Source organism: uncultured Roseovarius sp. (genome assembly GCF_963972555.1).
Classification (GTDB): domain Bacteria; phylum Pseudomonadota; class Alphaproteobacteria; order Rhodobacterales; family Rhodobacteraceae; genus Roseovarius; species Roseovarius mucosus.
This window is the reverse complement of the sequence record NZ_CAXAUM010000012.1, coordinates 1-109691: the sequence shown is the minus strand read 5'-3', so window position 1 is coordinate 109691 and position 109691 is coordinate 1. Positions and strand designations below refer to the sequence as shown.

Here is a 109691-nt window from a genome sequence, read left to right as displayed (position 1 = left end):
CGCCAAAGCCACCGCCGATGATGTCGTCACCGTCGCCACCGTCGATGGTGTCATTCCCCAGACCGCCGCCGATGTTGTCGTTGCCGGGGCCGCCGGACACGAAGTCGTCCCCATCGGAGGCGGAAATGGAATCGTTGCCGTCGCCGCCATCAAGCGAGTCATTCCCCAAACCGCCCCCCAGCACGTCATCCCCGTCACCGCCAACGAGGGTGTCATTATCATCGGTGCCCGTCAGCCTGTCCGCGATGCCGCTTCCGGTCAGCTGGACGCCAATCGGGCCGCTGATCTCTTCGATCACCTCGGACACCCGGATCGCCTCGTCAGAAAACTGAATCCATTCAACGTCGACCAGCGTATCGGTGCCAAGGTCCGAGACCACCTGTAGCCCGCCCTCGACAACACGGATCGCGGCCTCGGCGCGCGAGATTGTGCTGAGCTCGGCCCAGTCGTTCCCGACACCGCCAATTAGCAGGTCATCGCCTGCGCCCCCCTCCAGGGTGTCATTGCCGACCAGACCATTCAGGGTTTCATTCCCGTCAGTTCCGGCGATGTGGTTGCCCAGGTTGTTGCCCAGAACGGTCAGCTCTTCGGGATTGTGCAGCAGGGTCAGATCCCTGAGCCCGGTCGGCATGGTATAGACCGCCGCCGCCCCATCCTGCCGGCCATAGATTTGGCGGATGCCCGCGATGTCATCGGGCAGAATATCGGGTTGGGTCAGGATCGAATTCATGATGGCGTCGACGGTCTCGATATGTTCGAGCCCGAGCGCGTGACCGATTTCGTGGATCGCCAGCCCCTCGAAGAGCGGAACGTCTGAATTCAGCCAGGGATCCACATCCAGAAGGATATCCCCGGCAATCGCCACCTCAAGCGGTGAGGGAAAGAATGCAAAGCCCAATGTATTGCCGGGAATCGGGGCAAAGAAGATGCGTATATCGGGGGCTATCTGATCTCCGGCGGCACCGCCGGGGTCTGTAACCTGCACGAACTCGATATTGCCGTAGCGCGACCACTCGGCAAAGGCCATGCGCAGCGAGGCCTCGAAATCGAAAGTATAGACCGTGGACGGATCGACCGAAAAGCTGGTGCCGGCCTGTTCTTCGGTGAACCAGTGTATGTCCTCGCCACTGGGCGCGATGCTCCAGGTCACGACGCCACCCGCCGTGCCGGGTTCGTGCGAGCCCCATTTTGTGCCGCTCAGTTCCGGCATGGTCGCGTTCTCCGATTCCAAGTCCCGGTCTTGATCAAAGCCGCAAACTACACGTTAGAGATGCCTCGTGAAAAGATATCCTTTCGAGAACAATCATTAATGGAGGATGAGGTGTTTGGAGAAGTGGGAAAATCACGCATAACGACGGCCTGCGACAGCATGTATCAGCGCCTGCGGGTCGAGTTGCACATGTATTCAGCACGGCCCGCCCTGTTTCGGGCGAGCCGTCATTGATCGGGTTAGAGGAACTGGAAATCATCCACGGTCAGCTGCGCCGCCGTCACGCCCTCGACAAGGATGGTGTTGCCATTCACACTCATCTGCGCCCCTGCGTCGGTGTCGATGATGTTCATCGCCGTCACGAACCCGGCAAGGCCGTTGCCGCCGTTGGTGATATTGGTCTCGCCCGTATCCGGGTCTACGCGGCGGATGAAGAAGCTGTCGATGCCATCCTCGAAATCGGTGATTACATCGACCTCACCGTCAAAGAAGGACGAGAAGACGAATTGATCCGCGCCGGTGCCGCCGGTGATCTGGTCATTGCCGGCGCCTGCGTTGATCGTATCATTGCCAGCGCCACCGTCGATGATGTCGTCACGGCCACCGCCGGCGAGGAAGTCGTTGCCGTCGCCGCCCGAGATGCTGTCGTCGCCTTCGCCGCCACCGACGCTATCGTTACCGGCCCCTGCATCAATCGTGTCGCGCCCGGTGCCGCCGCCGATGTCATCCGCGCCGCCGTTGCCAAAGATCAGATCATTGCCAAAGCTGCCCGACATGCTGTCGTTGCCCTCGCCGCCCTCGAGCGTGTCATTGCCCGCGCCGCCCGCGACCACGTCATTGCCGTTTCCGCCCGAGACGAAATCATTGCCAAAGCCCGCGCCGAGCACGTCATTGCCGTCATTGCCAAAGATCGTGTCGTCGCCGAGACCGCCGCCGATGCTGTCATCGCCCGGACCGCCAAAAAGGGTGTCATTGCCATCCGAACCGGAGACGTTGTTGTTGCCGCCACCGCCGGAGTCGATGTTGTCATTTCCGTCCCCCCCCGCGAGCGTGTCGTCATTGACCGTGCCGATCAGACTGTCATCGCCATCGGTGCCCACGATCTCTTCGCCGGGGATGCCCGCCCCGTTGATCAGGTCATCCGCACTGATGAGGAGGTCGTCGAACTGGAAAAACTCGACCGAAGTGAAGAAATCCGTGCCATCGGCAGAGATGATCTGAATGCCGCCATTGATGACCGAGACCCGCGTGTCGGCGCGGTTCACCGCGAGAACGGCGGTATCGCTACCATCCTCGCCGTCAATGCGATCATCCCCGAGACCGCCCACAAGCCGGTCATCGCCGGACCGCCCCTGAAGCCGGTTGGCACCACCGTCCCCGATGAGAATATCGTTGCCGAACGACCCGCGCACATTCTCGAAGCCCGAGATTTGATCGCTGAACGTGCCGCCGCCCGTGAGCGTGCCCGTCGCGGTGTTGGTCGAGAGGTCGACCGCGACTGACTCAACCGTTCCAAAGTCATAGCGCAACCGGTCGGTGCCGCCGCCGCCCTCGACCGTGTTGTTGGTGCCGCCGCCGTAACGGAAGGATTCATTCGCGTCGGAGCCGATCATGCGATCGTTCCCGCCTGACCCGGTGACTTCCCACACACTGTTGGTGCCGCCGATCACCTCGGCATTGCCGAACCCGTCATTGGCGATCTGCCCCGTGGCGAGGTTGACATCAATGCCGTTGCCATTGCGGAAATCCAGCCGCACGAACCCCGTGCCATTGATCGTGAAACTGTCAACGCCCGCGCCGGGGCGCAAAGCCATCCATTGGTCAGTGTCCGGCGCGACAACAAAGCTGTCGTTGCCGCCTGTGCCGACGATCTGAAGGCCGCCATTTATATTTCCGGCCAAAAGCGGCAGTTCGACATTGACGAGCGTGTCGGTACCATTTGCCCCCTTGTTTACAGTGCCGGTATTCGCCGCCCCGTCGATTGCGACGGAGATCGGCGCATTCAGCCCGCCGTATCCCAGAACGACAAACCCGTTTTGCCCGTCATTGCCGGAAAAGTCGATCGTATCGTTGCCCGTGCTTGCCCCGACGAAATCGCCGTTGGGTGTCGCATTGCCGGTCAGGATCAGGTCATTGCCGGGGCCGCCGTCGAGTTCGTCATCGCCGTCGAGCCCGTTCAGCGTGTCATTGCCAGTGCCGCCAAGCAGGGTGTCGTTGCCATCGGTACCTGTGAACAGCTCGCCGTCGGGCAGCACCGAAACACTCGTGTTATCGAAACCGTTCAACGGGATCGTCTGATTCGGCGCAAATTCGCCAGAGGTGACGGCCCCGCCGCCGGTGATCGACGACTCAAGAGCGTTGAACCCGGCCAATGTCGTGGGCAGGCTCACGCCGGGATCACCGCCGATCTGGAAAATATAATCCGCATCTGACGCTTCATCAAAAAGTCCCAGAACGATAAGCGTTCCCGCCGTTGTCTGGACAAACCCTAGCGTCAGCTCGAACGGGTCTCCCGCGTCGCCGGTAAGATCGAGGCCATCCAGGCGCGCCACCCTGACGTCGGCATCATTGTTCAACTCGATCACTGGCAAAAGGTCTTCGGGGCTTGATAGTCCAAGGACACGATAATTGAACACATCGCCTGTGATCGCGAGTTCGAACTCTGTGGGGGCTACTGCGACGGCATTGCCTGCTGGCGTTCCATCGTACTGCACTCGAATGCCTGAAACAGTAAACAGGTTCATGGCTGTGTCCTTCCTGAAATCGTCTGTTTTTCAAGTTTTAGTTTTGGCATCACGAAAACGTGTTATCAACCAGTTTCCCAATATTTACAGGATTGCAGCCTAGGGTTGATTGCAAAAAAGGGGCGCTTTGGGCGCCCCCTTTGTCGAGATTTTTTGATCGGATCACAGGGTCGTAAAGGGGGCGGTGCGTGGCGCCTCAGAACCGCCCCGCCAATTCGATCACGCCATCGGGCACTTCTGGCCAGACTGGATCGGTGCCGGACAGGATTGCGCGGCGGCATTCGGTCTGCATCGCCGCGACCCATGCTTTCCACAGTTGCGCCAGCGTCAGGTCGCCTTCTTTCAGGCCAGAGGCCGCGAGGGCATCAGCGCGCGGGGCACCATCCAGCACGGCGGCGGTGAACACGATTCCGGCTTGGGCGATATTCATCTGCGTGGTCTCAGAACCGACAGCAAGGATGCGCTCGCGGCAGTCGGCCTTGATCGTGGTGGCGCGGGCGAGGGCCTCGGCCTGCGCCTTTGCCTCGGCGGTGACGGCTTGGGTGAAATCAATCTGCATCGGGTGTCTCCACGGCGTAGGGCGGCAGGGTCACGGGGCCGTTGCCTGTGAGGGTGAGGGGCGCGGGAAAGAGCGTTTCTTGCGGCGCGTTGGCCCCGTGAGGCAAGACGAGCGACAGGCGCAGCGTGCCGTCCACCCGCTCGACCGGTCCTGCGAACCAGTCGCTTGCGATTGCCTCGCGCGGCAGGGTTGCGCCATCCGGCAGGGGCGTGAAATCGAACACCTCGCCATTGATCGTAAGAGCATCGCCAGTGCGGCTCAGCGTGAGGGGTGTGTCGCGGCGGGCGGGGGAAAGGGTGATCTGCATGGGGTGCCTCCTTTAGAACCAGCGGCCAATGGCAAAAACGTTAGATACCGGCGCGGTGGCGACAGGTGTAAATCTCTCGGCAATGAGCGATGCCGCAGTGTTGCTCGCGACAAAGGACGACACCCAGACTTTTCCGACGTTCGTGCATGCGCCGCCGATGGATGGGGTGATGCCGGGTGCGAACCCGGCGGGATAGGTCCAATTTGTCGATGTGGCGCCGGAAAAGCCCGCGCCATCCGCGACGTTCGGAGCACCGAGGGTAATCTGACGTGTGCAAATCTGTGTGCCGTCCGCAAAGCGGACATATTCGCCGTTGGCATTGCTGCCCCGCTCGATGACCGCCCCCGTGGGCACGCCATTGGATTGGCTCACGGCGCCCAAAACCGAGTTTTGATGGTAGATTTCTCTCCACTGGTGCCATGACCCGCTTGCTGGTGGGGCGTCTGACACATATCGGATCGCAGTGCGCCCGCTGCTATGCTCGTAGGCGAGCTGAAGCGTCCGTGACGCATTGGTGGAGATGACCAAAACCGCCCCACCCTGCGAGAACGGCTTGTTGGCAGCTGCACCCGCATAGTTGTAAAAGCCGGCAAGTGCTGCATCATTCAGATCCGTGACCGAAGGTGGAATGGATGCCAGCAATCCCCCCGCCCCGGTCAAGAGCACCCGGCCCGCCGCGGCATCGGTGGGGCTGGATTGCACCCCCGCACCGCCAAGATGCCCGGTCTGGGCATTGATGCGAAGCGCCTCGGTCCAGGTGGCACCATCGGCGCTGACCTTGATGGTAAAGTCATCCTGCCCGGCGATGCCCATTTCCGCACGGCCCGAGAATCCCGTCTGGAAAAGCAGGCTCGCGGTGGCAGCAGCGGTGGCCTTGTTGATCTTGAGCTGATGGCCTTCTCCGGCATGGCTGAGCAAGGTCGCCCCCGCCGCCACGCTCAGACGGTTGAGCGCATCGGCATCCGTGGCAATGCCCAGCCTCTCGATCCGTTCTGGAAAACGCTGCCAGGCGCCCTCTTGGTAAAGACGTAGATCGGCGGTGCCGCGCGCGGTCGCGATCCAGCCCTCTTGCGGTGCGACAAAGGTCCAGGCCTCGCCGAGGAAGACGGCGATTTGCCCGTCCTGCCCGGCCCAATCCCCCATCGCCCCTTGACCCAGCGCATAGCGCGCGCCGGTCTCGGGGGCGGTCGGGGGCTCTGTCGCCTCGAACCCGTCCAACGCCATTTGGACCAACAGATCCAGCCGCTGCACAGCCTCATTATGGGTCACATGCTTTTGCGCCTGTGACGGGGCGATAAACGGCAGGTCTAGGCGGGCTGATACATCCGACATCGGTCTCTCCAGAACGGTTGCGCAGCGGAGAGACTCGGAAAAGGGGCTTACCAACCTATTAACACAGGGGTCGGGTGCAGGGTATCTAGCAGATTACGTTGAGAAATTCGGCTTGACCATATCCCACCAACCGCAGAGGATGCCCAGTGTCAGGGGGCGTGCGAAAAGGGATGCAGCCTGCGCCTGACATGCTAATCTGTTGCGGGAATCGGAAGGCCGCCACACATTACTCCAAACCGCTATTTCAGCACGACGCCTTTCGTTCTGACAGTTTGACATGCCTGAGGGTCACTGACCCTCGCTTTGACCAAGGAGTTTGATATGAAATCCACCTGCTGCGCGCTTGCGCTCTTTGCCCTTGCTTTGCCCGTATCGGCGGCGGAGCTTGGCAAATCCGAAGAGCCCATCAAACTGGCGCTGACGCAAGAGACCAGCGCCCAGATCACCGCGCATGTCGCGGGGGAATTGCTCAAGGCGGCAGGCTATACGGTCGAGTTCGTGGCGGTCGAGGATATGGCCGTGTTTCGCCAGATGGGTCGGGGCAATATCGACGCCAATCTCGAGATTTGGCCCGCCAATGCCGCGCCGTCCTATCGGGATATGGTGATGGATCGCGAATTGGTTGAAATGGGCGAATTGGGTCTGATCTTGAGCGAGGGGTTGGCCTATCCCGCGCATATGGAGGCGACCTGTCCCGGTCTGCCCGCGCTCGATGCACTGCGCGCCTGCACGGAGGCCTTTGCCACCGATGGCGGAACGCCTGTGCTGATCGACTATCCAAGCGATTGGGACGGTCAGGGGGCCGATCTCATGGCCGCGCTTGATCTGTCCTTTACCGCGACCCCAGCGGCGTCGGAAGCAGCACTCGTCGAGGCATTGGTCAAGGCAAGCACCGATGGAACGCCCGCGCTTGCGATGTTCTGGCAACCGCACTGGGCCGTAGCAGCGCATGACCTGCGCTTTGTGGAATTGCCCGAGGCGGAGGCCGCCTGTTTCGAGGACGCAAGTTGGGGGCCGAACGCGAATGACGTGGGCGATTGCGGGTTCCCGGCGATCACTGCGGTCAAGGCCGTTATCAAAGGGTTCAAGCCGCGCTGGCCCGCCGCCTATATCCTGATCGAGAATTTCCAGATGGATAATGACACCCTTGCCGCGCTTCTGGCCGCAGTCGAGCGCGATGGCCGCCCGGTCGCTGACGCCGTGGCAGATTGGGCCGCGGCGAATGAAGAAAGCTGGCGTCCGCTGGTGGAGAGTGCCACCAACTGAAGACATTGGCGGGTGCGGGGCGGTCTTGTGCCCCGTTCCCACCCGACAATGTGGAAGAAGAGCGGTCTGCTTTTGGTCTTGAGCTGACAGTAGCCCCAATCATTGGCCCCAATCATTTTCGTGCGGCTCTGTGCTTGGGGTCAGCGTTTCCCTCAACCCCACCTAAGAAACCGCGCTACACCCCCACATAGCGATCCACGAGGCTGCGGTTGGCGCGCAACGCATCGGCGGTCATCACCGCCCCGCCTGAACCATTTTCGAGAAAGGCCACCCGGTCGGCCAGATCGAGCACGGCATCGACCCGTTGCTCGACGAGGAGCACGGCAACGCCAGCTTCGCGCAGTCCGACAATGACATCGCGAATGGCGGCAATCATCGAGGGCTGCAAGCCTTCGGTCGGCTCATCGAGCAACAGAACCTGAGGCCGCAGGCAGAGCGCGCGCGCCATGGCGAGCATCTGCTGTTCGCCCCCCGAGAGGGTCTGCGCCTTTTGGCCCAGCCGTTCGCGCAGGCGCGGAAAGCGTGTGAGCACCTCTTCGCGCACCTCTGGGCCGCTCTGGCGGGCCATGAGGCCGATTTCGAGGTTCTGCGCCACCGTCAGATCGGCAAAGAGCCTGCGCCCCTGCGGCACATAGCCGACCCCGGCGCGCGGCACCTCATGGGCGGGCAGCGCGCTGAGGCAACCTTCGCCCAACCAGACCGCCCCGGACATGAGCGGCACAAGCCCCATGATCGCGCGCATCACCGTGCTCTTGCCCGCACCATTGCGCCCCAGCAGGCAGAGGATTTCGCCCGGTTTCACCTCGAAGCTCAGATCGCGCAGCACCTGCGCGCGGCCATAGCCCGCGCTGATCCTATCCAGCCGCAGCATCGGGCAGCCCCCCCAGATAGGCGGCCTGCACTGCCGGGTTGGCATGGATTTCCGCAGGCGTGCCCTCGGCCAGCACCTGACCAAAATTGAGAACCGTGATCCGGTCCGCCAGATCCATCACCACGCGCATGTTATGCTCGATGAGCAGGATCGTCGCCTCCTGGGACACCTCGCGAATGAGGCTGAGAAAGCCGTCGATTTCACCCTCGGCCAGCCCCTGTGTCGGCTCGTCAAGGATCAGCAGGCGCGGGGATTGGGCAAGGCCCATGGCAATCTCCAAGAGGCGTTGATGCCCATAGGCTAGATCGCCCGCCTCTTGGTCTGCGCGCTCGGCCAGCCCCACTCGCGCCAGCGCGGAGTCTACCGCCGCTTCAACCGCCGCACCCCGCAGATGCCGCCGCGCGGCCAGCGCCACGTTTTCCCGAGCGCTCAACCGGCCAAAGACCGAGGTGATCTGAAATGTATAGGCCATGCCCAGCCGCATCCGCCGATGTGCGGGCAACGCGGTGATGTCCTGTCCGTTGAAGATCACGCGCCCGGCGCTCGGGGCGATCCGCCCTGAAATCATGCCCACCAGCGTTGTCTTGCCCGCGCCGTTGGGGCCGATGAGCGCGCGGATCTCGCCTTTGGGCAGGTCGAAATCCACGCCTTCAACGGCGCGCAACCCGTCAAAATTCTTGGACAATCCCCGCGTCGACAGCAGCATCACGGCAAACCCCTCCAGACCCGCCGCCGCACCTCGCCCATCAACCCCTGCGGCGCAAAGAGTGTCAGCACCACCAGCGCCACACCGGCCAGCAGCATATAGGCGGTGGTCACGCCGGAACTGAGGTCAATCAGGTAGAACATGAAGAGCGTGCCGATGAACGGCCCCAGCACCGTGCCCGCCCCGCCCAGGAGCACCCAGAGGAGCGGAAAGATCGAATACTGCACCGAGGCAAAACTCGCCCCGACATAGCCAAACAAGAGACCATAGCTTGCCCCCGCCGCCGCCGCCATCGTGCCCGACAGGACCATGATCGCGAACTTATGCGCGAATACGTCATAGCCCAGCATGCGCACCCGTTCCTCATTCTCGCGGATCGCCACCAGCACCCGGCCAAAGGGCGACCGCACCAGCCAGAGGCAGAGCATCAGGCAGATGCCAAAGAGCAGAAGCGCCGCCAGATAGCGGTTGCCCTCAAGGCTCAGGTCGATGCCCCAGAGCATCCGGTCCGCCTGTTGAATCACGAACCCCTCATCGCCCCGCGTCAGCGCCCCGAAGTAGAGAACGCTGAGGTATCCCGCCTGTGCAAACATCAGCGTCACGATCATAAAGGCCACGCCTGCCGTGCGCAGCGCCAGCGCCGCCAGCACGCCCGAGACCACCGCCCCCGCCACCAGCCCGAGGATCAGCGCCGGCGCGGCACTCAGCCCCAGGTGCTGCACGCCGAGGCCCATCCCATACATGCCCGCCGCGAAAAAGAGCGCGTGGCCGAGGCTGAGCAAGCCGGTATAGCCGAACATGAGATTATAGCCCATCGCGTAACTCGCCAGCACCATCACCCGCGCCAGATTGCCGTGGTGATAGGCGGGCAGGACGAAATGCAGCGCCAGAAGCAGGGCCAAGAGCCCGACGTGCAGGACATAGACCTTCATGCGCCGCGCGCCCCGAACAGGCCCTGAGGCCGAAACACCAGCACCAGCCCCACAAGCAGCGTCGCCAGTATCTTGGCCAGAGTGGGCGAGAAAAAGACCGAGATGATCCCGTCGCTGAGGCCAATCAGCACCGCTGCCAGAACCGTGCCCGGCAGGCTGCCAAGCCCGCCGATGATCACCACGATGAACGACAGCAAGAGCGGGTCCGCCCCCATCAGGTAATGCGCCTGTTGAATGGGCACGATCAGCACGCCAGCCAGCGCCGCCAGCGCCGCGCCTAGGCCGAACACCCCGGCATAGACCCGCTCGACCGGGATGCCAAAGGCCAGCGCCATCTCGCGGTCCGCCTGTGTTGCCCGCATAACAAGGCCGATGCGCGTGCGCGCCATCAGCGCCCAGACCGCGCAGAGCAGCGCCACTGCCGCGCCGATCACCGCCAGCTTGTACGAGGTCGTGCCCAGCCCCCAGGGCCAGATCATTTGCCAGCCCTCGGCCCCATGTTCAAACCATGGGAGTGCAAGCCGCGTGTTGAACGGCGCCTCGACAGGGCGCGCATCCGGGCCATAGCCCATCAACGTCACCTGCTGAATGATGTAGAGCAGGCCGATCGTGGCCACGATGGTGCGTTCCGGGTCATAGTCCAGCCGCTTGAGGATCGTCATGTCGGCGGCCACCGCGAGCGCCCCCACGATCAGCGGTGCCGCCACCAACGCCAATGCAAAGCCGATGGCGGGATGTCCCACCACGCTCTGCGCGATCCACCATGCCAGCACCGCGCCCAGCATGAAAAACTCGCCATGCGCGATATTGACCACCCGCATCACGCCGAAAACGAGGCTGAGCCCAACGGCGGTCAGCGCCAGCACCGCCGCCGTGACCGCGCCTTCGAGCGTGGCCAGAACCAGATAGGGGCCTAGCTCCATTCGGGCGGCCACGTCATTGCGCGGCGAACTCCAGACCGCCCATCAGGATGCGGTCATCCTCGGTCAGGGTCACGATCTGCCCATGCTTGCGTTCCAGCGCGCGGGCGACCACCTCGTTGCGTGGCTCCCAGGTATAGTCCTTGTCCCAGGCCACGGGCGCCCAGGTCAGCCGCCCGCCCTTGCGCCAGGGGTCCAGAACGATCCCCTCGCGAAAACTGTCGCCCTTGGCGCTGATGACCGCGGTGCTGTGTTCCAAGCGAAAGGCGTTGTCGGCATTGGCCACGGCGCGGTGCAGATCGAGCGTCTGGAAATTCTCGAGCTTGAGCCGGTCCTCCATGTCCCGCGCCCAATGCCAGCACAGGCCGCGTGGTTTCAGACCCATGTTGACCTTGGTGTTATGCACGATGGGCGGATCGGTGATCTCGTATTCCAGCGCAAGGCGGTGACTGTGTTCATAGGAGATGCGCGCGGCGCGCGCCGCCTCTTCCGGGTCTACCTGCGGCCCAAGGTCAAGGATCGCCGCAGCAAGGCGCGTCACATCCTCGGCCTCGGGCGGTGGGGGCGGCGCGCCGCACCCCGCCAGAACCGACGACGCCAGACCTAATAGAACTAGCCTCCGCTTCACGCTATCGCCCCGTTTGTCAAACCCGTCTCACAGCGGCTGAGCCGTGTAATCCACCTCATCGGGATAGAGCGTATCCTCGATCGAGGTGCGATGCACGCGCACCAGTTTTCCGCCCTCGACCCGACTGATATTCTGATGGCCAAAGACCTGATGCGTCTTGCCGTTGAAAATCTTGTCGCCCTGCGGATGCGCCAGGCTCTCGGGCAGGGTAGTCATCGCCTCGACCGCCTCGATCAGCGCGGCGCGGTCCTGCGGCCCGGTATAGCCTGCCGCCTCCATCCCCGCCTTGATCACATGCAGCGTTTCCCAGCAACCGAACATATGCGCATAGGTGGCCACGTCGCGCGGATCACTGACCGATGCACCGTGTTCATTGACCCCCACCGCCGTGCGATAGGCGGTTTCATATTCGCTCTGATCCGCTTGCTGGTCGCGGCACATCCCTTCCCAGAAATAGCTGTTTTCGAGAAATTCGAGACCGGGGCTGTCAATCGCTACCGCTTCCAGGCTGTCGATAAAGCCAAAGAGCGCCGGACCCTGCCCGCCAAAGAACTCGCCCAGTTCCTTGACGAATGTCAGCACGGCGGGCCCGACCATGACGTGATAGAGCACCTCGGTGTCACGCGGGATCTTGGGGAAATACTTGGTAAAGGATGTCTCGGATGGCGGGATCGCGATATGCGCCAGCACCTCGCCGCCCTGCGCCTCGATCGCTTGGGTAAAGAAATCCCGGTGATCATGGCCAAAGGCGAAATCCGGGAACACCATCGTGACCTTCTTGCCCAGATTGGCCGCCACATAGGGGGCCATCGCCTGAACCTGGCTCTTCACATCGGTGATGCCCGGTTGCAGCGTGTAGCGGTTGAGCATGCCAGAGGCGACGTGATGCCCCTCGGAGACCACGAAATACGGCAGCTTCAACTCGCCCGCGCGCGGCGCAGAGCCGATCACGACATGGCTGAAGAGCGTGCCAAAGCCGATGTCGCAGCCATGTTGATTGGCGAATTTCTCGACCACCTCGGCGCCGCGCTTGGGGTCGGTGCCGTCATCCTCAGCCACGATCTCGACCATGCGGCCATTGATGCCGCCACCCTCGTTGATCAGCTTGACCGCCGCCTGCGTGGTGCGGTCATACCAGCGGCCATAGGCGGCCCCGATGCCGGTGCGATGCACCTGAAAGCCGATCTTGATGGGCGCGGCGGTCTGCGCATGGCTGTAACGCGCCCAAAGCGGCAGGCTCGCCGCCGCGACACCGCCCACCAGCGCCCCGCGCCGCGTGATGCCGGTTTTCTGGCCAGGTTTCGAGGTATTCATCGCGCATCCTCCAGAGATCAGTCGCAGTCAGAGGGCAAATGCCGCACCTGCACACCTTGCGCAACCCCCTTGGGGTTGTCCAGCGCTTACATGTCACGCCCCGCGCGGTGTGGCGAGCAGCCAGAGGCCAAAGACCGTATACGCCACCATGAAGAGGGCGAGCGGCACCTGACCCAGCACCGCACGCCGCCGCCCGTCACCCGCGCGCATCGCCAGCGCATGTGCCAGCAAAAGGGCGATCACGTGACCCGTAACAACCGCCCCCGCCTGTGTCATCCAGATGCTCTTGACCGGGCCGGGCGTATTCAGGAACCCGGCGGAAATCGGGTGCGATGCAAGGCCCAGCGCCCGCGCGAAGGCAGCCAGAACATACTGTCCATCCACCAGAAACGCCGTGAGGTAATGGGCGATATGATAGGCCAGCGCGATGGGCAGAATGGTGGGCGCATAAAGGCAGAACAGCCCCCGCAAGGGGCGCGGTTGCCCCCCCGCCAGCCGCTCGCCCAGCCAGAGGGCGCCGGCAAACACCCCTATAAGGGCTGCGTTGGATGCCAGAAGGCCTAGAAAATTGGGGAGAATGACCGCCGAGCGCCCCGGAAACTCCAACGGGTTGATTCCCAGCAGACCGAGCCAGAGAAAGGTCTCGTTCATCCCGTCAAAGCTGCCTGATCCCAAGAGGATGAGGCACAGAACCGCCAATCCCAGACTGGCCCTTGGTCCGGTCAATATCTGCCACCCGGATAGCCCTGCGGATATGTAACCTTTTGAAAATCCGATGAAAGAAACCCGGCAATAGAGCCGCATCAGCACCGTGATCGCTTCGCCTCGGACCAGCCAGGCAGGGCCAAAGAGCACCATTCCGCTCAGCATCGCATACCAGTAGAATCCCACCACCACCGCCAGCCGACCCGGATCCGTGGGGGCGGGATCGGCCATGAGGAACCCGCAAAACGCAAGGAACCCCACGACACTAGGCCAGTATCCCAGGGCGCGCGGATACCGCAGCGGCGCGCGCATGTCCGTGAGGCGGCGCAACAGGGCCCCCACACCCACCCAGGGATTGATCCAGCGCCAGAGATCGCCCACCAAACCCTGAAGCGTGACCAGCACAATCCAGAACACCACCCAGATTGTCAGAGGCAGGGGATTGACCCCCGGATCGCCCGGGCCCCTCAGCCCGCGCCACACGAGCCAACCCAGCAGGACGGTCACTGCGAAATTAAGGAAATATCGCATGAAAACAGGTAATTGCAGGCGAAATAGTGCGATGGGCCGGAACAGCGTTTCGGCAAATCCCCCCGGCAGAACGGCCAAGAGCGCCACGGTCAGCGCCACGGTAACGCTCCCGGCGGCGATGTAGACATTGGTGGGCAGCAAGAGGACAAACCCCTGTTCGCCCGCATGTGCCCAGACCGCCCCCGCCGTCAGCGCCAGAAACATCCCGCCCAGCATGATTGCGCGCATGCGCCCGTCCCCGATTTTCCCAACCCCTGAGAGTCTGACCTTTCCCCGGGGTGCGCGAAAGGGACAAATCGCCCCAGAGATACGAAAACCCCCGCACCAGAGGCGCGGGGGCGTTACCCTTCACCATACAATGGCGTTGCGCTCAGCCCGCGTGGCGGCGGCCTGTCGCGCGAAATTCGGTTTCTTCGGTCACGGCAAAGCGCCCGCCGGCCAGCTTTTGCAGCTTGCCCTGACGCAGCAATTGCCCAAAGGAGCGCAAGCCATCCTCGCGCGAAAAGCGCTCTTGCTCGACTTCCTTGAGCTTGCCCATCAGCATCGGGCGCGAGAATTGCGGGCGGCCCTCGATATCCGAGAGATAGGCCGCCGCCGCCTCGAGCAGGTCGGGCAGGCTGTTTGCGCCCATTTCCTCGGCAAAGGCAATAAAGCTGCCTTCCTTGGACTGTTCAGCGATATCCACCTCGAGGTCGGCAGCAGAGATGCGGCGCGGGCGAATGGGCGCGCGCGGCGTGTCGATCCGCTGTTCCGCCACCAGTTTGAGCGGCGCGGGGCGGCTTTCTTCGGGGCGGGCCGAACGCTCGGCGGGTGTGGCGATCTGCGGGCGGCGCGGGCGCACGACACTGGCCAGATCGCTGCGGTAGGGGGCATCATCGACGTTCTCGCGCAGTGTGGATCCGGCGTTATGTTCCGCGCGGGTGGCCGCCACGGCGGCGCGCAGATGCTGGATCGCATTGCGGCGCTGGCTGGACGCAGGGGCGTCAAGCTGGGTGTCGGTCTTGTCGAAGATACGCGTGAGATCGTTGGACGCGGCGGCACCTTCAAAGCGCCGCGTTTCCTGTTCCTGCACGGACGTGGCGGCGACGTCATCCTCGTCTTCGAGGTCATCCTGATCTGCGGCAACCGGCGGGATCGGTTCCGCCTCTGCTGCGGTATCCTCGGCCGCATCCGGCTGCTCGTCATCCTCTGCCGCCTGCGCGGTGACCTCTGCCTCAGGCTCTGGATCTGATGTTATGGCATCCTCGAGGGCCAATTCTGCCTCGACCTCGGCCAGTTCGCGCTGCAACTCGGCCTCTTCCTCGGGGCTGAGGATGGCATTTTCAGTGTCAAAGAGGTTGTCGTCGTCGTCGTCGTCGAAATCGTCGTCTTCGTCCTCGTCTTCTTCAAAGATACCCTCGGCCACGGCGGCCTCAAACTCGGCGCGCTTGACCTTGATCACGCGGGCGAGGGGCGGGGTTTCCGGTGTCGTCTCGGGTGCATGGTTGGTCTCGGTGTCGGTCGGTGTGGCGTCTGCCATCAGAGCGGCCAACGTATCCTCAAAGTCGTCGGCTCCGGTCTCTTCTGCCTCTGGCTCCTGCTCGGCCAGCACCTCTTGTGGCGCGGGCGTCGCAATGGGCGCGGCGGACAGGATTGCGTCGAAGTCCACGTCCTCTTCGGCATCGTCGATTTCTGCACTCTCGGCGCGGTCATCCTCGGCCAGAACGGCGCTCAGGTCCTCGGCGACCGTGTCGAGGAAATCCTGCGCGTGCTCGTCTTCGGAATACTCGGCGTCGGCGGTTTCGGCCTCCTGCGCCACGACCGAGCGGATGCGGCTGAGCTTGGCGGCGATGCTTTCGCTGTCCGGTGCCAGCGCTGCCGGCGCGATGCGCGGCTCTTGTTCCAGCCCCTCAGGCTGGTCGGGGGCCTCGCTTGCGACGGTCTCTGGAACCTCTGCGACAGTCTCTTCGGGCAGGTTTGCAAGCTCTTGCGCGGTCTCGTCGGTATCGACCATTTCCGGTGCTGCCTCGGCCACAACCTGTGGCGCGGGGGCGATTTGGGTCATTTCGGGCGCGGATTCGGGGCGTTCCGGTTCCGGTGTCACCTGAGGCGCCGGGGCGGGGGCCACAAGCGGGGTGTGCATCGCCGCTTGTTCGCTCGCGGCGCGCAGCACGATCTTGCCACGCTCCTCATGCGCCTCGACTCGCCGGGCGATTTCCCGCTCGGCGATGCGCGCCAGCATCTCGGCATCGGGGGTTGGCGGCTCTGCTCCGAAATACCGGTCATCCGCCGCCAGATCGCGAAAATACTCCGCAATCGCCTTCATCGTATCAAATGAATCGTCAAAACCTTCCAACGTGCACGAGAATGTGCCGTAGGAGACCGTCAGTATCTTGTTTGAACCAACCATAATATGCGCTCGCTTTGCTTGCCTGCAAAGACAGGGTTTACCATGACGCCATAGACCAAAGCGGCCCGATTCTTAGATTTTTACCGTATCATTTCGTGTTCAGAATGTGACATCAGGTACGTTAACGCAACGATAACAGGTAAATTTGATGATTGTTCGCGAAACAGAACCGGTGATCCTGATCGGTGGGGCCTCTCTGCCTGAGGGACAGGTTGACCACGCGCTCAGACTTGCCCGGATCGTGATCGCCGCGGATGGCGGGGCCGATGCCGCGCTGACGCATGGCATCACCCCGCAGGCGGTGATCGGCGATTTCGACAGTATTTCGCAGTCGGCCCGCGCCACGATCCCCGATGCCGCGCAATATCCTGACCCCGATCAGGATACGACGGATTTCGAGAAATGCCTGGGCGCGATTGCGGCCCCGCTCATTCTAGGCCTTGGGTTCTGCGGGGACCGGATGGATCACCAACTGGCAGCCTGCACCGCGCTGGCGCGCCATCCCTGGCAGCGCTGTATTCTCTTGGGCGCGCGGGATTTGATGTTTCTCTGCCCGCCCTCGCTCAACCTGCCGCTGCCAGAGGGCTGCCGCGTCTCGCTTTTCCCGATGGGCGCGGTCGAGGGGGTGTCGCAAGGGCTGAAATGGCCGATTGGCGGGCTCAATCTTGCGCCGGATGGGCGTATTGCCACCTCGAACGCGGCACTTGGGCCGGTGCATCTGGTGGTGACAGCGCCCAAAATGCTGGTGATCCTGCCGGTTGAGATGCTCGACATCACAATGGCAGCGTTGCGTGCAACGATTGCCCACTGGCCCGATGCCGCGAGAAGGAGCGAGCGCGCATGACCCTGACACAGCGCCTGACGACCTGGGCCGATGCGGTGGTCTTTGACCTGGTTCGGCAAATGCGCTGGACCTTCTTGCCGCCCCTGATGGTCTATTTCGCCGCCGGGTTTTCCGGGCTGACGATGATCGTCGGCACATTCTTCGTGAAAGAATATCTCGATCTCTCGGCGGCCTATCTGGCGGGGCTGGCCTTCTGGGCGGGCTTGCCCTGGGCGCTCAAGATGCCGCTGGGGCATCTCGTCGACATCATCTGGCGATGGAAATGGCTGTTGATCTATCTCGGCGCCGGGCTGATCGGGCTGTCGGTGCTGATCATGTATCTGCTGCTCACCCAGACCGAGGCGATGGTGGCGATCATGCCCATGGGGGCGTGGTATGTCACCTCTTACATTCTGGCGCCTTGCGGGCTGGTCATTCAGGATGCGGTGGCCGATGCCATGTCGGTCGAGGCGGTGCCGCGCTTTGACGCAGAGGGGCGGGCAATTGACGTGGATACGGCGCGGGCGCTGCATACAACGATGCAGACGCTGGGGCGCTTTGCGCTGATTTCCGGCACGCTCGCGGTGGCGGCGCTCAATATCTACATGTTCGCGGGCATCGAGGATCTGGGACCGGATGCCAAGCGCGCGACCTACGCGCTGATCTACCTCTCGGCCCTGTCGATTCCGCTGGTGTCGGTGTCGGGGGTGCTGTTGGCTGCCTGGCAGAAACACCGCCTGCGCCGGGGGCTGCGCCAAACCGGGCTGAGCGAGGCGGAGGCGGACACGCTTTTCGAGCGTCCGGGCAAAGAAACGCGCGCAAACCCGTGGTATTTCATCGGCGGGGCCGGGTTCGTGGCGCTGTCTCTGAGCATTGGACTGAGCGACATCGCCTATGGGCAAGAGATCATCTTTGCCGGGTCCATGGCGATCGTGCTCTTGCTCATGCGACAGCTTGTGGCGGTGCTGCCGGTGGCGCAGGCGCGCACGCTGGTGGGCACGGCGGTGATCATCTTCATGTTTCGCGCCACGCCGCGTCCGGGCGATGGCTATACATGGTTTTCTATCGACCTTTTGGCGTTCGACCAACAGTTTCTGTCGGTGCTGTCGCTCATCACCTCTGTTCTGACGCTGGTGGGGATGGTGATCCTGAGGCCGCTAATGGCGCATCGCAGCATTGTCTATATCGTGGTGCTGCTGACGCTGGCGGGGGGTGTTCTGTCCCTGCCCAACATCGGGCTCTATTACGGGGTGCAAGAGGTGACGGCGGCCATGACAGGCGGCATCGTCGATGCCCGCTTCATCGCAATCCTTGATACGGCCATAGAATCGCCCTTGGGGCAGGTCGCCATGATCCCGATGCTGGCCTGGATCGCGCGCAACGCGCCGGAGAATCTCAAGGCCACCTTCTTTGCCGTGATGGCGTCCTTCACCAATCTCGCCCTCTCGGCAAGCTCGCTGCTCACCAAATATCTCAACGAGGTCTTTGTGGTGACGCGCGAGGTGCGGGATGCCGCCACGGGCCAGATCACCACCCTGGCGGATTACAGCGCCTTGGGACTGCTCCTGATCACGGTCACGGCAGTCACTGTCGGCCTGCCGCTCTTGACCGTGGTCGTCATTCAACGCTCACCGCTGAGGAGCCGGGATTAGGGCAACTCCGCCTCTGGGATCACCGGAAAGAACTGGCCACCGGACCAGAGACCGAACCACCCCTCGTGCCGGTCGCCAATATCCACGAGGCGGTAAAAGCTCTTGCGGTCGATCAGCGCCTCAAGATTGGCGCGCACCAGCACATAGGGTGACGGCTCTCCGGTTTCGGGATCGCGGGTGACGCGGATCGGGTGATCGGGGCCGGCGGTCACATGGTCGCCGACATTGGTTTCAAACCGCAGGTTTTGCGCCGCGCCGGTGCCGTCGGATTCGAAATCCAAGGCCACGAAAGGCGCGTCATCGACGGTGATCCCGACCTTTTCAACCGGAGTGACCAAAAAATAAGCGTCGCCATCGCGGCGCAGGATGGTGGAGAAAAGCCGCACCAATTCGGGCCGCCCAATGGGGGTGCCAAGGTAGAACCACGTGCCATCCCGCGCAATCCGCATGTCCAGATCGCCGCAAAACGGCGGATTCCACAAATGCACGGGCGGCAGCCCCTTGCTCTTGGCCCGTACCGCGCGCGCGGATGCGGCGAGTCCCTCGGCTGACGGGCTTGTGACGGAATCTTTGCTCATTGCTTTTGCCATTTCTGTCCCAAGCTATACACTCATAGGGGACGATATAGGTTTGACGGGAGTTTTTCCATGACCGATGACACTGATCTCTTGGCCGGTCTCGAGGCGCTCGAGGGAAAATTGGCCCAAGCGCGGGCCTCGATCACCCGGCGGTTCATCGGGCAGGAACGGGTTGTCGACCTGTCCTTGTCGGCGCTTTTGTGCGGGGGCCATGGCCTTTTGATCGGTCTGCCCGGTCTGGGCAAGACGCGCCTGGTCGAGACCTTGGGCACGGTCATGGGCCTGCACACCAACCGGGTGCAATTCACGCCAGACCTGATGCCCGCCGACATTCTGGGCAGCGAGGTTCTCGAAACCGCCGAGGATGGCAAACGCGCCTTCAAGTTCATCGAAGGGCCGGTGTTCTGCCAGCTCCTGATGGCCGATGAGATCAACCGCGCCAGTCCGCGCACACAATCCGCACTGTTGCAGGCGATGCAGGAACGCACCGTAACGGTGGCCGGTGTCAGCCGCCCGCTGGGCACGCCGTTTCACGTTCTGGCAACGCAAAACCCGATCGAGCAAGAGGGCACCTATCCGCTGCCCGAGGCGCAGTTGGATCGTTTTCTCGTGCAGATCGAGGTGCCCTATCCGGACCGCGACACCGAGCGCGCGATCCTTTTGGCGACCACGGGCGCCACGGAAGAGGCGGCGCATGGCGTCTTTACCCCGGACGAGTTGATCGCCGCGCAGCAGATGCTGCGCCGGATGCCGGTGGGCGAAAAGGTGATGGAGGCGATTCTCGATCTGGTGCGCGCCTGCCGCCCCGAGGATGCAAGCGCTGCCGATGCGGTCCGCGCGAGCGTGGCCTGGGGGCCGGGGCCGCGCGCGGCGCAGGCGCTGATGCTGACGGTGCGGGCGCGGGCGATGCTGCAAGGGCGGCTTGCGCCCGATGCCAGCGACGTGGCGGCCATGGCGCAGCCGGTGCTGGGCCACCGGATGGCGCTCAATTTCGCGGCGCGCGCGCGGGGCGAGAGCTTGGCCGCGTTGATTGCCCGCACGGTCGAGGATGTGACCCGCGTGCAGGCCGCTGCCTGAGATGGCCGATCTCGCCCTCTCCCCCCTGCGCCCCCGCGCCGAGGCCGAAGCAAGCCGCCTGCCGCCCCTTTTGGCGCAGGCGGAACTGCTCGCGCGCACGGTGCTCTTGGGCGAGCATGGACGGCGGCGGGCAGGGGCGGGCGATGATTTCTGGCAATATCGCCCGGTGCAACCCGGCGACAGCCGCCGCATGATCGACTGGCGCCGCTCTGCGCGGTCAGACGTGCAATTCGTGCGGCAACGGGAATGGCAAATCGCGCAAAGCGTGATGCTCTGGGTCGATCCCGCAGCCTCCATGCGCTTTGCCAGTGACAAGGGTCTGCCCGAAAAGGCGGATCGCGCGCGGCTCCTGGCGCTTGCGGTGGCCATATTGCTTGTGCGCGGCGGCGAACGGGTGGGCCTCACCGGCGGCACCCTGCCGCCCCGTCGTGGCGAGATGCAGGTGGCGCGACTGGCCACGGCGCTGATGCAAGAGAGCGCCGAGGATTACGCATCCCCCGATATGTCGGGCCTGATCCCGCATGGCCGCGCGCTCTTGATTTCGGATTTCATGGGCGATCTGGCGCCTCTGCGCGACGCGCTGACGGCGGCGGCGGATCGGGGCGTGCGCGGGCTGCTCTATCAGGTGCTGGACCCCGCCGAAGAGGCGTTTCCCTACACCGGCCGCACCATTTTCGAGAGTGTGGGTGGCACAATCGCCCATGAGACCCTGAAGGCCGGCGATCTGCGCACGCGGTATCTGGAGCGTCTGGCGGAACGCAAAGACGCGCTCGACGCGCTCTGTCAGGCAACCGGCTGGCGCTATGGCTGTCACCATACCGGCGAGAGCGCGCAATCGGCGCTCTTGTGGCTGCATGGGGCGATGGCGGGCGGGGGGAGCGCATGATCCTGAGCCCCATCGGATTTGCCGTCCCGTGGCTCTTATGGGCGCTTGTGGCCTTGCCGATCCTGTGGATCATCCTGCGCGCCGTGCCGCCTGCGCCGATCCGGCGGCGATTTCCCGCCGTGGCCCTGCTCTTGGGTCTGCGGGACGAGGATCACGTCAGCGACCGCACGCCGTGGTGGCTCTTGCTGCTGCGGATGTTGGCGGTGGCGGCGGTGATCGTGGGGCTGGCGGGGCCAGTGCTCAATCCGCGCGACGAGGGCACGGCGCGGGCCACCGGTCCGCTTTTGATCCTCATGGATGGCAGTTGGGCCAGCGCCCGCGACTGGGCTGCGCAAACGGCGGTGGTTGACGCGATGCTGGCAGAGGCGGGGCGCGATGGGCGGCCTGCGGCGCTGATGCAACTCAGCGACCCGCAAGCACCGGTGTTTCAGGCCGCGGACAGTCTGCGCGCGCGGGTGCCGGGGCTGATCCCCGCGCCGTGGCCCGTGACGCCAGAGGGGATGGCCCGCGCCGTGGACCTTCTGGGCGAGAGCGCGTTTGAAACGCGCTGGTTCTCTGACGGGCTGGCCGCAGAGGGGCGCGCACCGCTTATTGAGGCGCTCGAGGCGCGCGGCCCTGTCACCGTGCATGAAAGCCCGCGCGCCGTGCTTGCGCTGACCCCGCCGACGTTGGAAGACGGGCAAATCCAATTGCGCGCGTTGCGGGCCGTGCCGGGGCCGCTGCGCGAGATTGCGGTCAATGCCCATGGGCTTGATCCTGCCGGGGTGTCGCGGGTGCTCGCCACCCTGCCGATGACCTTTGACGAGGGCGCGCTTGAGGCGACAGGTGCACTGTCCCTGCCGCCCGAATTGCGCGCCCGTGTCACCCGGTTCGAAATCGCAGGCGAGGCGCAGGCAGGGGCCGTTTCCCTCACCGATGACGGGCTGAAACGGCGCGAAGTGGCGCTGATCGCGGGGCGCGACGATCGTGAAGGTCTCGAACTGCTGTCGCCGTTGCATTACCTCGAACAGGCGCTGAGCCCCACGGCGGACCTATTGGACGGGGGGCTGATGGATGTGCTGCCCGCCAATCCCGATGTGATCGTGCTAGCCGATGTGGCGACGCTTTCGGGCGCGGAACAGGCGGCCTTGCTCGACTGGGCCGACAAGGGCGGGATGCTCCTGCGTTTTGCCGGGCCGCGCGTGGCCGCAAGCGATGTCTCGCGCAGCGAAGAAGACCCGCTGATGCCGGTGCGCCTGCGTGCGGGCGGGCGCACGGTGGGCGGCGCAATGTCCTGGGGCGAACCCAAGACGCTGGCCCCCTTTGTCGAGGGCAGCCCGTTTCAGGGCCTGAGCATTCCGGATGATGTGACCGTCAGCGCACAGGTGATGGCACAACCTGATCCAACCTTGGCCGACCGGGTGATCGCGCAACTGAGCGATGGCACCCCGCTGGTCACGCGCAAACGGATCGGGGCGGGGCAGGTGGTGCTCTTCCATGTCACCGCCAATGCCGAATGGTCGAGCCTGCCGCTCTCGGGCCTCTTCGTGCAGATGCTGGAGCGGCTGGCGGTTTCGTCCGCCATGGCCCCGCCCGATGCGGCGGAACTGGCGGGCACGACCTGGCAACCGGCGCAGGTGCTGGACGGGTTCGGGCGACTGACGGATGCGGACACGCGTCCCGGTGTGGCGGGCGAGCGGCTCTTGTCGGCCCCGCTTGGCCCCGATCTCTGGCCCGGCCTCTACGAGGGGCCAGAGCGCAGCGTAGCGCGCAACGTGATCGCGGCCGAGACCGCGCTCAGCCCGGTGGCATGGCCCGCGCGCGTGCCGGTCGAGGGGCTGGAGCGTGCGCCCGAAACACCGTTGGGCGGCTGGCTGCTGGCTGCGGCCCTGATGCTGCTGACCGCCGATATTCTGGCGTCCCTCGCGCTCTCCGGGCGGCTCTGGCCTGCGCGGGCGGTGGCGATGCTTGCCCTCGCGCTCAGCCTCGGGCCCGTGCCCGAGGCGCGGGCGCAGGATGATGCGCGCGCGCTTCTCGCAACTCAGGAACTGGCCCTCGCCCATGTGATCACAGGCGACGCCCGGCTGGATGATACCGCGCGCGCCGGGCTGCGCGGCTTGGGTCAGGTGCTCAATTTCCGCACCTCCGTTGAACCGGCAGAGCCGATCGCCGTCGATCTCGAACGTGACGACCTCACCTTTTACCCGATCCTCTACTGGCCCATCAGTGCCGATCAGCCGACGCCCTCGGCCGAGGCCTATGTCAAGCTCAACGACTATCTGCGCAACGGCGGCCTCATCCTGTTTGACACGCGCGACGCCGATGTTGCCGGGTTCGGTGCGGCGACGCCAAATGGCGCAAGGTTGCAGCGGATCGCGGCCCCGCTGGATATTCCACCGCTGGAACCCGTGCCAGAGGATCATGTGCTCACGCGGACCTTTTATCTATTGACCGATTTTCCGGGGCGCTATGCTGGCCGGCCGGTCTGGGTCGAGGCGGCCCCGCCCGATGCCGAACAGATCGAGGGCATGCCGTTTCGCAACCTCAATGACGGGGTGACGCCGGTGGTGATCGGTGGCAATGACTGGGCCTCGGCCTGGGCGGTGAACGAGCGGGGCGATCCGATGTTTCCAGTGGGGCGCGGCTATGCTGGCGAGCGGCAGAGGGAACTGGCCTATCGCTTTGGCGTCAATCTGGTGATGCATGTGCTGACCGGCAATTACAAATCCGATCAGGTGCATGTGCCCGCCCTTCTCGACAGGTTGGGCCAATGACCGGCAGCGTGGTGTTCGATCCTCTCTTGCCGCTCTGGCTTATTGCGGCGCTTGGGGCGCTGGTGCTGGCAGGTTTGGGGCTGGCGCTCTGGCGCGGGCTGGCGGGCTGGCCGCTCCGGGCGCTGGCCGGGCTGGTGATCCTCGCGGCCCTGATGGGCCCGGCCTATCAGCAAGAGGAACGCAATCCCCTCAGTGACATCGTGCTGATCGTCGAGGATGAAAGCGCCAGTCAGGGATTGGCGGATCGCGCCACGCGCACGGCCGAGGCCGCCGATGATCTGACGGCAAGGCTCGAGGCGCGCGGCAATACAGAGGTGCGCCGCGTGCGGGTGCCGGATGCCCCCGAGAATGGCGGCACGCAGGCGATGACCGCGCTGGCACAGGCGATGGCCGAAGTGCCGCTGGGCCGCATTGCCGGGGTCATCCTGCTCTCGGACGGGCGTATTCACGATGTCGAGCGGGCACCGGATATTCCCGCGCCGCTGCACCTCTTGCACACGGGCCGCGAGGGAGATTGGGACCGGCGGCTCAGGATCGACAATGCGCCTGCCTTTGCCATTCTCGGCGAAGAGGTGCAAATGACCCTGACCGTCACGGATGAGGGCACGGCCCCTGCGGGCGTGACCACTGTGCCGCTTGATATTTCCGTGGACGGGGCCGAGTCGCGCCGCTTCGAGGTGCCGTTGGGGGAGGAAATCACCCTGCCTCTTGTCTTGCCGCATGGCGGGCGCAACGTGCTGCAATTCACCACCCCCGAAGCACCCGGCGAGTTGACGGATCGCAACAACACCGCGCTGGTGCAGATCAACGGTGTGCGCGACCGGCTGAGCGTTCTTCTGGTCTCCGGCCAGCCCCATCCCGGCACGCGCACCTGGCGCAACCTGCTGAAATCCGACAGTTCGGTTGACCTTGTGCATTTCACCATTCTGCGCCCACCCGAGAAACAGGACGGCGTGCCGGTGCGGGAATTGTCATTGATCGCGTTTCCCACGCGCGAGCTGTTTCTTGAAAAGGTGGATGATTTCGATCTGATCATCTTTGACCGGTATCGGCGGCGGGGTATTCTGCCGAACGTCTATCTCGAGAATATCCGCCAATATGTCGAGAATGGCGGGGCGGTTCTGTTTGCGGCGGGCCCGGATTTCGCCGGGCCGGAGAGCATTTATCGCGGTCCGTTCGAAGCGATTATCCCAGCGCGTCCCACCGCGCGTGTGGTCGAGGAAGGCTATCTGCCCAAGGTCACGGACCTGGGCGAGCGGCATCCGGTCACGGCAGGGCTGGCCCAGGAGTTTGACGGGGATTGGGGCCGCTGGCTCAGGCAGGTGGAGGTCATGCAGTCGGCGGGCGATGTCGTGATGTCCGGGGTCGGTGACCGGCCTTTGCTGCTGCTTGACCGGGTGGGCGAGGGGCGCGTGGCGCTCTTGGCCTCGGATCATGCCTGGCTCTGGGGGCGCGGATTCGAGGGCGGCGGGCCGCAGCTCGAACTCCTGCGGCGCCTGGCGCATTGGATGATGAAGGAACCCGAGCTGGAGGAAGAGGCACTCTGGGCAGAGGCCACGGGTCAGCAGATGCGCGTGATCCGCCGCTCTCTGACCGAAGATGTCGGCCCCGTCACCATAACCACGCCCTCGGGCGATGTGATCGAGCGGCCCTTGCAAGAGGTATCGCCGGGCCGGTTCGAGACGCTGTTCGACGGGCCGGAAATCGGGCTCTATCGCCTGGAGAACGGCGATCAAAGCGCGGTCATTGGCCTTGGCCCCGCCGCGCCGGTCGAATTCGAGCGCACGATTGCGAGTGCCGAGGCGCTACAGCCGGAGATTGATGCGACCAACGGCGGCGTCTGGGCGCTGGAGGACGGTATGCCCGCGATCCGTGCGGTGCGCGAAGGGCGCCCTGCCGCCGGGCGCGGCTGGATCGGGATCACACCGCGTGGGGCCTATGAAACCCAGAGCCTGCGGCAGATGGCCATTCTGCCGCCCTGGCTGGTGCTGCTGCTGGTATCGGGGCTGATCCTTGGGGGATGGCTGCGCGAGGGGCGGCGATAAACGTCGGGCTCAGGGCCGCAATTCGACGCGAAAGGGCGTGGTGCTCCAGCCATCCACCGAGCAATGCGCCCGGACGAACACCTCTTGCGTGCCTTCTGGTAGGGTCAGCGAAGGGAGCGATCGGGTAAAGGGCTGTTCCTCGACATGCGGGTGATGCAGCAGGCGATAGCCCAGCCTATTTCCCGCCGCGTCCAGAACCTCCCACCCGTCAACATAGTGACCCCAGCCGGTGTCGGGATGCAGGACCGTGACCGCGACTGTCCAAGCGCCGCCGGTCTTGTCGAGTTGCACGCCGAGAATTTCGGGTTCATCCGCAGCAACGGGGTCGGCGACAAGGGCGAGGACAAGGCACAAACATCTCATGTGCAGAGATTAGCCCAGTCTCGCGCAAAAAACACTCACGTATGTGTGTTCTCGTCGGGTCGATCAGGTTGGAGCAGCACCGCGCGCGATTGTGAGGCGAATTCGCGGCGCAGCAGCATCAGGCATGTGATCCCCGTGGCCCCGATCAGCGCCTCTGGCCCCAAGAGCCAGGCCGCCGCCGAGAGCGCGAAATAAATCGCCCGCAGACCCCGGTTGAAGCCGCGTGCGGCGGTGATGTTGATCTCTGCCGCCTTTTGAGCGCGCGGCAGGGCGGCGGCATCGCCGGGGTCATTGGGCACGGCGGCCATGATCACGGCGCAATAGCCAAAGAGCCGATTGGACCAAACGAATTTGAGAAAAGCATTGGCGAGAAAGACGAGGATCACGAGGATCTTGACCTCCCAGACGATGACCGGCCCGGTCGCGGGGGTCAGATCGTCGGCGATGCCCATCACCCGCTCGAGATCACCCAGCATCGCCAAGGCGCCACCGATGGCGATGAGCGTGGCTGAGGCGAAAAAGGCGGTGCCCTGCCGCAAGCTTCCCAAGAGCTGCGCGTCAAAGATGCGCGCGTCGCGGGCGACCATCTGGACCATCCATTCGCGCCGATACTGCGCCATCAGTTTCGTAACTGAAGGCCGCGCGCGGGGTGGGTTTTCGATCAAGAGACCAAGACCAAGCCAGCCCAGCACCAATCCGCCCAAGGCGAGGGCATCAAGCGTGCTGAAATGTGTCAGTTGATCCATCCAAATCATGGGTGCAAGCTATCCTTGCAAGGTTTGACTTGCCAGATGCAAAAATTGGTTATATTTTATTACCAATCAGGAGGAATTCTCATGGAAATGCCCATCCCCCGGCCAGAGATTATGGCGCGCAAGGCCGAATTGGTGGAGCGTCTGTGCGAAGTTCTGCCCGCTGATGCGGTGATTTCCGACCCGGCCGAAACGCGCGCCTATGAATGCGACGCTCTGACCGCCTATAAATGCGCGCCGCTGGTGGCGATCCTGCCGGGGTCGACCCAAGAGGTGTCGGAGGCGCTGCGCATCTGTCACGAGATGGGCGTGCCGGTGGTGCCACGAGGCTCGGGGACGTCGCTTGCCGGCGGGGCCCTGCCCACGGCGGATAGTGTCATCCTCGGGGTGGCGCGGCTCAACGCGGTGTTGGAGACCGATTACGACAACCGTTTCATTCGCGTGCAGACCGGGCGCACCAACCTGAGTGTCACCGGCGCGGTCGAGGAACACGGATTTTTCTACGCCCCCGATCCCTCCAGCCAGCTGGCCTGTGCCATTGCCGGCAATGTCGCGATGAATTCGGGCGGGGCGCATTGCCTCAAATATGGCGTGACCACCAACAACCTGATGGGCGTGACCATGGTGCTGATGGATGGCACCGTTGTGGAATTGGGCGGCGCGCATCTTGATGCGGAGGGGCTCGATCTCCTGGGGATCGTCTGCGGCTCCGAGGGGCAATTGGGCGTCGTGACCGAGGCCACGCTGCGCATCCTGCGCAAGCCTGAGGGCGCGCGCCCCGTGCTGATCGCCTTTGACAGCAACGAGGTCGCAGGCGCCTGCGTGAGCGACATCATCAAGGCGGGCGTGCTGCCGGTGGCGATCGAATTCATGGACCGCCCCTGTATCGAGGCGACCGAGGATTTCGCCAAGGCGGGCTATCCCATGTGCGAGGCGCTGCTGATCGTCGAGGTCGAAGGCTCGGATGCCGAGATCGACGAGCAGTTGGGCCTGATCGAGGGGATCGCACGGCGCCACAACCCGGTGGAATTCCGCCAGAGCCGCTCGCCCGAGGAAAGCGCCGCGATCTGGCTGGGCCGCAAATCGGCCTTTGGCGCGATGGGGCAGATCAACGACTATATGTGCCTCGATGGCACCATCCCGGTCAGCCAATTGCCGCATGTTCTCAAGCGGATTGGCGAGCTGTCCGCGCAATTCGGGCTGAGCGTGGCCAATGTGTTCCACGCAGGTGACGGCAACATGCACCCTCTCATCCTCTTTGATGCCAACAAGCCCGGCGATCTGGAACTTTGCGAAGAACTGGGGTCTGAAATCCTCAAGCTTTGCGTCGAGGTGGGGGGATGCCTCACCGGCGAACACGGGGTGGGCATCGAAAAGCGCGATCTGATGACCCATCAATATGCCCCGGAGGATCTGGAGGCGCAGATGGCGATCAAGGACGTGTTCGATCCCAAATGGCTGCTCAACCCGGCCAAGGTCTTTCCGCTGGCGTCCTCTGACGCGCGGCGCGTGGCCTGAGCGACCCGACCGGGGGCCATGCTCCCGGAGCAATGAGTATTTTGACCAAGAAGAAGCAGCATGACACCCAACACCGAGGCAGAGCTTGCCGAGATCATCCGGGGGGCCGAAGCCCCCTTGCGCATCGAAGGGGGCGGCACGCGCCCGCTGGGCGCGCCATCGAATGGGGCGCGGCTGAGCACGGCCGCATTGCGTGGGATCACGCTCTACGAGCCCGGCGCGCTGACGCTGGTGGCGCAGGCCGGCACGCCGCTTGCCGAGATCGAGGCAACGCTGGCCGCGGAGGGGCAGCGCCTGGCCTTTGAGCCGATGGATCACCGGGGATTGCTGGGCACAACCGGCACGCCCACGATTGGCGGTGTCGTTGCCGCCAATGTCAGCGGGCCGCGCCGGATTCAGGCCGGGGCCTGCCGCGATTTCCTGCTGGGTGTGCGTTTTGTCGATGGGCGCGGGCAGATCGTCAAGAACGGTGGGCGGGTGATGAAGAACGTCACCGGCTATGATCTGGTCAAGCTGATGGCAGGCAGTTACGGCACGCTGGGGGTTCTGACCGAAGTGGCGCTCAAGGTGCTGCCGCGCCCCCGCAGCATGGGGATGCTGCGGATCGAAGGGCTGAGCGATTCGTCGGCCGTAACGGCGCTCTGTCGGGCGCTGGCCTCTCCCTACGAGGTGACGGGGGTGGCCCATCTGCAAGCGGGACCGACGAGGGCGCCGGTGACGATGATCCGGCTCGAAGGCTTTGAGAATTCGGTGGCCTACCGCGCCGAGGCGCTGATACGGCTCTTGGCTGAATTTGGCACTTGGACCTTCGAGGCGGATACGGACAAGACCGCCGCGCATTGGGCGCATATCCGCGACGTTGGCCCGTTTCAGGAGCGGGCGGGCGACGTCTGGCGCTTGTCGGTCAAGCCCACCGACGCGCCGGGGGTCGTGGCCGACCTGCCCGGAGCAGAGGCGTTCTATGATTGGGGTGGGGGGCTGATCTGGGTTCTGGCGGCCCAGGGATCGGGCCTGAATGCCGCAAGAATCCGCAGCGCCGTTGCCGCACGCGGCGGCCATGCCACGTTGATCCGTGGCGACCGCAGCCAAGGCGTGTTTCATCCGCTCTCTGCGCCGGTGGCGGCATTGCAGGCGGGATTGCGCCAGAAATTCGACCCAAGACAAATTTTGAACCCCGGCCTGATGGCCACGGGTGCAGCCGTTTGAAAGGCGCGAAAGTAGCAACAGATGAAAACCGAATTTACCGCCGAACAGCTTGAAAATCCCAAGATTGCCCGCGCCAACGAGATCCTGCGCTCTTGCGTGCATTGCGGATTCTGCACCGCCACCTGCCCGACCTATCAGGTGCTGGGGGATGAGTTGGACAGCCCGAGGGGGCGGATTTACCTCATCAAGGACATGCTGGAAAATGACCGCGTGCCGGATGCCAAGACGGTCAAGCATATTGATCGTTGCCTGTCCTGTCTGGCCTGCATGACCACTTGCCCCTCGGGCGTGCATTACATGCATCTGGTGGATCAGGCGCGGGAATATATTGAAGAGCGCTACAAGCGGCCCCTGGGGGATCGCGTGCTGCGCTGGATCCTGGCGCGTATCCTGCCTTATCCGATGCGGTTCCGGGTGGCACTGTTGGGGGCCAAGATCGGCCGGCCTTTTGCGCGGTTGATGCCCGATGCGCGGCTGCGCGCGATGCTGGAGATGGCCCCGAAACAGGTGCCGCCCGTCAGTCGAAATGACGACCCGCAGAGCTTTGCGCCGCAGGGCGCGCGGAAAAAGCGGGTGGCGTTGATGACGGGCTGTGCGCAGCGCGCGCTCAACACCGATATCAACGATGCCACGATCCGCCTGCTCACGCGACTGGGCTGCGAGGTGGTGGTGGCCGAAGGAGCGGGCTGTTGCGGGGCGCTAACGCATCACATGGGCAAGACCGACGAGAGCCACGCAACGGCGGCCAAGAACATCAAGGCCTGGGCGCGTGAGATGGATGGCGCTGGTCTTGACGCCATCGTCATCAACACCAGCGGTTGCGGCACCACGGTCAAGGATTATGGTCATATGTTCCGGCACGAGGCGCTGGCAGCAGATGCCGCGCGCGTCAGTGCCATCGCCATGGATGTGAGCGAAATCCTGATGCAGCTTGATCTGCCGCAGGGCGAGGACAAGGAGATGGTGATCGCCTATCACGCCGCCTGCTCGCTGCAGCATGGGCAAAAGATCAAGACCTATCCCAAGGACCTCTTGAAACGGGCCGGGTTCGCGGTGGTGGAACCGGCGGACAGCCATTTGTGCTGCGGCTCGGCGGGCACCTACAACCTGATGCAGCCCGAGATTTCCAAACAGCTCAAGACGCGCAAGGTGAAAACGCTGGAAGCGAAGAATCCCGATGTGATCGCGGCGGGCAATATCGGCTGCATGATGCAGATCGGGTCCGGCACGGGAATTCCGGTGGTCCACACGGTCGAGTTGCTGGATTGGGCCACGGGCGGGCCGAAGCCGCCGGCCATGACCCGCGCGGCCCAAGGCATGTCCGGGGTTCCGATCCTGCGCTGATCCGGTCATAATCTGGCCCAAAACGCTTGCTATCCGGCAGGTGGATTGAGCAGGAAAAAGACCACATGCGGCGCATCATCACCTTTCTCTTATCCGCCTGTGTCGCAGGCGCGGCCATGGCGCAGGACAGTGGCCTGCATCGTCTGGATGTCGGCGACGAGGCCCGTGACTGGGAGGCTGTGGGGCGGCTCGAACTGGCCGGGCGCGGGTTCTGCACGGGCGCGTTGGTGGCGCCCGATCTGGTGCTGACGGCGGCGCATTGCCTCTTTGACAAGGAAACCGGCGCGCGGATTGATCCGGCGCGGATCGAATTCATGGCCGGGTGGCGCAATGGCCGCGCGGCGGCCTACCGCTCGGTTCGACGCGCGGTGACTCATCCTGATTATGCCCCCGCGACCGATGTCACCGCAGAGCGCGTGCGCAATGACGTGGCGCTGCTGGAATTGCACCATCCGATCAAAAACACGCGCGTCACCCCGTTCGAGACTGACGAGCGCCCGCGCAAGGGGCAAAAGATCGGCGTTGTCAGCTATGCCCGGGACCGATCCGAAGCGCCATCGCTGCAAAACATCTGTGAGGTTCTGGCGCGTCAGGATGGCGTTCTGATCATGTCCTGCGATGTGGATTTCGGATCGAGCGGTGCGCCGATCTTCAGCTTTGAAGGCGGGGTGCCGCGCATCGTGTCGGTGGTGTCGGCCATGGCCGAGGTCGAGGGGCGCAAGGTGTCGCTGGGCACGCAGTTGACCGATCCGCTCCGGGTTTTGCAGGCGGCGCTCGATGGCGGTGCAGGCGTGTTTCAGGACGCAGCGCCCAAGATGTTCACCTCTGGTATTCGCCGCGATACCGGCGCAAAGTTTGCCAAGCCATGAGCGGCGCGCGCGTCACGATTGCTGCCATCGCGGCGCTGCTGTTTGCCACGTCAGGCGCCACGGCGCAAACCAGCGGCCTGATCCGCTTGACCGATCGCGACGATCTCTTTGGATGGGAGGCGGTGGGGCGGGTCGACCTTGGGCGCGATGGCTATTGCACGGGCGTTCTGATTGCCCCCGATCAGGTTCTGACGGCGGCGCATTGTGTCTATGACCGCGCAAGGCAAGGGATTGCGCCTGACATCATCCAGTTTCGCGCCGGGCTGCGCGATGGCGTGGTGATCGCAGAGGCGGGTGTGGCGCGCTATGCGGTTGCCCCCGGCTATGATCCGGCGGCAGGGATGCAGGCCGAGAATGTGCGGCGCGATGTTGCGCTCTTGCAGCTTTCCACCCCCATTCCAGCGGCGCTCGCGGCCCCCTTCCACCTGGCCGCGGCCCCCGCCGCCGGTCAGCGTGTGAGCGTCGTGTCCTATGGCCGGGATCGTGACAAGGCCCCGTCATGGCAGCGTGATTGCGGTCTCTTGTGGCGGTCCGAGGGGGTCATGGGCTTTGATTGCGCGGTGATCAACGGCTCCTCCGGCGCGCCGGTTTTCGCGCGGGACGGCGGACGCGCGCGCATCCTCTCGCTGGTCAGCGGCGGCAAGTGGGACGGCGGCGACAGCCGCGCCTATGGCATGGACCTGCCCGAGATCGTGGCGCGCCTGAAACAGGAGTTGCGCGCCGCGTCGGCCCCGGGCGTTGCGGTCAATCCCGGGTTTCGGCGGGTAACAGTGGGCGGCGGTGGCGCATCAGGTGCGAAATTCGCGCGACCCTGAGGGCGCGCGTGGGGGTCTTGACAGCCGCCAGAGCACTTCCCAAATCAAGAGCGTTCCGGTGCCGCGTGACGGGCCGGACAGTTTGCCTGTCCCCAGAGGGGAAGGCACCAATCCGGTATCGCTCAATGGAGGATGACCCATGCGTAATTTTGATCTTGCCCCGCTCTATCGTGCCACGGTCGGTTTCGACCAGATCGCCGATCTCTTGGATCGCGTCATGGCCACAGACGTGACCCAGCCGACCTATCCGCCCTACAACATCGAAAAGACCGCTGACGATGCCTATCGCATTTCGGTGGCCGTTGCGGGATTCTCTGCCGATGATCTGGGTGTGGAGGTCAAGGATGGCTCTCTTGTCGTTTCTGCCCGCAAAAGCGAAGAAGAGGAGGGACGCACATATCTGCATCGCGGCATCGCGACCCGTGCCTTTGAACGCCGCTTCCAATTGGCCGATCATGTCCGCGTGATCGGGGCGACCCATGCTGATGGGATGCTGCATATCGACCTGCGCCGCGAGGTGCCCGAAGCGCTGAAGCCGCGCCGTATCGCGATTGCCAGCGGGGATGTCGTGGCCAAGGATGTGGTGGACGCCGACAAGGTGAACTGACCCGCGCCATGAATTAAGCCACAATCCAAGTCTGCGCCCGGTCAGCCCCTCTGGCCGGGCGTTTGCCGTTCAGGGGCGCCGTGCCTCGATCAGCACGCCATCCGCTGCGCCGCCAATCAGACGTAGCGCGCCATCCTCGGCGATGTCGAACCGCGTCACCTGTTCCAGCGCGTCGAGCATACGGCGCTCTTGTTCCATAAGAGGGTCGGGGCAGGCCATCATCGTGCTGCCCATGGCCCCGAATTGCAGCCCTTCGCCCGTGATCGTATAGCCGCCCACCAGACGGTTGCAGCCGGTGCTGCCCGCCACACGCCCCGGCGTGATGAAATTTAGGGTCAGGCGCTCTGGCTCGATCAAAGAGGGGGCCCCTAAGGCAGTCACCTGCCACGCGGGGCCGGTCAACAGGTCCTCGGGCGCGCCGCCACACCCCCGGAACTCTCGCGCGCCCAGTGTCAACACCGCCGCATCGGGATGCGGCATGCCGGTGGCATCGTCGCGGCAGATGCCTTCGCGGATGGTCAGTTGCGCCTTGATCTCAGGCATGTCGAATACGTAAGCGCCGGGTAGGACCTGCACCTCGGGGCGGGGCAGGCTATGGGTGATCTCGCCGTAATCGGCGCTGATCTCGGCGGTCTCGGCGGTCAGGGCAACGGACCAGCCCGGCTCATTGCCGCCTGCGCGATAGGTTTGTTGCGCGGGCGGGGGTGCCTGTTGACACTCGGGCAGATCCCGACCCTCGAGACGGACCATGGCCCGATCACCCTTGTTCCAGAATTCGGTGTTCTGTTCCTTGATCCCTTGGAACCGGGCACCAGAGGCTGAGATGACCTGCTTCATGGCAATGTCGCGCCCCTCGGCGCGCAGCACGGTTTCATCACCCAGCATGCCAAAAGAGACCGTGGTATCGCCGCAGATGAAATCGACCGCAAAGGCGAGCGCTGTTACCGGCTCGAGGATGAGCGTGCCCAGATCGACCGGCTTTGTTCCCGCCGCAAACGGCATATCCCGCAAGAGCCAGCGCGGTTGATTGTTGACCCGGATCACCGCGCTGAGTTGCCCGGAAAGATTGGCGGGCACCGTCATCCCGAAGGGCAGCGGCACCTGTTCGCCATCAGCATCCAGCGTCACCTCGCCCAGCATCGCGCCAAACCGCCCCTCAGCCACCACCACGGCGCGGGCATCTGGGGGGAGGGCGATCCGTTGCAGATAGCCGACAGCGCCGGACACTTGGCGCGTTTCGTCGCCCTGCGCCTGCACCATGGCAGTGGGCAACACAGCCATCAGGCCGGCCAAGAGGAAAGAGCGGGGCATCGCCGGCCTCCTTTGCTTCTAGACTTGCTCACATCCTAGCGAGGGACCCGTCCTTGGTCGAGTACCGCTTTGGTCAGACGCTCATGCAAATGTATTTCATCTCAAGGAAATCCTCGATGCCGTGATGGCTGCCTTCGCGGCCAAGCCCGGACTGCTTGACGCCACCAAAAGGGGCCACCTCGGTCGAGATGATCCCGGTGTTGACGCCCACGATGCCATATTCCAGCGCCTCGGCCACCTTGTAGACGCGGCTCAGATCCTTGGCGTAGAAATACGAGGCCAGACCAAAGATCGTGTCATTGGCCATGGCGATCACGTCATCCTCGCTTTCGAACTTGAAGAGCGGCGCGAGCGGCCCGAATGTCTCATCGGTGGCAAAGGCCATGTCCTGCGTGCAGCCGGTGACGATGGTGGGGGGCAGGAAATATCCTGCTCCCTGTACCGGTTCGCCACCACCCAGAATGACCGAGGCACCTTTGGCCTTGGCGTCAGCGACATGCTCTTGCACCTTGGTGATGGCGTCCGCATTGATGAGCGGCCCAAGCGCCACGCCCTCGTCCATCCCGTCGCCCATCTTGAGCTTTTCGACCGCTGCCTTGAGCTTGGCGGCAAAGGCATTATAAACGCCCGCCTGCACATAGATGCGGTTGGCGCAAACGCAGGTCTGCCCATTGTTGCGGAATTTGCAGAGGATCGCGCCCTCGACCGCTGCATCGAGATCGGCATCGTCGAACACGATGAACGGCGCGTTGCCGCCCAACTCCATCGAGCATTTCATCACCTGATCGGCAGCCTGCCGCAACAGGATGCGCCCCACCTCGGTCGAGCCGGTAAAGGTGATCTTGCGCACCACCGGGTTCTCGCAGAATTCCTTGCCGATCTCGGATGCGCGCGACGAGGTGACGATGTTGAACACCCCCGCCGGAATCCCCGCGCGTTCGGCCAAGAGGCCCATCGCCGTGGCCGAGAGCGGCGTTTCCGCAGCCGGACGACCAACAAAGGCACAGCCCGCCGCCAGTGCCGGGGCGGCCTTGCGCGTGATCATCGCGTTGGGGAAATTCCACGGCGTGATCGAGGCCACCACACCGATGGGCTGCTTGATGACGGTGATCCGCTTGTCGCGTTGATGGCCGGGGATGGTCTCGCCATAGATGCGCTTGGCCTCTTCGCCAAAGAACTCGATGAACGAGGCGCCATAGCCCACCTCGCCCTTGGCTTCGGCCAGCGGCTTGCCCTGTTCGGCGGTCAGGATCACGCCCAGATCGTGCTGGTTCTCCATCATCAGGTCAAAGAAGCGGCGCAGCACGGCGGCACGTTCCTTGCCGGTCCATTTCGCCCATTCCTTTTGCGCGGCCTCCGCGGCGGCAATCGCACGCGCCACCTGAGCGCGGCTGAGATCGGCCACATGCGCGACCACATCGCCGCGCGCGGGGTTCGTGACCTCGAAGGTGCCATTATCGCCATCCACCCACTCGCCATTGATATAGGCCCGCTCGCACAGCAGGCTGGGGTCCTTGAGCATGGATTTCAGGTCGGTCTTGGTCATTGCGTTTCCCTCTTGGCATGGCTTTTATCTCGCCATGACAGACCAGCTTGGGCTAGGAATGTCTAGGGCCAGATAGGGGAGAATACGCCGTGGAACTGGACGATGCCTATGCCAATGTGCCGTATATTCCGGGCGGCGCGCAATATCCGGCGCGCTGGACCGTGGCGGCCGAGGCGTTTCGCGCCAGGCTGAGCGCCGAACGGCGGGCAGAGCTTGGCCTGCCCTACGGCGATGGCGCGCGGCAGGCGTTTGACCTCTTTCACCCCACCGGCGCGGCGCGGGGGCTCTGTGTCTTTGTCCATGGCGGCTATTGGCTCCGGTTTGACCGGACGCTCTGGTCACATCTCGCGGCGGGACCGCTCGCGCGCGGCTGGGCGGTGGCCATGCCCTCCTATGACCTCTGCCCCGAGGTGCGCATTGCCGACATCACCCGGCAGATTGCCCGCGCAATCTGCGTTATGGCGGCGCGCACCGACGGGCCATTGGCGCTGGTCGGGCACTCGGCGGGCGGGCATCTGGTGGCGCGCATGGCGGTGCCCGGGGTTCTGCCCGGCGATGTCGCGGCGCGCCTCAGCCATGTCATGCCCATCTCGCCGGTCTCGGACCTGCGCCCACTGCTGCAAACCTCCATGAACGAACAGTTCCGGCTCGACCGCGCGGCGGCAGAGGCCGAAAGCCCCGCGCTCATGCGCCCCTTGCCGGTTCCTGTCACGGTCTGGGTCGGCGCCGAGGAGCGGCCCGTGTTCCTCGATCAGGCGCGATGGCTGGCCGCAGCCTGGAACGCCGGCCACGAGATTGCCAGGGGCCGACACCATTTCGATGTGATCGAGGCTCTGACCGATCAGAACAGCCGCATGGTGGCGCAACTCCTCGGGTGACGAGAAATCGTGATGCGCCCCATCACAAAGCCTGAATTGACGCCCCTCGCCATTCGCCTAGAGTGCCCGCGAACCGCGCGAGGATAGAATGCCCAAATCCGCCCCCCTGATTACACCCGTCCTTGTGGCGGGCTGCACCATCATCCTGATCTCTTTTGCGATCCGCGCGTCCTTTGGCGTGTTCCAGATCCCCATCGCAACCGAATTCAACTGGCCCCGTGCCGAATTTTCGCTGGCCATCGCCATCCAGAACCTTGCGTGGGGCATCGGCCAGCCACTTTTCGGCGCGCTGGCCGAGAAAATCGGCGATCAGAAGGCGATCATTCTGGGGGCCCTCACCTATGCGGCGGGGCTGGTGCTGTCCTCCTTTGCCGTCAGCCCCGAGGCGCATCAGCTTTATGAAATCCTCGTGGGGTTTGGCATCGCGGGCACCGGCTTTGGCGTGATCCTCGCCGTGGTGGGCCGCGCCAGTTCCGATGAAAACCGCTCCATGAGCCTTGCTATCGCCACTGCTGCCGGGTCGGCGGGGCAGGTGTTTGGCGCGCCGCTGGCGGAATTCCTGCTCTCGCTGATGACATGGCAGAGCGTGTTCCTGATCTTTGCCGCCGTGATCATCGCAGTGCTGGCCATGCTGCCGCTGATGCGCGCGCCCGCGCCTGTGGACCGCACGGTGATCGAGGAATCCATGGGCACGATTCTGAACCGGGCCTTTCGCGACCCGTCCTTTACTCTGATCTTTCTGGGCTTTTTTAGCTGCGGTTATCAACTCGGCTTTATCACCGCGCATTTCCCGGCCTTCGTCACCGAAATGTGTGGCCCGATCCTGCCCGGTGGGGCGCTACACAATATCGGGATCACCACCACATCGGCACTTGGGGCTGTAGCCATTTCGGTCATTGGCCTTGCCAATATTGCGGGCACGCTGACGGCGGGATGGCTGGGGAAACGCTATTCCAAGAAGAACCTATTGGCGGCAATATATCTGGGCCGGACGCTGGTAGCGGCGGCATTTATCATGACGCCAATTACACCGGCTACGGTGCTGCTCTTTTCGGTAACCATGGGGTCCTTGTGGCTGGCCACGGTTCCGCTGACCTCGGGATTGATCGCCCATCTCTATGGGCTGCGTTACATGGGCACGCTTTATGGGATTGTGTTCTTTTCCCACCAACTCGGGAGCTTCATGGGCGTGTGGTTGGGAGGAAAGCTTTACGATTTGCACGGCGATTACAGCGTCGTCTGGTGGGTCGGCATCGGGGTTGGCGCATTTTCGGCAATCGTCCACCTGCCGGTCAAGGAACGGGAGGTGCGGCCAGCCTAATCGCGCATGAGGTCGCGCAGCGCGGCCAGCACCGCCTCGCTATGGGTATAGGTCAGACCGTGTCCCGCGCCCTCGATCACCTCTTGGCGGGCGCTGCGGTTGACCTCGGCCAGTCGCGCCATGCTGCGCAGCGGGATCACCGTATCCTCGCGCCCCCAGATCGCCAGCACCGGCAGCCGCGTTTCGGCAATATCCGCATGTTCTTCGGTCAGATCCTCTGAAACCATCCCACTGATGGAGCGGGCGACTGCGGGCACGAAACCACGATAGCGCAACTCGGCCTGTTGCAGATCGACGATGCCGGGCACGCTGGTGGGCAGGTGCCGCTCCGCCTCGCAGCCCTTGCGAAAGCTGCGAGGGAATCCCGCCAGCATCAGCCATGTCGCCATCGGGCCACCCCGTGCCACCCGTTCGGCGAGCGGTCCCAGATCATGCCCAAACCCGGCAGGCGCAATCAGCACCAGCGCCCGCAGCCGTTCGGGATGCAGCGCGGCAAAGGCCGTGGCAATCGCGCCGCCCATGGAATACCCAAAAAGCGTGAAATCCCCGGTGATCCCCTGATCCTCGAGCAATTCTTCTAGCTGGGTGATGAAAAAGGCGCTGTCCTGCGGCCCGTCGGGCCGGTCGCTATAGCCGCGCCCATAAAGGTCATAAACCAGCACGCGGTAGCCAAGCGCCCCAAGCCCCGCCGCGATCCCCTGCCAGACAAACGACGGCGTGGTCAGCCCATGCACGCAGACCGCCACCGGCCCGCGCGTGGCCCCCAGCCAGCGATAATGCGTGAGCCCGCGCGACAGGCGGGCAAAGTCGCCGGGGGCATTCTTGCGAAGCTTGTCAGTCATCGCGGGTTTCATCACCTCGCGCAGAATGGGGGCCGCGATGAGCACCCCCACAAGGATCACAAGCCCGAGCCAGATCATGCCGCCGCCCTCCAAGCATCGAGGATATAGCGGCTGGACATCAGGTCGAGATGCGCGCCGCCCCCGTTCTTAAAAAGGGTGATCTCCTCGGGCGCGTGCCGCTGGAAACGCTCTGGATCATAGAAATCCGCGACGAGATGGTCCCGGGCGATCACGCCGCGCTCCAGTGGCGTCATGATCTCGCCGATATGCGCGACCGTGGTGTCGAAACTGTCGACAAAGACCCGCGCCCGCGCGATGGCCGCATCATCCACCTCGCGCATGTCGGGGCGATAGGCCCCGATCAGGTCGATATGCTGGCCTGGGCGCAGCCACTCCCCCTTGATCAGCGGATCGGTGGACATGGTGGCAGAGGTGACAATATCGGCGGCGCGCACCGCCGCTTCCAGATTCTCGGCCACAGTCATGCCCTCACACTCTGCCGCCATCGCCTCGGCATTGGCACGGGTGCGGTTCCAGACGCTGAACCGCGCCTGCGGAAAGTGCGCGCGATAGGCCTGCCAGAGCGCGCGGCCCACCGTTCCTGCCCCGACAATCAGGATGCTCTCGCTGTCGGGCCGCGCCAGTCGCGTGGCGGCATAGAGGCTGTCACCGGCGGTTTTCCATTTGGTTACAAGATGGAAATCAACCAGCGCCTCCAGCGTGCCATCGGTATCGGAATAGAGATTGACCGCGCCGTTGATCATCGGCTCCCCCCGCTCTGGATTGCCCGGAAAGATCGTGGCGGATTTCACCGCCAATCCCATCCCGTCGATCCATGCCGCCCGGTTGAGCAACGTGTCGCGGCCCCGATAGAGCAGCGTATCGGCAATCTCGGCCTTGGGCAGGCGATGCCCCGCCTCGAATGCCGCGCAGAGACCGAGCCACTCCAGATGCGCCTCGCCCTCGTCAAATGGAATGATCGTCAGGCTCATGGATTTCTCCCTCGGTCAGCGGCGATAGGTCGGAGCTTTGGTGGCAACCGTCGCATCCTTGACCGACTCGCGCCACAAGAGATAGAGGCCAGAGCCCACAATCAGGGCAATTCCGATCCAGGCGGTCGCGTCAGGCCAGGTGCCAAACACCGTCACCCCCCACATGATCGCCATCGGCATGGCCACATATTCAAAGGGGGCGGCAAAGGCGGCCTCGGACAGCCGGTACGCCTGAGAAATGAAGAGGCCCCCCAACATGCCAGATATGCCCAGCATGATCAGGATCGGCCAATCCCCCGGCGCGGGCCAGACCCAGGCGCGGAACAGGAATTCGAGCGAGGGATGCCCCATCCCGGCAAAACGGCCATCGCCAAAGCTGAGGCCGATGATCGTGCTGGCGATAATGAAGGTAAGCTGGATGTAAAAGGCCATCGTTGGCGTGCTCTCGGTGCCGCCGATCTTGCGCGCGAGGATGTGCATCACCGCATAGAGAAACGCCGCCGCAATGGGCAAGAGCGAAGCCAGTTGAAACGCCGCTGTGCCCGGTTTTACGATCACCAGAACGCCGATAAATCCCACGGCAATCGCCGCCCATCGCCGATTGCCTACGGTTTCGCGCAGGAACAGCACCGAGAATACCGTGATCACCAGCGGCGAGACAAAGAACACTGCCACCGCATCGGCAATCGGCATCGCCGCCAGCCCCAGAAAGAGACAGGTATTGGCGCTGACCACGCAGAGGCCGCGCAAAAGGTGCATTTTCGGGCGGCGCGTGCGCAAGAGGGCAAGGCCACCCGCGAAGGGCATCACGAAGGCTGCAAAGGCCGCCATGCCCACCAGCGCCCGAATGAACACCACCTGATGCAGGGCATAGCTATCCGAGAGAAACTTGATCCCCACATCGTTGAGCGAAAAACACAGCACCGCCGCCAGCGCATAGGCAGCGCCGATCAGATTGGAACGCTGGATTGTGGTGGGGGTCATGGGGGTCCAAAATTGCATTCTTTCCCCGATTTATGGCGTGGATGGCTTGATAATGTAAACCAAGACGCGACAACTCATGCGGCAACAGTTTTTGAAAGCAATTCCGAAAGGAGTTCATCCAGCGATGAAGTTGAGACCTATCTATATTCTTTTTTTGTGTGCCGGGCTGTTTTTGGCGGCATGTGGCGGCAAGAAGGGCGATTTCTTTACGGGTCATCAAGTGGGTTTTAGCCGGCTCGGACTCGTTGACATTGGCGACTACCGAATTTCCATCGGCGAAATATCGTCTCGCCATCATTCGGTCCCCGAGACAAGGCACTTTTCATTCTCCTGGAGCCCGGCAGGGCACCGGCGTCTGTTTCAAGAAAATGGGTGGCGCGCGCCAACAGAAGAAGACTGGAAGCGATACAGAGACCTTATGATGACATCTGAGGATTGGAGCCGGTACGACAATCCTGCCAAAGCGCGGAGCAGTCGGGTCAAACTTCTCAGTGATCTTGAGAAGTCCGAGCCTACGGCAGAATACAAATCCCGAGTGCGAAAAGATGGGTTCATTGTTCAGGAAACGTGCTCAGGCTTCGTGAGCAGCAGAACCTATTGCGAAAAAAGGCTTTCGCTCTCGTTGAAACAAAAACTTGAGTTGGCCCGGCAAGCATTGAGTGCGACTGAACCTCGTTGTGCGCTGGCCGAAACTGATCCGCCTGCGGTAACGTCTTTGTTTCCCCATTACAAAACAGCGAAATTGGGACTCGTCACGGCTATTTCCTGCAAATAGCCTGTCACCCGCCCACCTGTTTCGCCGCCCGTACCGCCCGCTCCAGCGCGTCGAGAAACCGCGAGCGGTCGGCCTTGGTAAACCCCTTGCCGCCGCCTTGGCGAAAGGGGTCTGCGGCCCGCAGGTCGGCCATCAGATCGCGCGTGGCCAGAACATTGCCGATATTGGCCCCCGTCAGCGCCTCGCCATTGTGTTTGAGCACGCGCGCGCCCGCTGCCACGCATTTCGCGGCCAGCGGAATATCCCCGGTGATCACCACATCCCCCCGCCCCGCGCGCTCGGCAATCCACATATCCGCCACGTCGGGGCCATCGGGCACGATCACCGTCTCCACCAGCGGATTGCGCGAGGGGCGCAAACCGCCGTTCGAGACCACGAATATCCGTAGCCCATGCCGCGTGCCGACGCGCTCGACCTCGTCCTTGACCGGGCAGGCATCGGCATCGACATAAATGGGCATGGGCTGGTCCTCTGGTTCGGGGTCATTCGGCGGCATCGAGCCAGGCGCGGATTTCCGCGCCGTGCTCTCCGCGGGCGGGCGGTGCGGCCACCGGGCGGCTCTGCCCGTCAAAGCGGGGGGCAGGGGCAGGGCTGAGACAGCCGTCGTCCTGCTGCCAGACACCGCGCGCCGCCATATGCGGATCGCGCGCTGCCGCTTCGGGGGACAGAACCGGGGCGACACAGGCATCCGACCCGGCAAAGATCCCCGCCCAATGGGCCAGCGGGCGCGCGGTAAAGAGCGCCGCCAGCGCCGCCACCTGTTCGGGCCATTGCGTGCGGTCATGCTGGGCTGCGAGCTTGGGATCGTCCGCGAGTCCAAGGCGGGACAGGAACTCGGCGTAGAACTGCGGCTCAAGGCATTGCACCGACAGCCAGCCACCACAGGCGCAGGCGTAGACGCGGCTCCAATGCGGCCCGTCGAGCAGGCTCTGACCGCGCATCATGCTCAGGTTGCCCGAGGGCATCATCGACATCAAAAGCGCCATCATATGCGCCGAGCCATCGACAATCGCCGCATCCACCACAGTGCCCCGCCCGCTGCGCCCGGCGCGGATCAGCCCCGCCAGCATCCCCGCCACGAGATAGAGCGCGCCGCCGCCCACATCCCCCACAAGGGTGGCGGGGGTGACAGGCGGCGTGCCCGGCGCGCCCGCATACCAGAGCGCGCCCGAGGTGGCGATGTAATTCAGATCATGCCCCGCCTCCTGCGCGCGCGGCCCCGCCTGCCCCCAGCCGGTCATACGCCCATAGACAAGGCGCGGGTTGGCGGCCTGCATCGCCTCTGGTCCCAGCCCCAGACGCTCCATCACGCCGGGGCGATACCCTTCGATCAGCGCATCCGACCGCTGGATCAGCGCGCGCGCGATGGCCACATCCTCGGCGCTCTTGAGGTCGAGCACGATCGAACGCTTGCCGCGATCCAGCAGATTGCGCGTGCCCGCCACCGGATTGCCCGCGCCGGGGCGATGGATCACGATCACCTGGGCCCCCATCTCGGCCAGCATCATCGCGGCAAAGGGCGCGGGCCCCAAACCCTCGAATTCCACCACGCGCAGCCCTGACAGCATGTTTGCCCCTATCCGTTTTGGCGCAGGGTAAGGGGAGTGGCGCGCGAAGGCCAGAGCGCTTGCGCCGCTCCGACCTTCTGCTCCCTTGGCGCGGCAAGGGGGCTGCGCTAGGGTGCGGACAGGATGCAACGGGAGGGCATGACAGATGCAGATGAGTGACGCGCGCGACATCAAGGCGGATCGGGCGACGGTCTGGGCGGCCCTGCTCAGCCCCGAAGTTCTCAAGGAATGTGTGCCCGGCGCGCAGGAGGTGACGGGCACGCCCGAAGACGGGTTCGAGGCGACCGTCGTCCAAAAGGTCGGGCCGGTCAAGGCCACGTTCAAGGGCATGGTCAAGGTGTCCAACATTGTCGAAATGCAGAGCCTGACCTTGACTGGCGAGGGCAAGGGCGGGGCCGCAGGCTATGCCAAGGGTGGGGCCAACGTGCGGCTTGAGGATAGCGAGACCGGCACGCGGCTGAGCTATGATGTCGAGGCCAGCGTGGGCGGCAAGCTGGCACAACTCGGCAGCCGTCTGGTCGATGGCTTTGCCAAGAAGATGGCGGATCAGTTCTTTGCCCGGCTCGAAGAGGTGCTCGAAGGCCCGTCCGAGGACGACCCCGAACCCGAGGCGGAAAAGAAAGGTTGGCTCAAGCGGCTGATCAGCTAGAGCGCGTTGCGTCTGCCTGAGTTGTCGCGTCTGAGCGGGTTCCCATCGCCCGGCCCCCGCGCCGGGGCGTCCGAGTTGCTTTGGCGAGGTCCCGGGGCAAGCCCGGGGCGGCTGCGATCTCGATAGGGCGGACCACGCCCCAAGGCATTGTCATTCCGTCAGTGGCCGGTTGCGTGAAACCGTGCCGGTGCCATGCGTGACGATGATCTCTGCGATGCGTTGGCCAATCATGCGGCTGGCCTTGAACGAGGGGTGAATAAGGTCGATGGCATGATAGGAGCGGTCGCCATGCGGCACCATGTCCGACAGCGGCAGAAAATGTACGCCCCGGTCCAGCCCGGCCAAGAGCGCCACGCGCCGATCCATCTCTGCCCCCTCATCGGTGCAATGTTCCACCGGCGAGGTCACGCCGGGTGTGCGCAGATAGCCCACATAGATTACCTGCGCGCCGCTCTGCCGCAAGCGCGACACAAAGCCGGGGATTGCGCCGCGCCGCCCGTCACGAGAAATCAGGCGATCCAGCTTGCCCGCACAGCGCATGCAGCCACAGCCAAGCCACAGATCATTGCCGCCGCCATTCAGAACGGCCCAATCCCAGTCGCCCTGCCGGTACTGTTTGGTGATGTTGAGGCCAAGCGCGCCAGTAATTGGCAGGCGGTAGAGAAACCGGGCCCCGGCCACCGACATATCGGTCACGCGCACGCCCAATTCCCGCTCGACAGAGGACGAGACAGAGCGCCCTGCCAGCTTGTGCATTGCCAAAAGCGAATCACCCATGACCAGAAGCCGCGGCTCCGCCTGCGCTTGGCTGATCCCCGTCATCATTACACAAGCCAGCAGAACAAGCCTGAATATATGCTTGATCATTCCGTTTCCCTTGCCGTCATCAGGCCCGCCACCCTGTGCGGTGGATAGTGTAGCATCCTGCCGGGAAACTATGAACAAACTCACAAAAACAGATTGTTTTCTTATTGGCGACATCGCGCATCGGCGCACAGGGGCCTATGCCGGGATGCGCGTTGCGTTCGGGTGTCGTTTGATTAGGTTCCGCGCAAAGGGGAATACCTATGACAGCTATCGTAACGGTCGAGGGTCTGAGCAAGACCTACAAAGGCGGCTTTGCCGCGCTCAAATCGGTGTCGCTCCGCATCGAACAGGGCGAAATCCTCGCACTCCTTGGGCCCAATGGCGCGGGCAAGACCACGCTTATTTCTACGCTCTGCGGCATCACCACGCCGACTGGCGGGCGGGCCTCGGTGGGCGGGCATGACATCGTCACCGGTTATCGCGAAGCGCGGGCGATGATCGGCCTCGTGCCGCAGGAAATCGCGCTGGAACCGTTTGAAAAGGTCATCAACACGGTGCGCTTCTCGCGTGGTCTCTTTGGCAGACCGCGGGATGAGGCGCTGATCGAACGCATCCTGCGGCAACTGTCGCTGTGGGACAAACGCAACAACCGCATCCGCGAACTTTCGGGCGGCATGAAACGCCGCGTCCTGATCGCCAAGGCGCTCTGCCACGAGCCTCGCGTTCTCTTTCTCGACGAGCCGACGGCGGGCGTCGATGTCGAACTGCGCCGGGATATGTGGGAGGTGGTGCGCGGGTTGAAGGAAAGCGGCGTCACCATCATCCTGACCACCCATTACCTCGAAGAGGCCGAGGCGATGGCCGACCGGATCGCGGTCATCAACAAGGGGGAAATCCTGTTGATCGAGGACAAGGCGGCGCTCATGCGTCGGATGGGGCGCAAATCGCTGAGGATTGATCTGGTAGAGCCGATCGCTGCGGTGCCGGACACGCTTGCGTCCTATGCGCTGGAAAAGACCCCCGACGGTCAGGCGCTGATCTACAATTACGAGACACGCGCCGAGGGCACGGGCATCACCCGCCTCTTGCAGGCACTGGCCACCGAGGGGCTCTCGGTGCGCGACATCGAAACAAGCCAAAGCAGCCTCGAAGAGATTTTCGTGGGCCTCGTTCGGGAGGATGCGGCATGAACCTGCACGCCATTCGCGCCATCTATATCTATGAAATGAAGAGGTTTTTCCGCACTATCCTCGAAAGTCTGCTGTCGCCGGTCATTTCGACCACGCTCTATTTCGTGGTCTTTGGCGCGGCCATCGGCGGGCGGATCCAAGAGGTCGAGGGCGTGAGCTATGCCGCCTTCATCGTGCCCGGCCTGATCATGCTAAGCGTGATGACCCAGGCCATTTCCAACGCTTCCTTCGGCATCTATTTCCCGAAATTCATCGGCACGATCTTTGAACTGCTCTCCGCCCCGGTGAATTTCCTCGAGATCGTGCTGGGCTATGTCGGCGCGGCGGCGACCAAGGCATTGATGATCGGCACGGTGATCCTGATCACGGCCAGCCTGTTTGTCGATCTCGATATTCAGCATCCCTGGATCATGGTGCTTTTTCTGGCGATGATCTGCGTCACCTTTGCGCTCTTTGGCTTTATCATCGGCATATGGGCGGAGAATTTCCAGCAGTTGCAGCTTATCCCGCTCCTGGTGATCACCCCGCTCGTGTTCCTCGGGGGGGCCTTCTACTCCATCTCGATGTTGCCGCCCGCATGGCAGATCGTGACGCTGTTCAACCCGGTGGTCTATCTCATCTCCGGGTTCCGTTGGGCCTTCTTTGGGGTGGCGGATGTCGGCATCGGCTACAGCCTGCTCGCGGTGGCCCTGTTCTTTGGCATCTGCCTTGCCGTGGTCGGCCTGATCTTCAAGACCGGATACCGGATCAAATCCTGATGTGCGCGTGATTTTTTTAACGCGAGGGCAGGGGAAATACCGGGCAAGTCCCCTCAGATGCACGGGCCGCCTTGTTTGTAGTGGCCCTGCACTCTACATCGGGCGGCATGAAACATCTGATCCCCTTCCTCAACCGCAGACCCACGGTCGCGGTCATACGCCTTGCGGGCATGATCGGCGCCGGGCCGCGCGCCCCGCTGAGTGACGAGGCCATCGGGCCGGTGATCGACAAGGCGTTTGCGCGCGGCAAGCCTGTGGCGGTGGCGCTGGTGATCAATTCCCCCGGCGGTTCGCCGGTGCAATCCTCGCTCATCGCGGCGCGCATCCGGCGGTTGGCGGAGGAAAAGAAAATCCCGGTTCATGCCTTTGTAGAGGATGTGGCGGCCTCGGGTGGCTACTGGCTGGCGGTTGCGGCGGATGACATCTGGGTCGATGCCTCGTCGGTGCTGGGCTCGATCGGGGTGATCTCGGCGGGCTTTGGCGCGAATGAGTTTCTGACCCGGCAGGGGATTGAACGCCGCATCTACACGGCAGGTAAATCCAAGAGCACGCTGGATCCTTTCCTGCCCGAAAAGCCCGAGGATGTGACCCGGCTCAAGGGCATTCTGGAGGATATTCACGCGGCCTTCATCGACCATGTGAAATCCCGGCGCGGTGCGCGGCTGGGCGACAACCCCGATCTTTTCACCGGCGAATTCTGGCTGGGCGCGCGCAGCGTCGAATTGGGGCTGGCCGATGGCATCGGTCATCTGTTGCCCAAGCTCAAGGAGCTTTATGGCGACAAGGTGCAGCTTGCTCGTTACGGGCGCAAGCGCGGGATTTTCCCGCGCTTTGGCGCGACCATTGCTGAAGATGCGCTGACCGCAGTCGAGGAACGGGCAAGCTTTGCCCGGTTCGGCCTCTGATTTGCTGGTCAAGGTCGTCATATTCTTTCTTCTGGCGATGGGGGTCCTCGCGATGTTCGGACGCCTCCGATTCCCCGGACAAAAACGCCTGAGCGAGGCCAAATGCCGGAAATGCGGGCGCTACCGCATCGGCAAGGGTCCGTGCTCCTGCGAAAAGGACAAGCTGAAATGATGCCATGGCTTTTGTCGGCGCTGGGGCTGGTGATCCTGCTCTTGGCGGGGGACGCCTTGGTCAAGGGCGCGGTGAACCTCAGCCTGCGGATGGGGATTCCGGCGCTGATCGTGAGCCTGACGGTGGTGGCCTTTGGCACCTCGGCCCCGGAACTGCTGATCTCGGTCAATGCGGTGCTGGATGACAAGCCGGGGCTGGCATTGGGCAATGTGGTGGGCTCGAATACCGCCAATATCCTCTTGGTGCTGGGGATACCGGCCATTCTTTCGGTATTGCATACCAGTTCGTGCAGTTGCTCCAAGTCTTACCTCCAGATGCTTGCGGCCTCGGCTTTGTTCATACTGCTGGCCTTTCGCGGCTCCTTCGACTGGATCGCCGGCCTCATCCTGCTCGGGGCGCTGGTACTCATGCTGGCGGATGCCTTTCGCGATACCATGGCGCACCGCCGCGATGCGGCCGTCAGCGCGCTCAGCGAGACAGACGACATCGAAGATGTCGAAGGCGCGGACCCCAATATGCCCTGGTGGCAGATCATCACCTTTCTGGTGCTTGGCCTTGTCGGTCTGCCGCTGGGCGCCGACATCCTCGTGGACAATGCCTCGATCCTCGCGCAGCGCTATGGCGTGAGCGAGGCGGTGATCGGCCTCACGCTGGTGGCGGTCGGCACGTCGCTGCCGGAACTGGCGACTACGGTGATGGCGGCGCTACGCAAACAGGCGGATGTGGCGCTGGGCAATGTCATCGGCTCGAATATGTTCAACCTCTTGGGCATCATCGGTGTGGCGGCGCTGGTGGGTGAAATCCCCGTTGATGCGCAATTTCTCAGTTTCGACTTCTGGGTGATGCTGGGTGCCTCTTTGGTGATAATTCCTTTCGTTTTCTTCAGGCTCGACATCAACCGTTTGTGGGGCATCGCCTTGACCTCGGCTTATGTGGTCTATGTCTCGGTGATATTGATCTGAGGGGAGCGATGGCATGACGCGGGCTTTGGTGACGGGTGCCGGCAAACGGCTGGGCCGGGCTATGGCGCTGGAACTGGCGCGGCAGGGTCACGATGTGGCCGTGCATTACGCCACCTCTCGCGATGCGGCAGAGGCGGTGGTCGAGGAAATCCGGGCGATGGGCCGCAAGGCGGTGACGCTAGAGGCGGACCTCTTGGATGAGGCGCAGGTGGCGCCCTTGGTGGCGCAGGCGGCCGAGGCCTTGGGCGGGCCAATCACTACCCTCGTCAACAATGCCTCCATCTTCGATTACGACAATATCCAGACCGCCACGCGCCGCAGCTGGGATCGCCACATGGAAAGCAACCTGCGCGCGCCCTTCGTGCTGACCCAGCAGCTTGCCGCCCAGGTGCCCGCCCCGACGCAGGATGAAGCGGGCGAGCCGGTGGCGCAGGGGCTGGTGATCAACATGATCGACCAGCGCGTGCACAAGCTGACACCGGAATTCATGACCTACACGATTGCCAAGATGGGCCTATGGGCGCTGACCCGCACCTCGGCGCAGGCGCTGGCCCCACGGGTGCGTGTCAATGCCATCGGTCCGGGGCCGACATTGCAGGGCCATCGCCAAAGCGACAGTCATTTCCAGAGCCAGCGGCGCAACACGATCCTGCATCGCGGTGCCAACCCGAAGGACATAACGGCGGCACTCATCTATTTCCTCCATGCCCCCGGCGTCACTGGCCAATTGCTCTGTGTGGACGGCGGTCAGCACCTCGGTTGGCAGACCCCCGATGTGCTGGGTGTAGAGTAGAAACCGCGCCCGCCGACAAAAGTTTTGCACCGGCGCGGTTTTCGTTACGTAAGCGTTACAAAATCGTTAGTGTTTTCAATATTTTGCTATGCAGTTAATTTTTTAACGAAGAATATCAGGGGGTTGCGAATTTGCCTAAAAATTAGGCAAGTCAACGAAGCCAGCCGAATTCAAGGAAAATTTCCATTTCACGGAAACCTATCCGCAGAGTTATCCACAGAAACCGTGGACAGCTTCCCTCTTGCTCTCTTGCTCGGATCATTGCAGCACTCGGGGGAATCATATCTGAGGACCGATGACCGACAACGCCCCCGAATCCCCGCCCAAACCCGGCCATGAGGTAATCCGAGACTATCTGCGCACGCTCGATGCGTCGCCGGGGGTCTACCGGATGCTCGATGCGCAGGCACGGGTGCTCTACGTGGGCAAGGCGCGCAATCTACGCGCCCGCGTGTCGAACTATGCCCGGCCCACCGGCCATACCGGGCGCATCGCGCGGATGATCTCGGAAACCGCGTCGATGATGTTTCTCACGACCGCAACCGAGACCGAGGCGCTCTTGCTCGAGCAGAACCTCATCAAGCAACTCAAGCCGCGGTACAACGTGCTCTTGCGTGACGACAAGAGCTTTCCCAACATCCTCGTGACCGCGCATGACTTTCCGATGATCAAGAAACATCGCGGCGCCAAGCGTGAAAAGGGGGCTTATTACGGACCCTTCGCCAGTGCCGGTGCTGTCAACCGAACGCTCGCGCAGTTGCAGCGCGTGTTTCAGTTGCGCAATTGCACGGATGCCATGTTCGAGAGCCGCACGCGCCCCTGTCTGCAATTCCAGATCAAACGCTGCACCGCCCCCTGCGTGGGCAAGATCAGCCGCGCCGACTATGCGACGCAGGTCAGCGATGCCGAGCGCTATCTTTCCGGCCGCTCGACCGAGATTCAGGAAAAGCTGGCGGCGCAAATGGCCGAGGCCGCCGAAGCGATGGAATACGAACGCGCCGCAGCCTTGCGCGACCGGATCAAGGCGATGACGCAGGTGCAGACCGCTCAAGGCATCAACCCCCGCACCGTGGACGAGGCCGATGTCATCGCGCTGCATCTCGAACAGGGTCAGGCCTGCGTGCAGGTGTTCTTCATTCGGGGCGGGCAGAACTGGGGCAATCAGGATTTCTATCCCCGCGTCGGGGCCGATGTCGAAGAGGCCGAGGCGCTCGAGGCCTTCATCGGCCAGTTCTACGACAGCAAGGAACCGCCGCGCAGTCTGCTTTTGTCGCATTCGATCGAGAATACCGATCTCATGCAACAGGCGCTCAGCGACAAGCTGGGGCGCAAGGTCACGCTCACCGTGCCCCTGCGCGGCGAAAAGGCGGAACTGATCGACGCCGCGCTGCGCAATGCCCGCGAAAGCCTTGCGCGCAAGATGGCCGAGACCGCCACCACGGGCAAATTGCTGCGCGGTCTGGCCGAGGTCTTCGATCTGCCCGGCCCGCCGCAGCGGATCGAGGTCTACGACAACAGCCATATTCAGGGCACGCACGCCGTGGGCGCGATGATTGTCGCGGGCCCCGAAGGCATGATGAAAAACCATTATCGCAAGTTCAACATCCGGGGCGATGACATCACGCCCGGCGATGATTTCGGCATGATGAAAGAGGTGCTGACCCGCCGTTTCAAACGCCTCTTGAAAGAAGACCCGGATCGCGCACAGGGCCAATGGCCCGACCTTTTGCTGATCGACGGCGGCGCGGGGCAGGTCAGCGCCGTGGCCAGCATCATGCGCGAGATGGGAGTCGAGGATATTCCCATGGTGGGCGTGGCCAAGGGTATCGACCGCGACGCCGGCAAGGAAGAATTCCATCGGGTCGGCAAACGCCCCATGGCGCTGCGGCACAACGATCCGGTGCTCTATTTCATCCAGCGCCTGCGCGACGAGGCGCACCGTTTCGCCATCGGCACACATCGCGCCAAACGCGCCAAGGCGGTGGGGGCCACGCCGCTCGATGAGGTGCCGGGCATCGGGGCCGCCCGCAAACGGGCGCTCTTGGCGCATTTCGGCAGCGCCAAGGCCGTCAGCCGCGCCAATCTTGCCGACCTGCGCGCCGTCGACGGGGTGTCGGACGCGATGGCGCAAAAGCTCTACGATTTCTTCCACGACCGCAGTTGAACGCTGCGCATCAATCAGCTTGACAATGCACGCTCAAAAACTGAACATGAATTCATTTTCATTTTGAGTCGCCATGCCCGATCCCACCGATCACACCAGCTATCCGGTCTTCCTTGCCGCGCAGGTCGAGGGCGAGGCCAAGGGCATCCGCACCGCACAGGCCCTGCGCATCGCCGCCTGTGCCCTGCTCGAACGCGCCGCCCTGTCGGATCTGACCATCTCCGCGATCTGCAAGGAGGCGGGCGTCGCCAATGGCACCTTCTACCTCTACTTCCCCGATCAGGCCCAATTGCTCGACGATCTCTTGCAGGGCTTCGCCGCCTTTCTCCAGGCGGGGATGATCCGCGCCAGCCAGACCAGCGCCGAGCGCGGCATGCGCCCCGCGACCGAGGCCTACGCCCGCCTGTTCGAGGCCAATCGCGGGCTGATGAAGTGCCTTATCCACCATCTCGATGCCTTTCCCGCGGCGCGCGCGGCCTTTCACCGGCTCAATCGCGAATGGATCGACACCGTCGTTGCCGCCACCCGCCGCAGGCTGGCGCGCGCGGGGCGCGATACCCTCAGCGATGCCGAACTCACCCGCCGCGCCTATGCGCTGGGCGGCATGACGGATCAGTATTTTTCCAGCCTTTATCTCTCGAACGAGCCGGGGCTGGTCGATGTCTCCACCGATCGCGCGGCGGTGATTGCCACGCTCACAACCATCTGGGAACGAGGATTGCAGCCATGAGCCTGCTCGACCAAGCCGAATTTGCCAGCCCTGAACGCCTGCGCGCCCATCAAGCGGCGGCCTGGGCGGTGCAGAGCGCCTATGTCGCGGCACAGTCAGAGTTTTATCGCGATCTCTGGCAGGGGCGCACACCGCCCGCCGATCTGCGCGACCTGCCTGATCTGCCCCTGTCGGACAAGGCGCAGCTGCGCCTCGCGCAGGCCGCACATCCCCCGTTCGGCAATTACATGGCCGCAGAGCGCCGCGCCGCCGTGCGCCTGCACCGTACCTCCGGCACCACCGGGCAGGCGATGAACCTCGCGCTCTCCGCGCGCGACTGCGCGGTGACAGAGGCCGTGGGCGGGCGCTGTCAATCCGCCTCTGGCCTCACCCCCGAAGATACCGTGGTGCATTGCCTGAACTATCAGATGTGGATGGGCGGATTGACCGACCACATGACCTTGCAGGCCACCGGCGCGATGGTGGTGCCCTTCGGCGTGGGCTCGACCGAGCTTTTGGTGCGCACCATTCAAGAGGTGGGGATCACCGCCATTTCCTGCACCCCCTCATATCCGGCGGTTCTGGAGCGGGTGATCGCCGAGAAATTCCCGGGGCTGACCCCGCGCGATCTGGGCCTGCGCCTCGGGCTCTTTGGCGGCGAGGCGGGGCTCGATGATCCCGCCTATCGCGCGCGCCTGCGCGAGGTCTGGGGAATGGAGCCGCGCAATGCCAATTACGGCGTGTCCGACGTGTTCTGCAATTTCGCGGCGCAATGTGAGCACGACACGCGCCTGCATTACATGGCCGCCGATGTGCTCTGGCCCGAACTCATCGACCCCGACACCGGCGCGCCCCTGCCGCTTGTTGTGGGGCAGACGGGCGAGTTGGTCCTGACCCATCTGGCGCGCGACTGCCAGCCGCTCGTGCGCTTTCGCAGCGGCGACATCATCACCGTGGATGAAACCGCCCCCTGCACCTGCGGGCGCAGCGGCTTTCGCTTTCGCGTGGTGGGGCGTTCGGATGACATGGTTGTCGTGCGCGGCCTCAATCTCTTTCCAACGATGGTTGCGGCGGTGATCAACGAATTCGCAGCCCTCTCGGGCGATTACCGGATCACCCTCGACAGCCCGCCGCCCTATGATGCGCTGCCGGTCTCGGTGGAGCTGGCCAAGGGGCGGCCCGCCCCCGACGGATTGGCAGAGGAGGTGGCCACCGCGATCAAGACCAAGCTGGGCGCCACCGCACGGGTCACTTTGGTGCCGCATGGCACCTTCCCACTGACCGAGGGCAAGACGAAACGCGTGCTGAGGACCTATCCATGACCGATTTCACCTATGACACCGTCCTGAGCGCCATGATGGCCGAGGGCGTGCGCTGCATCACCCTCAATCGCCCCCATAGCCTCAACGCCATGAACCGCGCCTTGATCGACGATGTCGCGCGTGCCTTCGAGGATGCCAATGCCGATCCCGCCACTCGCGCGATTATCCTGACAGGCGCGGGCAAGGCATTTTGTGCGGGCGATGACCGGCGCGAACACGTCCACCCCACCTGCGAAGAAGAGGCGCGCGATCTGGTGCGCGCGATCCAGCGCGCGACCGATGCCATCGTCCTGAACCACAAGCCCGTGGTGGGCGCGATCAACGGCTGGGCGGTGGGCGGCGGCTTTGAATGGGCGATCAACTGCGATTTCCCGATCTGGGCCGCCTCGGCGCGCGGTTTCTTCCCCGAAGTCTCGCTCAACCTTTTCGTCACCGGCGGCGTGAGCAGCCTGCTGCCCGCCCTTGTCGGCCTCAACAAGGCCCGCGAAATGCTCTTTTTCGGCGACCGCTACGCCGCGCCCGATCTGCTGGCGATGGGGCTGGCGTGGAAATGCGTGCCCGACGCCGATCTGATGCCCGAGTCCCTGTCGACCGCCCGCCGTCTGGCCGATCTGCCTCCCTTGGCCGTGCGCGCGATGAAGCGGGTTTTGAACGCTACCGCGATGACCGATCCGCGCCGCGCCATGGACCTTGAAACCGAGGCGACGATTGCCGGGTTCATGGACCCGGAAACCACGCGGCGCCTACGTGATTTCTAGCGATCAAGGGCGCTTTCCCTCGTGCCTGTGACAGGATAGAACAGAGGCCATGACGTGGACCTTGCCCAATATCCTGACCACGCTCCGCCTGCTCGCCGCCCCGGCAGTTGCGGTTATGTTCCTCTATTTCACAAGACCTTATGCCGATTGGTTCGCCCTGATCCTGTTTGTCAGTGCCGCAATCACCGATTGGTTCGACGGCTATCTGGCGCGCAGCTGGAAGCAAGTGACCAAGCTCGGCACCATGCTGGACCCGATTGCCGACAAGGCGATGGTGGTCATCGCCCTGATGGTGATCGTCGGCTATTCCAGCATGTCGCCCTGGCTGGTGCTGCCCGCCACGGTCATTCTCTTCCGCGAAGTCTTTGTCTCGGGCCTGCGCGAATTTCTCGGTGACACCGCTGGCACCCTCAAGGTCACGCAGTTGGCCAAGTGGAAAACCACCGCGCAGATGATCGCGATTGCCGTGCTGTTTGCCCAGGGCGTGTTCGAGCACTATTTCGGTATGTCGGTGTTCGGCATGGATGACCACCTGGTATTGTCCATCCTTGAGGGGCGAGAGGATGATGTGCACGGGTTGACGTGGAAATATGCCGGCATGGTCTGGGCCGGGCATGTGGGGATCTGGCTCTTGTGGTTGGCGGCGGCCCTGACCCTGCTGACCGGGTTCGACTATCTCGCCAAGTCGATCCCCTATCTGAAGGATGAGAGATGATGGATGTGCTATATTTCGCTTGGGTGCGGGAACGGATCGGCGTTCCGAAAGAGCGGATCGAAACCGCGCCCGCCACGGTCATGGACCTCGTGAACACCCTGCGCGCGCGGGAAGAACGCTATGAAGCAGCCTTTTCCGATCTGAGCGCCCTGCGCGTGGCCGTGGATCAGGAGCTGAGCGATTTTGACGCCTCTCTCGCGGGCGCGCGCGAGGTGGCCTTCTTTCCGCCGATGACCGGGGGCTGAGCCATGGACATCCGCGTGCAAGAGGCCGCCTTCGACCTTGGCACCGAGGCCAATGGCTTTGTCGCACGACAATCCCGCATGGGCGCGGTCGTCACCTTCACCGGCATCGTGCGCGATCTCGACGACACTGACCTGCACGCCATGCAGATCGAGCATTATCCCGGCATGACGCAAAAGGCGCTGGAAAAGATTGCGCAAGAGGCACGGGACCGCTGGACCCTTGGCGATGTGCTCATCATCCACCGCTACGGCACGCTGCATCCCGACGAGGTGATCATGATGGTAGCCACCGCCGCCCGCCACCGCGCCGATGCCTTCCAAGCGGCGGAATTCCTGATGGACTTCCTGAAATCGCGCGCGCCTTTCTGGAAAAAGGAAGTGACCGAGACGGGCGCGGATTGGGTTGCTGCCCGCGACGCGGATGAGGATGCGCTGACCCGCTGGTAGGCGATGCGACGCGCGGTCCCGCTTGCGCCGGGCCGGGTTTCAGGGTGATCTGCCTCCAGACCGTTTTCTTGAGAGACCTCCCATGACCGCCATCATCGAAGACTATATCACCACGCTCACACCTCGCGCCAAGGGCCGGATCAGGGGCCTTGCCAAGCTTGTGATCACGGGCCACGGCAGCGTCATGCTCAGCGAAGACGGGGCCATCGCCGGGGATGCGGCGGCGGATGTCGTGCTCAGCGCCAGCGACGAGGTGTTTCGCAACATCCTGTCGGGGGCGCAAAACCCGATCATGGCCTATATGTCAGGCAAGCTGAAGGTCGAGGGCAATGTGCAACGCGCGCTCAAGGTCAGTGCGATCCTGACGGGCGAGGGTTAACGCGCCCACGCTCAAGGAAAAGCGGCGGTGCCATGGGGACCGCCGCTCTGATCTGTATTCTGAATTCCTGGATCGCTTACTTGCAGCGTTTTTCGGCCTCTTCCACCGCAGCCGTATACCCCAGAAGCGAGAACGTATCCTTGGTCACGGTGCCCCGTGCCGAGCGTGCGGTCAGCACGGCATCCGCGCCGCGCTTCATCGCCGCGAGAACCTGCGCGTCATCGGCGGCGCTTGCGGGCCAGGCCCACTCGCCCTCGGTGAAGAGTTCAAACTGCGTACCGCCGATATTGAGGTTCACGGTTGATCCCCCGGCAAACGGATAGCCGCCGGTAAAGGTGATCTGCCCCTGCACCCCGGCACCCGGGCGGAAGAATGTCATCAGCAGAATATCACCGCGCCGCACCGCAACCACGCGCCCATCCTTGGTGTTGACCGTTTCGGTCGGGGCCGACACCGCCCAGCATTCCCGAGGATCGCTATCCTCGAATACGCTCCATGCGGTGCTGGTTGCGACCTGATTGGTGCTTGTGCTTTGCGCCTGTGCGGCGGGCGTGATCAGCATTGCCACCGCAATGGCCATGCCGCCTGCAAATCGTGATATCATATGTCCAGCCTCCAAGCTGTCCTGAGCCTCAAATCCTTCGGTCGCCAGCTACCCTTTACGGGAATATTTTTATATGCGACCAGTTCTGTCTCGACATTGCAATATTAGCCTGAAACACGCGAGAAGTGAAAGACGCAATTGGCGGATTTCCGCATATCCCGCCTGTGCCCCGATCTGCCGGAGTAAACCGATGACCCAAGCTGTCCCCTTTACCGAAATCTGGCGCGGCCCTCGGGCCGAGAGCGTTCATTTGGGTCATGCCGTGATTTGTGACGCAGGCGGCGCGATTGTCGAGGCTTGGGGCAACCCGTCCGAAACGATCCTGCCGCGCTCGTCCTGCAAGATGCTGCAGGCGCTGCCGCTTCTCACCAGTGGCGCTGCGGATGCGCATGGGCTGACGTCCGAGCACCTCGCCCTCTCTTGCGCCTCGCACAACGGCGCGGCGATCCATACCGAGCGCGTCAATCGCTGGCTTTCCGATCTGGGCCTGACGGACGACGATCTGCGCTGCGGCGCGCATGACCCGCAGGACAAGGAGGCGCACAAGGCGCTCTTGTGCTCCGGCACCGCGCCCTGTCAGGTGCATAACAATTGCTCGGGCAAGCATGCCGGGTTTCTCACGCTCAACCGGCATCTGGGCGGGTCTGCCGAATATGTCGAGCCCGGCCATGTGGTGCAAAAGGCCGTGCTTGAGGCGTTCGAGGAAGCCACTGGCGAAACCTCACCCTATTACGGCATTGATGGCTGTTCCGCCCCCAATCACGCCAGCTCCCTGCACGGCATGGCCCGCGCGATGGCGCGGTTCGCGGGCGCATCCGAGACTGGCGACGCGTTCGACCGCGCCGCCGTGCGTCTTTGGCAGGCCATGGTCGCCCATCCCGAACTGGTGGCGGGCGAGGGGCGCGCCTGCACCGAACTCATGCGCGCCTGTTCCGAGCCTGTGGCGCTCAAGACCGGGGCCGAGGCGTTCTTCATCGCGATCCTGCCCCGTCGCAAGCTGGGCGTGGCGCTCAAGATTGCCGATGGCGGCACGCGCGGGGCGGAATGTGCGATTGCCTCGATCCTCGTGCGTCTGGGCGTGCTCGACCCCGAGCATCCGGCGGCGCACAAATACCGCAACGCGCCCATCGTCAACTGGCGTGGCATCGAAACCGGCATGATCCGCCCCGCCGCCACCCTCGCCTGACCCGACTCGGGGCGCGGGCATCGGCGGGGGTCCACCGATGCGCGTGCCGGGGCTTTTTCGGCGCTGGCCTGCTCAATCCGCCCTTTGCCATGCGCGGCCTCTCGCCCGGTCCCTCGGACCGGCGTAGGTCCGCGTATCGGACCCCTCTGATCTGGCCGCTTTCCGCGCCTTTTCGCGTGAAATCGGCACCGCCCGCGACAACCCGGTCAACTCTGCTCATCTTCTGGCCTTGGGGGCGCAACCGCGCCCTCGCAACCAGAGAAAGGATGATCCAGATGACCAAGGATTTCGTTGCCGCCACCTTCGCCCTCGCCCTCGCCCTCGGCCTGCCGGCCGTGGCCCTCGCGGGCGAGTTTTCGACGATGGACGCGGATGGCGACGGCTATGTCACCATGTCCGAGTTTCAGCAGGCCATGCCCGAGGCCACATCCGAGACCTTTACCACGGTGGATGCCAATGCCGATGGCGCGCTGAGCCAGGACGAGGTGGCCGCCGCGGTCGATGCGGGCGTGCTCCCCGCAGCGGATGGCTGATCCCCGGCCAGACCCATGACAAACGCCGGGGCGGGGGTACCCCCCCCCGCCCCAAGACCTCGCCCACTTGAACGCGCGAACTGCGGTCCCATATCGTCCGAAACGACCATTTTCCGCCGCAGACTTGGGGGCCGCGACGTGACGGATCGGACCAGAGAATCAGACCCGACCGGGCCGCGGCCCGCATTCTCCGCATCGAACCGTTGGGACGGTGTGCTCACACCAGAACAAAAGACATGGTGCGAGGCGCGGGGCATCACGCTTGCCTATGATCCCCTGCAGATCGGCTGGGTCATCGCCGAAGAAAACGCCCCCTGCCCACGCTCCACCCCCGTCGCCCCCCTCTCGTGGAAGATCAAGACACCGGGCACCCTGGGTTTTCGCCGCTGGCAACCCCAAGACGTGCCGGCCTACAAGCGGCTCCTGTCCGACCCCGAGGTCTGGCAGCATATGCACGAGGATTGGCCCGGCCCGCTGACCGACGCGCTCGCTCGCGACCTGATCGACATCTCCGGACTCAGCGATCACCACGACGTTCTGGCTGCAACCCTCGATGGCCAACCCATCGGGCAGATGCGCCTGGCCTTCGGCATAGATGCCAGCAGCCGCGACACCGCCGAACTCAGCTACTGGTTGGGGCGCGATCATTGGGGCAGGGGCCATGGGCGCCGCCTCGTCCACCGCGCCACGAGGCGCGCCTTCGCGGATCACACAGGGCTCTATCGTCTGGTGGCCTTCGTCCATCCGGACAATACGGCCTCGGCCCGCTGCCTGCGTGCGGCGGGCTATCATGACCGCGGCCACCGCGACGACGGCTGGTCTTGTTTCGTGATCTACCGCGACGGCTGAGACCTAGACAGGCGGTCCGGTGCGCGGTTGCGGCCGGTTGCGCAAGCGCCGGTTATGCCGCAGCGCCCAGAGGTTCGACGCAAACAGCGCGCCGATCACCACCACACCTCCGACAATGGCCCAGGGGCCGGGGTCCTCGCCCACCACGGCCCAGACCAGCAGGGGGGCCAGCACGGATTCGAGCAGGATCAACAGCGCCACCTCCGCCGAGGCCAGATAGCGCGGGCCAAGCGTAAGCAGACAGGTCGAGACGCTGATAAAGGCCCCATGCGCCAGAATGAGCGGCCAGTTCGCCTGCCAGACCGCCATCGGCTGTGCCACCGGCCAGATGGCCAGCGAGGCCCCCAGAAAGGCCAGCGGAATGGCCGGGATCATCGAAACGGCGCGCAACTGCCGCGCCGTGGTCATTGCGCCTGCAAAGCTGGCCGAAACCCCGAGCGCGATCAAATCCCCATGCCAATGCGCGCCATGCGTCTCGCCCGATCCCCAGGCGATCACACCCAGCCCCGCAAAAACCCCCGCCATGGTCAGGACCATGCGTTTGCTGATCGCCTCGCCCAGAAAAATCCGGCTGAAAATCGCGGCAAAGACCGGCATCGAGGCGAGGATAAAGACCACATTGGCCACGCTGGTCAGGCTGACCGCAAAGACGAAACCGGGCGCGGTGATGGCAATCAGAAAGGCATAGAGCAGACCATGCTTGCCGGTTTTCACCACCTCCCGGATGCCGCGCTGGCCCTGAAACAACAGCACCCCCGTCAGGATGACAGACCCCGCCGTGATCCCGCGCCAAAACGCGATGCTGGCCGCGTCCCCGTCGATCAACCGCACGAAAAGCGAATCCGGCACGACGAACAGAACGCCGAGCGCGGTGATGATCAGACCTTTGAGATGCGTATTCATTGGGCAATCTCTGGGGGCAATACCGGGCAAAGTAAACCCCGTCTTGCCTCTCGCCAAAGCGCGCGGGCGCGGTCTATCCTGTGCCGGACAATCACAGGAGAGCCGCCATGCCCGCCCCCGAAAACCGTTTCAAATCTGCCCTGATGCGGGGCGAGCGCCTGATTGGGTGCTGGGCCGGGTTCGCCGATCCTTATGCGACCGAGGTTCTGGCCAGCGCGGGTTTCGACTGGCTCGTGATCGACGGCGAACACGCGCCCAACGATCTGCGCTCGATTTCGGCGCAACTGGCCATGCTGGCGGGGCGGCACAGCCTGCCGGTGGTGCGCCTGCCGATGGGCGAGGCCTGGGCGATCAAGCAGGTGCTCGACGCAGGGGCCCAGAGCCTCATCATTCCCATGGTCGAGAGCGCGGATCAGGCCCGCGCCCTCGTGCGCGCCACCCGCTATCCGCCTGAGGGGATTCGCGGATCGGGCGCTGCTCTGGCGCGGGCGTCGGATTTCTCTCGGATCAAGGACTACATCCCCACCGCCAACGCCCAAAATTGCCTGATCGTGCAGGTCGAGAGTATGGCAGGGATTGAGGCGCTCGAGGATATTCTTGCGGTCGAGGGCGTGGACGGTGTCTTTATCGGCCCCTCCGATCTGGCTGTCGATATGGGATATGTCGGCGACAGCCATGCGCCAGAGGTGCAAGAGGTCATCCGCTCGGCGCTCAGCCGGATTGCCGCCTCGCCCAAGGCGGCGGGCATCCTCGCGCTCGATCACGACACGGCACAGCACTATGCCGATTGGGGCGCACAGTTTCTGGCGGTGGGCATTGACGTGGTGATGCTGGCACAGGCGGCGCGCGCAACCGTGGCCCGTTGGCGCGATGGCTGAGGGGCTCGTCGCCGATATCGGTGCCAGCCATACGCGCCTCGCGCTGATTTCGGAAGGGGCGTTGAAGCCGGGCAGCGCGCGGCGCTTTCTCAACGCCGATTTTCCCGGCGTCCTCCCGATGATTGCGTCCTATCTCCACGAACAGGGCGCACAGCCAAAGGCAATCTGCGCCGGGGTGGCGGGGCCGGTGCGGGCGGGCAGGGCGCAATTGACCAATCTCGATTGGGTCATCGACGGGGCCGAGATTGCCCGCGCCACCGGGGCCGCCGAGGTGCATCTGATCAACGACCTTCAGGCGCAGGGCTATGCGCTCGACGATCTCGATCCGCAGAGCATCACACCGATCTTTTCGGGGCAACCCGATCCCGACGGCCCACGCATGGTGCTGGGGCTGGGGACGGGCAGCAATATCGCGGTGGTGCATCGGGTTGGCGCTGATCTCTTGGTGCCGCCTGCCGAGGCCGGTCATTCCGGCCTGCCGCATCTGGGCGATGCGGCCAATGCGGTGATTGCGGCCTTGGGCGCAGAGGTGCCGCACAAACCCTACGAGGCGCTCTTGTCCGGCTCGGGGCTCATGCGCCTGCACCGTCTGCGCTGCGGTGCGAGCCTCACCGCGCCGGAAATCCTCGGGCAGGCAGAGCAAGCGGGGGGCGACTGCGCCGAAACCCTCACCCTCTTTCTGGAAATTCTGGGCGCTGTCATGGGCAATCTTGCCCTGACCCATATGGCAACAGGGGGCGTGTTCCTGATCGGTGGGCTGGCCCGCGCCATGGCGCCGATGCTCAACGCGCCAGAGTTTCGCGGGACCTTTACCGCCAAAGGCCCCTACCGCCCCATCATGGAGGCCATGCCGCTCTATCTCATAACCGACGATACCGCCGCCCTCATCGGCTGCGCGCGCTACCTGCGGCAGCGGTTGAAATAATATACATTACAGTGTATATTTCACTGCACACTCCAGGGAGGGCTCCATGAAACGCCTCTTGACCAACCAGATCTGCACCATGACCGAACTGCGCGAACCGCAAAAGGTGCTCGACGCGGCAGGCGGCAAGCCGGTGGCGATCATGAAGAACTCCAAATGTATCGGCTATCTCGTGCCCGAAGAAGCCACGCTGCAACACGAGCCGCGTTATGCGACGATGGACGAGGTGATGGCCTCCCTGCGCAAGCGGAGAGCCGAGAACCAGCCAGTGCTTGAGTATCTCAAGGACAAATGAGCTTTCTGCTTCTCTCGGTCGAGCTTGTCGAGGTCATTCACGATGCGGTTCTCAACCCCGGTGAGCTGCCGGGACGTGCGCGCGACAAATCGCTCGAAGGCGCCTTGGCGCGCGTCGACAATCGTATTCTTTACGGGATGATCGAAGACGTCTTTGATCTTGCGGCCAGCTATGCCGAGGCGATCTCGCAGGGGCACTGCTTCAACGATGGCAACAAGCGCACAGCGCATCAGGCGATGGACGTCTGCCTTGATCTGAACGGGATCGAGATTGCGTGGCAGCCCGAAGACGTCGGCCAACGGATCATCCGCCTTGCGCAACGCCTCGATGATGCGGGCGACATGGCCGATTGGTTGCGCACGCAGGCAGGCTGCTAGGCCGCACCCACTTTCCCCTCCGCCTCCGCTCTGCCATAATGCCCCCCAACCAACAAAAAAGAGCAGCGGCATGAACGATCTTCTCTCGCCCACCCCGAAATCCGATTACGATGCCTCCTCCATTCAGGTGCTCGAGGATATGGAGCATGTCCGCCTGCGCCCCGGCATGTATATCGGCGGCAAGGACGATCGCGCCCTGCATCACATGGTGGCCGAGATCATCGACAACTCGATGGACGAGGCGGTCGCAGGCCATGCCACCTGGATCGAGGTGGAGCTGCACGCCAACGGTCATGTCAGCGTGCGCGACAACGGGCGTGGCATCCCGGTCGATCCCCACCCCAAGGACCCCAGGAAATCCGCGCTCGAAATCATCTTCTGCATGCTCAACGCCGGCGGCAAATTCTCGGGCGACAGCTATCAGACCTCGGGCGGCCTGCACGGCGTCGGCTCCTCGGTGGTCAACGCGCTCTCGGATCATCTCCGGGTCGAGGTGGCGCGCAACCGCGAACTTTACATGATGGAATTTTCGCGCGGCATCCCGCAGGCCCCCTTGGCCAAGATCGGCGCCGCCCCCAACCGGCGCGGCACCTCCGTCACCTTCCATCCCGACCCCGAGATCTTTGGCTCTCTCACGCTCAAACCGGCCCGGCTCTTCAAGATGGCCCGCTCCAAGGCCTATCTCTTCTCCGGCGTCGAAATCCGCTGGAAAACCGAGATCAGCGATGGCGACACCCCCGCCGAGGCCACGTTCAAATTCCCCGGCGGGCTTGCCGATTACCTGGGCGAGGCGCTGGGCGGGGCGACCACCTATGCCGAGCGTCCCTTTGCCGGCAGCGTCGATTTCCGCGACAAGTACAACGTGCCGGGCAAGGTGGAATGGGCGATCAACTGGACACCCGCCCGTGACGGCTTCATCCAGTCCTATTGCAACACCGTGCCCACGCCCGAGGGTGGCACCCACGAAGCCGGGTTCTGGGCCGCGATCCTCAAGGGGATCAAGGCCTACGGCGATCTCGCCAATAACCGTAAGGCCACGCAGATCACCCGCGAAGACCTGCTCGCGGGCGGCTGCGCCCTCGTGTCCTGCTTCATCCGAGAGCCGGAATTCGTGGGCCAGACCAAGGACCGGCTGGCCACCACCGATGCCGCCCGCATGGTCGAGGGGGCGGTGCGCGACCATTTCGACAACTGGCTGGCGGCGGATACAAAATCCGCGGGCGCCATCCTCGATTTCCTCGTTCTGCGCGCCGAGGAACGCCTGCGCCGCCGTCAGGAAAAGGAAACCCAACGCAAGACCGCGACCAAGAAACTGCGCCTGCCCGGCAAGCTGGTGGATTGCGCGTCAAACACCCGCGACGGCACAGAGCTGTTCATCGTCGAGGGCGACTCTGCGGGCGGCTCTGCCAAGATGGCGCGCGACCGCAAGACCCAGGCGCTCTTGCCGCTCAGAGGCAAGATTCTCAACGTGCTGGGCGCGGCCTCGTCCAAGCTGGGCAGCAATCAGGAGATCAACGATCTGACTCAGGCCTTGGGCGTGAGCCTTGGCAGCAAGTTCAACCTCGACGATCTGCGCTATGACAAGATCATCATCATGACCGACGCCGATGTCGACGGCGCGCATATCGCGGCGCTGCTGATGACCTTCTTCTTCACCCAGATGCGGCCGATGATCGACGCAGGGCATTTGTATCTGGCCTGCCCGCCGCTCTACCGCCTGACCCAAGGGTCAAAACGGGTCTATTGCCTCGATGAGGCCGAGCGTGATCTATGGCTGGAAAAGGGGCTGGGGGGCAAGGGCAAGATCGACGTCAGCCGCTTCAAGGGTCTGGGCGAGATGGACGCCAAGGATTTGAAAGAAACGACGATGGACCCCAACTCGCGCAAACTCATCCGCGTGACCATTGACGAGGATGAACCGGGCGAAACCGGCGACCTCGTGGAACGCCTGATGGGCAAGAAGCCGGAACTGCGGTTCCAGTATATCTCCGAAAATGCGCGGTTCGTGGAGGAGTTGGATGTTTGAGCGCACCTAAACGGCATCATTATGTTCCAAGAGTTTATTTAGAAGAGTTCACCTCCGACGATGGTAAGCTGCTCGTGATTGAAAAACCTTCGGGAAAATGCTTCCCGTCAGTTCCTTCGAACGCAGCAGTCATTGCGCATCAAAACACAGTTTACTTCGACGATGGTACTAAGGACCAAGAAACAGTCGAAAGCTTCTTTGGTAATATTGAGCAAGATTATCCTCGCTATCTCCAACAAGTTCGTGACGGTTACATAGATGGTGACACGATCGATTTTTTTGTGACACTTTCAATTCACCAAAGAATGAGGACGCCACGAGTACGGAAACAGCTTGCTGATTTGGTCGTTCAGTTTGATGAAAAAGGTGCCTTGGATCATTTAAAGCATACGTTCTCTGCTCACGAACTCTCGCTTTTAAACAAAGCAAAAGGTCGCGACAAAAAGGCGTTGAATCAATTAGGTCTTTCGTTGTCAGGACACTATGCTATCTCCACAGGTTTGATCTTAGAGGGAATGCGTTTCGCGTTTCTTCGAAACGAAACGGATTTGAATTTAGTCTCATGTGACAACCCCGCGACCGTGTCAGGAGTTTCTATTGATAGACGTCAAACTACCGGCTTATTGCCTCTTCCAAGCAATCGTCGCGTCCTAATCTTTCCAATTTCGAGAGACTTTTTGCTTTACGGCGATACAACTTTGAAGTCGGAGCTAGGCTTTATCGTGTTTCGCGATAAACCGACACTTCGCCGCGCAACGGTAACTCGTGTGAACAATCTGACGGCGCTGTCAGCTGATCGCTACGTGTTTCAGTCAGAGGACCAAGCTAGGCCACAAACAAGCTGCATTCGCAACCGATTGGACGACGAAAAACAAGCACTTCGAGTATTCAGAGGTCCATTTTCAAAATGCTTATCCGAAGCAGTGCGGGATCTTCGAAGTCTGGCGTTATGAAGTTTGCTGGGAAGAAGACATTGGTTGAATGTCTTTGACCATAACGCGCGGAATCAAGGCGCGCAGCGCCGCCGCGCGATCGCCGGGCCGCCCCCCGGCCTGGCGATTTTGAGGTGTTGCGCGCCGTCTTGGGGTCACACTTATTTGGCAGGGATAAAGTGGCAGCCACAACCGTTGCCTCGCCAGACCGCGGCCCGTCGACCGCACGGCGGCCTCTCCCGAGGACAACGCGCGACAGGCCGCATGAGATCCCCGCTTTCGCAAGGATGACAGGGGAAGGGGGATGGCCCCCATCACGCCCCTTGTCGCCGCCCCTCGGCCCGCTTATCTTCCATGATGCAGCACCGGCCCCGCGCCGTGCCTGCTGCGCCCGAGGGCTCATCGCCCTGACCCTGTCAGGCCCCCTGATCCCCTGAGCACGACCCGGCCTGGCACCCTGCCTGACCGGGATCATTCAGGAGACACTCCCATGTCCAAAGGAAAAAGCCAGAGCAACCGCGAGGCCAAGAAGCCCAAGAAGGAAAAGCCCAAGGTTCTCGCCACCGCGAATTCCAACAGTGGCAAGAACGCCACCGTGATCGCGGGCAAAGCGGTCAAGTAAACGCTGGGTCGGCATTCGCGCAATCGGCGCGGATGTGGCCTGCCCCTCAGGCCGAGCGCAGGCCGGTTTCCACCAGAAGCCCCTTGCGCTTGGCCTCGTAATAATACCCCCGCGCATACCACATGATCGCGGCATCAGGATTGCCATCTGCCACGATATAGGCCCCGCGCAGGTATTTGACCCCGTATTTCAGGTTGGTCTCGGCATCCAGCAACTCGGACGCAGGCCCCCGGTGACCCATGCCGCGCGCGGTCTGAGGCAAGATTTGCAGCAGGCCATAATACGGCCCGTTGCGCGCACCGGGGCGATGCGTGCTCTCTCGGATCGCCAGACGATGCACGAGGCTGCGCGGCACCTGATAATGATCGGCATATTTGTTGATCAGGTGGCGCAACTCTGGCGTTTCATTCGGATAGAGCGGCGGATCAAAAGGCGCGTTGCGGCTGGACACCTCGGGTTCGGGTTGCGCACAGGCAGCGAGCGGAGCAACCGCGATGAGACCCAGAACAAGACGACGACTGATCAAAGACATGGCGGCTCCTGAAAAACGCTGCGCGCAAGATGCCCGGATCGTGCAAGTCGCGCCAGAGGGCTTGTATGGGGCAGGCGGAACCCCGCCACCTTGCCAATCCTTGCCACCCGCGCCATGTAAGGGGCATGACACAAACGCTTCTTTCCTTTGGCCACGGTTTTTCCGCCCGCGCCCTTGCCGCCCGTCTCTTGCCGCAGGGCTGGCAGATCATCGGCACCACCCGCAGCGCTGACAAAGCCAATGTTTTGCGCCGCGAGGGGGTGACACCCGTGCTCTGGCCTGACGAGGATTTGACATCCGCTCTGGCCTCAGCCACGCATCTGTTGATTTCTGCCGCGCCCGACGCGGCGGGTGATCCGGTGCTGGCGCGCTATCGCGATGCGATTGCCGAGGCCGCGCCCCGGTTGGCGTGGGTTGGCTATCTGTCGACAACCGGAGTTTACGGCGATCATGCGGGCGGTTGGGTGGATGAGGCAACGCCGCTCACCCCGTCCACCAAGCGCGGCCAGATGCGGGTCGAGGCCGAGGCCGCGTGGCAGGCGATCCCCGGTCTGCCGCTGCACATCTTTCGCCTTGCGGGCATCTATGGCCCCGGACGCGGCCCGTTCGAAAAGGTGCGCCAAGGCACGGCCCGGCGGATTGTAAAGCCGGGTCAAGTATTTAGCCGTATCCATGTCGAGGATATCGCGCAGGTGCTGGAGGCATCAATCGCCCGTCCCAATCCGGGTGCGATCTATAACCTCTGCGACGATGATCCCGCCCCGCCGCAGGATGTGATCGGCCATGCCGCTGAATTGCTGGGCCTGCCGCTGCCCGAAGAGGTGGCCTTCGACGACGCCGAGATGACGCCGATGGCGCGATCGTTCTATGCGGAATCAAAACGCGTCTCGAACCGCCGGATCAAGGAAGAGTTGGGGATTGACCTCCTCTATCCTGATTACCGATCCGGGCTGCGCGCGCTTTTGGCGTCGGGGGATTAAGAGGGGGCGCTGCCCCCGTCCCGGACGGTGTCCGGGACTCCCCCGAGGTATTTTCGGCCAGATGAAGCGGAGATCAGGATTTCGTCACGATCCGGTTGATATGACCCATCTTGCGGCCCGGCTTGACCTCTGCCTTACCATAAAGGTGCAGCGAGACACCGGGCGCGCGCGCCAAGTCGGCCACGCGGTCCATATCCGCGCCAATGAGGTTTTCCATCACCACATCGGCATAGCGCGTGCCATCGCCCAAGGGCCAGCCCGCCACCGCGCGAATATGCTGCTCGAACTGGTCGATGGCGCAGCCTGCCTGCGTCCAGTGGCCCGAATTATGGACACGCGGCGCGAATTCGTTGACGATGAGCCCCTTGGGCGTCACAAAGAGCTCGACCCCCATGACTCCGATATATTTCAGACTATTCAATATCTTGGCCGCCAAGAGTACGGCATCGGTGCGCTGCGCTGATGTCAGGCGCGCCGGCACGGTGGTGGTACGCAGTATCCCGCCCTCATGCACATTCTCTCCGGGATCATAGCAGGCCACATCCCCAGTCTGATTACGTGCGGCGATGACCGAGACTTCGTGGGAGAACTCGACAAAGCCTTCGTAGATTGCGGGTTGCCCGGCCATGTCGGCGAGCGCCTGTTCGGCATCGGCAGGGGACATGATCCGCGCCTGCCCCTTGCCATCATAGCCAAAGCGCCGGGTCTTGAGAATGGCGGGCGTCCCGATTTCGTCCATCGCCTCGGCCAGATCCACGGCATCGTCAACGGCAGCAAAGGGGGCGGTCATCAGCCCCAGATCACTGAGGAATGCCTTTTCCAACAGTCGGTCCTGACTGACCCTCAGCGCACGGCGGTCGGGACGCACGGGGCGCAGTTTCTCAAGCAGATCGAGGGCTGCGGTGGGGATATTTTCGAACTCATAGGTGATGACATCGACCGCCTCGGCAAAGCGGCGCAGCGCGTCCTCGTCCGTGTAGTCGGCCTGAATATGGCGCTGTGCCACATGGCTTGCGGGGCAATCGCTCGCGGGTTCGAAGATCACGGTCTTGAACCCCAGCCGTGCGGCGGCAACAGAGAGCATGCGGCCCAACTGCCCGCCGCCGAGGATTCCGATGGTCGCACCTGTGGGAAGCGTATCAGTCATCGGTTGGCTCGTCGGGAATAGAGGCAGAGAGGGCCGCGCGCCAATCGTCGAGGCGCTGCGCAAGGTCGGCATCGGAGTTGGCAAGAATTGCTGCCGCCATCAGCCCGGCATTCGCCGCCCCGGCAGCGCCAATCGCCATGGTGGCCACCGGAAAACCCTTGGGCATTTGCACGATGGAATATAGGCTATCCACGCCCGAGAGCGCCCGCGTCTGAACGGGTACGCCGATTACCGGCACGCGCGTCTTGGAGGCCATCATCCCAGGCAGATGCGCAGCCCCGCCGGCCCCGGCGATGATCACCTGCAAGCCGCGTTCTACCGCCGATTTACCATAGTCCCAGAGCCGGTCCGGAGTGCGATGCGCTGAGACGATCCGGGTCTCATAGGCCACGCCCAATTCATCCAGAATTTGCGCGGCCTCGCGCATGGTGGGCCAGTCGGATTGACTGCCCATGATGATGCCGATTTTCACGCCTGCCATATAACGCCCCTCGTGTCGAAGCGCGCACTATACTGATCATCGGCAGCTACGCAATGATGTCCGGATAGAGCCGGTCCTCGATCCGGGCAATCATGTCACGCAGCCAGAGCTTTTTCTTCTTGAGCCGCTGGATCATCAACTGATCCGCCGTGCCTTTGTCTTGTAACGCGCGAATAGCCTCGTCGAGATCGCGATGTTCGCGGCGGAATTCTTCAAGCTCGACGCGCAACACATCCTCGGATTTCATCGACAGGTCGCTAAAGGCATTCATGGCACACGATTCCTCTGGGGTCGTAGGTGCATACGATACCGAAACCCAGCGCATTCGCAAAGCCCTTGCACGCATGCGGACCAGACCCCATATTCAATCCGAGGTCGCCGAAACGGGGCCTGCGCAATGGACGGTCGCTTACGCTCAAGGACGTGTCGATGACAAAGCTTACTCTGGGGTCACACCCCTATATGCTGGGGTTTGAACAGCTGGAACGCATGCTGGAACGCAGCGCGAAATCCGGGAACGAGGGCTATCCGCCCTTCAATATCGAACAAACCTCGCAGAACTCTTATCGCATAACGTTGGCTGTGGCCGGCTTCTCGGAGGAGAATCTGGCGATCACGGTCGAGGATCGACAGTTGGTGATCCGAGGCCGTCAGAGTGACGATGCCGAAGACCGGCTCTATTTGCATCGCGGGATTGCCGCGCGGCAATTCCAGCGCTCTTTCGTTTTGGCCGACGGGGTCGAAGTGGGCGAGGCGATCATGGAAAACGGTCTCTTGCATGTCGATCTGACGCGGGCGCAGCCCGAACCGGTCGTGCAGAGGATCAAGATCAACAAGGGGTAAGCGATCATGGATACGCGATATGATTTTGGACAGGACACAGACCGCCCCATCGTCTATGTGCGCGCGGTCAAGGTGGGCGATCTGCCGGCCGATATGCGCGAACAGGTAGGGGATCTGACCACACTTTACGCGGTGCATACGGCTGAGGGCGAGCGTCTGGCGCTGGTGCGTGACCGCAAGCTGGCGTTTCTGCTCGCGCGTCAGAACAATATGGAGCCGGTGACGGTGCACTGAAGCGCGACAGCGCGGGTGCCCCAATGACGGAGGGCCGCCCCACGAGGGACGGCCCTTTTTGATGCTTAGCGACAGGTCGCTCAGCCTGCGATCAAACCGAGGCTTTCAAGCTTGAGAATGACCTGATGGGCGCAGTTGTCGACATCGACATTCTCGGTCTCGACACGCAGTTCGGGATTTTCGGGCACGTCATAGGGATCGGAAATGCCGGTGAATTCCTTGATCTTTCCCTCGCGTGCCAGCTTGTAAAGGCCCTTGCGGTCACGACGTTCGCATTCCTCAATGCTGGTTGAGACATGCACCTCGACGAAGGCACCGAATTGCTCGACATCCTCGCGTACCGCGCGCCGTGTCGCGGCATAAGGGGCGATTGGCGCACAGATGGCAATGCCACCGTTCTTGGTGATTTCTGAGGCGACATAGCCGATACGGCGAATATTGAGGTCGCGGTGTTCCTTAGAGAAACCCAACTCCGAGCTGAGATTCTTGCGTACAAGATCGCCGTCAAGCAGGGTTACAGGACGGCCGCCCATCTCCATCAGCTTGACCATCAGGGCGTTGGCAATGGTGGATTTGCCTGAGCCTGAAAAGCCAGTAAAGAACACGGTAAAGCCCTGCTTGGACCGGGGCGGCCGGGTGCGACGCAGTTCGCGCACCACTTCGGGGAACGAAAACCACTCGGGGATTTCAAGACCTTCGGCCAGACGGCGGCGCAGTTCGGTGCCTGAGATGTCAAGCACTGTCGACCCCTCCGGAACTTCGGAAATCGGGTAATACTGCGCTTTTTCCTGAACATAGACCATGTGTTTGAAATCGACCATCTCGATGCCAATTTCGTCTTGATGCTGCTTGAACAGCTCTTGTGCGTCATAGGGGCCGTAGAAATCCTGTCCGGCAGAGTTCTTTCCCGGACCGGCGTGGTCGCGGCCGACGATGAAATGCGTGCAGCCGTGGTTCTTGCGGATCAGACCATGCCAGACCGCCTCACGGGGGCCCGCCATACGCATTGCCAGGTTGAGCAGGCTCATCGTTGTGGTCGAGCTGGGGTATTTGTCGAGTACCGCTTCATAGCAGCGCACGCGGGTAAAGTGATCGACATCGCCCGGCTTGGTCATGCCGACAACAGGGTGAATGAGCAGGTTTGCCTGCGCCTCTTTGGCGGCACGGAAGGTCAGTTCCTGATGCGCGCGGTGCAGCGGATTGCGGGTCTGGAACGCCACAACGCGGCGCCAACCCAGTTTGCGGAAGAGGGCGCGCAATTCGTTGGGCGTATCGCGGCGGCCACGGAAATCGTAATGCACCGGCTGCTGAATGCCGGTGACCGGACCACCCAAATAAATCTTGCCAGCTGTGTGATGCAGGTAGTTTACCGCCGGATGTGCGAGATCATCGGCACCAAATACTTGCTCGGCTTCACGCGCCTTGTTGGGCGTCCAGCGATCGGTGACGGTCATGGTGGCGAGGATCACGCCCTCTTGGTCGCGCAGAGCGATGTCCTGACCGATTTCCAGCGCTTCGGCGAACTTTTCGTTCACGTCAAGTGTGATCGGCATCGGCCAGAGCGTGCCATCGGCCAGCCGCATGTTCTCGACCACACCGTCATAATCGGCTTCGTTGAGGAACCCCTTAAGCGGGTTGAAACCACCGTTCATCAACAGTTCTAGATCGCAGATCTGGCGCGGGCTGAGATCCCAGCTGGTGAGGTTGGCAGCCTCGACCTTGAGCTTTTGCGCACTCTCGTAAGAGACGTAGAGTTCGGGCACGGGGGCGAGATTGGGCAATTGCATCGGAATCCTCGGATAATGACGTTTTAAGAGATGTTGCAGCGGCAACGTATTGCGGCGCGGCTTAGACCCGGATGAGGCCTGAAATCAAGGCATAGCGGCATTGCGCGGGCATTTGAGGCAAAAATGATGCGAAAAGGTGCCGATAGCGAATTTTAGGACATTGGTTGCCGATATTCGGCGAACAGCTATGGCAAATACGCGGTCTTTTGAGGTGGATCAATCCGCACGGTCATCTCCTAGCTTAGAATAGTTCTAAGCGCGCGATTCCTTTCAGCTAAGGAGCTACTCCGTGACACATCCTCTCAAAGTGCTTTTGGGCACCCTGTCTGCGCTGGCTTTGGTACAAGGTGCTGCGGCCTCGGAACTGCGCGAACGTGCGCAGGAGCTATTCTCGCCTTTGCCGTCTACCATCCCGGCGCTGAATGACAACGTGATTACCGAGGAGAAGATAGACCTTGGCAAGGCGCTGTTCTTTGATCCGCGCATGTCGGCTTCGGGCGTGTTTTCCTGCAACTCCTGCCACAACCTTGCCACCGGTGGCGATGACAATATGGAGACCTCGATCGGGCATGCTTGGCAAAAGGGTCCGCGCAACTCTCCTACCGTATTGAATGCCGTGTTCAACGAGGCGCAGTTCTGGGATGGCCGCGCCGCTGATCTTGCGGAACAGGCCAAGGGCCCGGTTCAGGCAGGTGTCGAGATGGCTAATACCCCAGACAATGTGGTCGCCACGCTGATGTCGATGCCCCAGTATATCGACTGGTTCACCGCCTCTTTCCCCGGCGAGGAAAACCCTGTCAGCTTTGACAACTTTGCCAAGGCAATCGAGGCCTATGAGGCCACCTTGATCACGCCCGCGCCCTTTGATGCGTTCCTCAACGGTGATGAGGCGGCCTTGAATGAGGATCAAAAGGCCGGTCTCACGCTGTTCATGGATAAGGGGTGCTCGTCTTGCCATAATGGGATCAACCTAGGCGGCAATGGCTATTATCCCTTTGGCCTGATCGAGAAACCGGGGGCCGATGTACTGCCGCCCGATGATCGGGGAAGATTTGCCGTGACCGAAACCGCAGATGACTCTTATGTGTTCCGCGCGGCTCCGCTTCGCAATATCGACCAGACGGCACCCTATTTCCATTCGGGCAAGGTCTGGGATCTCAAGGTGGCGGTGCAGATCATGGGCACATCGCAACTGGGCGAGGAAATCAACGATGCCGAGGCCGATCAGATCGTGGCCTTTCTCGGGGCGCTGACCGGCAAGATGCCGGACGTGACCTATCCGGTTCTTCCTGCGGAGACGCTCAAGACACCACGCCCCACAGGTGAGGTGAAGTAAACAAAGACGGCGGGAGGCAAATTGCCTCCCGCCTTGCTTGGAACAGAATTCAGTTGATCAGACCGGCGTGGCGCATGCCATCCTCGACCAGTGCCTTGGTCGGGTCGCTCAGACCCACCAAGGGCGAGCGGACCTCTTCACTGCAAAGCCCCAAACGCGACATCGCGTATTTTACGCCCACGAGCCCCGGCTCGACAAAGATCGCGCGATGAAGGGGCATCAGGCGGTCCTGCAATTCCAGCGCCTTGGCGTAGTCGCCTGCAAGCGTTGCCTCTTGTACCTGTGCCACCAGTTTGGGCGCGACATTGGCGGTGACGGAAATCACGCCAACCCCGCCTTGGGCGTTGAACCCGTGGGCGGTCGCGTCTTCGCCGGAAATCTGGACGAAATCCTTGCCGCAAGTGATCCGCTGCGCGCAGACCCGCGCCAAATCTCCGGTGGCGTCCTTGACGCCAACAATGCGTGGCAATTGCGCCAGCTTGCCCATCGTTTCAGGTGTCATGTCCACGACGGAACGACCGGGAATGTTGTAGATGATGATCGGCAGGTCGCAACAATCGTGAAGCGCGGTGAAATGCGCGATCAGCCCGGCCTGCGTCGGCTTGTTGTAATAGGGGGTCACGACCAGCGCAGCATCTGCCCCGACCTTGTGGGCGTGCTGCATCAATCGGATGCCTTCGAGCGTGTTGTTGGAGCCTGCACCGGCAATCACCGGAATCCGGCCTGCGGCGGCGCGCACCACCTCTTCGACCACCATCTCATGTTCGTGATGGGTCAGTGTCGGGCTCTCGCCCGTGGTGCCCACGGGAACAAGGCCATGGCTGCCTTCGCCGATATGCCATTCCACCAGTTTCTTGAGCGTTTCCACATCCACTGCGCCGTTCTTGAACGGCGTGACCAGGGCAGGAAAAGATCCTCTGAACATGACACGCTCCTTTTGCTGACGTTTGGGCGGGGCCCGCTGAAATCTCGGGCCATCGGCGGTAGTTCGCACATTGCTACCGGCATCGTGCATGGACGCGGGCGCGCGGGCCGCCTAGGCTGGCGTTGTCTATCCTTCGCAATAGCGGAAAATGCAAGAGATGTTGCGCGCGCTGACCATGGTTTTGGGGCTGAGTCTGTCGGTTTCGGCGGGGTATGCGTCTGATCTGCCACGTCAGGCGCCGCGCCCGCTGGCCAGCGCGCTTGATGCCATGCAGGGCGGACGTTGGGAGGTGGCGGCGAGTCTGGCGCGGCGCGATGGCATCGCGGCCGCCGATCTGATCGAATGGCACCGCCTGCGCGCGGGGTTGGGCGAACCGCGCGCGATTCTCGATTTTCTGGGCCGCAACTCTCATTGGCCCGGTCTCGATCATCTGCGCAAGCAGAGCGAAGAGCCGATGACGCGTGCCGATTTCGACGATGTGCTGGCGTTTTATGCGGGTTACACGCCGCAGACCGGTACAGGTGCCCTCAACCTGGCGCATGCGCTTCAGGCGCGCGGCCGACAGGGCGAGGCCGAGATCGGTCTTGTGTTGGCCTGGCGCACGCTGGACCTGAGCCGCGCCGAACATGACGATTTCCTGCGCGAGTTCGGAACGCTCTTGGCACCGCATCACGAGGCCCGCTTGGAAATGGCGCTCTGGCGCGGCTTGGACGATGTGGCGGATATGCTGCCTTTGGTCCCGGAGGAAGCGCGCCGTTTGGCAAAGTTGCGGGAGACTGTGAAGCGCGACGGCGGCAAGGGGCTGACCGAGGCCGAAGCGCGCAATCCCGGCATCGCCTTCGAGCTGTTCACCCGGCACCTGAGCAACGCGCCCGAGGACGCCATTGCCGTCCTCTTGCGCCAGAGCCGCATCAAGGCGGGGCTGGGAGAGCCGGAGCGTTGGGCCAGCTGGCGGCGCGCCTTGGCGCGCCAGAGCATGCGTGCGGGCGAGGCGCAACTGGCCTATGACATCGCATCCGTGCATCAGCTGGTCGAGGGGGCAAATTTTGCGGATCTCGAATGGCTTTCGGGGTATCTGGCGCTGACATATCTCGACGCGCCTGAACTTGCGCTTGATCATTTCCAGCGCTTTCGTGCTGCTGTCGCCACGCCGATTTCGCTTGGGCGCGCAGGCTATTGGATTGGCCGCACCCAAGAAGCTTTGGGCGACCCCGAGGCTGCGCAAATGGCTTATGCCGAAGGGGCCGCCTATCAGACCAGCTTTTACGGGCTATTGGCCGCCGAGGCGGGCGGGCTGCCATTTGATCTGCGCCTTGCGGGGAACGAAGCAACGGCAGACTGGCGCAGCGCCGCGTTTGCCCAAACAGATTTGCATGAGATCGGCACGCTGGCCCTGCGCATGAAGGATCTGAGCCTTGCGCGGCGGTTTTTCCTGCATCTGGCTGACTCTCAGGATCGCACGGGCCTGATGCAGATGGGTCACATGCTCGAAGATCTCGAGCAGCCTCATCTTCAGGTGATGTTGGGCAAGACGGCGGCAGAGCGCGGGGTGATCGTAGAGCGCCCCTATTACGCTCTGCATCCGATGGCGGACATGGATCTGCCCATCCCGATGGAACTGGCGTTGGCTATTGCCCGGCGCGAAAGCGAATTCAACCATGTGGTTGTCAGCGGCGCAGGCGCACAGGGGTTGATGCAGCTCATGCCCGGTACGGCGCGGGACATGACGCGCGAACTGGGCCTGCTCTATGTGCCTTCGGACGTCCTGAATGATTGGGTTTATAACGCGCGGCTTGGCTCGGCCTATCTGGCTGGTTTAGGCGCGCGCTTTGGCGGCAATATCGTGCTGGTGTCGGTCGGCTATAACGCAGGGCCAGGGCGGGCGGCGCAATGGATAGAGGAGTATGGCGATCCGCGCGGGCGCGATGCCCATGCCATCGTCGATTGGATCGAACACATTCCGTTTCGTGAGACGCAGAATTACGTGATGCGCGTGGCCGAGAGCCTGCCGGCCTATCGCGCTCGTCTGGGCAAGGAACCGCTACCGCGCCCATTTTCCGAGGAATTGGCGGGCAACAGCGTTGCCCCGGTCGGAGAATAGACCGCGCGACCAGAGGGGCCGCGCGGTCCGTATCTTTTAGCCGATGATCGCGTTCAGCGTCGCGCTCGGGCGCATCACTGCCGCCAGCTTGGCCGGGTCGGCGTGATAATAGCCGCCGATGTCAGCGGGCTTGCCTTGGGCTGCGGCCAATTCCCCGACGATCTTGGCCTCATTCTCGGCCAGTGCCTGTGCAACGGGGGCAAATTCGGCAGCCAAAGCTGCATCCTCTGTCTGCGCGGCCAAGGCCTCGGCCCAATAGCGGGCAAACCAATAGTGGCTGTCGCGGTTGTCCGGCTCTCCGACCTTGCGACTGGGCGAGCGGTCGTGATCCAGAATGCCTTGGGTCGCGATCTCGGCGGCTTCACCCAGAATGCGGGCGCGGTCATTGCCATTGGTGTCGGCCAGAAACTTGAGGCTCTCGCCAAGTGCGCAGAATTCACCCAAGGAATCCCATCGCAGATGGTTCTCCGACTGCAATTGCTGCACATGCTTGGGCGCAGAGCCGCCGGCCCCAGTTTCGAACATGCCGCCGCCCTGCATCAGTTTGACGATAGACAGCATCTTGGCACTGGTCGCCAGTTCGAGGATCGGGAAGAGGTCCGTGAGGTAATCACGCAGCACGTTGCCGGTGATGGCGATGCTGTTCTCGCCCTTGGTGATGGTCTCAAGGCTGGCGCGGGTTGCCTCGCGCGGGGCCATGATCTCGAACTTGTCCGAAACGCCCCGCGCCACAAGGATCGGTTTCACCATCGCGATCAGCTCTGCATCATGGGCGCGGGCCGCATCCAGCCAGAAGATCGACCGATAGCCGGTCGCCTTTTGCCGCTCGATGGCCAGATTGACCCAATCCTCGATCGGGGCCTTGCGCGCCGAGGCCGAGCGCCAAATGTCGCCTGCTTCGACGTTGTGCTGATGCAGGACGGTGCCATCCTCAAGGATCGTCTTGACGGTGCCGGACTGGGGCATTTCGAACGTGGTCGGGTGGCTGCCGTACTCCTCGGCCTTTTGCGCCATCAGGCCGATGTTCTGCACCGTGCCTGCGGTGGCGGGGTTCAGCTTGCCATTCTCTTTGAAGAACTTGATTGCCTCGTCATAGACCGGCGCATAGGCATTGTCGGGGATGACACAGACCGCGTCATGTTCTTTGTTATCCGGTCCCCATCCCTTGCCGCCTGCGCGGATGAGCGCGGGCATCGAGGCGTCGATGATGACGTCGGAGGGCACATGCAGATTGGTGATGCCCTTGTCGGAGTCCACCATGTAGAGCGGAGGGCGCGCGGCCATGCAGGCGTCGATCGCCGTCATGATTTCGGCCTTGTCTTTGACGCGAGCCAAAAGATCGCCAAGTCCGGAATTCGGGTTCACGCCAAGGGCGGCCATCTCATCGCCAAATTGCTCGAACACTGGGGCAAGAAAGGCTTTGACCGCGTGGCCAAAGATGATCGGGTCCGAGACCTTCATCATCGTGGCCTTGAGGTGGACGGAAAAGAGCACGCCCTCGGCCTTGGTCCGCGAGATTTCTTCGGCGAGGAAGGCGTCCAGAGCGGAGGCGCTCATATAGGTGGCGTCTACCACCGTGCCCGCCGGATAGCTCAGCCCGTCCTTGAGCACGGTCTCGCCATTGGCGGTTTCCAGAACGATCTTGGCCTTGGTCGCGTGAGGCAGGGTTGCGGATTTCTCGTTCGAAAAGAAATCCCCGCCTGACATGGCCGCCACGCGCGTCTTGCTGTCGGCGGACCAATCCCCCATGCGGTGCGGATTGGCTTGTGCGTATTTCTTGACGGCGCTCGCTGCGCGGCGATCAGAATTGCCCTCGCGCAGAACCGGGTTCACGGCAGAGCCCTTGAGCGCGTCATACTTGGCGCGCGCGGATTTTTCAGCTTCGGTCGCGGGCTCTTCGGGATAGTCGGGGACGGCATAGCCCTGGGCCTGCAATTCGCGAATTGCGGCCAGGAGTTGCGGCACAGAGGCCGAAATATTGGGCAGTTTGATCACATTCGCTGTCGGGGTTTTTACAAGTTCGCCCAACTCCGCCAGATCGTCGGCGATCCGCTGATCATCGGTCAGCGACTCCGGGAAGGCGGCGAGGATACGGCCCGCGAGCGAAATGTCCTTGGTGCCCACGCTCACGCCAGCAGCCGCTGCAAAGCGCTGGATGATCGGCAAGAGTGAGGCGCTTGCCAGTTCAGGGGCCTCATCGACCTTGGTATAAATGATGTCGGGGGTATTGGACGTGGCCATCGGGGATCCTTTCCGATCAGGGGATGCGCGCGGCGGCCCTGCGGCGCAGGCGCGCGACTCGTTGGATTGGGCTTGTCTTAGCGGATAATTTGCGTCCGATAAAGATAGTATGCGACGGTATACAAAATAAAATGACTCAGACCATCTCCGCAGTGCGCGCCCGCAAGCGTTGCATCAGGACAAAGCCTGTCAGCACCGCGCCCAACACGCCAAGATGCGCAGGCATCGGGGTGCCCGCGAATTGCTGCCCGATGGGCACGGCAATCGCGACGCTGCCCACGGTGGCCACAGCGCCGGTCACGCTTGCGGCCATGCCTGCGATTGCGCCCATAGGGGCCATCGCCAGCGCATTGAGATTGCCAAGCGTCAGCCCAGCCTGAAAGAAAACGCTGGTCTGCCAGATCAGGAAGGTGGCGAATTGCGCGCCGGGCGGCAGGCCGATCTGCCAGAGCGCAATCGCGACAATGGACAGCGCGATTTGTGACGCCAGTGCTGCGCTCACCATCCGCTCTACCCCAAGGCGCATGACAAGACGGGAGTTTAGGAAACTGCCACAGCCCGCAATGAGCGCCATCAGGAAAAACCAGTAGGGGAAACTGTCTGCGCGATGGAATGTCAGATCGAACACGGGCTGCACCATGCTGAGCGAGGTGAAAAGCGTGGTCATGCACAGCATTTGCACAACAATGGCCACGCGTGTCACCGGATGGGCCAGAACCTCTCGCAGCGCGGCCCAGAGGGGGGCGGCCCGAAACGCGCGGCGCGCTTGTGGTGGCAGGGGTTCAGGCAGGCGCAGCGCCATCCAGAGTGACAGGGCCAGCGCAAAGACCACGAAGGCCGCAAACACCCCACGCCAACCCGTCAGTACGATCAGGCCCGCGCCCAGAAAGGGGGCCATGGCAGGTGTCAGCGCAAAGACCATCATCACGAAGGACATGAGTCGTGCCATTTCGCGTCCCGCGTAGAGATCGCGAATGATCGCGATCGACACGATGCGAAAGGCCGCAGCGCCCATACCCTGTACCGCGCGCGCGGCAAGCAATGTCTCAAGACTTGGGGCTGCCATTGCCAGGCCGGCCCCCGCCGTATAGATCGCCGCACCGATCAGGATCACCCTTTTACGGCCAAAGGAATCCGAAAGCGGGCCGGAAACAAAGGTGCCCACCCCAAGCCCCAGCAAAAAGGCGGTGATGATCAGCTGTGCGCGGTTCGGAGCGTCCGGTGTCAGCGCCTCGGCGATATGGGGCAGACCGGGCAGCATAGCGTCGATGGAGAACGCGACTGTCGCGGCCATCATCGCCATCATGGCGATGAATTCAGGCCGCGAGAGGGCAGGTTTGGCGGGCGCACTGTCAAGCATACGAAAACTTTCGTCACGCGAATGGACCGCGTTTAGCATGGCGTCAGGGGACTGACCAGACGAGGCTTTACAATTAGTTGACTAAAACAGTATGTGAAAAGTTCAAATACCTGATAAAAGGAATCAGATAATGAAACTCTCCTTCTTGCGTGCTCTTAGTCTTACCGCTCTTTGCGGTGTTGCGGCGGCGGCATCTCATGCCGAAACGGTCAAGGTCGCCGACGGGCGCATGACCTATGAGGTGTTCGAGCACGCCATCGAGCATGTCGATCTTGCGATATGTCCGGCAGAGTTCGACATGGACAAGATGTTCTGTCGCATGACACTTGCGGATGATCGAGCGCATGTGTTCGTATTTGCACATGATGCCGAACAGCCGCTGATTGCGATCAAGTCCTATGAACTTGATGACGGTCTGCCGCAATTCTGACGCGAATGTTCCTCAAGACGACTGATCGGCGCGACTTGCGAAAGGCTGGTTTGCCTCTCATGCCGGCCTTGGGCCGCCGACGGTTGCGCGATGCCGCCATCGTCTTGGCCCCGACCCAGGTCAGCTAAGGCTGGACAAAACGGCGCTACTGGTGTGTTGTGACGGTAATCAACTGGGTTGCCGTCGATATTCATTGTTTACAAAGAACAATGTTGGCACATTTCCGCATGGCAACCCCAATCAAACAAGTCAAACAGGGAGCAAAACCATGAAGAAATATCTGAGCTACACCGCCGTGGCGGCCCTTAGCCTTGCCTTTGCGGGCGAGGCGATGGCAACGGAGTGGAACGTGTCCGTTTGGGGCAAGCGCCGCGCCTTTACCGAGCATGTGGAAAAGATTGCGGAATTGGTGAGCGCCAAGACCAATGGCGAGTTCACCCTGAACATCAGCTATGGCGGCCTCTCGAACGAGAAGGAGAACCTTGACGGGATTTCCATCGGGGCGTTCGAGATGGCGCAGTTTTGTGCCGGGTACCACGCCGACAAAAATCCGTCGCTGACGGTGATGGAATTGCCCTTCCTCGGCGTGGAAACGCTGAAGCAGGAAACGGCGCTGGCGCAAGCGCTCTATGCGCATCCGGCTGTTCAGGCCGATCTCGCACGTTGGAATGCCACGCTTTTGATGCCCACGCCGATGCCGCAGTATAATTTTGTCGGCGCCGGTGACGTGCCTGACAGCCCCGAAGATTTCCAAGGCATGAGCGTGCGCGCTCTTGGCGGGATCGGCGCGGCCATGCAGGCTATTGGTGCTGTGCCCACCTCGATGTCGGCGACCGAAGTGCGGCAGTCGATGGATAGCGGTGTCGTCAAGGCCGTCAGCTTTGCACCGCATGCCCATATGTCGTTTGGCACCATCGAGAGCGCGACATGGTGGACCGCCAACCTCAACCCCGGCACGGTGAATTGCCCGGTTGTCGTCAATACCGATGCTCTCAATGCCCTGAGCGATGCCGAGCGCGAGGCGCTGCTGGGGTCGGTCGATGAGGCGCTGGCGCATTACATCGACTATTACGAGAACGAAACCATGAAGGCATGGGGCCCGGCCCTCGAAGAGCGCGGAATTACCTCGGTCAGCTTTGATCAGGCGTCGCTCGATGCGTTCAAGGAAGCGGCGGCTGGGCCGGCCGCGCAGAGCTGGATCGAAGAGAATACCGCACGCGGCCTGCCGGCGCAGGAACTCTATGATTTCGTCACGACCAAACTGACTGAAATCAAGGGTGGCTCCTGAGCCGATGACGTCGGCCCGCCCCGCAATCCGCGCGGCGGGCCGTTTCTCATCCCATAAAAACAGGGGGGAAAACCGATGGCGGGCTCTGCATCTGTGCTGTCCGATAACAGCCTTCTGAGCCATCTTGACCGGCGCCTCTATCGGCTAGAGCGGCTGCTCGCGCTGCTGAGCGGCCTCGCGGTCTTCAGCATCATGATCCTAGCGGTGATCTCTGTCAGTGGGCGGAATTTCTTTAATCAGCCTGTGCCCGGTTATGTCGACTGGATCGAACAGATCATGCCGCTTATTGCGTTCATGGGCGTGGCTTATACGCAGAGGGACGGCGGGCATATTCGCATGGATGTGGTGGTCGGGATGCTGCGTGGCCGGACGCTCTGGTTGGTCGAGCTCATCACGACGCTGGCGGTGCTGGTCCTGATGCTACTGCTGGTTTGGGGCAGTTGGGCGCATTTCCAGCGCAGTTTCGATTGGGCCGCGCCGATGTGGAGCCGGGACAGCACCATCGACATCGGCCTGCCGATCTGGCCCGCCAAGATATTGGCACCCATCGCCTTTGCAGTGCTTTCACTACGGCTGACACTGCAACTCTGGGCTTATGGGCGGGCATTCATCTCTGGGTCCGAGCAACCAATAGCGGTGCCCCTGATCGAGGATGTGGCCGCGCAAGCCGCGCGCGAAGCCGCGCAATTGACCGGCCATGACACGTAAGGAAAGCGCCTGATGGAACCCATAGAGATCGGAATCGTCGTCACCGGTATCATGCTGGTCGTCGTGATTTTGGGCATGCGGGTGGCTTTTGCAGCGGCCCTTGCCGGTGTCATTGGCCTGATCTGGATTTTCTGGTCCAAAAAGGGCTATGCGGGTGACGAATTCTTCTGGGCCCTGACCGTTGCAGTCAAGACCGCGGGGCAGGTGCCCCATTCCAAGGTGAGTTCGCAGGCGCTGAGCCTCATTCCCACATTCATCCTGATTGGATATCTCGCGTATTACGCAGGCCTCACGCAGGCGCTGTTCGAGGCGGCAAAGCGCTGGATTGCATGGGTTCCGGGGGGGCTTGCGGTCTCGACGGTGTTTGCCACCGCGGGCTTTGCCGCCGTGTCGGGGGCGAGCGTGGCGACGGCAGCGGTCTTTGCCCGCATCGCCATCCCCGAGATGCTCAAGATCGGATATGACAAGCGCTTTGCTGCGGGCGTCGTGGCAGCCAGCGGCACCTTGGCCAGCCTGATTCCGCCCTCCGCGCTCTTAGTGATCTACGCCATCATCGTCGAGCAGGACGTAGGCAAGCTCTTGTTGGCGGGCTTCGTACCGGGGGTGTTCTCGGCCGTTGTCTATGTGACCTTGATCATCGGTTTGGCCCTGACGATCAAGGGGTTCGGCCCGCCGGTCACGGGCTTTACATGGCGCGAGCGGTTCGTTTCATTGCCTCCTGCGCTGCCCATCGTCTTTGTGGTCGTGACCATCGTGTTCTTTGTCTACAACCCCTTTGGCGGCGATGCCTGGGGCACCCCGACCGAAGGCGGGGCGATAGGGGCGTTTCTCGTGTTTCTGGTCGCGCTCTATCGTGGGATGCGGTGGCCCGAGTTGAAGGATGCGTTGCTGGAAACCGCCAAGCTGAGCGTGATGATCTTCACGATCATCTGGGGCGTGCTGATCTATGTGCGCTTCCTCGGCTTTGCGGATCTGCCGCATGCCTTTGCCAATTGGATCACCTCTCTGACCATGTCGCCGATGCTTATCCTGATCTGCATCCTGTTGGCCTATGCGGTTTTGGGCATGTTCATGGATGCGATCGGAATGCTGCTGTTGACGCTGCCGGTGGTCTATCCGGCGGTCATGGCGCTGAATGGCGGCGTTGCGGTCAGCGCGGCCGACAGCACCTTTGGCATGTCGGGGCCAATGTGCGCGATCTGGTTCGGGATACTCGTGGTTAAGATGGCCGAATTCTGTTTGATCACCCCACCCATCGGGCTCAATTGCTTTGTCGTGGCGGGGGTGCGGGACGATATCAGCGTGCAGGATGTGTTCAAAGGCGTGGCCCCATTCTTTGTCGCGGATGCCATCACAATTGCGCTGCTGGTGGCCTTTCCGGCGATTGTCCTGTGGTTGCCGGGGCAGGCTTAGGACCGGTATGTTGTTAAAACTTGAGGTGTTAACAGCCCGGTAAGCTCTGTTGTGCTAACCCTTAACGCGGGTGAGTACAAAGGTGGTGAGAATGGGCGCGCAGAGCAATGCCGCGCCAGTCATCATCAAACGGAAAAAGGTTGTGGGCGGTGGTGGGCATCATGGCGGTGCCTGGAAGGTCGCTTATGCAGACTTTGTCACGGCCATGATGGCCTTTTTCCTGCTGATGTGGCTGTTGAACGCGACGACGGAACAACAACGCAAGGGGATATCGGACTATTTCAGCCCGACCGTCCCGATCAGCCGCACCTCAGGCGGGGGTGAAGGTGCCTTTGGTGGCGAGAGCGTCATTTCTCAGGATGTTCTGGCGCAGAATGGCACTGGTGCCTCGCAACGTCTGGCAACCTCCAGCCAGCAGGCGCGAGGCGAAATGGGCCAGGTCGAGGGGGGCAACCTTTCGACTGAACAAGAGGCCGAAGCACAGGCGTTTTCCACCATCGAAGCCATGCTGACAGGGCGCAGCGGCGAGAGTATGGTATCGGACGACCTGTTGCGCCACATCGTGACCCGTGTCACCGATGAGGGGCTGGTGATCGAGATTATCGACCTGCCCGGTGCCCTGCTTTTTGAGGCAGAACAGACCAGTCCGACGCGACTGCTCCAAGACCTTTCGGTGCTCTTGGCCTCTGCAGCCAATCTTGTGATCAACGATGCGGCACTTGCGGGCTACGCGCGTGCGCGGCCCATTACGCTGGTCCGAAACCCTGTCTGGGACCTGTCCACCGCACGTGCTAATCAGTTTCGTCGGATGCTAGAGGAGGCGGGTCTCGCGGCCGCCCGAATGCGCCGGATCACGGGCCATGCGGACCGGTCTCCGAATGTCACCGATCCGATGGACCTGCGCAACAACAGGCTCCAGCTGATCCTGCTGCGATCCCGAGATAGGGAGAACTAGCGAGATTTTTATCCATTAGCGGACTGTTAAAGTTACGCGCGTATGCCTGTGTCCCAAGGTTGGTCGACGCAGCAGAAGGGCGTATCCATGACAATTTCCTCCTCACTCAATGCCAGCGTTGCGGGGCTGAACGCGAATGCCACGCGGCTCGCCACGATCTCGGACAATATCGCCAATTCATCAACCTTTGGCTATCGCCGGGTCGAGGCTGATTTCGAGTCGGTCGTCATCTCTGGTCGTGGTGGCAGCTATGCGGCAGGCGGGGTGCGCGCAGGCACGCAGCGCCTGATTGATCAGGGCGGCGCGATTGTCAGCTCTGCGAACCCAACAGATCTCGCTGTGCGTGACCGTGGGTTTTTGCCGGTGGCGCGTGTCACCGACCTTGCCGTTGGCAACGGCGATCCGCAGATGTTGCTGACCACAACCGGTTCGTTCCGCACCGATTCCCAAGGTCGGCTGGTCACGGAATCCGGGCTCGTTCTCTTGGGTTGGCCCGCCAATCCCGATGGCTCCATCCCCGAGTTTTCCCGCGACACGAGCACCGGGCTGGAACCCGTCCAGATCAATGTCAACCAACTGACCGGCGAGCCGACCACCGCCATTAATCTGGGCATCAACCTACCTGCCACGGATACGCGTTTTGATAGTTTGGGCGATCCGCAGCAGCTCTCGATCGAGTATTTCGACAATCTCGGCACGTCTGAGACGATTTCGATGCAGTTCGCGCCGACTGTTCCCACCACGGGTCTCTCGAATGAATGGACCGTGACCCTGACCGACTCCGCGCAGGGCAATGCGTTGATCGGGGAATATGTTTTGACCTTCGACGACGCGCGTGAGACGGGGGGCACTCTTCTCAATGTCCAGAGTTTAACAGGCGGCGCCTATGATCCGAGCAGCGGCACCATCATCGTCGATGTCGCGGGCGGACCGATCGAGATCAATATCGGGCGCCCCGGCACCTCCGATGGGATGAGCCAGCTTTCGGACAGCTTTGCGCCGCTCTCCATCGCCAAGGATGGCTCTCCGGTCGGCAACATGACCTCTGCCGAAGTGGACGCCAACGGATTTGTTCGCGCCACCTTTGACACAGGCGTGAGCCGGATCGTCTATCAGGTGCCGCTCGTGGATCTGCCCAATCCGAATGGTATGGTGTCGATGGACCAACAGACCTACCTGCCCTCGACCGCTAGCGGTTCGTTTTTCCTGTGGGATGCGGGGGATGGGCCGACGGGCGATATCGTGGCCTTTGCCCGCCAGGAATCCGCCACCGATGTTGCGGGCGAGTTGACAGATATGATCCAGACACAGCGCGCCTATTCTTCGAATGCCAAGGTGATCCAAACCGTCGACGAGATGTTGCAGGAAACAACCAATATCATCCGCTAATCGCCTGTTTGAGGCAGAAGGAAAGGAAATGCCATGACCCTCGGCTCGGCCTTGTCCAGCGCCCTCAGCGGGCTGGCTGCCAACACCCGCGCGGTCGACGTGCTGTCGGGGAACCTCGCGAACGCGCTGACCGAGGGGTTCGCGCCGCGCGAGATCACGCTTGCGGCGACGCGGGATAGTCGTGGCGTCCAGGTCACGGGTGTTGTGCGGCAGGTCGATCAGGGTCTTCTGTCCGACCGGCGTCTGGCCGACAGCGCGCGCGCGGCCTCTGAGGTGCAGGCCAGGTTTGCACGCTCGGTCGAGAATGCGGTTGGCACGCCCGATGCGCCGAACTCCCTGACAGGTCGTCTGGCCGCATTTGAAGTGGCGCTCGAAACGGCGGCCAACCGCCCCGAGGACACGAACCGGCTTGCGGCGGTCCTGAGTGCCGCGCAGGGCCTGACCACGGGGATCAACGATGCCGCCGCAGACATCGCGCGCCTCAGAACGGCCGCAGATCGCGACATCGCCACAGCGGTACAGGCGCTGAACGCGGGTCTCAAAGATGTCGCCGCGCTCAACGCCCAGATCACCAAGGGTCAGTCGCGCGGTCATGACATCACAGCACTTGAGGATCAGCGCCAACGTGCGATTGACGCGCTGTCACTGATCGTTCCTCTGCGGCAGCTGCCGCGCGGGGATACCTCTGTGGCGCTTGTGACCACTGGCGGGGGAATGCTGCTGGATGGTCGGGCAGTCAGCCTCACCTTTGAACCTGCGCCGCTGGTGACGCCACACATGACATACAAAGGGGGGCATCTCTCGGGCATCGCAATCGACGGCACCGAGGTGACTATCGCTGCCGACCGAGGGCCGTTGCAAGGTGGGCGGCTTGGCGCATTGTTCGACATTCGGGATCGCGCGGCGGTTGAGGTGAATGCAAAGCTCGATGTGCTGGCACGCGATCTGGTGGAGCGATTTCAGGAACCGGGCCTGGACGCGACGCGCGCGCCTAACGCGCCGGGTTTCCTGACAGATGCGGGCACTGCCTTTGCGGCAGAAAACGAGCCGGGCATTGCCAACCGGATCGCAGTCACACGTCTTGTCGATCCCGCCCAAGGGGGCGCCCTTTTCCGGATTCGAGACGGTCTCGGGGCGCCGCTCGCCGGGCCACCAGGCAGCGGGGCGCTACTTGGAGCGTTGAGCCGCGCCTTGACGCAGTCCAGCAGTTTGCCGTCCGGCCTTTTGGGAGGTGGCACGCGCTCTGTCGCCGATCATGCCGCCACCCTGATTTCAAGCCTCTCTCTAGAGCGGGTCGCAACTGAAGAACGCCAGAGCTTTGCCACGGGTCAGGCCGCAGAGTTCAGGGCGCAAGAATTGGCCACCGGCGTAGACAGCGACGCGGAACTGCAGCGCCTCTTGCTTGTGGAGCAGGCGTTCGGCGCCAATGCCCGCATGATCCAGACGATTGATGACATGCTTGATACCCTGTTGAGGATATGACCATGAATTTTCAGACCATTGGTGATCTTGCCCAATCCTTTGCGCTGCGCCGGCAAGGCGTGGACCTACGCCAGCAACTGGACCGCCTTGGGCTGGAGTTGAGCAGCGGACGGGCTGCGGACCTTGGGCGGCACCTGTCGGGAAACTTCCTGCCACTGGCCGATATCGAGCACGAGTTGGTGCTCTTGTCGGGGCATCGTACGGCCGCACGCGAGGCCGCAACCGATACAGAGGTTATGCAGGCCTCCCTCGCCCGTGTGCAGAGCGCAACCACCGAGTTGGCGGCGCAGGCCATCACCCTCGGGACGGCAGGTACAACTCGCCAAGTCTCAGACCTTGCCGCGACTGCTGCTCAGACCATGGGCTCTCTTATCGGGTCTCTTAACACCGAGGTCGCCGGTCGTTCCCTGTTTTCTGGCGCGCAGACCGAAACAAGCCCGCTGGCCCCAGCCGAAATTCTGCTGTCCGAGGTGCGAAGCGCACTCATTGGGGCCACGAACGCCGCAGAGGTCCAAAGCCGACTGGATATCTTTTTTGATAGTTCCACAGGCGGATTTCTGGCCTCGATTTATCAGGGGGGGAATAGCGAGGGCGCCACTTACAGGCTTGGCTCGGGCGAGTCTGTGGCTCTTGATATCCGGGCTGATGATAAGGGCTTGCGCGAGGCGCTCAAGCAGGTGACCCTGATCGCCGTCAGCGATGATTCAGATCTTTCCCTAGGGTTGGATGATCGGATCGGCCTTGCCTCGGGGGCGGGTGTCGCGCTCTTGGCGCATCAGGATGTGCTGACCGAAATGCGCGCCAGTCTCGGTCAAGCTGAGAACCGGATCGCGCAATCGACCGTGCGCATCGCCACTGAAATCACCAGTTTCGAGATTGCGCGCGCGGAACTGATCTCAGTGGACGCGTTCGAGACAGCGGTCGAATTGGAGCAGGTGCAATTCCAATTGGAGTCCCTATATACCGTCACGGCGCGCGCGTCGCGCCTCAGCCTCTTGAATTTCCTACCATGAGTCTCTGGTTGCAAATCGTCAGGGGGATTGCGACTCTGGCTCTTGCGGTCGCTGGCGTGGCGGCATCCGCCAGCCCTATCCGGATCAAGGATCTGGTCGAATTCGACGGGGTGCGCGGCAATGATCTTGTGGGTTATGGCCTTGTTGTGGGCCTGAATGGCACGGGGGACGGGCTGCGCAACGCGCCGTTCACAGAAGAGATAATGTCGAACATTCTCGAACGCCTCGGGATAAACGTCTCGGGGGAGCAATTTCGACCCAAGAATGTCGCTGCAGTCTTTGTCACCGCGGAATTACCCCCCTTTGCCCGGGCTGGGGGCCAGATCGACGTAACCATATCCGCTATTGGTGATGCCAAGAGCCTGTTGGGCGGAACCCTTGTGATGACGCCCCTGAATGCGGCCGATGGTCAGATCTATGCCGTGGCTCAGGGTACCATAATCGCGGGCGGTGTGGCCGCCCAAGGGGATGCGGGCGGGGTTGTGCAAGGGGTGCCGACGGCGGGCGTGATTCCCTCTGGTGCGCGGGTCGAACGCGAAATCGACTTTGACTTTACCGCGCTGGATTCGGTGCGTCTTGCCCTGAGAGAGCCGGATTTTACCACGGCTGCGCGGATCGAGAGAGCGATCAATGGCACCCTCGGCCGCGACGCGGCCTTTATGCTTGACGCGGGCACTGTGCAATTGACGCTCTCGCGCATGCGTGCCGCTTCGCCTGCCCATGCGCTTGGCCAGATCGAGAATATTCTGGTCGAACCCGAGCGCAAGGCGCGAGTGGTGGTGGATCAACGCTCCGGCACGATCGTAATGGGGCAAGATGTCCGAATATCGCGGGTGGCCGTATCGCAGGGCAATCTGACCCTGCGCATTCAGGAAACGCCACTGGTGATCCAGCCCAATCCCTTTGCCCAAGGCGAGACAGTTGTGGTGCCGCGCACGCAGGCGGGGATAGAAGAAGAGCCGGGGATCGGATTGGCTGAGGTTTTGCCCGGAACCTCACTCTCGGAGGTGATTGCGGGCTTGAATGCGCTGGGTGTGGCCCCGCGAGACATGATCGATATACTCAAGAGTATCAAAGCGGCCGGGGCGCTGCATGCCGAATTCGTCGTGCGATGAGGGCGCGGCGGTTTGGGGCCGAGATCCGGGGATCACCCCGCCTTGAGCGCCTCGAGACCAATGCGCACGGCGCGATTTGGGTTCTGCGCCAGAATTTTCGCCCCAAGCCTTTCGGCAAGTTTGGTGTGCCCTTTGACAACGGCGCGGTTGAACAATTCGCGTTGGTAGCGTGGCAAGTCGCGCCGGGCGCGCAGCAGGCGATAATAGTCCTGCGGGGTCAGAGTGCCGTTCAGGGCCCCAAGGATGATCGGGCTGAGAATACCCATCTGATTGAGCGCGCTGCCCAACCGATGCCCCAGAAGGGGCGCGCGCAGATGCTGTACATTCGGATGTTGGAAGCGTGTTGCATGTTGCGCATCGAGCGGCTCATAGGGATCATAGAGGATCGATACACGATGGGCCGCACGACTGACCTCGGCGGCATCCCCGTATTTTCCGGTAAAATCCCTATCCCACACAGTCTTGTAGCGGGTTTCCCAAGGGACGATGGATCTGTCGACCGTGCTCTGAGGCGAGATCGCAACCACATCACAACCGGGTGCCGCCGGCGCAAAGGCACAGGCCGCATAGCCCCCCATCGAAGCACCATAGAACACCACCCGGCGAAATTGTTTGAAGAAGCCTTCTTGCTGGAGCGTGTCGAACTGATCGCAAACCCATGGCTCGCGATACCATGTCCAGCCGCCTGCCAGAACGCCCAACATCGACCAGCCTTGGTCCTGAATGAAATTGTATCCCCAAGGGCGCCGATCCTCGCGCTTGGTCATGGCGATATCGAGATTGTCGAATGTGACAACCAGCGTATCCGGATCGCGGGGCATGAAGAGAAAGCTGTGCCCCTCTGGTCCCGCACGATACCAGCCGTCCCGTCCGGCCAACTGATGCGCGATCTGGTCCCAGTTGTCTTCGGTCGGTGCAACCTCTGGCGCCTTGGGCTGGAGACGAATGCGGGTGATCGGATGCCCGTCATCCTCGCGCGTCGAGAGGGCTGTGTAGGTGCCAAACGCCTTCAGAAACGGAAACGCCCCCGAGCCTTTGCGCACATCCATGAAGACGCGACTGTCCGCATGCAGACAGCGTTCGAGGAATTTCCCAAGGAACGGCACGTTGTGACGGTCGCCAAAGCCCGAGAGATTGCATAAGACATCCACCGGGCGCAGGTCCGACTCTGCGCGCAGGACCCGGATGCGGTCGGGGCTTACATCATTCTCGATCAGGAATGACATATAGCCCGCCAGCCATTCCTGATCACCGTCTTTGAATTTGCCGCGGCGGTTGCAGTTGATCAGCTGGATGTCGCAATCGAACTTGTGGTGCAGGGCCAGCATGAACCCGCGGGCCTGTCCGGTCAGATCTGCCGCTACCGTGACAGTGTCGAGGTCCAACTCGTCGATCAGGGCCCCTTCGAAAGTTGTGTTGCCACGCCCCTTGATCGGCGCCAGTGCTGGCGTGATGCCGGTCTCCTGCACCAGCTTCTCCAGATAGGATCCTTTGGGCGGAAGGCCGTTGTGAATATTGCCCAATTGACGCTTGTTCGAGGCCCAGAGGTGCAGCGCCGTGGTTTCCGGCGTGATCAGCCCCTCCGCCAGCTCCGCCCGCCGCAGGAACTTGAATCGTTCCGGAAAGGTGATCGGGTAAAAGGCGTTGAGCGGCTGCACATGCTCTTCCAGGCCCAATGCATGGACATAATGCGTGATCATCATCGGCCCCCAAACGCCCCAGGGTTGCTGCGAAACATGCACCGGTTTGCCCTTTTGCGCCTGTTTGCGCATCATCTCTTGCCGCTTGCGGGGCAGAAAAGGGGCGATGGAATAGCGATCCGACGTAAATTCCAGCATCTGCGCCAGAATCTCGCTGTCGGCGGGCAGGCCCAGCACCGCGTTGTTCACGCGACGCTCGCCCGGCAATTCATAGCCCAACACATAGTCGCTGTCATAGTCCATCGGGCGATGGCAATAGACATCGGTATCCACCCAGATCATGCCGGGGCATTTGTGGATCATGTGCAGGCGAAACCAGTCGGCAAAGAGTGCGTAGCTGTTCTTCTGCTCGTATTTTATGAAATCTTCGGTGTCGATGATCTCGCGCCCGTCGCGAAAGATGACCCCTGCGGGCATGTTCGGGATAGGTTCATAAGCGAAGAGGGTGATCTTCTGACCCTTGTCCACAAAGGACTTGAGGCAAATCTGTTCCAACCAACTCAGTGCACCGCCAATCCAGAGTGTTCCAACCTCGCGTATCCGTGCCACCAGAAACTCTCCTTTTAGCGCGCCATATCGCCGGCACAGTGCGATTTTGAGCAGATTAGACGCTCTGACCGGGTTTGTGAATCGTCAGAATGGGGGGCGTTGGCGAAATTGCGGGGTCGTGTCAGCGCCGCCATGCGGCTTGTCTTGGCGGGGATGCCCACGTTAAGGTGTCATCAAAACAAGGCGGCCAGATGGCGCACGTAAAGAGGCGGATATGAGCACAGAGACCTATACCGTCGTCTCGACGATGAAGAACGAGGCGCCCTATATCCTCGAATGGGTGGCGCATTACAAAACGCTCGGCTTCGATCATATTCTGGTCTGCACCAACGATTGCACCGATACGACGGTTGAGATCCTGCGGCGGCTGCAAGAGATGGGCCATGTCACGCAGCATGACACAGTTGTGCGCAAGGCGGGCATCCACCGCAGCGCCCTGCGGCAGGCCAGCCGCCGCTATGACATCGTGTTAAATGCCGCTTGGATTTTTGTGTGCGATGTCGACGAATTCCTCAATATTCATCTGGGTGACGGTTCTGTACGGGCGCTGGTCCAAGGGTCCGGCGCGGATGCGGATGTGATTTCGGTGCCGTGGCGTGTATTCGGACCGAATGGTGTCGGCCAGTTCGTCGACAAGCCCGTGACCGAACAATTCACCAAGGGCGAATATGAATGGGACGCCGAGACGCGGCCCAGTACCGGCAAGTTCGTCAAATCTCTCTACACCAATCAGCACAAGTTCCTGCGGATGGGCCTGCATGCGCCGGTGTCGCGGGAGGAGCATATTGCCACCGTCCGACGCGTGCTGCCCGGCGGCCTTGATTATGTCGTGAACGGGCGTCGCACGGACAATCCGCCTCTTTTTACGCATGCACAGGTGAACCACTATGCGTTGCGCTCGATGGACAGCTTCTTGGTCAAGCGTGCGCGCGGGCGGGCCAACCATTCGCATCACGTTCTGGGTAAGGAATATTGGGACAAGTTCAACCTGAACGATGAAACCGATGGGTCGATTGCGCGTTATGGCGAACAAACCTCGGAATGGCTGGAGCGTTTCAAACGGGATCCACAGTTGGCAGACTTGCACGCCAAAGGGGTTGAGTGGCACCGACGCAAGGCTGCGTCATTGCGGATGGACCCCGATATGGACGAGCTTGTAGAGGCGATTTCAGCCGATTTCGGCTAATGTGCGGTATCGCCTTGCAATTCCACGGTAAAGAACCACTCAGCCGTGGGGTCGCGTGATGCAACCTCGTCAGGGATCACGCCCGGACCGGATAGAAAGACATTCGATCCAAAGTGGCCGTGCAACCGCGACAGGCGTTCCATGCGGGGGCTGGTCAACTCCGCGAAGAAATTGCTGTAATTCTCGGTCGCGCGCAATTCGTCGATCTTTGCGCGGTGGCAGGCAACCGAATGGTGATGCGCTGCGGCAATTTCGGGGTCCTGCATCAGCCGATCCAATTCGGCCCGCATCATCGCAAGGCGCGGTTGAATAGAGAGGTCCTCTTGGAAATTGTTGTTCATGCGAAACCAGTAGGCGAGGCCTTGGTCGCGGTCCACATGGTTCACCCGGCCCCTATCACGCTTGACCAAAAAACTCTCGGCAGAGCGGACGGCGTAGTGATTGAGTTGCACGAGGTCGTAGCCATAGGTCTCGATCGTTGAGCGCCAGCCATTGCGATACATTTCGCGCGGCAGGGGCTTGCCCGATCCGTTTACCCAGTTGATCTCTTCCCAGAGTTGCGGGTTAAGCCCCTTGGGGCGATGTACCCCCAGTTTCTTGAACAAGCCGATATTCTGGAACAGGGTCTTGAGTCCCCAAGCCTGATGCGGCTTGCGCGCAAATTCCGGGGCGCAGCGCAGGAATTGTTCGGTAATGGGGCGATCGACATAGTCTCGAACATCGCCATTTCCAAAAAGCCGCCATGTCATCGCGATCATGTTGGCCTCTGGCACCGCCTTGAATAGCGCATCAAGCGTGCCGTCGCCGATCTTGATGTTGATGTACTCGTCCACGTCGATGCATGTAATCCAAGTGGCAGATTTGATCAGCAGCTCGCTCTCGGCGGATTGCAGAGCGGCATGTTGCGGGGGCAAGCCCATCTCGCGAAAGCGGTTGTCGCGGTGCTGTACCAATCCCTTGCGCTCCAGCAGTTGAAGCATGGTGTCGGTGCCGTCGACACAGTCGTTGGTGTAGACGAGGATGTCATCGAACCCTATCGCGCGGTGATAGGCCAGCCATTCGAGGATAAAAGGGCCTTCATTCTTCATCGTCGTAATGATCGCCGCGCGCCCGCGCCCGCAATGCAGCGGATCAGGGGCGATTTCGGGCATGCGCACCGGAGTATGGTCAAAGTAGGATTGCGCACGTTCCAGCAGCGGTGGATGCTCGATCAACGAGGATTTCGGCACGATCCGCGAGATCGATTGGGTTGGGTGGCGCAGCGCCATGTGCCGATAAAACCCCTGCGTGCGCGCCGCATCGGGGCGGGCATTGCCCACCCGCAGCAGACGCCAGACCGCATCCTTGGGCAGTTTCGCGGGCGCGAGGCACCAGCGCTGCCGCCCGCCGCCCGAATCGAATTGAACGCAGATATGATCGGCAAAGCGCGTGGGTTGACCATTGCGCACGCGCCAAGGATAGCAATGTCGCCCGATAAGCGCGATCAGTCCCCCGCGAGCGGCAACCGCACTGTCAAAGATCGTCTCGGGCCCTGTCGCGATCAGATCGTGAACGTCGATATTGGCCACGGCGCGGGCCTCTGCCAGAAAGCGGTGACGGGCAATTTCGTAATAGCTGAGCGCTCCGAGGGGCGACTCCCATGGTGCGGGCGCGGGGATTTCCATCCGGTCCTTGCCCGGCGCCTCTGGCACGCAAAAGGGATGCGCTTCGGGCGGGGCATCGGGATATCCCAGCGGCTGATCGCTCGTGAGCAGGATCACCGAGATGTCGAGGCCGCTCTCGCGGAGGCCGTCTCGCAGCGCGGGGGCAAATTCGCGGTCCGAGCCGGGACGCGCACGGTCGAGGATCACGGCACCCGTCATCCGCTGCTGATCGGCGTGGAACGCCAGCCATGTCAGAACGGTGGCGGCATCCTCTCCGTTGCGCACGGCAGCGATGGTGTCGCGCCCTTCAAGCAGGGATAATTCGGCTTCGGCTGGGGTCACGTCCATCACGCCGTTGGGCGTTTGAAACGCAAGGCGGCCTTCGGGCACGGAATAGACGAGGATAGGCGCACTGCCCACGCTCATTTCTGCTAGGAGCACGGCACCCTTTGGGGGTTCTATCAGGGCAGGGTCAACTTTGGGGGCTAAAAACAGTGTTATTCGCCGCTCGCCCTCGTGACGCGTTTCGACGGCATCGAGTAGGGCACCCCCCTCGAACATTTGGCTCGCCATACGGCGTTCGATCACTTGCCCGGTCATGAGTCGGTGCCACCTCTGGTCAAGTGCAGCTGTGCGGCCAAAAAGGCGTGCCCCTCTTCGGCGGAGGGGGGCGTGCTACCGGTTAGAAAGCCCACTCTGAACGCCAGGCGAACATAATCAATATCCTGCATCAGCGTTTGATAGCGGTTTGTGTGTGCCTGAAGACAGGCCGCATGCGCCGCTGCGACACCGGGTATGGCCATGAGTTGCTCGAACTCTTGCCGGGTCTGTCGCATCATGGGCATAATCTCTGTGGCGTCGACTGTATTCCAGTTGCGTTCGGCCCAATAGGCGATCCCGATTTCGCGGTCCATATGATTGGGCAATCCACGGGCACGCTTGAGCATGAATTCCTCGACCGAGCGGAGCGAATAGTGGTTGAGCCACGCCAATGCTGGGGCGTTGAGTGCGCCATAGAGCGAGATTGCGCTGTCACTGACCGCGAACCCCTCGGCAAGATGCCTGCCGTCCGGACCGATCCACCTTGCCGCATGAGCTTGGCGTGCGCGTGGGCGGTGGACGCCGGGCTGCCGAAAGGCACGCGGCCGGTGCAGCGTCTTGAAGAGATGGGCCAGCGGGAAATGCAGATCAAATGGTGCCGCGCGGGTGAAACGCTCTGGTGTCAGGCCTGCGGCACGTCGCTTGTGGCCGCCTGAGCCGAACAATCGCCACGGCAGGGCGAGGGCGTCGAATTGCCCGGCAAGCCGTTCGTAATCTGCAAGCAGGTCGTGCAGACTGTTGAAATGACCACACAGAAATTCGTCGCAGTCAAAGAAGAGCGCCCAGTCGGCCTTTTTGTACTCTTCGGTGTCGCGCAGGTGGCGCAACGCTTGCCATTGCACGGATTTGCCACCTTTTGGGGAAAATTCCACATGCAATATCCGCGGGTCCTGAGTGAGGAGGTTCAGCAATGCCGCGCTGCCATCGGTGCAGTCATGGCTGTAAACCAGCATCCTGTCAAAACCGAGGGCTAGATGGTGCGCCAGCCATTCAACGACATAGGGGCCATCATCGTGCAGACAGGTCATTCCCAGAATAGTCAATGCGATCCCCTGCTGTCTGGCTCGTATGGTTGGCGCGCTGATGGACACTATAGACAGGGCTGTGGATCAAAGTCACCCGAAGGGCGATGTCCTTTCGAAAATTCTCTTTCCGACTCGCAGGTGCGGCGGGCTGTGTTCACAGTGCGGCTTGGGTTGGTTCGCTAGAGGTATCCGCGCACAAGGCTTTCTGCGATCAGTGTCCAACCATCGGCAATAACAAAGAACGCCAGCTTGAAGGGCAAAGAGACGATGGCGGGCGGGACCATCATCATACCCATCGACATCAGGATGGCCGCGACCACAAGGTCGATGATCAAAAAGGGTAGAAAAACCAGAAAGCCAATTTGAAAGGCGCGTGCGATTTCCGAGAGCATGAAACTGGGAATAAGGATCGAGAGCGGCGCGTCCGGCCCTGCTGGAACGGTGGCTTTCTCTGGGCGCAGGGCGGCTATGGTTGCCAAAGTGTCAGGGTCTACGCGGCCGAACATGAACACCCGAAATGGTGCCAGTGTCCGCTCGATGGCGAGGTCGGTGGACAGGCGTTCCTGCAATAGCGGCTCGATCCCGGTCTCCCAAGCTTGGGTAAAGACGGGCTCCATCACGAAAAAGGTGAGAAAGAGCGCGAGACTCACGATCAGCATGTTCGGCGGGGATTGTTGCAGGCCGATCCCTTGTCTCAGGATAGAGAGAACCGTGACGACAAAGGGAAAGCACGTCACCATGATGGCAAGACCCGGCGCGAGGCTGAGCACCGTAATCAAGGCGATCAGTTGTAGCGTGCGTGCCGAGAGTGAGGCACCGTCACCCAAAGACAGGGTCAGATCCTGTGCCGCTGCACCGGAGGCATGCCCAGTCAGCAAAAGGACGCTCAGTCCGATGAGGATCAGACCTGCCCTCATCATAAACCATCCTGCAAATTAGCGACCTCTGTCACACGCACGGCAATCTGACCGTGTTGATCGCCTGCGATCTCTTCGAGTTGACCGCGCGCGATCAGGCGCTCGCCCACGTAGAGTTCGACAGCATCGTCAACACGCCGGTCGAGGATAAGAACCGCATTCTTGCCAAGTTTCAGAAGGTCCCGGATCAGCGGGCGCGCCTTTCCGACCGACACAGTGATCTCGATCGGGACCGAGGAAAACGGATTTTGCAGATCGTTGGGATAGGTTTCATTGCCGCCATTTTTGTCATCCATCATGCCACTATCCTTTGATTTTGCTGAAAAAATCCGGATATCGCGTGCTCAATTCTTAGCAGGACGTCCGGCATATCGAGGGCGCGTTCGCTCTCGCCCAAGCGCACGAAAACCTGGCCGCCTGCCAAGGTTTGATCCTCTGTCAAGGTGCAGGCAAGATCAGGCATCTCGGCGCTCAGGCGGCGCAGGATCGCGAGGTCCGTGGGGCCGGCTGTAAGCTGAACCGGCTGACGCCCGTTGGCTTCGAGCAAGTCGTGGAGGATTTCGGTCACATGCGGGACCAGCATCGCGTGACTGAGCGGTGGTAGGACCGTTTCTGTGATCTGCTGTAAAAGCCGTTGCATCGCCTCCATGATCTCGGCGCGCACTTCTTCATAGGTAAAGCCGATGTCCTGCAGGTTCTGGACAAGATCGGCGGTGATCCTGCGGCCATCCTCGACCTGCGATTTCACACAATCGTCCCACCCCGCCTGATAGCCTTTCTCGAAGGCTGCGAGGCGTTCTTCCTCGAGCGAGACATCCGTGATCGCGACGGGCTTGCCCTGAGAAAGCGATCCGAAATCGTTCAAGAGATGTGCAATCGACATCAAACCCTCTCCTCTTCGCCTTCCAGCCAGTTGCGCAGGATTTCAACCGTTTCCTCTTGGCGTTGACCGATCAGCGCGCGCAGGCGTGCGACCGGATCGTCTGTGCTGTCATCAAGACGCTGGCGCAGACCTGCTTGCGGTGTCTCTGACACATCGGACAGACCGGCGACGTCGATGTCGCCGTCGTCGATCACGCCAGAAAGGGGCGTGAGCGCAGGCTCTGGCTCCGGAACCCGCCGTGCTGGGGCGTTCAGTTGAGAGGCGGGCTGAAGGGCGGGGCGCGAGAGGATCGGACGCAGTACAAAAAGGCCCAGCACAAGAGCTACGATGGCCAGAACCAGCGATTGCACCAAGGTCATCGTGTCGATGGCAAGACGCTCAAGCAAGCCTGTTTCGACGAGCGTACCGACAGGCTCGGTAGGTTGGAATTGCAAGCTGCGAATCGTCAACGCGTCGCCGCGCGCTTCGTCCAGACCCACCGCAGAAGCAACGAGATCGCTAAGCGCGGTCAGCTCCTCTGCGGGGCGCGGCGCAAAGATTGGTGTGCCGCTTGCGTCGGGGGTGATGATCCCGTTGATCAGAACCGCAACTGTCATGCGCTTGATCGCACCGGGTTGCTGGATGATCTCGCGCTCGGTGCTGGACACTTCGTAGTTCACGCGTTCGCGCGTCTCGGTGTTCTCGCTGGCCGATGTTCCGCCTGCGGCCGCATCCCCGTCCGGCAGGTTGGAGGCGACTGTAACGCTAGTGTCGCTGCCGCTTGAGGTATTCGCGCGTTCTTCGGTATCCGTGCTTATGGCAACACGCCCTTCGGGGTCAAATCGCCGCTCGCGGGTCGATTCGGTTTGCGTGACGGTTTCTAGAGCGATCTCGACGACTGCATTGCCTGGCCCGACGCGCGCCTCAAGCAGACGCTGTGCGCGTAGGCGCAAACCCTCTGCGCGTTCATCCGAGGTGTTGGCCTTGGTTTCCTCGGTACCGCTCACCAAGGCCCCCTCAGCATCAATGATGGAAACATCGTCAGGCGTAAGATCGGCAACCGCAGATGCGACGAGAAATTGCAGCGCGCGCGCATGTTTGGCGGAGATCTCGGCCCCGTTTGTGGTAATCGACACAGAAGCGGACCTGCGTATATTTCGCTGAAATGGATTGGCACCGGTCGAGGCGATATGAACCCGTGCCGCCAGAATCGCCGGATGCGAGACGATCGTACGCGCCAATTCACCTTCCTTGGCGCGCCAGTAGGCTGCGTCGAACATCTGTGATGTGGTGCCAAAGCCCGACAAACCATCGAGCAGCTCATAGCCGCTCGTGCCCGAGCGCGGGAGACCCTCGCCGGCCAGGATCATGCGCAGTTCATCCCGCCGAGTCGCGTCGACGAGAATCGCATCGTTGCGCACTTGATATTGGACCCCTTGCTGCTCAAGCGCCGCGACAACCTCGCCCGCAGCCCCACTTTCGAGGCCTGCGTAAAGCAAGGTCATGCTGGGCGTGGATGCCATGCGTGCAAGGGCCAGAACCGCCCAGAACATCACGACTGCCGCGCCGATGACGATGATGCGATTGCGCAGGGTCAGCGCTTTCCAGAGTTTCGTGATCTGCTGCACAGCATGCCCTCCGCTACCTTGAGTTCCAGTAATGTTCCGATGTCATCATTCCTGCATCAGGCTTAACAATCGGTTAGTTTCTGTGGGTCTATAAGGGTTTATCGACAGCAGGATGGATGAGCATGCCAGAGACTGGAGAATTGGAGACAACAGCCGTGGCGAGGCCGTCAAAGAGGCCATTGATGATCGGACTGGTCTTGTCGCTCTTGGGGGCGACCGCGGGATTTTACACCATGTGGTCTGGCTTGATCCCGCTTGGCGGGGGTCACGAACCTGTTGCCGAGGCGCCTGTTGAAGGGGCGACCGATCCCGGCCTGCCGACAGTTGAATTGGCCTTTGTGCCGGTGGTTCCTGTGGTTGTTTCGGTGGGGCAGGGGGCCGCGCGGTCGCATCTGCGATTCGCCGCTGAACTGGAGGTGAAGGCCGCCCACAAGTCGCATGTCGAAAAGCTGATGCCGCGCATCGTCGATGTGACGAATACCTATCTGCGCGCGCTCAAGCTAGCGGATCTCGAAGACGCTCAGGCCTTGATTCGCCTGCGCGCGCAGCTTTTGCGCCGCATGCAGGTCGTGACCGGGGCCGGGCGGATCAACGATCTGTTGATCATGGAATTCGTTTTGAACTGAGGAGCGCGCATATGGAAATGATTTCGGATATTTTGCTCGTTGCGGGCGCAATCGGGGCGGGGGTCTATTGCTTTGTGCTGGCCCGACGGCTCAACCATTTCAACGATCTCGAAACCGGCATGGGCGGTGCGGTGGCGGTGCTTTCGGCGCAGGTTGACGATCTGACACGAACGCTTCAGGCGGCGCGGCAGACGGCGGACGGGTCCACCCGTTCTCTTGTTAACGTCACTGAACGTGCCGAAGATGTGGCACGGCGGCTCGAGCTTCTGGTGGCTGCGATGCACGATCTGCCCCATCAAGAGGGACCACCCCCACCTCATCGCCAAAAGCCCGTCAGCCCCCCGGTTGCCGAGACTGGGCCCGTTTTCAAGCGCCATCACGAACCGGCGCGAGGGGCTGCCCAATGATCTGGCGCTCCTCCTCAACCAAGCCATCTGCGCGATCAAGACCCGCACGCGGCGTGCTTTTAATTCTCTCGACCTTTTTGATGGCATCAGCCTTGCTGCGGTTTGGCGATGGTATCGGCGGGGCCTTTGCCCTCGCGTCAGAGCCGATAGAAGAGAGCAGCACGCTTCCCGCAAAGGACTGCGAAACGCCGGAAGATATGAAAGTCCTGCTTGAAGCGCTGCAAGAGCGCGGGCGCGCGCTTGAGGAGCGAGAGGCGGCCGTGCGAAACAGGGAACAAGCCCTCAAACTGGTCGAGCAGGAGGTTGGCCAAAAGATCACGGCACTGACGTCTGCCGAAGAGGATTTGCGCCGCATGATCGCGCTCACGGAAAATGCCGCTGAGAATGACGTGGTGCAGCTCACCAAGGTCTACGAGTCGATGAAGCCCAAACAGGCGGCCGCACTCTTTGAGGAAATGGACCCGGTCTTTGCTGCCGGATTCCTTGCCCGCATGCGCCCCGACTCCGCGGCCGATGTGCTCGCTGGGCTGTCGCCCGGTGCGGCACATGGCATCAGCGTGATCCTCGCGGGGCGCAATGCCACCGCGCCTCGGGAATGAAGGCGGACCGTCAGGGTTTGTTAACGGCTTGATGGCAGTCTCGGATCAGGGATTGCCTTTGGGGAACACGATGGTCGGGATTATCGGGATTGTCATAATTTTCGTCATGGTCTTTGGTGGTTATATGGCCGCCGGGGGCAAGCTTGGGATCATACTCAAGGCGTTGCCGTTCGAATTCATGATGATCGGTGGGGCGGCTATCGGAGCCTTTCTCATTAGTAATGACGGACCTGCGATCAAGCACACACTCAGAGATGTGGCCAAGGTCTTCAAGGGACCGAAATGGAAGCCGCAGGATTACCGGGATTTGCTCTGTCTTTTATTCGAGTTGATCCGTTTGGGTCGGCAGAACCCAATCGCCGTCGAAGAGCATATCGAGGCCCCAAAGGATTCGGCAATCTTCTCGAAATACCCCAAGATTTTGGCCGATGCAGAGGCTGTGGCCCTGATCAGCGACACGCTGCGCTCGGCCTCCATGAATTATGACGATCCGCATCAGGTGGAAGAGGTTCTGGAAAAGCGGATGGAGGCCACTCTTCACCATGCCCTGCACTCGAGCCATGCCCTGCAAACCATGGCCGATGGCTTGCCCGCTTTGGGGATTGTTGCCGCTGTCCTGGGGGTCATCAAGACGATGGCGTCGATTGACCAGCCACCGGAAATCCTTGGCAAGATGATTGGTGGCGCGTTGGTTGGGACCTTTTTGGGCGTCTTCCTCTCGTACGGGCTGGTCGGGCCCTTCGCGGCCAAAGTCAAGGACGTGGTCGAGGAGGACGGGCATTTCTATCAACTGATCCGCGAAGTGCTGGTGGCCAATCTGCATAACCATGCCACAAATATCTGCATTGAAGTGGGGCGGCAAAACACACCAAACCACAAGCGTCCAAGTTTCAACGAGTTGGAAGAGGCATTGAAATCTCTCAAGCAGGAGGCGGCATGATCCGGGCGTGGGTCACAGTGTTGTTCCTGTCTCTATGGGCCATTCCAGCGCTTGCTCAAAACGTTGTGGTGCGCTCGGGAGAGCATGAGGGGTTTACGCGGCTGGTGCTGGATTTTCCAGCGCGACGCGACTGGCAGGGCCAAGCCCGCGAGGATGGCATCACGATTACCTTTTCCGGCCAGAGCCCCGCATTTGACCTGAGCCGAGCCTTTGACCGGCTGACCCAAGGGCGGCTTGCCGCGATTGACGCTCCGGACGGCTCTGGACAACTGGACCTGACATTTGGCTGTGACTGCACAACGCGGACGTTCTGGCATTCCGGGTCTATGCTGGTGATTGACATTCTCACATTTGCCACCACCGAAATGCCGCCGGCGCAAACAAAGGAAGCGCGTGCGGCAGAGGACGAGACCGCTGGCCTCGTGCTGTCGATGATGGCGCGGCCCGAGTCTTCGGCGGCCAGATTGGTGGCATCGGGCATAGCCCCGCCTCTAGGCATGACGCAGACCGGCATGCCTCCCATCGCGTCTGCGCCGGATGATATATTGCGGACGGCGCGGCGGACCCTTCTGGAGCAGATCGCCCAGTCAGCCAATCAGGGACTGGTCGAGCCTGTACGCTTGCTCGACCATGTTGCAGAGCCATTGTCCCCCCCAACACCTCTAAGTGCGACGGTCGAGACTATGCCGCCTGACGACATGGCACCGGGTACCGAGTCTCGCTTGATCAAAGTTTTGCCTTTGGCCCCGGGCGACAATCTCCGGGTGATGGGCGCAATCGACGGCGCTCCAAAACTGGCCTTGTTCTCTGCGCCGTCCGACACACCCACGACCGCCTGTCTGCCAGAGGCCACTCTGGACGTCGCGACCTGGGGAGAACGGGCACCGCTACCGGAGCAGATAGGTGATCTCTGTCCTCGACTTTCGGGGGAATTCGATGTTGTCGATCCAGAAATCGCGCTGCAACTTGCAAGGCTCTACATCTATTTCGGATTTGGCCGAGAGGCGCTGCAAGTGGTGTCGTTGATCCCGTCTGATGCCCAGGAGGTCTCGGTTCTCCTAGAATTGGCGGCGGTGGTTGACGACCCAGATGTCGCGCCATCAGTGACCCGCCTCAAGCAAGATCTGGGATGCAGTGGGCGCAGCGCCTTATGGGCTGCGCTGGCGCATGAGGCAATTCCAGAGGGCGAATTGCTCGACCATCCGGCGATCCTACGTGGGTTTGCAGAATTACCCGAGCACCTGCGTCGACATCTTGGCCCGACGCTTGCCCGCAAGCTGCTGGCGGCCAAGCATCGTGAAACATCGGATATGATCTTGCGGGGTCTTGCGCCGACGCACTTGCCGGGCACCGCAGGCGAAAAAATCGCAAGAGCAGAGCTTGCGATGGCAGACGATGATTTCGACGCGGCCGAGCAAAGCCTGAAAGGCTCTTTGTCGCGGAATGATGCGGACTCTGCGCAGGCTCTGTCAGTTCTGATCAAATCCCGAATCTCTCGGGGGCAAGCCATAGACTACGACACCGCACAACTGGCCGCCGCTCTCTATCAAGAGGCCCGTGGAACCCCGCTGGGTCAAGACCTTGGGCGCTCTTATTTGCTGGCTCTGACCGCATCGCGATCCTACCACGAAGCCTTTGCTGAATTTGATCGCGTCAGCCCTGATTTGCCGATCGAAACGGCAAAGGAAACGCGCAATGAGATGTTGCACCTGCTTGTCGCACATGCCGAGGATCTGGCGTTCCTCCGACAGACCCTGAATGAGCCTAAGGCAAATTTCTCAATGATGCCTGCCGATCTGAACCGGCGGATCGTGGAGCGCGTGTTGACCTTGGGGTTTGCCGATCTTGCGGATGCGCTTCTCAATACGGCACCGCCGCCGGAAAAAGACCCGCAGTATCGGCTCTTGAAGGCAGAAATTGCGCTGGCCCGGGGACGTCCGCACCTCGTGGAGGCAGAGATCATCGGTCTTGCCTCGCCTGAGGCCGACACCCTGCGCGCCCGCGCCCGGACCGCTCTTGGAGATTACGCCGGAGCAATGCGCTATGCAAAGGGGCTTAAAGATGAGGCCGCAAAGCAGAAAGCCGCATGGCTTTCACGGGATTGGCAAAGTCTCTTGTCCTCGGGTGACCCGTCGCAGCAAAAGCTGGCCCAAGCCATGACGCAAGCTGCGCCAGACAAATCCGGCGGAGTTCTGTCTTTCAATCGACAATTGATTGATCAAAGCGTTGCTGCCCGCTCCGCTTTGAGCGCGCTGTTGGCGAGTACCGAAATTTCCATTTCCCCCTGACAATCGGGCAACAAGTTACCGAATCGCAAGAGATAGGGCGCAGGCTGGTCGTGGAGATTCCGAGAGCGTGAGCGCTAAAGCGAAAGAACGCCAGCGTCGAGGCCTTGGTCGCAACTAAACTTGGAGCGTTAATGGCTGACCTTCTGATCATAGGCCGCTTTGTTGGTGGACAGCCTGTGTCTGGCAAACTTCTGGCGCACATAGGGAGCGGAGCAGAGCAAACGCATGACCGTAGAGTTTTACAATCTGTCCCTATCAACCGGGTAAAGAAAGGTCTGACCCGTTTATGGTGCCTGCTATGGCACCTAACGATCTACTGTTTTATGGGCGCGGTACAGGCCATGGCGACCCCCGTCGATCTTTGTGATGACGCGGCCCGGCACGCGGCGGGAAAAGCGGATGTTCCCACAAATGTGCTGCGCGCGATTGCCAAGGTTGAAACGGGCCGTTTCGTGGCGGGCGAATTTCAGGCTTGGCCTTGGACCGTGAACTTGGAGGGCGACGGCTATTGGTTCGAGAGCGAAGCGGCGGCGCATGCCTTTGTGCGCGGCGCCTATGCTCGCGGTGTCCGCAGTTTCGACATTGGGTGCTTTCAGATCAACACTCGGTGGCACGCTGCAGCGTTCGACTCGTTTGAGAGCATGTTCGATCCAAGGGAGAATGCGCTGTACGCTGCGCGATTTTTGGGTGACTTGCGGCGTGAGATGGGCACTTGGTCCAAGGCGATTGGGGCCTATCATTCCCGGCAACCGCAGCGCGCCCAAGGCTATCGCGAACGGGTCGAAGATATCCGCGCCGGGCTAGACGGCATCCCGCCCCAAGAATCTGAGACAACTACGCGGCAGTGGCCCGCCGAGCCTGTTCTGTCCCGGAACGGCTATCCGCTGTTGCAGAATTCGAATGGTGTCTCGCGTCGGGGCTCTCTCGTGCCGATGGGGGAAACTCGGGGCTACATGATCCGTCTCGATCAAACAGTCGCGGTAGGTTTCTAAGGCATGACCGGCCTATCCATCAAATCGGTATTTCAACCAACGGTCCTTCTGGCACTCGCCCTTATGGCCGTGATCGTGATGATGATCCTGCCCGTTCCGGCATGGATGCTGGATGTCGGCCTGGCCGCGTCCTTTGCTCTTGCGATCCTGATCTTCACGATCACGCTCTTTATCGACAGGCCACTCGATTTTTCCGCATTCCCGACAATCCTGCTGGCGTCCTTGATGCTCCGACTGGCGCTCAACGTCTCCTCGACCAAGCTGATCATCGGAGAGGGCCACACCGGCGCAGATGCCGCCGGAGAGGTGATTGAGGGATTTGCCAATTTCATCATTGGCGGCAATGTGCTGTTGGGGCTCGTCGTGTTTCTGGTGCTGTTGATCGTCAATTTCCTGGTGATTACAAAAGGAGCCGCGCGCATGGCGGAAGTGGGCGCGCGCTTTGCCCTCGATGCCATGCCGGGCAAACAACTTGCTATTGACAGTGACATGTCTGCGGGCGCCATCAGTCATCATGAGGCCAAGGAACGACGAGAGAGGGAGCAACAAGAAACCACCTTTTTCGGATCGCTTGATGGAGCCTCGAAATTCGTCAAGGGCGATGCGGTTGCGGGCCTTTTGATCACGCTCCTGAACTTTCTGGTTGGTCTCGTGATCGGCATCGCGATGCATGACATGCCGATCGGTCAAGCCTTTGAAACCTATACGATCCTGACAATCGGCGACGGGCTCGTCACGCAGATTCCAGCGGTAATTATCTCGATTGCTGCCGCTCTGCTGCTGGCTCGGGGCGGCAACAAGGGCGCGACGGATCTTGCGATTTCCGAGCAGATTGGCCGTCATCCAAGGGCGCTCGCAACGGTTGCGGTCTTGATGGGGCTTTTCGCGCTCGTTCCGGGCCTTCCGTTTGTGCCTTTTCTCCTCGGCGGCGTTGGGTTGGCCGCGTTGGCCTTTGCCAGCCATCGCAGCCGGGTCTTGAGCGCGGCTTCCCCGGCCGAGGATACTGCCCCAGCAATCGCGCCGGTCAGGTCGATGGGCGATATTCTGGAGTTGGATGATATTCATGTGGAATTTGCCCCGGACCTCGTCAACATGGTGCTTGATCCCGGCGTCGGTCTTGAGGCGCGCATCACCAATATGCGCCAGTATATTGCAACGACATATGGGATAATTCTCTCGGATATCCGGTTGACCGATGATCCCGGGATGCCGCCCGGCAGCTACCTGATCCGCATTCAAGGGGTCGAGCGGGCGCGGGCGTTCTTGCGGGATAATCACGTTCTCGCTCTCGATCCCGAGCACTATCCTTCGCTGGCACCGGGTGAAACGGTCAAAGAACCGGTTTATGGCGCACCGGCACGTTGGATACCGGCATCCGAACAGGATCGCGCGGCGCTCTGCGGGGTCACTTTGGTTGCGCCGCCCGAGGTGCTGGCAACCCATCTGCTCGAGGTGATTCGCCGCAATCTAAGTCGATTGCTGACCATGAAGGCCATGCGGCGTCTGCTCGATGAAATGGTGAACCTCTCTGACAAGGGCAGGTCAGAGGCCAATCGCAAGCTGCTCGAAGACATGATCCCGGACCGGGTTGCACCAGATCTGCTGCATGCCGTGCTGCGTCTCTTGCTGGCAGAGCAGGTCTCGATCCGAAACCTGCCGCTCATTCTTGAGGCCATTGCCGAATCCCGCCACTTGGGGTCCCAACCCGAGACGATATGCGAGCATGTGCGCCAGAGGCTTGGGTTTCAGTTGGTGGCCGGGTTGCAACGCCCCGATGGCAGCCTGCCCCTGATCCAGCTTGCTCCGGAATGGGAGGATACATTTGCAACCTATGAGGTGAACAGCGAGCGGGGTCGTTCCGACGTTGCCTTGCCACCAGAGCAATTCAGCGCGCTCACGGCCGGAGTCGCCGAACAGGTGCAACTGGCCGGGGAAAGGGGACTATCGCCTGCCCTCGTCACCTCGACCTTGCGACGCCGGTTTCTGCGCACGCTCTTGAGTGCGAGGAATGTCAACGTCCCGGTTCTAAGCTTTGAAGAAATTGGATTCGAGGTCAAACCGTCGCTTGTTGGGGTAGTGCGCTCGTGACGCCCTTTGCCCAAGTCTTTGAACTGTCGATTGACATGCTTTGGCTGCATGTAGGCGTATTCCTGCGGGTGGCGCCGATCATCGGGCTTTTGCCGGGAATTGGCGAGGCCTCTGTTCCGATGCGGATCAAGTTGGTTATTGTCATCGCGTTTACGATGATCGTGGCCCCCGTGCTGTCGCCAGATCTAACGGCACAGGTGCATTCGCCGACTGTGGGCTTTATCCTGTCCGAAACGATCATCGGTCTCGCTCTCGGTCTCGCCTTACGGCTCTTTCTGATGGCCTTGCAGATGGCAGGGTCAATTGCGGCGCAGTCAACCTCCCTGGCGCAGATCCTTGGGAATGTCGGACAAACGCCGCTCCCGGCCATTGGTCACCTGCTCGCAACGGGGGGCGTGGCCCTCATGATGATCATGGGAGTGCATGTCCGCGTGACAGAGATGATCGTGCTCAGTTACACGGTTTTTCCTGTTGGGGAGCCCCCGGATATCGGTGCCCTGTCGCAATGGGGCGTGGCCCGGATTGCGCAGGCGTTTTCCTTTGGCTTCTCCCTTGCCGCGCCCTTTGTTCTTGTCTCGGTTCTCTACAACCTTACTCTGGGCATCATCAATCGGGCGATGCCGCAGTTGATGGTTGTTCTGGTTGGGGCCCCGGTGATCATGGCCCTTACACTTTTTCTGCTGATGTTGGTGGTGCCCACGATGCTGATGGTTTGGGTCGAGGCATTGCAGAATTTTGTCGCGAACCCGTTCGGAGGATAGCGATGGAAGGGCAAGAGGACGACTCCGACAAGACGCTCGAGGCGACACAGCACAAGCTGGATGAGGCCCGCAAGAAAGGTGAGTTCGCGCGTTCTG

Annotated in this window: 105 protein-coding genes; 64 read left to right on the top strand and 41 right to left on the bottom strand. The window is 62.2% G+C overall.

Going from position 1 to position 109691, the window contains the following annotated elements; genetic code table 11:
• The 5 genes from AACZ65_RS12855 to AACZ65_RS12835 all read right to left on the bottom strand — a co-directional run.
• Nucleotides 1–1231, bottom strand: a 1231-nt coding sequence (locus AACZ65_RS12855) for a matrixin family metalloprotease (RefSeq protein ID WP_339671446.1), incomplete at its 3' end; no start/stop codon positions are given.
• A 218-nt stretch (nucleotides 1232–1449) separates the two neighbouring features.
• Nucleotides 1450–3954 carry a calcium-binding protein gene (locus AACZ65_RS12850; protein WP_339671444.1) on the bottom strand — a complete coding sequence of 835 codons (2505 nt, stop codon included), beginning with the start codon at nucleotides 3952–3954 and terminating at the stop codon, nucleotides 1450–1452.
• Between the two features lie 196 nt (nucleotides 3955–4150).
• Nucleotides 4151–4513, bottom strand: a complete 363-nt coding sequence (locus AACZ65_RS12845) for a hypothetical protein (RefSeq protein ID WP_339671442.1) — start codon at nucleotides 4511–4513, stop codon at nucleotides 4151–4153.
• Entirely contained in the window at nucleotides 4503–4820 is a 318-nt protein-coding gene (locus AACZ65_RS12840) for a hypothetical protein (RefSeq protein ID WP_339669621.1), read from the bottom strand. Before AACZ65_RS12840 ends, AACZ65_RS12845 begins: the two co-directional genes overlap by 11 nt.
• Before the next feature lie 12 nt (nucleotides 4821–4832).
• Nucleotides 4833–6152, bottom strand: a complete 1320-nt coding sequence (locus AACZ65_RS12835) for a DUF2793 domain-containing protein (protein ID WP_339671440.1) — start codon at nucleotides 6150–6152, stop codon at nucleotides 4833–4835.
• 321 nt (nucleotides 6153–6473) lie between these two features.
• Here AACZ65_RS12835 and AACZ65_RS12830 point away from each other — a divergent pair, with 321 nt between their 5' ends.
• Nucleotides 6474–7418: an ABC transporter substrate-binding protein gene (locus tag AACZ65_RS12830; RefSeq protein WP_339671438.1), complete on the top strand. Its 945-nt coding sequence runs from the start codon at nucleotides 6474–6476 to the stop codon at nucleotides 7416–7418.
• Nucleotides 7419–7593: 175 nt separating this feature from the next.
• Here the strand turns inward: AACZ65_RS12830 and AACZ65_RS12825 are convergent, their stop codons facing one another.
• The 8 genes from AACZ65_RS12825 to AACZ65_RS12790 all read right to left on the bottom strand — a co-directional run bounded on the left by AACZ65_RS12825 (nucleotide 7594) and on the right by AACZ65_RS12790 (nucleotide 16414).
• Nucleotides 7594–8289 carry an ABC transporter ATP-binding protein gene (locus AACZ65_RS12825; RefSeq protein ID WP_339671436.1) on the bottom strand — a complete coding sequence of 232 codons (696 nt, stop codon included), beginning with the start codon at nucleotides 8287–8289 and terminating at the stop codon, nucleotides 7594–7596.
• Complete coding sequence (locus AACZ65_RS12820) at nucleotides 8273–8995, bottom strand: ABC transporter ATP-binding protein (protein ID WP_339671434.1); 723 nt, start codon at nucleotides 8993–8995, stop codon at nucleotides 8273–8275. Before AACZ65_RS12820 ends, AACZ65_RS12825 begins: the two co-directional genes overlap by 17 nt.
• The gene (locus tag AACZ65_RS12815; protein WP_339671432.1) at nucleotides 8995–9927 is read right to left on the bottom strand and encodes a branched-chain amino acid ABC transporter permease; all 933 of its coding nucleotides are present in this window, start codon (nucleotides 9925–9927) and stop codon (nucleotides 8995–8997) included. Before AACZ65_RS12815 ends, AACZ65_RS12820 begins: the two co-directional genes overlap by 1 nt.
• A complete protein-coding gene (locus AACZ65_RS12810) occupies nucleotides 9924–10850 on the bottom strand; it encodes a branched-chain amino acid ABC transporter permease (RefSeq protein ID WP_037276893.1) in 927 nt (308 codons plus the stop codon). Before AACZ65_RS12810 ends, AACZ65_RS12815 begins: the two co-directional genes overlap by 4 nt.
• A 13-nt stretch (nucleotides 10851–10863) precedes the next feature.
• The gene (locus AACZ65_RS12805) at nucleotides 10864–11475 is read right to left on the bottom strand and encodes a hypothetical protein (RefSeq protein ID WP_339671429.1); all 612 of its coding nucleotides are present in this window, start codon (nucleotides 11473–11475) and stop codon (nucleotides 10864–10866) included.
• A gap of 27 nt (nucleotides 11476–11502) precedes the next feature.
• The gene (locus tag AACZ65_RS12800; RefSeq protein ID WP_339671428.1) at nucleotides 11503–12789 is read right to left on the bottom strand and encodes an ABC transporter substrate-binding protein; all 1287 of its coding nucleotides are present in this window, start codon (nucleotides 12787–12789) and stop codon (nucleotides 11503–11505) included.
• A 93-nt stretch (nucleotides 12790–12882) separates the two neighbouring features.
• Nucleotides 12883–14253 (bottom strand): hypothetical protein, encoded by a 1371-nt coding sequence (locus AACZ65_RS12795; protein ID WP_339671426.1) that lies wholly within the window; start codon nucleotides 14251–14253, stop codon nucleotides 12883–12885.
• A 142-nt stretch (nucleotides 14254–14395) separates the two neighbouring features.
• Nucleotides 14396–16414, bottom strand: a complete 2019-nt coding sequence (locus AACZ65_RS12790; RefSeq protein ID WP_339671424.1) for a hypothetical protein — start codon at nucleotides 16412–16414, stop codon at nucleotides 14396–14398.
• Nucleotides 16415–16562: 148 nt separating this feature from the next.
• Between AACZ65_RS12790 and AACZ65_RS12785 the strand changes: the two genes are divergently transcribed.
• The gene (locus AACZ65_RS12785; protein WP_339671423.1) at nucleotides 16563–17258 is read left to right on the top strand and encodes a thiamine diphosphokinase; all 696 of its coding nucleotides are present in this window, start codon (nucleotides 16563–16565) and stop codon (nucleotides 17256–17258) included.
• Entirely contained in the window at nucleotides 17255–18889 is a 1635-nt protein-coding gene (locus AACZ65_RS12780; protein ID WP_339671422.1) for a hypothetical protein, read from the top strand. The genes AACZ65_RS12785 and AACZ65_RS12780 overlap by 4 nt, the downstream gene beginning before the upstream one ends.
• On the opposite strand, the gene AACZ65_RS12775 is transcribed toward AACZ65_RS12780, so the two are convergent.
• Entirely contained in the window at nucleotides 18886–19467 is a 582-nt protein-coding gene (locus AACZ65_RS12775) for a DUF1285 domain-containing protein (RefSeq protein ID WP_339671420.1), read from the bottom strand. The genes AACZ65_RS12780 and AACZ65_RS12775 overlap by 4 nt on opposite strands.
• A gap of 69 nt (nucleotides 19468–19536) precedes the next feature.
• Between AACZ65_RS12775 and AACZ65_RS12770 the strand changes: the two genes are divergently transcribed.
• The 4 genes from AACZ65_RS12770 to AACZ65_RS12755 are packed head-to-tail and all read left to right on the top strand — an operon-like array spanning nucleotide 19537 to nucleotide 26228.
• Complete coding sequence (locus AACZ65_RS12770; RefSeq protein WP_339671418.1) at nucleotides 19537–20544, top strand: AAA family ATPase; 1008 nt, start codon at nucleotides 19537–19539, stop codon at nucleotides 20542–20544.
• A 1-nt stretch (nucleotide 20545) separates the two neighbouring features.
• Nucleotides 20546–21430 (top strand): DUF58 domain-containing protein, encoded by an 885-nt coding sequence (locus AACZ65_RS12765; protein ID WP_339671416.1) that lies wholly within the window; start codon nucleotides 20546–20548, stop codon nucleotides 21428–21430.
• Nucleotides 21427–24183: a DUF4159 domain-containing protein gene (locus AACZ65_RS12760; RefSeq protein ID WP_339671414.1), complete on the top strand. Its 2757-nt coding sequence runs from the start codon at nucleotides 21427–21429 to the stop codon at nucleotides 24181–24183. Before AACZ65_RS12765 ends, AACZ65_RS12760 begins: the two co-directional genes overlap by 4 nt.
• Complete coding sequence (locus tag AACZ65_RS12755; RefSeq protein ID WP_339671412.1) at nucleotides 24180–26228, top strand: hypothetical protein; 2049 nt, start codon at nucleotides 24180–24182, stop codon at nucleotides 26226–26228. The genes AACZ65_RS12760 and AACZ65_RS12755 overlap by 4 nt, the downstream gene beginning before the upstream one ends.
• Nucleotides 26229–26237: 9 nt before the next feature.
• On the opposite strand, the gene AACZ65_RS12750 is transcribed toward AACZ65_RS12755, so the two are convergent.
• Together AACZ65_RS12750 and AACZ65_RS12745 are read right to left on the bottom strand one after the other, a co-directional pair.
• Nucleotides 26238–26591, bottom strand: a complete 354-nt coding sequence (locus tag AACZ65_RS12750; protein ID WP_339671411.1) for a hypothetical protein — start codon at nucleotides 26589–26591, stop codon at nucleotides 26238–26240.
• 35 nt (nucleotides 26592–26626) lie between these two features.
• Nucleotides 26627–27346: a DUF599 domain-containing protein gene (locus AACZ65_RS12745; protein ID WP_037276652.1), complete on the bottom strand. Its 720-nt coding sequence runs from the start codon at nucleotides 27344–27346 to the stop codon at nucleotides 26627–26629.
• 81 nt (nucleotides 27347–27427) lie between these two features.
• Between AACZ65_RS12745 and AACZ65_RS12740 the strand changes: the two genes are divergently transcribed.
• The 6 genes from AACZ65_RS12740 (at nucleotide 27428) to AACZ65_RS12715 (ending at nucleotide 33702) form a co-directional block, all read left to right on the top strand.
• Nucleotides 27428–28861 carry an FAD-linked oxidase C-terminal domain-containing protein gene (locus AACZ65_RS12740; RefSeq protein ID WP_339671407.1) on the top strand — a complete coding sequence of 478 codons (1434 nt, stop codon included), beginning with the start codon at nucleotides 27428–27430 and terminating at the stop codon, nucleotides 28859–28861.
• Between the two features lie 60 nt (nucleotides 28862–28921).
• Complete coding sequence (gene glcE / locus AACZ65_RS12735; RefSeq protein ID WP_339671405.1) at nucleotides 28922–30067, top strand: glycolate oxidase subunit GlcE; 1146 nt, start codon at nucleotides 28922–28924, stop codon at nucleotides 30065–30067.
• A gap of 21 nt (nucleotides 30068–30088) precedes the next feature.
• A complete protein-coding gene (gene glcF, locus AACZ65_RS12730) occupies nucleotides 30089–31411 on the top strand; it encodes a glycolate oxidase subunit GlcF (protein WP_339671403.1) in 1323 nt (440 codons plus the stop codon).
• A 65-nt stretch (nucleotides 31412–31476) separates the two neighbouring features.
• Nucleotides 31477–32280: a trypsin-like serine protease gene (locus AACZ65_RS12725; RefSeq protein WP_037276656.1), complete on the top strand. Its 804-nt coding sequence runs from the start codon at nucleotides 31477–31479 to the stop codon at nucleotides 32278–32280.
• Nucleotides 32277–33095, top strand: a complete 819-nt coding sequence (locus AACZ65_RS12720; RefSeq protein ID WP_339671400.1) for a trypsin-like peptidase domain-containing protein — start codon at nucleotides 32277–32279, stop codon at nucleotides 33093–33095. The genes AACZ65_RS12725 and AACZ65_RS12720 overlap by 4 nt, the downstream gene beginning before the upstream one ends.
• A 139-nt stretch (nucleotides 33096–33234) precedes the next feature.
• On the top strand, nucleotides 33235–33702 hold the full coding sequence (locus tag AACZ65_RS12715; protein WP_339671398.1) for an Hsp20 family protein: 468 nt from the start codon (nucleotides 33235–33237) through the stop codon (nucleotides 33700–33702).
• Nucleotides 33703–33771: 69 nt separating this feature from the next.
• On the opposite strand, the gene AACZ65_RS12710 is transcribed toward AACZ65_RS12715, so the two are convergent.
• Nucleotides 33772–35013: an META domain-containing protein gene (locus tag AACZ65_RS12710; protein WP_339671396.1), complete on the bottom strand. Its 1242-nt coding sequence runs from the start codon at nucleotides 35011–35013 to the stop codon at nucleotides 33772–33774.
• A 73-nt stretch (nucleotides 35014–35086) separates the two neighbouring features.
• Nucleotides 35087–36559 carry an NAD-dependent succinate-semialdehyde dehydrogenase gene (locus tag AACZ65_RS12705; protein WP_339671394.1) on the bottom strand — a complete coding sequence of 491 codons (1473 nt, stop codon included), beginning with the start codon at nucleotides 36557–36559 and terminating at the stop codon, nucleotides 35087–35089.
• A gap of 89 nt (nucleotides 36560–36648) precedes the next feature.
• Between AACZ65_RS12705 and AACZ65_RS12700 the strand changes: the two genes are divergently transcribed.
• Nucleotides 36649–37437, top strand: a complete 789-nt coding sequence (locus AACZ65_RS12700; RefSeq protein WP_339671392.1) for an alpha/beta hydrolase — start codon at nucleotides 36649–36651, stop codon at nucleotides 37435–37437.
• Nucleotides 37438–37525: 88 nt separating this feature from the next.
• Nucleotides 37526–38758 (top strand): MFS transporter, encoded by a 1233-nt coding sequence (locus tag AACZ65_RS12695; RefSeq protein ID WP_339671390.1) that lies wholly within the window; start codon nucleotides 37526–37528, stop codon nucleotides 38756–38758.
• Here the strand turns inward: AACZ65_RS12695 and AACZ65_RS12690 are convergent.
• The 3 genes from AACZ65_RS12690 to AACZ65_RS12680 are packed head-to-tail and all read right to left on the bottom strand — an operon-like array spanning nucleotide 38755 to nucleotide 41576.
• On the bottom strand, nucleotides 38755–39678 hold the full coding sequence (locus tag AACZ65_RS12690) for an alpha/beta hydrolase (RefSeq protein ID WP_339671388.1): 924 nt from the start codon (nucleotides 39676–39678) through the stop codon (nucleotides 38755–38757). The genes AACZ65_RS12695 and AACZ65_RS12690 overlap by 4 nt on opposite strands.
• A complete protein-coding gene (locus tag AACZ65_RS12685; protein WP_339671386.1) occupies nucleotides 39675–40592 on the bottom strand; it encodes an ornithine cyclodeaminase in 918 nt (305 codons plus the stop codon). Before AACZ65_RS12685 ends, AACZ65_RS12690 begins: the two co-directional genes overlap by 4 nt.
• Nucleotides 40593–40607: 15 nt before the next feature.
• Nucleotides 40608–41576 carry a DMT family transporter gene (locus AACZ65_RS12680; RefSeq protein WP_339671384.1) on the bottom strand — a complete coding sequence of 323 codons (969 nt, stop codon included), beginning with the start codon at nucleotides 41574–41576 and terminating at the stop codon, nucleotides 40608–40610.
• Nucleotides 41577–41652: 76 nt separating this feature from the next.
• Between AACZ65_RS12680 and AACZ65_RS12675 the strand changes: the two genes are divergently transcribed.
• Entirely contained in the window at nucleotides 41653–42351 is a 699-nt protein-coding gene (locus tag AACZ65_RS12675) for a hypothetical protein (RefSeq protein ID WP_339671382.1), read from the top strand.
• A 4-nt stretch (nucleotides 42352–42355) separates the two neighbouring features.
• On the opposite strand, the gene AACZ65_RS12670 is transcribed toward AACZ65_RS12675, so the two are convergent.
• Nucleotides 42356–42811: a YaiI/YqxD family protein gene (locus AACZ65_RS12670; protein ID WP_339671380.1), complete on the bottom strand. Its 456-nt coding sequence runs from the start codon at nucleotides 42809–42811 to the stop codon at nucleotides 42356–42358.
• A gap of 22 nt (nucleotides 42812–42833) precedes the next feature.
• Nucleotides 42834–43919, bottom strand: a complete 1086-nt coding sequence (locus AACZ65_RS12665; protein WP_339671378.1) for a CaiB/BaiF CoA-transferase family protein — start codon at nucleotides 43917–43919, stop codon at nucleotides 42834–42836.
• Between the two features lie 145 nt (nucleotides 43920–44064).
• Between AACZ65_RS12665 and AACZ65_RS12660 the strand changes: the two genes are divergently transcribed.
• Nucleotides 44065–44568, top strand: coding sequence for a carbon monoxide dehydrogenase subunit G (locus tag AACZ65_RS12660; protein ID WP_037276670.1), 504 nt, complete (start codon nucleotides 44065–44067; stop codon nucleotides 44566–44568).
• A gap of 150 nt (nucleotides 44569–44718) precedes the next feature.
• Here AACZ65_RS12660 and AACZ65_RS12655 read toward each other — a convergent pair whose 3' ends face one another.
• The gene (locus AACZ65_RS12655; RefSeq protein ID WP_339671375.1) at nucleotides 44719–45435 is read right to left on the bottom strand and encodes an SGNH/GDSL hydrolase family protein; all 717 of its coding nucleotides are present in this window, start codon (nucleotides 45433–45435) and stop codon (nucleotides 44719–44721) included.
• A 200-nt stretch (nucleotides 45436–45635) separates the two neighbouring features.
• Between AACZ65_RS12655 and AACZ65_RS12650 the strand changes: the two genes are divergently transcribed.
• From AACZ65_RS12650 to AACZ65_RS12585, 14 genes are all read left to right on the top strand, one after another.
• Entirely contained in the window at nucleotides 45636–46565 is a 930-nt protein-coding gene (locus AACZ65_RS12650) for an ABC transporter ATP-binding protein (protein WP_339671373.1), read from the top strand.
• Nucleotides 46562–47323 carry an ABC transporter permease gene (locus AACZ65_RS12645; RefSeq protein ID WP_339671371.1) on the top strand — a complete coding sequence of 254 codons (762 nt, stop codon included), beginning with the start codon at nucleotides 46562–46564 and terminating at the stop codon, nucleotides 47321–47323. Before AACZ65_RS12650 ends, AACZ65_RS12645 begins: the two co-directional genes overlap by 4 nt.
• 107 nt (nucleotides 47324–47430) lie before the next feature.
• Complete coding sequence (locus AACZ65_RS12640; protein ID WP_339671369.1) at nucleotides 47431–48228, top strand: S49 family peptidase; 798 nt, start codon at nucleotides 47431–47433, stop codon at nucleotides 48226–48228.
• A complete protein-coding gene (locus tag AACZ65_RS12635) occupies nucleotides 48209–48400 on the top strand; it encodes a hypothetical protein (RefSeq protein WP_339671367.1) in 192 nt (63 codons plus the stop codon). The genes AACZ65_RS12640 and AACZ65_RS12635 overlap by 20 nt, the downstream gene beginning before the upstream one ends.
• Entirely contained in the window at nucleotides 48397–49362 is a 966-nt protein-coding gene (locus tag AACZ65_RS12630) for a calcium/sodium antiporter (protein ID WP_339671364.1), read from the top strand. The genes AACZ65_RS12635 and AACZ65_RS12630 overlap by 4 nt, the downstream gene beginning before the upstream one ends.
• Nucleotides 49363–49375: 13 nt before the next feature.
• Nucleotides 49376–50155, top strand: coding sequence for an SDR family oxidoreductase (locus tag AACZ65_RS12625; RefSeq protein ID WP_339671362.1), 780 nt, complete (start codon nucleotides 49376–49378; stop codon nucleotides 50153–50155).
• 295 nt (nucleotides 50156–50450) lie between these two features.
• Complete coding sequence (gene uvrC / locus AACZ65_RS12620) at nucleotides 50451–52319, top strand: excinuclease ABC subunit UvrC (protein WP_339671360.1); 1869 nt, start codon at nucleotides 50451–50453, stop codon at nucleotides 52317–52319.
• A gap of 73 nt (nucleotides 52320–52392) precedes the next feature.
• Nucleotides 52393–53049, top strand: a complete 657-nt coding sequence (locus tag AACZ65_RS12615) for a TetR/AcrR family transcriptional regulator (RefSeq protein ID WP_339671358.1) — start codon at nucleotides 52393–52395, stop codon at nucleotides 53047–53049.
• Nucleotides 53046–54350, top strand: a complete 1305-nt coding sequence (locus AACZ65_RS12610; RefSeq protein ID WP_339671356.1) for an AMP-binding protein — start codon at nucleotides 53046–53048, stop codon at nucleotides 54348–54350. Before AACZ65_RS12615 ends, AACZ65_RS12610 begins: the two co-directional genes overlap by 4 nt.
• Entirely contained in the window at nucleotides 54347–55108 is a 762-nt protein-coding gene (locus AACZ65_RS12605) for an enoyl-CoA hydratase/isomerase family protein (RefSeq protein ID WP_339671354.1), read from the top strand. The genes AACZ65_RS12610 and AACZ65_RS12605 overlap by 4 nt, the downstream gene beginning before the upstream one ends.
• Before the next feature lie 49 nt (nucleotides 55109–55157).
• Nucleotides 55158–55823 carry a CDP-diacylglycerol--glycerol-3-phosphate 3-phosphatidyltransferase gene (gene pgsA / locus AACZ65_RS12600; protein ID WP_037276684.1) on the top strand — a complete coding sequence of 222 codons (666 nt, stop codon included), beginning with the start codon at nucleotides 55158–55160 and terminating at the stop codon, nucleotides 55821–55823.
• On the top strand, nucleotides 55823–56068 hold the full coding sequence (moaD, locus tag AACZ65_RS12595) for a molybdopterin converting factor subunit 1 (protein WP_037276686.1): 246 nt from the start codon (nucleotides 55823–55825) through the stop codon (nucleotides 56066–56068). Before pgsA ends, moaD begins: the two co-directional genes overlap by 1 nt.
• A gap of 3 nt (nucleotides 56069–56071) precedes the next feature.
• Nucleotides 56072–56515 (top strand): molybdenum cofactor biosynthesis protein MoaE, encoded by a 444-nt coding sequence (locus AACZ65_RS12590; RefSeq protein WP_339671351.1) that lies wholly within the window; start codon nucleotides 56072–56074, stop codon nucleotides 56513–56515.
• A gap of 82 nt (nucleotides 56516–56597) precedes the next feature.
• On the top strand, nucleotides 56598–56894 hold the full coding sequence (locus tag AACZ65_RS12585; RefSeq protein ID WP_339671349.1) for an SCP2 sterol-binding domain-containing protein: 297 nt from the start codon (nucleotides 56598–56600) through the stop codon (nucleotides 56892–56894).
• 76 nt (nucleotides 56895–56970) lie between these two features.
• Here the strand turns inward: AACZ65_RS12585 and AACZ65_RS12580 are convergent, their stop codons facing one another.
• Nucleotides 56971–57474, bottom strand: a complete 504-nt coding sequence (locus AACZ65_RS12580; RefSeq protein WP_037276689.1) for a hypothetical protein — start codon at nucleotides 57472–57474, stop codon at nucleotides 56971–56973.
• 214 nt (nucleotides 57475–57688) lie between these two features.
• Here AACZ65_RS12580 and AACZ65_RS12575 point away from each other — a divergent pair, with 214 nt between their 5' ends.
• From AACZ65_RS12575 to AACZ65_RS12565, 3 genes are all read left to right on the top strand, one after another.
• Entirely contained in the window at nucleotides 57689–58684 is a 996-nt protein-coding gene (locus AACZ65_RS12575) for an asparaginase (protein ID WP_339671347.1), read from the top strand.
• A 275-nt stretch (nucleotides 58685–58959) separates the two neighbouring features.
• Nucleotides 58960–59217 carry an EF-hand domain-containing protein gene (locus AACZ65_RS12570; RefSeq protein ID WP_339671345.1) on the top strand — a complete coding sequence of 86 codons (258 nt, stop codon included), beginning with the start codon at nucleotides 58960–58962 and terminating at the stop codon, nucleotides 59215–59217.
• Nucleotides 59218–59430: 213 nt separating this feature from the next.
• The gene (locus AACZ65_RS12565; protein ID WP_339671343.1) at nucleotides 59431–60066 is read left to right on the top strand and encodes a GNAT family protein; all 636 of its coding nucleotides are present in this window, start codon (nucleotides 59431–59433) and stop codon (nucleotides 60064–60066) included.
• A gap of 3 nt (nucleotides 60067–60069) precedes the next feature.
• On the opposite strand, the gene AACZ65_RS12560 is transcribed toward AACZ65_RS12565, so the two are convergent.
• Complete coding sequence (locus tag AACZ65_RS12560) at nucleotides 60070–60969, bottom strand: DMT family transporter (RefSeq protein WP_339671341.1); 900 nt, start codon at nucleotides 60967–60969, stop codon at nucleotides 60070–60072.
• 107 nt (nucleotides 60970–61076) lie between these two features.
• On the opposite strand from AACZ65_RS12560, the gene AACZ65_RS12555 reads away from it, so the two are divergent.
• From AACZ65_RS12555 to AACZ65_RS12525, 7 genes are all read left to right on the top strand, one after another.
• Entirely contained in the window at nucleotides 61077–61847 is a 771-nt protein-coding gene (locus AACZ65_RS12555) for an HpcH/HpaI aldolase/citrate lyase family protein (RefSeq protein ID WP_339671339.1), read from the top strand.
• Nucleotides 61840–62772 (top strand): glucokinase, encoded by a 933-nt coding sequence (locus AACZ65_RS12550; protein ID WP_339671337.1) that lies wholly within the window; start codon nucleotides 61840–61842, stop codon nucleotides 62770–62772. Before AACZ65_RS12555 ends, AACZ65_RS12550 begins: the two co-directional genes overlap by 8 nt.
• A gap of 46 nt (nucleotides 62773–62818) precedes the next feature.
• Complete coding sequence (locus AACZ65_RS12545; protein ID WP_339671335.1) at nucleotides 62819–63067, top strand: hypothetical protein; 249 nt, start codon at nucleotides 62819–62821, stop codon at nucleotides 63065–63067.
• Nucleotides 63064–63444 carry a type II toxin-antitoxin system death-on-curing family toxin gene (locus tag AACZ65_RS12540; RefSeq protein WP_339671333.1) on the top strand — a complete coding sequence of 127 codons (381 nt, stop codon included), beginning with the start codon at nucleotides 63064–63066 and terminating at the stop codon, nucleotides 63442–63444. The genes AACZ65_RS12545 and AACZ65_RS12540 overlap by 4 nt, the downstream gene beginning before the upstream one ends.
• 70 nt (nucleotides 63445–63514) lie before the next feature.
• Nucleotides 63515–65470 (top strand): DNA topoisomerase IV subunit B, encoded by a 1956-nt coding sequence (gene parE / locus AACZ65_RS12535; RefSeq protein WP_339671331.1) that lies wholly within the window; start codon nucleotides 63515–63517, stop codon nucleotides 65468–65470.
• Nucleotides 65467–66423: a DUF4238 domain-containing protein gene (locus AACZ65_RS12530; RefSeq protein WP_339671329.1), complete on the top strand. Its 957-nt coding sequence runs from the start codon at nucleotides 65467–65469 to the stop codon at nucleotides 66421–66423. The genes parE and AACZ65_RS12530 overlap by 4 nt, the downstream gene beginning before the upstream one ends.
• Nucleotides 66424–66892: 469 nt before the next feature.
• Nucleotides 66893–67024, top strand: a complete 132-nt coding sequence (locus tag AACZ65_RS12525; protein ID WP_008281428.1) for a hypothetical protein — start codon at nucleotides 66893–66895, stop codon at nucleotides 67022–67024.
• 46 nt (nucleotides 67025–67070) lie between these two features.
• Here AACZ65_RS12525 and AACZ65_RS12520 read toward each other — a convergent pair whose 3' ends face one another.
• Nucleotides 67071–67556: a lytic transglycosylase domain-containing protein gene (locus AACZ65_RS12520; RefSeq protein ID WP_339671327.1), complete on the bottom strand. Its 486-nt coding sequence runs from the start codon at nucleotides 67554–67556 to the stop codon at nucleotides 67071–67073.
• A gap of 125 nt (nucleotides 67557–67681) precedes the next feature.
• Here AACZ65_RS12520 and AACZ65_RS12515 point away from each other — a divergent pair, with 125 nt between their 5' ends.
• A complete protein-coding gene (locus AACZ65_RS12515) occupies nucleotides 67682–68536 on the top strand; it encodes an SDR family oxidoreductase (protein ID WP_339671325.1) in 855 nt (284 codons plus the stop codon).
• Between the two features lie 73 nt (nucleotides 68537–68609).
• On the opposite strand, the gene AACZ65_RS12510 is transcribed toward AACZ65_RS12515, so the two are convergent.
• The 3 genes from AACZ65_RS12510 to AACZ65_RS12500 are packed head-to-tail and all read right to left on the bottom strand — an operon-like array spanning nucleotide 68610 to nucleotide 70435.
• Nucleotides 68610–69683: a 5-(carboxyamino)imidazole ribonucleotide synthase gene (locus AACZ65_RS12510; RefSeq protein WP_339671323.1), complete on the bottom strand. Its 1074-nt coding sequence runs from the start codon at nucleotides 69681–69683 to the stop codon at nucleotides 68610–68612.
• On the bottom strand, nucleotides 69676–70164 hold the full coding sequence (purE, locus tag AACZ65_RS12505) for a 5-(carboxyamino)imidazole ribonucleotide mutase (protein WP_037276702.1): 489 nt from the start codon (nucleotides 70162–70164) through the stop codon (nucleotides 69676–69678). Before purE ends, AACZ65_RS12510 begins: the two co-directional genes overlap by 8 nt.
• A 46-nt stretch (nucleotides 70165–70210) precedes the next feature.
• Entirely contained in the window at nucleotides 70211–70435 is a 225-nt protein-coding gene (locus AACZ65_RS12500; protein WP_008281433.1) for a DUF465 domain-containing protein, read from the bottom strand.
• A 158-nt stretch (nucleotides 70436–70593) separates the two neighbouring features.
• On the opposite strand from AACZ65_RS12500, the gene AACZ65_RS12495 reads away from it, so the two are divergent.
• Together AACZ65_RS12495 and AACZ65_RS12490 are read left to right on the top strand one after the other, a co-directional pair.
• Entirely contained in the window at nucleotides 70594–71007 is a 414-nt protein-coding gene (locus AACZ65_RS12495) for an Hsp20 family protein (RefSeq protein ID WP_037276703.1), read from the top strand.
• A gap of 6 nt (nucleotides 71008–71013) precedes the next feature.
• Nucleotides 71014–71241, top strand: a complete 228-nt coding sequence (locus tag AACZ65_RS12490) for a DUF1150 family protein (protein WP_008281435.1) — start codon at nucleotides 71014–71016, stop codon at nucleotides 71239–71241.
• Between the two features lie 80 nt (nucleotides 71242–71321).
• On the opposite strand, the gene AACZ65_RS12485 is transcribed toward AACZ65_RS12490, so the two are convergent.
• Nucleotides 71322–73028 carry a bifunctional sulfate adenylyltransferase/adenylylsulfate kinase gene (locus AACZ65_RS12485; protein WP_339671319.1) on the bottom strand — a complete coding sequence of 569 codons (1707 nt, stop codon included), beginning with the start codon at nucleotides 73026–73028 and terminating at the stop codon, nucleotides 71322–71324.
• A 289-nt stretch (nucleotides 73029–73317) separates the two neighbouring features.
• Here AACZ65_RS12485 and AACZ65_RS12480 point away from each other — a divergent pair, with 289 nt between their 5' ends.
• Nucleotides 73318–74364: a cytochrome-c peroxidase gene (locus AACZ65_RS12480; RefSeq protein WP_339671318.1), complete on the top strand. Its 1047-nt coding sequence runs from the start codon at nucleotides 73318–73320 to the stop codon at nucleotides 74362–74364.
• A 49-nt stretch (nucleotides 74365–74413) separates the two neighbouring features.
• On the opposite strand, the gene dapA is transcribed toward AACZ65_RS12480, so the two are convergent.
• Nucleotides 74414–75289 carry a 4-hydroxy-tetrahydrodipicolinate synthase gene (gene dapA / locus AACZ65_RS12475; RefSeq protein WP_339671316.1) on the bottom strand — a complete coding sequence of 292 codons (876 nt, stop codon included), beginning with the start codon at nucleotides 75287–75289 and terminating at the stop codon, nucleotides 74414–74416.
• Nucleotides 75290–75437: 148 nt separating this feature from the next.
• On the opposite strand from dapA, the gene AACZ65_RS12470 reads away from it, so the two are divergent.
• Complete coding sequence (locus tag AACZ65_RS12470) at nucleotides 75438–77390, top strand: lytic transglycosylase domain-containing protein (RefSeq protein ID WP_339671315.1); 1953 nt, start codon at nucleotides 75438–75440, stop codon at nucleotides 77388–77390.
• Nucleotides 77391–77426: 36 nt separating this feature from the next.
• On the opposite strand, the gene AACZ65_RS12465 is transcribed toward AACZ65_RS12470, so the two are convergent.
• Nucleotides 77427–79631, bottom strand: a complete 2205-nt coding sequence (locus AACZ65_RS12465) for an NADP-dependent isocitrate dehydrogenase (protein WP_339671313.1) — start codon at nucleotides 79629–79631, stop codon at nucleotides 77427–77429.
• 136 nt (nucleotides 79632–79767) lie between these two features.
• Nucleotides 79768–81030: an MFS transporter gene (locus tag AACZ65_RS12460; RefSeq protein WP_339671311.1), complete on the bottom strand. Its 1263-nt coding sequence runs from the start codon at nucleotides 81028–81030 to the stop codon at nucleotides 79768–79770.
• Nucleotides 81031–81121: 91 nt separating this feature from the next.
• Here AACZ65_RS12460 and AACZ65_RS12455 point away from each other — a divergent pair, with 91 nt between their 5' ends.
• From AACZ65_RS12455 to AACZ65_RS12415, 9 genes are all read left to right on the top strand, one after another.
• Nucleotides 81122–81421, top strand: a complete 300-nt coding sequence (locus AACZ65_RS12455; protein WP_052115463.1) for a hypothetical protein — start codon at nucleotides 81122–81124, stop codon at nucleotides 81419–81421.
• Between the two features lie 268 nt (nucleotides 81422–81689).
• On the top strand, nucleotides 81690–82709 hold the full coding sequence (locus AACZ65_RS12450) for a C4-dicarboxylate TRAP transporter substrate-binding protein (RefSeq protein ID WP_339671306.1): 1020 nt from the start codon (nucleotides 81690–81692) through the stop codon (nucleotides 82707–82709).
• A gap of 75 nt (nucleotides 82710–82784) precedes the next feature.
• On the top strand, nucleotides 82785–83417 hold the full coding sequence (locus AACZ65_RS12445; protein WP_339671305.1) for a TRAP transporter small permease: 633 nt from the start codon (nucleotides 82785–82787) through the stop codon (nucleotides 83415–83417).
• Between the two features lie 12 nt (nucleotides 83418–83429).
• On the top strand, nucleotides 83430–84830 hold the full coding sequence (locus AACZ65_RS12440; RefSeq protein WP_037276717.1) for a TRAP transporter large permease: 1401 nt from the start codon (nucleotides 83430–83432) through the stop codon (nucleotides 84828–84830).
• Nucleotides 84831–84921: 91 nt separating this feature from the next.
• Nucleotides 84922–85785, top strand: coding sequence for a flagellar motor protein MotB (locus AACZ65_RS12435; protein WP_339671302.1), 864 nt, complete (start codon nucleotides 84922–84924; stop codon nucleotides 85783–85785).
• Nucleotides 85786–85872: 87 nt separating this feature from the next.
• The gene (locus tag AACZ65_RS12430) at nucleotides 85873–87174 is read left to right on the top strand and encodes a flagellar hook-basal body complex protein (protein ID WP_206018483.1); all 1302 of its coding nucleotides are present in this window, start codon (nucleotides 85873–85875) and stop codon (nucleotides 87172–87174) included.
• Nucleotides 87175–87207: 33 nt separating this feature from the next.
• Nucleotides 87208–88656 carry a flagellar hook-associated protein FlgK gene (flgK, locus tag AACZ65_RS12425; RefSeq protein ID WP_339671300.1) on the top strand — a complete coding sequence of 483 codons (1449 nt, stop codon included), beginning with the start codon at nucleotides 87208–87210 and terminating at the stop codon, nucleotides 88654–88656.
• Between the two features lie 2 nt (nucleotides 88657–88658).
• The gene (locus tag AACZ65_RS12420; RefSeq protein WP_339671298.1) at nucleotides 88659–89669 is read left to right on the top strand and encodes a flagellin; all 1011 of its coding nucleotides are present in this window, start codon (nucleotides 88659–88661) and stop codon (nucleotides 89667–89669) included.
• Complete coding sequence (locus tag AACZ65_RS12415) at nucleotides 89666–90784, top strand: flagellar basal body P-ring protein FlgI (protein ID WP_339671296.1); 1119 nt, start codon at nucleotides 89666–89668, stop codon at nucleotides 90782–90784. Before AACZ65_RS12420 ends, AACZ65_RS12415 begins: the two co-directional genes overlap by 4 nt.
• A 32-nt stretch (nucleotides 90785–90816) precedes the next feature.
• Here AACZ65_RS12415 and AACZ65_RS12410 read toward each other — a convergent pair whose 3' ends face one another.
• On the bottom strand, nucleotides 90817–93033 hold the full coding sequence (locus tag AACZ65_RS12410; RefSeq protein WP_339671294.1) for a hypothetical protein: 2217 nt from the start codon (nucleotides 93031–93033) through the stop codon (nucleotides 90817–90819).
• A 214-nt stretch (nucleotides 93034–93247) separates the two neighbouring features.
• On the opposite strand from AACZ65_RS12410, the gene AACZ65_RS12405 reads away from it, so the two are divergent.
• Nucleotides 93248–94219 carry a glycosyltransferase family 2 protein gene (locus tag AACZ65_RS12405; protein WP_037276727.1) on the top strand — a complete coding sequence of 324 codons (972 nt, stop codon included), beginning with the start codon at nucleotides 93248–93250 and terminating at the stop codon, nucleotides 94217–94219.
• On the opposite strand, the gene AACZ65_RS12400 is transcribed toward AACZ65_RS12405, so the two are convergent.
• The 6 genes from AACZ65_RS12400 to fliF all read right to left on the bottom strand — a co-directional run bounded on the left by AACZ65_RS12400 (nucleotide 94216) and on the right by fliF (nucleotide 100894).
• A complete protein-coding gene (locus AACZ65_RS12400; protein ID WP_339671292.1) occupies nucleotides 94216–96303 on the bottom strand; it encodes a glycosyltransferase family 2 protein in 2088 nt (695 codons plus the stop codon). The genes AACZ65_RS12405 and AACZ65_RS12400 overlap by 4 nt on opposite strands.
• A gap of 155 nt (nucleotides 96304–96458) precedes the next feature.
• Nucleotides 96459–97505 carry a glycosyltransferase family 2 protein gene (locus AACZ65_RS12395; protein WP_339671290.1) on the bottom strand — a complete coding sequence of 349 codons (1047 nt, stop codon included), beginning with the start codon at nucleotides 97503–97505 and terminating at the stop codon, nucleotides 96459–96461.
• Between the two features lie 161 nt (nucleotides 97506–97666).
• A complete protein-coding gene (gene fliP, locus AACZ65_RS12390) occupies nucleotides 97667–98404 on the bottom strand; it encodes a flagellar type III secretion system pore protein FliP (protein ID WP_339671288.1) in 738 nt (245 codons plus the stop codon).
• The gene (locus AACZ65_RS12385) at nucleotides 98404–98700 is read right to left on the bottom strand and encodes a FliM/FliN family flagellar motor C-terminal domain-containing protein (RefSeq protein WP_339671450.1); all 297 of its coding nucleotides are present in this window, start codon (nucleotides 98698–98700) and stop codon (nucleotides 98404–98406) included. Before AACZ65_RS12385 ends, fliP begins: the two co-directional genes overlap by 1 nt.
• Complete coding sequence (locus AACZ65_RS12380; RefSeq protein WP_339671286.1) at nucleotides 98700–99287, bottom strand: flagellar biosynthesis protein; 588 nt, start codon at nucleotides 99285–99287, stop codon at nucleotides 98700–98702. Before AACZ65_RS12380 ends, AACZ65_RS12385 begins: the two co-directional genes overlap by 1 nt.
• Entirely contained in the window at nucleotides 99287–100894 is a 1608-nt protein-coding gene (gene fliF, locus AACZ65_RS12375; RefSeq protein WP_339671283.1) for a flagellar basal-body MS-ring/collar protein FliF, read from the bottom strand. The genes AACZ65_RS12380 and fliF overlap by 1 nt, the downstream gene beginning before the upstream one ends.
• A 122-nt stretch (nucleotides 100895–101016) precedes the next feature.
• Here fliF and AACZ65_RS12370 point away from each other — a divergent pair, with 122 nt between their 5' ends.
• The 8 genes from AACZ65_RS12370 to AACZ65_RS12335 all read left to right on the top strand — a co-directional run bounded on the left by AACZ65_RS12370 (nucleotide 101017) and on the right by AACZ65_RS12335 (nucleotide 109595).
• Nucleotides 101017–101520, top strand: a complete 504-nt coding sequence (locus AACZ65_RS12370; RefSeq protein ID WP_339671282.1) for a flagellar basal body-associated FliL family protein — start codon at nucleotides 101017–101019, stop codon at nucleotides 101518–101520.
• A gap of 11 nt (nucleotides 101521–101531) precedes the next feature.
• A complete protein-coding gene (locus AACZ65_RS12365; RefSeq protein ID WP_339671280.1) occupies nucleotides 101532–101927 on the top strand; it encodes a hypothetical protein in 396 nt (131 codons plus the stop codon).
• 80 nt (nucleotides 101928–102007) lie between these two features.
• Nucleotides 102008–102526 (top strand): hypothetical protein, encoded by a 519-nt coding sequence (locus AACZ65_RS12360; RefSeq protein WP_339671278.1) that lies wholly within the window; start codon nucleotides 102008–102010, stop codon nucleotides 102524–102526.
• Between the two features lie 70 nt (nucleotides 102527–102596).
• A complete protein-coding gene (gene motA / locus AACZ65_RS12355; RefSeq protein WP_339671448.1) occupies nucleotides 102597–103466 on the top strand; it encodes a flagellar motor stator protein MotA in 870 nt (289 codons plus the stop codon).
• A 497-nt stretch (nucleotides 103467–103963) separates the two neighbouring features.
• The gene (locus AACZ65_RS12350; RefSeq protein ID WP_339671276.1) at nucleotides 103964–105754 is read left to right on the top strand and encodes a hypothetical protein; all 1791 of its coding nucleotides are present in this window, start codon (nucleotides 103964–103966) and stop codon (nucleotides 105752–105754) included.
• A gap of 341 nt (nucleotides 105755–106095) precedes the next feature.
• A complete protein-coding gene (locus tag AACZ65_RS12345; protein WP_102106039.1) occupies nucleotides 106096–106746 on the top strand; it encodes a lytic transglycosylase domain-containing protein in 651 nt (216 codons plus the stop codon).
• 3 nt (nucleotides 106747–106749) lie between these two features.
• On the top strand, nucleotides 106750–108834 hold the full coding sequence (gene flhA / locus AACZ65_RS12340) for a flagellar biosynthesis protein FlhA (RefSeq protein ID WP_339671273.1): 2085 nt from the start codon (nucleotides 106750–106752) through the stop codon (nucleotides 108832–108834).
• Nucleotides 108831–109595 carry a flagellar biosynthetic protein FliR gene (locus AACZ65_RS12335; RefSeq protein WP_339671271.1) on the top strand — a complete coding sequence of 255 codons (765 nt, stop codon included), beginning with the start codon at nucleotides 108831–108833 and terminating at the stop codon, nucleotides 109593–109595. Before flhA ends, AACZ65_RS12335 begins: the two co-directional genes overlap by 4 nt.
• Nucleotides 109596–109691 lie beyond the last annotated feature (96 nt).

Bases quoted from the DNA above. Each gene is read 5' to 3' on its own strand.
- AACZ65_RS12850 (WP_339671444.1), bottom strand. From the start codon at position 3,954: ATGAACCTGTTTACTGTTTCAGGCATTCGAGTGCAGTACGATGGAACG.
- AACZ65_RS12845 (WP_339671442.1), bottom strand. From the start codon at position 4,513: ATGCAGATTGATTTCACCCAAGCCGTCACCGCCGAGGCAAAGGCGCAG.
- AACZ65_RS12840 (WP_339669621.1), bottom strand. From the start codon at position 4,820: ATGCAGATCACCCTTTCCCCCGCCCGCCGCGACACACCCCTCACGCTG.
- AACZ65_RS12835 (WP_339671440.1), bottom strand. From the start codon at position 6,152: ATGTCGGATGTATCAGCCCGCCTAGACCTGCCGTTTATCGCCCCGTCA.
- AACZ65_RS12830 (WP_339671438.1), top strand. From the start codon at position 6,474: ATGAAATCCACCTGCTGCGCGCTTGCGCTCTTTGCCCTTGCTTTGCCC.
- AACZ65_RS12825 (WP_339671436.1), bottom strand. From the start codon at position 8,289: ATGCTGCGGCTGGATAGGATCAGCGCGGGCTATGGCCGCGCGCAGGTG.
- AACZ65_RS12820 (WP_339671434.1), bottom strand. From the start codon at position 8,995: ATGCTGCTGTCGACGCGGGGATTGTCCAAGAATTTTGACGGGTTGCGC.
- AACZ65_RS12815 (WP_339671432.1), bottom strand. From the start codon at position 9,927: ATGAAGGTCTATGTCCTGCACGTCGGGCTCTTGGCCCTGCTTCTGGCG.
- AACZ65_RS12810 (WP_037276893.1), bottom strand. From the start codon at position 10,850: ATGGAGCTAGGCCCCTATCTGGTTCTGGCCACGCTCGAAGGCGCGGTC.
- AACZ65_RS12800 (WP_339671428.1), bottom strand. From the start codon at position 12,789: ATGAATACCTCGAAACCTGGCCAGAAAACCGGCATCACGCGGCGCGGG.
- AACZ65_RS12795 (WP_339671426.1), bottom strand. From the start codon at position 14,253: ATGCGCGCAATCATGCTGGGCGGGATGTTTCTGGCGCTGACGGCGGGG.
- AACZ65_RS12790 (WP_339671424.1), bottom strand. From the start codon at position 16,414: ATGGTTGGTTCAAACAAGATACTGACGGTCTCCTACGGCACATTCTCG.
- AACZ65_RS12785 (WP_339671423.1), top strand. From the start codon at position 16,563: ATGATTGTTCGCGAAACAGAACCGGTGATCCTGATCGGTGGGGCCTCT.
- AACZ65_RS12780 (WP_339671422.1), top strand. From the start codon at position 17,255: ATGACCCTGACACAGCGCCTGACGACCTGGGCCGATGCGGTGGTCTTT.
- AACZ65_RS12775 (WP_339671420.1), bottom strand. From the start codon at position 19,467: ATGAGCAAAGATTCCGTCACAAGCCCGTCAGCCGAGGGACTCGCCGCA.
- AACZ65_RS12770 (WP_339671418.1), top strand. From the start codon at position 19,537: ATGACCGATGACACTGATCTCTTGGCCGGTCTCGAGGCGCTCGAGGGA.
- AACZ65_RS12765 (WP_339671416.1), top strand. From the start codon at position 20,546: ATGGCCGATCTCGCCCTCTCCCCCCTGCGCCCCCGCGCCGAGGCCGAA.
- AACZ65_RS12760 (WP_339671414.1), top strand. From the start codon at position 21,427: ATGATCCTGAGCCCCATCGGATTTGCCGTCCCGTGGCTCTTATGGGCG.
- AACZ65_RS12755 (WP_339671412.1), top strand. From the start codon at position 24,180: ATGACCGGCAGCGTGGTGTTCGATCCTCTCTTGCCGCTCTGGCTTATT.
- AACZ65_RS12750 (WP_339671411.1), bottom strand. From the start codon at position 26,591: ATGAGATGTTTGTGCCTTGTCCTCGCCCTTGTCGCCGACCCCGTTGCT.
- AACZ65_RS12745 (WP_037276652.1), bottom strand. From the start codon at position 27,346: ATGATTTGGATGGATCAACTGACACATTTCAGCACGCTTGATGCCCTC.
- AACZ65_RS12740 (WP_339671407.1), top strand. From the start codon at position 27,428: ATGGAAATGCCCATCCCCCGGCCAGAGATTATGGCGCGCAAGGCCGAA.
- glcE (WP_339671405.1), top strand. From the start codon at position 28,922: ATGACACCCAACACCGAGGCAGAGCTTGCCGAGATCATCCGGGGGGCC.
- glcF (WP_339671403.1), top strand. From the start codon at position 30,089: ATGAAAACCGAATTTACCGCCGAACAGCTTGAAAATCCCAAGATTGCC.
- AACZ65_RS12725 (WP_037276656.1), top strand. From the start codon at position 31,477: ATGCGGCGCATCATCACCTTTCTCTTATCCGCCTGTGTCGCAGGCGCG.
- AACZ65_RS12720 (WP_339671400.1), top strand. From the start codon at position 32,277: ATGAGCGGCGCGCGCGTCACGATTGCTGCCATCGCGGCGCTGCTGTTT.
- AACZ65_RS12715 (WP_339671398.1), top strand. From the start codon at position 33,235: ATGCGTAATTTTGATCTTGCCCCGCTCTATCGTGCCACGGTCGGTTTC.
- AACZ65_RS12710 (WP_339671396.1), bottom strand. From the start codon at position 35,013: ATGCCCCGCTCTTTCCTCTTGGCCGGCCTGATGGCTGTGTTGCCCACT.
- AACZ65_RS12705 (WP_339671394.1), bottom strand. From the start codon at position 36,559: ATGACCAAGACCGACCTGAAATCCATGCTCAAGGACCCCAGCCTGCTG.
- AACZ65_RS12695 (WP_339671390.1), top strand. From the start codon at position 37,526: ATGCCCAAATCCGCCCCCCTGATTACACCCGTCCTTGTGGCGGGCTGC.
- AACZ65_RS12690 (WP_339671388.1), bottom strand. From the start codon at position 39,678: ATGATCTGGCTCGGGCTTGTGATCCTTGTGGGGGTGCTCATCGCGGCC.
- AACZ65_RS12685 (WP_339671386.1), bottom strand. From the start codon at position 40,592: ATGAGCCTGACGATCATTCCATTTGACGAGGGCGAGGCGCATCTGGAG.
- AACZ65_RS12680 (WP_339671384.1), bottom strand. From the start codon at position 41,576: ATGACCCCCACCACAATCCAGCGTTCCAATCTGATCGGCGCTGCCTAT.
- AACZ65_RS12675 (WP_339671382.1), top strand. From the start codon at position 41,653: ATGCGGCAACAGTTTTTGAAAGCAATTCCGAAAGGAGTTCATCCAGCG.
- AACZ65_RS12670 (WP_339671380.1), bottom strand. From the start codon at position 42,811: ATGCCCATTTATGTCGATGCCGATGCCTGCCCGGTCAAGGACGAGGTC.
- AACZ65_RS12665 (WP_339671378.1), bottom strand. From the start codon at position 43,919: ATGCTGTCAGGGCTGCGCGTGGTGGAATTCGAGGGTTTGGGGCCCGCG.
- AACZ65_RS12660 (WP_037276670.1), top strand. From the start codon at position 44,065: ATGCAGATGAGTGACGCGCGCGACATCAAGGCGGATCGGGCGACGGTC.
- AACZ65_RS12655 (WP_339671375.1), bottom strand. From the start codon at position 45,435: ATGATCAAGCATATATTCAGGCTTGTTCTGCTGGCTTGTGTAATGATG.
- AACZ65_RS12650 (WP_339671373.1), top strand. From the start codon at position 45,636: ATGACAGCTATCGTAACGGTCGAGGGTCTGAGCAAGACCTACAAAGGC.
- AACZ65_RS12645 (WP_339671371.1), top strand. From the start codon at position 46,562: ATGAACCTGCACGCCATTCGCGCCATCTATATCTATGAAATGAAGAGG.
- AACZ65_RS12640 (WP_339671369.1), top strand. From the start codon at position 47,431: ATGAAACATCTGATCCCCTTCCTCAACCGCAGACCCACGGTCGCGGTC.
- AACZ65_RS12630 (WP_339671364.1), top strand. From the start codon at position 48,397: ATGATGCCATGGCTTTTGTCGGCGCTGGGGCTGGTGATCCTGCTCTTG.
- AACZ65_RS12625 (WP_339671362.1), top strand. From the start codon at position 49,376: ATGACGCGGGCTTTGGTGACGGGTGCCGGCAAACGGCTGGGCCGGGCT.
- uvrC (WP_339671360.1), top strand. From the start codon at position 50,451: ATGACCGACAACGCCCCCGAATCCCCGCCCAAACCCGGCCATGAGGTA.
- AACZ65_RS12615 (WP_339671358.1), top strand. From the start codon at position 52,393: ATGCCCGATCCCACCGATCACACCAGCTATCCGGTCTTCCTTGCCGCG.
- AACZ65_RS12610 (WP_339671356.1), top strand. From the start codon at position 53,046: ATGAGCCTGCTCGACCAAGCCGAATTTGCCAGCCCTGAACGCCTGCGC.
- AACZ65_RS12605 (WP_339671354.1), top strand. From the start codon at position 54,347: ATGACCGATTTCACCTATGACACCGTCCTGAGCGCCATGATGGCCGAG.
- pgsA (WP_037276684.1), top strand. From the start codon at position 55,158: ATGACGTGGACCTTGCCCAATATCCTGACCACGCTCCGCCTGCTCGCC.
- moaD (WP_037276686.1), top strand. From the start codon at position 55,823: ATGGATGTGCTATATTTCGCTTGGGTGCGGGAACGGATCGGCGTTCCG.
- AACZ65_RS12590 (WP_339671351.1), top strand. From the start codon at position 56,072: ATGGACATCCGCGTGCAAGAGGCCGCCTTCGACCTTGGCACCGAGGCC.
- AACZ65_RS12585 (WP_339671349.1), top strand. From the start codon at position 56,598: ATGACCGCCATCATCGAAGACTATATCACCACGCTCACACCTCGCGCC.
- AACZ65_RS12580 (WP_037276689.1), bottom strand. From the start codon at position 57,474: ATGGCCATTGCGGTGGCAATGCTGATCACGCCCGCCGCACAGGCGCAA.
- AACZ65_RS12575 (WP_339671347.1), top strand. From the start codon at position 57,689: ATGACCCAAGCTGTCCCCTTTACCGAAATCTGGCGCGGCCCTCGGGCC.
- AACZ65_RS12570 (WP_339671345.1), top strand. From the start codon at position 58,960: ATGACCAAGGATTTCGTTGCCGCCACCTTCGCCCTCGCCCTCGCCCTC.
- AACZ65_RS12560 (WP_339671341.1), bottom strand. From the start codon at position 60,969: ATGAATACGCATCTCAAAGGTCTGATCATCACCGCGCTCGGCGTTCTG.
- AACZ65_RS12555 (WP_339671339.1), top strand. From the start codon at position 61,077: ATGCCCGCCCCCGAAAACCGTTTCAAATCTGCCCTGATGCGGGGCGAG.
- AACZ65_RS12550 (WP_339671337.1), top strand. From the start codon at position 61,840: ATGGCTGAGGGGCTCGTCGCCGATATCGGTGCCAGCCATACGCGCCTC.
- AACZ65_RS12545 (WP_339671335.1), top strand. From the start codon at position 62,819: ATGAAACGCCTCTTGACCAACCAGATCTGCACCATGACCGAACTGCGC.
- AACZ65_RS12540 (WP_339671333.1), top strand. From the start codon at position 63,064: ATGAGCTTTCTGCTTCTCTCGGTCGAGCTTGTCGAGGTCATTCACGAT.
- parE (WP_339671331.1), top strand. From the start codon at position 63,515: ATGAACGATCTTCTCTCGCCCACCCCGAAATCCGATTACGATGCCTCC.
- AACZ65_RS12525 (WP_008281428.1), top strand. From the start codon at position 66,893: ATGTCCAAAGGAAAAAGCCAGAGCAACCGCGAGGCCAAGAAGCCCAAG.
- AACZ65_RS12520 (WP_339671327.1), bottom strand. From the start codon at position 67,556: ATGTCTTTGATCAGTCGTCGTCTTGTTCTGGGTCTCATCGCGGTTGCT.
- AACZ65_RS12515 (WP_339671325.1), top strand. From the start codon at position 67,682: ATGACACAAACGCTTCTTTCCTTTGGCCACGGTTTTTCCGCCCGCGCC.
- AACZ65_RS12510 (WP_339671323.1), bottom strand. From the start codon at position 69,683: ATGACTGATACGCTTCCCACAGGTGCGACCATCGGAATCCTCGGCGGC.
- purE (WP_037276702.1), bottom strand. From the start codon at position 70,164: ATGGCAGGCGTGAAAATCGGCATCATCATGGGCAGTCAATCCGACTGG.
- AACZ65_RS12500 (WP_008281433.1), bottom strand. From the start codon at position 70,435: ATGAATGCCTTTAGCGACCTGTCGATGAAATCCGAGGATGTGTTGCGC.
- AACZ65_RS12495 (WP_037276703.1), top strand. From the start codon at position 70,594: ATGACAAAGCTTACTCTGGGGTCACACCCCTATATGCTGGGGTTTGAA.
- AACZ65_RS12490 (WP_008281435.1), top strand. From the start codon at position 71,014: ATGGATACGCGATATGATTTTGGACAGGACACAGACCGCCCCATCGTC.
- AACZ65_RS12485 (WP_339671319.1), bottom strand. From the start codon at position 73,028: ATGCAATTGCCCAATCTCGCCCCCGTGCCCGAACTCTACGTCTCTTAC.
- dapA (WP_339671316.1), bottom strand. From the start codon at position 75,289: ATGTTCAGAGGATCTTTTCCTGCCCTGGTCACGCCGTTCAAGAACGGC.
- AACZ65_RS12470 (WP_339671315.1), top strand. From the start codon at position 75,438: ATGCAAGAGATGTTGCGCGCGCTGACCATGGTTTTGGGGCTGAGTCTG.
- AACZ65_RS12465 (WP_339671313.1), bottom strand. From the start codon at position 79,631: ATGGCCACGTCCAATACCCCCGACATCATTTATACCAAGGTCGATGAG.
- AACZ65_RS12460 (WP_339671311.1), bottom strand. From the start codon at position 81,030: ATGCTAAACGCGGTCCATTCGCGTGACGAAAGTTTTCGTATGCTTGAC.
- AACZ65_RS12455 (WP_052115463.1), top strand. From the start codon at position 81,122: ATGAAACTCTCCTTCTTGCGTGCTCTTAGTCTTACCGCTCTTTGCGGT.
- AACZ65_RS12450 (WP_339671306.1), top strand. From the start codon at position 81,690: ATGAAGAAATATCTGAGCTACACCGCCGTGGCGGCCCTTAGCCTTGCC.
- AACZ65_RS12445 (WP_339671305.1), top strand. From the start codon at position 82,785: ATGGCGGGCTCTGCATCTGTGCTGTCCGATAACAGCCTTCTGAGCCAT.
- AACZ65_RS12440 (WP_037276717.1), top strand. From the start codon at position 83,430: ATGGAACCCATAGAGATCGGAATCGTCGTCACCGGTATCATGCTGGTC.
- AACZ65_RS12435 (WP_339671302.1), top strand. From the start codon at position 84,922: ATGGGCGCGCAGAGCAATGCCGCGCCAGTCATCATCAAACGGAAAAAG.
- AACZ65_RS12430 (WP_206018483.1), top strand. From the start codon at position 85,873: ATGACAATTTCCTCCTCACTCAATGCCAGCGTTGCGGGGCTGAACGCG.
- flgK (WP_339671300.1), top strand. From the start codon at position 87,208: ATGACCCTCGGCTCGGCCTTGTCCAGCGCCCTCAGCGGGCTGGCTGCC.
- AACZ65_RS12420 (WP_339671298.1), top strand. From the start codon at position 88,659: ATGAATTTTCAGACCATTGGTGATCTTGCCCAATCCTTTGCGCTGCGC.
- AACZ65_RS12415 (WP_339671296.1), top strand. From the start codon at position 89,666: ATGAGTCTCTGGTTGCAAATCGTCAGGGGGATTGCGACTCTGGCTCTT.
- AACZ65_RS12405 (WP_037276727.1), top strand. From the start codon at position 93,248: ATGAGCACAGAGACCTATACCGTCGTCTCGACGATGAAGAACGAGGCG.
- fliP (WP_339671288.1), bottom strand. From the start codon at position 98,404: ATGAGGGCAGGTCTGATCCTCATCGGACTGAGCGTCCTTTTGCTGACT.
- AACZ65_RS12385 (WP_339671450.1), bottom strand. From the start codon at position 98,700: ATGGATGACAAAAATGGCGGCAATGAAACCTATCCCAACGATCTGCAA.
- AACZ65_RS12380 (WP_339671286.1), bottom strand. From the start codon at position 99,287: ATGTCGATTGCACATCTCTTGAACGATTTCGGATCGCTTTCTCAGGGC.
- AACZ65_RS12370 (WP_339671282.1), top strand. From the start codon at position 101,017: ATGCCAGAGACTGGAGAATTGGAGACAACAGCCGTGGCGAGGCCGTCA.
- AACZ65_RS12365 (WP_339671280.1), top strand. From the start codon at position 101,532: ATGGAAATGATTTCGGATATTTTGCTCGTTGCGGGCGCAATCGGGGCG.
- AACZ65_RS12360 (WP_339671278.1), top strand. From the start codon at position 102,008: ATGGCATCAGCCTTGCTGCGGTTTGGCGATGGTATCGGCGGGGCCTTT.
- motA (WP_339671448.1), top strand. From the start codon at position 102,597: ATGGTCGGGATTATCGGGATTGTCATAATTTTCGTCATGGTCTTTGGT.
- AACZ65_RS12350 (WP_339671276.1), top strand. From the start codon at position 103,964: ATGACGCAGACCGGCATGCCTCCCATCGCGTCTGCGCCGGATGATATA.
- AACZ65_RS12345 (WP_102106039.1), top strand. From the start codon at position 106,096: ATGGCGACCCCCGTCGATCTTTGTGATGACGCGGCCCGGCACGCGGCG.
- flhA (WP_339671273.1), top strand. From the start codon at position 106,750: ATGACCGGCCTATCCATCAAATCGGTATTTCAACCAACGGTCCTTCTG.